The sequence below is a fragment of the Ochrobactrum sp. Marseille-Q0166 genome (genome assembly GCF_014397025.1).
Lineage (GTDB): Bacteria > Pseudomonadota > Alphaproteobacteria > Rhizobiales > Rhizobiaceae > Brucella.
Genome location: NZ_JACJUO010000002.1, coordinates 1 through 112,911 on the forward strand (window position 1 = coordinate 1; position 112,911 = coordinate 112,911).

Sequence of the window (112,911 nt, forward strand, 5' to 3'; positions counted from 1 at the left end):
CTGCAAAATAATGCTTGCGCGTCGCGCGCCGTATATCCGGTAGACGTTTGCGGAACGGGTTTCTGTCTCATCTTTGCTTCCTTTAATTGAGCTATGATGAGCCGAAAGTCCTCTCTGCTCAATTAACACTGTTTGGTCTCAAAGGCGTTGATGTCGGACAGGTGAAAGCATCGGCGTCGAGTTCAATGTCGATGTTCTGTTGCGCATGGACGGCATGACAATGGTGACCAGGCTGAAAGAAGAGGTGGGAGGTGGGAGCTGGAATCCGTAAACCAAACGAAGCGCGCAAGTTGATGAACCTGCCCGCTGTTGAGGGTGGTGATACGCCTTATCTACAGCAACAGAATTATAGCTTGTCAGCACTTAACAAGCGTGATGCGCGCGAAGATCCGTTCGCGACAGCAAAGCCTGAAAACAAGCCGGAGATATTGCCACTTCCAGAAAGCGATGCAAGCGCCAAAGCGATTGCAGCATTTGCAACGAAAGCCGCGGAGATATTCAAAGATGCAGCTTGATTTCGAAAAACTGGCAACATCCATGATGCTGCCAGTCAAAGGTTACATCGATAAGATCCACGCGGCTTTCAGCGACAGTGTTGCAAAGCTCTCCGAACGTATCACCAAGCTCGAAGCGGTCGACGTGCAGCCTGTCCGTGATGGTTTGCCGGGGCGCGACGGACAACCGGGCAAAGATGGTGCCCCCGGTGCAGATGGTCAGGATGGTTTGGGCTTCGATGATCTTGATGTGTCATTTTATGGCGAGCGCACATTTAAAATGCGTTTTGCCAACTGCGACAACGTAAAGGAATTCGAGTTCAAAGCGCCTTTCATGCTCTATCGCGGCGTTTATAAATCCGGAGAGAACTATGAACAAGGCGACACTGTCACTTGGGACGGTTCTTGCTGGGTAGCTCTCAAGGCGAACGCAGACAAGCCCGGTGACGGCGAAAACTGGCAGCTGGCTGTCAAACGTGGGCGCAACGGCCGCACGTCATCAAACGATGATGCAAAATCGGTCGAGCCGGTGAGAATAGCGTTCAAGGGGGCAAAATCAGATGGTTAAGCTCGTAACTCTTGATGCTGTCAAACGACGTCAGCGCATTTTTCACGATGATGATGATACCGATCTTGATGCTATGATTGAACAGGCATCAGACATCATTCTGAATTATATCAATAAGTCCGACCCAGCATGGAATGATCAAACAGCGCCGCCACATATTCAGGCGGCGGTTTTGCTTCAGGTCGGTTTTATGTGGGCCAATCGTGGCGATGCTGATCCGCTCTATGCACCAGCAGACGGTTATCTCGATCGACGGATTACCTCGATCCTCTATCGATACCGTAAACCCGTTCTAGCGTGAGGTAACAATGCCCTGGATCAAATTCAGCGGTGACTTCAATCACCGCGTAACTCCGGCTGTCACCGTAGCTTACAAGGCTGGCTGGTCTGGCCTTGTCACCACGCCGTGCGCTGAGGCCGCGATTGCGAGTGGCAAAGCATCTCGTTTAAAAACACCACGAAAAGGTGATCTGCCGAATGTCGAAAACACCACGGACGCCTAACGCGGCTATGAATGAACGCGTTGTTTTCCAACAGCGCGAAAATGTCAGAGATGAAGGTGGTGGCGTTCGAGGCGAATGGGTCGACAAGTTTGAAGAGCGTGCCCGGCTGCGTCCGCGTCTTGGATCTGAGACTGTCATTGCGGCAGGGCTTGAAGGTGTTCAGCCTTACACTCTGACAGTGCACTCAAACAGCCGAACGCGCCTTGTTACCCCAGCGTGGCGCATTAGCAACGCGCGGAACGATCGCACCTACAATATCAAATCGATCATGAACCCCGATGAAAGCAACGCCTACATCGAGGCCATGGTGACTGATGAAGGTGGTGGTTGATGGTGCTTCGGGCGAAACTTTTAGGACGCGTGGAGCTGATGAATAAAATCCGCAAGATCGCTCCCAAGGCGATCGAGAAAATGGATGAGGTCAAGTTGCAGGTTGGTGAAGAAGCCGCAGCAGCGATCAAAGCGCGCGCGCCACGCCTTTCTGGTGATTACGCAGAAAGCATTCATGCTGGTCTACAGTCCGACAATCCCGACAAAATCGTCTTCGGCGCTAAGAAGTCGAAAGATCCGAATGCTGTTGGCGCGATCGTGGTGCACTACTTGTCAGTGATGGCAAGACTTGCGGTGTGGATAGCTTGCCTTGGCCGCTACCACATCCACCGACGTGACGGCGGTCTTTTTAGGATGCGTCGCCCATTCCAGGCGGTCTTACTAACCGTTCTGTGCCGGCGTCACCAGCCCGGGGGGGGGGGGGCGCAATTCTGCGCATACCTACCAAACACGAGGACCGAAAGCGCCACCGGCTGATGATGGCCGGTGGCTGCAAAAATCAGCGCCTTCTAAGAATGAAGAAATAAATCAGGACAACAACGACAAGCGGCACACCGAAAAGCCACATAACGCCAGCTGTGAGCATAATGATCTCCTTGTTTATCAATAAGAAAACGAGATCGAAGCGTTTTTGTTCCAGCTGCATGAATCAATAAAGTACGGCGTTATGCCCGGCACCACCCGTAAGCCGCCGTCCTCCGTAATCCGGAGAGCCACGAGGAGACTTTCGCCACCAACTCTCCGTTTCCTTTCGGGTACCACCCCGACAACCGGCATATGGCCTTCACCAAGCCTTGTGTCAATTACCACCTAACCATGAGGGATATCATGTCGAAAGAACAAGCGACCCTACTGGGTGAACTTATGATGCTCAAAGCGCAACATCCAACCTTTAAGTCAAAAATTGGCTTTGTGGATGGCAAGGTCTTCTTTGAAGCGGAGCTGGTCGAGCAGCCATTCGCCGTCAAGGATGATGAAGTGCATATGGAACCGGCAAAGGTTGATTATGAAGCGATCGGCCGGGATGTAGTAAAGCTTATTGGCTTTAACGTGTTCGACCCCCGTAAGCATCTCGGCGACACGTTAGATGAAGCCGTCAAAAGCTGGCGCGATGATATTGCCAGCGTGACCGAGCCATCTTCTGACATTGCCATCAGTATCGGCACGCTGAACGTCAACGTGGCCTAACAAGAATCGGCGACCTCCAACCGCTGACTACAACACGAAGAAAATCGCCCTGCTAACTCGAGCGTAAAAGGATTTTTCACGATTATGGCAACCGATGCAAAACGCCAAAAAAGTCAATGAAATCACGGATAATGGCGGAGGGGGTGTCCGACAATCAATTTACGTATGCACTTGTTATAACTCATATAAATTTCATATTTGTTATTTTTATACCCGACTTCATATCCGGCAATATTAAACACTGCAGTTTTTTAGATTGGTTTTAAACATCAGTAATAACCCAGAGTTTTTTAAACAGAAACTCATAACGCCGGCTCAGAACACGATACCCACAGCAGAGCACGCACCAATATCTCAGTCACCTCTAATTAGTTCATCAAGTTCTTCTTTGGACAAAGAAGCTGTCGCGATCGTGAGTATGATGGCTTGATATATGTTCCAAATAAACGATTTCAGCAGCATTAGCAGGAAAGCGAACCAGCCAACACCAACAGCTACAAGCGCTGCACCTCCGTAAGTAATGATTAATGCATGGCAATCAGCCAAAATTTTGAGAAAGTCGGAAAACGGTCCTTTCGACCCCAACCCAACGAGAACAAATATGCAGGCGATTAAAAAACAAATGTAGTGAACAAATACGAATAAAAAGTTGAAGAATATAAAATGCAGCCTTGAAATACCAGTTTCCTCATATGGTAGTTTGGCTAGCAAAATAAATATTTGCGGCCTAGTTATACTAGCGAATATCGCAAAACCTGTTATTAAAAACCCAAGAATACTAGTCGTATATGTGAAACCTAGCATAGCCACGTTGCGTGTGGTCAATATAGCGCTAACATATGATAGCGGCTCGCCCAATAACCATATTCTTAAAGCCATGAAAAAGGTCAAAACTACAAAGACGCATGCAGCGACACGATAATTAAAGCGCGTCGACGCCACTTTTTGCGCTTTACGATACGCTTGATAAAGCGTCTTTTCAGCAAAGAGAGCGTCTCTCCATTCCATTAATTAAGCCGATCCACGAGGTTTCGCATTTTTTCCGCTTGCTCAGGCTGCTGCCTCGGAAGTCGAAGAGTACCCGATGCAGCTAAACCCAAAAGAGAATTGTAAAGTACCTTTGCAAGTCCCAACTTACCAACTGGAACATCTTCAATCGGCGCGGATACTTGGAAATTGTGGTTGTTCCCCGATAATTTGTTGCCCTCATGGTCCACGCCGTTAAGGATCACATCCTGATTTCCGGTGGCCGTTGCTTCGGTAATTGTCTCAATTGCAATTCCAACATCAAGCCCCTCTTCAGCATTCGCAGCCGTAACCTTCGTGCGATTAGCGTTCAGACTCTCGGATAACTTTCGAATCTCTCCGAAAAGCTCTCCTGCGTCAATATCATCATTCGGGCGCACAATGCGGAAATCGATTTGCTTCAACGTGTCGTAACGCCGAACAAACTGCTCAATACTGTCAGCTCCCGTAAGTGGAACTACTTCGAGCGTAGGACGCGGAAGCGCCTCGCGTAACGCCTTCTTTGTAATTTTGCGTTCTAACTGTATAAGCTTCGTTCTGTTCTGTGCGAGCTCGTAAGCCTCGTTGATGAATTCTTCATAGCGCTTAATCAAAAAAGAACGAACGGTAACTTCAAATGCCCTAAGATCTGGAGCGTTAGGTGTTTCTGGAAAATATGCCATCCGATGATTATTCAGAATTAGCACAAAAAATGCAGATGGTGCGGACCTCATACTTTGTTCGTCACGAACCAAACCGTGCTTCTCATCAAATATTTGGTAGCGGCGAAGCTCTGTATCTTTGATGAAACGACCGGCGAGCGCCATGATAGGAGGCTGCTTTGTCTCGTCTAGAGTTACCAATTCAACATCATAAAGGTGATAGTGAGTTGCCCCATACCTTCGAATGAAGGTGTCACGGGTGAATGCAGGAATCACTATTTCATAAGCGTAATCAAGAAGTACTTTGTCGTCGCCGAACCTGCAGATGAAGTTAGCGAAAGTCGCATTGTGTTGCTGCATATTGCCCCCAATAAAATTGGTACATTAGCTTTGGTTTGCTTGACATCGCAAGAGGCAATAACCGCTTACTTCAAAAGTAAAAATTTAAATAAGGATACTGCAACCCGCCGCATCAACGGCACCTCACCAAAAAAATGTTTCAGCAAAGAATGGAATTACTTCGAAATGGATTATCAAGCGCTAGTTGATATAAGTTGTCAGGGCTATTAGCGGGTTGAGTCTTGGGAGGCGTATTATGAACATAGATATTTCCGCAATTTCACTTGATGTAGAAAACTTTCGACATCAGAAAGTATCTACAGAGCGTGAAGCGATTACCGTTCTTCTTGCCGATGAAAAAAAACATAAGATTGCTGAACTTGCAGAAGACATAATTGAATTAAAAGGACTTGATCCTTCCATCCGCCTCATTGTTACAGAGGACCCGCACAATCCACAGCACTACATCGTGCTAGAGGGCAATCGTCGCATAACGGCTTTGAAAACACTCATCAATCCGTCGCTTGCAACAAATCTCTCCACACACAGCACTTTTCGCGATTTAAGCCCATCATTTCTAGCGTTAAACATTCGGGAAGTAGACTGCGTAATTCTCGACAGGCAGGAAGCCTACAAGTGGATAAAGCGCAAACATTACAAATCCATGGGTGGGAAAGGCACCATGGAATGGGACGCTATCGCCACAGCCAGAGCAGACGCTGCAGAAGGGCGGCCTTCAAAGTGGATGATTGCACTTGCGGAAATCGCTGCACAAGGACATGATGAGAATCTACTTTTAGAAGGCATTGCGTCCAAAACGACAACCGTTGAGCGCGTACTAGGAACCGGGGAGTTTACTTCAGTACTAGGTATTTCTTTCGATCAAAAGAATAACTCCGTACATGTTGAAAATGGGAATAGGGCCGCTGCAGTTCTACTCCTGAAAACAATGCTTTTAGATATGGCCGACAAAAATTTTACTGTGAGTGTAGTGGACGACGCCAAAGCGCAAACTGCATTTATTAAGAAGTATGCGCATCTCAACGTAAAAAAAGCGGCATCTATGGCTGCAGGCTCGACAACAAATAATACGACATATGCATCAGCTGCCGCAAACAACGGCACGAGCAGCAATTCTTCGAGTTCAGCAAATAGTACTGGCCATACTAGCGCAACAGGAAATACAAACGCTAACGGAACAACCGGAAATTCGAGTCCCCGTTCAAATCCAGTGCGCGATAGAAAATTTCTTGCTGAAAAAGGCCTTCGTATAAAAAACAACGCACTTAACAAACTCTATAACGAGCTTCGTAAACTGAACGTTGAAACCAATTCACACATCGGCTCAGCCATGATTCGAATCTTTGTAGAAAAAGCTACAATGGTGTTTTTAGATGATATGGCGATCAACTGTCCTCATCCGGGAGGATGGCAAGAATACAGTATCAAACTGAAAGATAAGGTAGGAGCTGCGCTTCACCGTATAGACCCTAATAAAAAAGACACAGATCTCGCTTATGCACGCGATATTGCAAATGGTACAAAAATCCATGCACACTCTCTGGAGCAATTGAATCGCGCTATTCACGATCATAAAGCGCTACCTGCACCAAGTGAATTAATAATAGTGTGGAACCGACTCCATCCATACTTTCAGCAGATGTTCAAAGTCCTTGAAGCCAATGGAAAATAACGCTGGCCGAGCAAAGACCCGCATGCTACTTCTCGCTTCAGAGAGGTAAACATGGCTAATTATTCTCCATTGCGATATCCGGGCGGCAAAGGAAAACTAGCGCCGTATATTGAGGCCATTCTACAAATGAATGACCTCGAGGGCGCACACTATGCTGAACCGTTCGCTGGCGGTAGTGCTGTTGCATTATCGCTGCTTTTCTCGGAGCGAGTAAAGCAAATCCATATCAACGATTTAGATTGGTCTGTCTATGCCTTTTGGAAAGCTATAATAGATCACACAGATGAGTTTATAGCCAAGATCAATGACACAGAGGTTTCAGTCGAAAATTGGCGACTACAACGTGAAATCAAAAAAGATCAATGTAACCGCAATGTAATTGAAGTTGGGTTCGCAACATTCTTTTTAAACCGTACAAATCGATCTGGGATTCTAAATGGCGGACTTATCGGCGGAGTTTTGCAAGAAGGCGAGTGGAAGCTTGATTGTCGTTTCAATAAAGACGAGCTTGTTGAGCGCATAAAAAGAATTGGCCTTTACCGATCACGTATTAATGTAACCAATTTAGATGCCTCCATATTCCTAACTGAGCATATCGGACAGGTTCGCCAACAATGCCTAGTTTATATTGATCCTCCATATTATGTGAAGGGTGCGTATCTTTATCAAAATCATTTCACACACGACGACCATGTGTCGCTAGCAAAGCACGTACGATCCATAAAGCATCACAAATGGTTTGTATCTTATGACAACGTAGAGCAAATAAAGGTCATTTACAAAGATTGCGAACAAGAGGATTTCAGTATTGGTTACAGTGCTCGCAATTATAGTAAAGGCGCTGAAGTTATGATATTCGGTCCCGGAATTAAACGTCCCGATAAAATCTTTTCTAGTAAAGCCGAATATCGTGCATTAAAAAGAGCATCCTGAATTCAATTATAATAAAAAACAAAAACCCCGCCGAAGCGGGGTTTAAAATGGTCACGACTTACGCAGCCGCGCACTCCCACCACAAATGCAGCCGCATTTTAGCCGATAGCAGTGTCACGAACATACGGAATCTCAACTCACGACGTTGGAGTCACTTGGCAAGGCGTTGAAAGCCGCAATGTTGTTAAAGCCACTTAATTTTCAGAATATTGGCAAGAGCCAGATCCGAATACAAAGCGTACGCTTTTTCACTATTTAGCTCTAAATTTGAAAGATCACTATTTGCCTCCGCCGGTATTTGGAAGACTTGGAAGGGTACTTGGAAAAAAGGAAGACCCGATTAAGGTCGATATAATTGACTTCCTGACAAGCGAACCTAACTTCGTTTTGAATCCAGTTATCGCGAAAGCAACGCCGTCAATCCTTCGCACATCGCATGAAATCGACACGGCACTCAGCGGTCAGTGGTAATAAGTCAATAAAATGCCGAATCATTTGCAAGACTTAGACTTGACCACCCTAATTTAAATAACTTACAAAAATGTTTTTCATATCAGAACCTTATGAGATAAAATTAAAGTATCCCCGCCAGAAAAATATCTACCATCTAGATGGATACAATTAAGGTGCAAAAAAATCTTCCGTTATATCACTTATATCATTTACATTGATACTAATGGATGAGTATAAGTTGGACATAGTACTATAATCATCTTCGAAAGATTCAACAAAAAACTTGGACTCCTTTCCATTCTTATCTACAGTGAATGAAAAATACACCTGATCTGTATCAATATTTGAAATATGTGAAATATATAATTTATAATTCTTATGATTGCATAAATAGGTCTCTGGAGCGCCTTCAATCCATTTGATTTTACTCTCATCCGTGGCTTTAATTAATTCATCTATAAAGTTTCTTAATGAAGTCGGTATCATGCTCGATTTCCCAGTTTGCCCTTTGAAGCCATTTCCATTGCGACTTCAGTTGTGATTAGTGCAAGAGTATTCTTAAGATTGGTATAATAGTTGCTAGGTTGGCGTAAACCGTTACTAGCGACATAAGTTCGAATTATCGCCACGTTTGCTGCTTGAGGTTTAGATGCGTCGTTAATGGATGCATGAAAATGCTGTGAATAAATCTTGTTAACTTGTGTCAACAAAAAAGTAGGAACAGCTTTCTTCATATCAATATACTGCATTATCTGCTCTATAGTAGACTGGCAATCACTCAATAATTTTAAGTCTGCTAAATTTTCAACACGTAGCAATACGTTGTTTGTTTCGGCTTTCACCTCCTCGGCCACGCCACGAGTGCGAATTAGCTCAACAATAGCAAACGATAAACCGTAAAGACTAGCAAAACCAGTAACTGTCGAGAAAACGGCCTGTGAATTCAACATTAGCTGTGGAATAAAATACCATAATGCAAGGAAAGAAATAAAAAAAATTAACGCAATAATTGAGTGTACGCGCTTTTCCTTCAATTTCATTCCACCTTACCACCCTTTGATCAGATATGCCGATTCGAAGCCCCATACTAAAATCAAAACTAGTATCTTCTTTGTGAAATAAGACAATATTGTTTATTGAATAAACACGTCATAAGAAATAGAATTTTAACCGTCATGCATAGCTACTGATAGAACTCCAACATTGAGATCGTTGTCAGCAGAAAAATATATTTATTATTTATCCTTAGCCAAAACCGCCAGAACCTGATCGAGACGCTTGTTGGTCTCCTTGAGACTGCATCAACAATTGAAATCATTGCATAAAATTCAGGTTAGCCAATTCGCGATTTTCGCTTTGTTCCGCAACCCAACGGCTAACCAACCCGGCGGCAGGCACAAAAAAGGCCCTGAGAAATACATCTCAGGGCCTCATGTCATTTGCCGTTCTTAATCTTATAGAAGATCTGGACAATCAGCCAGATAATGCCAAGACTGGAAAGGCCAATTGATAGAACCTTTTCCAAATGCGGAAGCCATGCAGGATTTATAGCTGCAACAGTGGCAAAAGCAGTAGTAACACGATCAGCAAACTGATCTTTCATTTCCAGCATCCCCGCCGCTTGCCGTTCTCGTCGTTACCCTCGACACGCTCAGCCCCTGCCCGATCCACTTTGGTAAGAGCCACCAATCCAACGGGTGACAGGCTATTCGCCCGAAACCCCGCGCAGCTCGTCGCATTCATCGGCTGGCAAGCTGCGACGATGAAGGGCAACAACGCAAAAATCATAATCCGAAAGACCCCGCAGCTTCGCATCGTCCTTTGTCCTTTCCCGTTCAGCTTTCATGTCTGCTTTGAGTTGTGCGGTTTTCGCCCTCTGAAACCCGCTATGATCGCCCCGGTAATATCCGAAGCCAAAAGAAAAGGCGGCTATCGCGCCACCTGTCAAAACCGTTATGAGGGCCGTTTTCAGCCACGGCGGGATAAGTGCAATCAGCGCCATCATCCAAGCTCCTGATGGAGATCCTTGACGGCTTTGTATAAATCCACGCGACGCTTGATGGCATAGACTGCGAACCCACCAACCATGGCGCAGATGAACAATTGAACACGCCAATCCAGCCCGCCAAGGAGTGAGCCGATAGCCGTCACAACCATGCCAAAGCCAGTCAGAATATTCGTGATGACAGTTTTTGACTTTCCCGGAGGCGTTCCAAGCTCGCCGGGATCGGTAACTACTGGCACTTTCTCAATAACCTTTTCGACGGCAGGCTGTGCATTGCCAACCGTTTTGACCTTATTAAGAATAGCTTCGATCTTTGCAGGGGTGACCAAAGCTTTATTGAGCTTATCACCGGCATAGAAGGTCTCGCCTCGCTGTAGCTTGCGATGCGCGCCCTGCACGGCTGCAAGAACCGGGAACGATGCCCATTCCTGCGCGAGACGCTTGCCAAATTCCGTGCGGCTGATTTTGCCAGCAATGAACTCATTGTATCCGCGACGAATAAGCAGGTGATAGCCAAGACGATCCTGCAAATCCGGGTCAAATATCTGCGTGCCGCGCAAACCAAGCTCCCGCGACAAATCTTGCAATGTTGCTCGCATAAATTGGTATCTACCTGATGCAGACGACTTGAAGCGCTTGGTAAATGATGCCTGCGCATCTATCAGATCGCCAAGGTTCATCGCTGTGATTGGTTTCGGCAACTCTCCCTGATTGTGACCATAGATCACGTCATAAGATGCGCGGCCTGTGCTACCCACTTCCGTCTGTGCAATGAAGTCAAGCAAAAGCGCCGCGCCAGCTGGTACGGTTCTATCCATCGTGATTTCCTATTGATGTGAGAATATCTTCGTGCGCAGGGGCGGCATGTCCATCAACGCCCGTAACCCAATGCTATTTCAGTGCATCGGGATTTTTCTTTCGCAGTCGCCCGCTAGGCTCAGCAGAATGTGCGAAGGTATAACTATTCTTCCAGTATCTCAGCTTCGTCGAAGCGTTCGGCTTCAAGTTCCGCAATACGAGCATTTGCGACATTGACCTGTGAGGCCAGCGTATCGACGGCTTTGGCGTAATCCTCAAGCTGACCTTCCTGCCAAGCGATACGGTCTTTGAGCATTTTAATGACGGTGGCCGACATTGTTATTCCTCCGGCTGTTGTGTTTCTTCAGGGTTGACCACCACGGCATCAGCAGGAACGCAGGAGATAATCTGACCGTCAGCCCATGCCGCCACCAGATCGCCGTTGTCGTCAAAGAGACGAACGCCCGAACCGTCTGATTGGAACTTTGCGGCCGAGAGTGTGAGCGTCGGGCCAGAGCGTAAAGACACGTTGAAGTTTTTCATGATGTTTCTCCGTTGATGTTGAAAGCTAAGCCAAGCCGATGGCGCGAAGCTATGGCTTGGTAATTCCGAGAAGGTGGTAACGAATGCCCGTTGGACCGGGCAGATTGGTGTCGCCCGGCGCGTCTGGATACAGAATTGCGCGATAGAAAGTTTCGTGGTTTTGGATAACAAACGTCTGTCTTGACGTTTCATAGATGGCAATGTTTCCCCATCCGCTTTGGTAGTAAAGCCGCACATTGACGTAGTAATTGGCATGGCGGCGAACATCGCCAAAATCAGCCATCACTTTGGGATAAAAGAACATATTTTTGTTCGGCAGAGGGATGTCGAAATAAACGCCGCCGTTACCCGAAGTGAACCGGCTGATTGCAACCCATTCATCCTGCACCACATAGGCAGTCGGCAATCTCGTATCCAAGAGAATGTCGTTGTAATTTGGTGCAGTGTCGCTCGATCCGGGTCGTTTGAACTGTATGCCATTAGGCAAACGCCGGATTATCTTGCTTCCACCCGTGGTGAATGCTGCGGGGCCGTTCGCAAATAGCACAAACTTAGCAGCATGGCCGTAGGCACCTGTCGCACGAAACCGAACCCCATCAGCATCAACGCGGTAAAAGAAATCCACACGTCTGCTATCGTTGCCGGGTGTTGTGTATGACACCGGAGGAAGCTGGAAAATGTTAGAGCCTTCCGGCTTCAAAAACAGTTCCATATGCATCGTCGGGTCGAGGTCAAACGATGTTTCTTTTGGAAAGAAATATGTCTGCCCCGGCGAGATCATTGGTGTTTCGCCAAAGAGAACGCATTTGACCGGCGACTTATCGCTATCCATGATCATATTGCGACGGATAGCCGTCCGCACGTCATAGCCCGGCTTTGCAACAGCGATCCGTGCCTTGCTCATGGATATCGCTTTTTGCCCTGACACGCGTGCGGGTGGCGCAGGCTCCGTTTCAGGTCCAGACGGTAAATCCCAAACCGCAAATGTTATGTTGTCGCCGGGCGTCGAGACGATTGCTGAGTATGTTCCGCCTGTAGTGTCTGCACGCCCCGCCCAGCCATTATACTGAAACTCAGCCGCGATATTTCGGTATTCTGGCAATCCAGTTCTCCCGGCTTCGACATTCGCGAGGATGCAGGAGTTCATGACGCCCCAAGCTCTTGGACCGCCATTAGAATTAGGGAAGTAACCGGCATATGCACGAACCCAGCCATCGCTACCGATGACACGAGCATCTGTAATGGGCGGGAACGGCAGGTCTGTCATTCTACCCAAAAAAGCAATCGGATAGAAATAATCATAGCTTTGGGTGGGGCCATAATTGGAACGAAGCCCCCATAAAGTCTGGCTTAGAGGCTTGCCATCGAGAGAATAACTCCCGGTTGGAAACCGGGATTTATTCAACTCGCCATAAGACTTATGAGCATAATCATACGAAAGTCTCTGAGACTCAGAGTCGAAGTAGAATTTGTCATAATCCCCTATGGCGGTTGTAAATGGATTGTCGTTATCATTCTTCATCACCTTAAGAATTGGACCGACGCCCGGCTTTATTCCCATTCGCACACGCATACGGACCTCACACAAACAAATCCCAATAACCTTCGTTCAAGTTGATAACGAACTTGTTGTCAGAGCTACTGAGTGTTCCGGCTTTAATGTTTCCGGCGTCAACCGAGAGAGCCGCGAGATTGTTGACGTTCATCTTGTCGGCTGTGATTGCACCGGCAACAATGCCGGAACCATCAATCAACACGAAGCCGCCATCGCTCCAAGGTGCAGCTTCCGTGACATAGGGCGGAACCTGCGCGAGAAACGGCTTATAGAGGAACATGTAGCTGTCAGTGCTTCCGGCCCGCGTTCCCAATTTGCGGATATGAATGCCTGCCGCCACTGCATTGGCCGGAGCAACCGAGCGCACCACAAGCCGCTGCCACGTTTCAGGGTTTGTGGAACTTCCACCAAATGCGGCATTCACAGACGCCGACGAATAGGCAGTCGCTCCATCGGCCATTCGCCACTCAATGCGTAATTGAATGTCGCAGCGGTGAGCAGAGGTGTAGACCGAAGCCTCCCACGTATCGCCTGCATTCACTGGATAGCAATATGCTTTCCATCCAGTCTGATCGGGCCTGTTCTGGCGCACATCGATGTATCCTTCCGCCACAGCATTGCTTTGCCAGACGCGCAACGTCGGATTGAGTGGGCCTGCCCATGACGATCCCGCAGCCACAAGACTGAATTGCGACACCCACCCGGCAGGATTGCCGCTTGCGGCCCATGTGCTTAATCCTGCCGTGAACTGCGAGTTTTGAAGAACGTTGCGCGATATCCCGACTGCAAGCTTGTCGGTGGCAATTGAACCCGCAGCAATCTTATCAGCCGTCACAGCACCCGCCGCCAGCTGCGCTGCGCTGATCGCACCGGCTGCGATTTTCCCGGCTGTGATGGCGTTGGCTGCAAGTTTGTCGGTTGTCACAGAACCAGCTGACAGATGATTTGCGGTTATCCCGCCATCAACGATCAGTTCTGCACCCGCCTTAACACGCACCTGAAATGACGTAACATCCAAACGGGCATTACTGCCTGACCTGTTTGAATAGACACGTATTTCTGCAGTCGATGCGACCGTAGGCGGTGCGAAATCTCCTGAAAACCGCGTGAACGTAGGCGAAGTTGGCGTGTTTAAAACAGTGCTGTAGGTGGCTAGTGCCGCTCCGTCCTTATCGTAGTAGTGAATTCGGGCGAGCATATCCGCCGTGCCTGATGGGAACGCTCTCGCCTGACAGGATAGCACGTATTTACGATCCAAAGAGACCGCAAACCGTGACGAATTCATATAGTTGCCGTATCCGGTAGCTCCGGTAGTATACATATGCACGAAGATGTTTTTTACATCTACGTTCACATCGCCGGTCGTTGTGGTTATCCAGTCGCCCCTCAACGTCCAACTACCAGCAATGTCTTTTACCTGACTATCGGGTACTAAGTTGGTCCAGTCAGTGAGTATAAGCTCTCTTGCAGTGATGGAATTAGCAACCAGCTTATCGCCAGTTATTGCATTCGCCGCTATCTTACTAGCGATAACCGCGTTGGCGGCAAGCTGGTCAGTAGAAACCGCAGCTGCTGCTATTTTTCCAGCTGTGACAGAGTTAGCCGCTAACTTATCCGAGGTTACAGCAAGCGCGTCTAGTTTACCCGTAGTAACTGCACCGGCAGCTAGTTTATCAGTTTCGACAGCCCCGGCAGCGATCTTCCCTGCAACAACCGCACTAGCCGCCAACTTAGGCGTGGAAATAGCATTGTCGGCTATCTGTGTTCCGACAATCGTTCCAGTTATTTTCGTGGCTTCAAGTGCGGCTATCTGCGCAGCCTCGATCTGCCCTGTAATATCGCTTGAGGCAACAGTAGAGACCCACCCCGTTGGTGTGTACCTATAAAGTTTGCTGTCGGTGGTCAGATAAACTACGCGACCTACTACGTTGTCGGTGGTTGGAAGGGCGCTAACTATCTCTACAGGTTTTATGGACGAAGCAAACTTCGACGCACTAATAGCGCCTTGCACTATCTTGTTAGCAGTTACAGCGTTATCGGCGATCTTGACCGAAGTAACCGAGCCGTCTGCGATACCCGTCTCAGGCTTAACCCATTCGGCCCCATTCCACGTATACATTTTGCCGTCTGCAGTGTTGTAGAACTGCCTGCCGTCAAAATTGCCTTGCGTGGGCATCTGCTCGCCAATCTCAATCGGCGTGATGTTGTTTGCAAAATGATTGAGCCGGATCGCTTCATCGGCAATCTTGTCGAACTCAACCGATGCGGCCGCAAGTTTCGCAGCCGTTATTGCTCCCTCTCCAATGTCTTTATCAATCAGAAGAATACGCGGCGTTTTAACCGGCATCCATGCGGATGGAATGACCTGCCGACCAGAATAAGGAACGTAGACGCCTTGAACCGCATAATCTTCATCAGGCAGGAAAATGCCATTGAGGATGACCGAACGGCTTGGATTGTCGTAATCGGGATCGCCATAAGGAATTTCGCCATCGAAGACGATTTCCAGCGTGCTTGCCAGCTGTACTTTCACACGTACAGCACGCACGTCAGTCATGTTTGCAGCAAAAAACACCTCAATGCTTGGTCGACGTGAAATCCCTTCAGCGTCCTTTAATTCCGCAGGCTGGACACCCCAACCGACCATGATCTGCGCAGCTGGCCAATTCGGAGTAAGAGGACCAACTGACCACGGCAGTGTGTCGCGATCTGCATTCCAAATGTAATCCGATGGATCAACCTCAGTGATTGATGCAACCTGCGTAACATTCGGCTGATCATCCAGCCCCATGATCTCGAAATGCTTATTCTGATAGCCTTCCTTCGGGCTTGTCAGTGCAATCACGTCGAAAGGATCAAGAACGGCAGCCCACGGATGCAATGTCACAATATGCTTACGGAAACGACGATTTGCCTTGGCGAGTGCCATCATCAGGCGTTGCACCTGATTTGCGAATGGCACTGCATTAAACTCAACGTCAGCAAGCAGAATGCGGCCTTCGTCCTCAGCTTCATATTCAGGAAAACGACGCTGTGGCGCGTCTTTCATTTCCCATGCAGCATCAGGGCTGGGCCATGTGCCTGTCACGCCGTTAAAGGTATTTTCCAGACCCGGAAACGCGTCAAACTCACGCTCTTTGCTGATGACAAATTCACCATCACTGAGAAACGCAACCGGCAGACCGGGCGGGCCGACGCGGACACTGTAAATACCGCCGCTTTCTGATATGCGTCCATTACAGGATTTGAGAAGCTCCTCGATCACGTCCATCGGATCTTGATCGAGCGTGCGGATTTCATAGCCGCAGCGGAACTGCTTTTCGAATTGGCCATTCTCGTTCTGCACGAGAATATCGCATTCGTTCATCGCAGCCATCCAGCCGGATAGCGGAAAGCCCCAAGGCTTTACCGTTCCACCCCAGATGAATTCGCCCTTATAATGGATGCCACGCAAAATGTTGTAGATGATAACGATAGGGTTATCGGTCCACTCATATGTGCTTTCAACGCCCCAGCGATGCGGACCATTGCCGCCAACACTGCTATCCTTGCGCGGATCATAGAGCTTGATGCCCTGCACCTCGAAACGAAAAGCAGGGATAGCCGTCATCAGGTGACGTTCATACTCAGCCGTCGCAATAACATAGGCAACGCCACGACCAACCATATCGGACAGCCATGGGCGCTCGTCGCCTGCAAACTTGGCGACAAGTTCCGCATCAGCGGCAGTCTGATCTCCCAAATAATATTTGAGAAACGTAAACCACCAACGCGAGTATTTGTATTCTGCAATTGGATAGCTGGTTGCGCCAAGCTTGGCGGCTTCCGAACTTGTCACAATGCTGGGATCGCGATTGCACGTTTCGCCATTCACAAAGACGCGGTTGCCGATGCTTTGAACCGGCAAATCAGAAACCGTGATAACCTGCGTCAGAATAGCATTTTCAACGTCATCGACTTTGCCGAATGAATTGACAAATTCCAGATGACCGGCTGTGGCATAGGTGCCGACGATAAAAGACAGCGACTTGTCGCCGCCCAACTGCACCTGACCGACGATGCCTGGCTGCGTCTGCTTTTTAGCAGACATTTTCGCGAGCAGGCTTGAACCCAGCTGAAACGCAATGCCAAATGCCAGCTTAATCAGGGTCGCAGCAATGCCGCCAGCCTTGAGCAGACCAACAACCGCGCCGATGGCAGCACCAACCGGCCCCGCATGCGCAGGCAGCATCATGCAGAGCGTGAGTGAAATCACCCACGCCGCAACGCGCAAGATTTTCATGATGTTTACCCGTTAGTGAAAGGGAACGTGAAACGTCCGCTTGGCGTCTAAAAGCGCCACCGTGCCGATACCGGCCTGATCAGGGCGAAGCACATAAATGCGCTGCCCTTGCACCACGCCAAGCGCGATGCCTTCATCTGTTTCTATTGCAGCCAAATCACCGACATGTGCCGATGACGGATGGCATTCCTCAAAGATTGAAGCGGCCATTTCCGCGTGATCGGCAAAGCCTGATTTTCTCAGCTTGCGCAGACCGCCAATGAGCGTTTTGTATTTGCCGCGATATTCAGCGGCAAAATCTGCGCCCGTCATGGCTTCAACTGCACCGGCAGCAAACAAGGCACAATCATGCTCGCCCCATTTGAAAGGCTTGTGCGCGACTTCATAGAGATAGGCTGAAAGGCGCGGGCGCCAATCTGGATAACGTTTGATCGTCATTTCTTTGCCTCCCCCCAGAATATGTTTTGAAGCCATTCGCCAGCCACATCTGTATGCCTGCGATACCGATCACCTTGACGGCGTTTTTGCTGTTCATCCGACCGGCGCAATGGATTGGTCTTTGTGAGCTGGCGCGTATGCGAAACACAGGTCAGTTCAATATTTCCCGATCCGCCAGCGGCAGGCGTGTTAATCTTCATATTATTGACCCAGCCAATAAACCGCGAACGCGCAGGCGCTACCGGCAGCATGGTATCAACGTCGAAATAACCGCGATGGATTTGGATTGGTGCATGACGCACTTCATAGCCGCGAACTGCCAACTGTGTTGCGGCATCCACCTGACTAAGCAAAATGCGGATCGAACGAATGGTCAGATCGCTTTCCTGCGGGATGGCAGGAATGTCAAGCAATGAGCCTGCGCCGTGATATGTCCGCATAATCGGCAAGTTGGTTTCTGGGTTAATGACAGCAACGTCTTGAACGTCTAAACCATTCCAGAAGCCAATTGCCTCAACCCCGCCATTGTCGCGGTTCTTGGCCTCAATCCATAGCAGATTAAATGGCGCAATAGCCTCGCGGTTCTGCAAGGCCGCAAGTGTCGCCTGATCATATGATTTCATGGGCGTTGCACGATTTCAAATGTGATGGCTGGGAAGTTACCAGTCGAAGGCACCTGCAAAGTTCCCGGCACAATGAACACCTTAGCTGCGGGCTTAATAAAACTCACAATCAGCCCGGAAGTGATACCTGCAGGAAAGTGAGGATAAATGCCAATTAGAGCAGTGGTGCCGTTTGCCGATGCTATGCCATCAGTGGTCAAACGTCCGAGGTAACGGCGGACAGGCTGCGAACCATAATCAATTGCCACCATATCACCCGCCGTGAGCTGATAGCGCGCAGGGAGAGATTTGAACGACAATGATTTGTTGTTCGTGCCAACCAGATCAATCGTAGGTGTAGCGGAACCCAGAATTACACCACCGGAATCTTTCGCAGGGTAGAGATTGGTCGGGCTGGCAAAATAGAAATTACCAATCGGCCGCCCAAAGCTTCGAGACGCGCTTGCAGGCTGCGTGCAACCAGACGGTTGACCGGCTGCAAGCTGACTTGAGCCGCCCATCTGCTTGGAGCAAGTTTTGCCGCCAAGACTTCGCCTGTGCCTAAGCCAGAATATTCCATCTGTTCTTGAATGACCCAAGGCGCGCTTTGCACTGGCAGATGATCGGCAAGCTCAGAAAGCTGAAGTGTATCTGCCATTTTAACCTACCGCGTATGGATCTTGTGCGATTTGTTTGAAGCGCAGCGGCAGAATTTCTCGATCAAATTGCGTGAGACCTTCTTCGACACCAGAAGCAATCATTTCGTGTATCTCCGTGTTCCCTTTTGCGCCCCTCACATCAACAATGATTGTGACGGGGCCGGATGATTGAGAGCTGGACGAAGAATTATCGCGAACGGTCGGCAATTGAGACAGTCGCAAATCGACCGGAATCCGCCTACCATCGGGCAAAGGAACCGCCGCTTCAGGGCCAGCCTCTCCGAAAACCGCAGGCTTGTCGCTGATGCCACCCTTCGCATAAAGGCCAATTCCACCGTTCATAGCGATTGATTTTTGACTGCCAAAGCCAAACAAACCGGCGACCATGCCGCCAAGCCCCAAACCGCCGCCACCACCACCGCCAAACAAACTGTTAAAGAAATCGGCATAAGCGCCTTTACCGGTCAGTGCAGATTTTACAATTTCGATGGCGAGTTTTTTGAATGCGTCTGCGGCATCTTCCGTACCGGCAATCACGTTACCGAGCGCGTCAACCGCGTCAGAGCCAAGTTGGTCCAGACCGTCGATAAAATCTTGCTGCGCTTTGTTAGAGCGTTCCTGCGCGGCCTTCTGCGCATCGATGACTGTGATCAATTCGGTGATGCGGTCTTTTTGCTCTTGCGTCGCTCCCGCGCCAAGCTTGCGAAGCTCATTCGAGAGTTTCTGCTGCTCATCCGTCAATCCGATGATGGAGAGTTCGTGTTCTAGCGACTGGATCAGTTCGTCCGCAGCTTTTTTCTGTCGCTCCGTTTCGGAAATAGCGGCTTTTCGACTGCCTTTATTTGATCCAGAATCGAGAATGACGGGCGGCAAGGTGAAGCTGTCATCCGGCTTGTCACGGATCTTTGTCCGGTCCTGGAATTCCTTGATCTGCTTTTCGATTTCAGCAAGTTCACTTTCAATCTGCTCTTTGGGCGGAAGAAGCGCACCTCGATAATCACCGGAGTTTTTAATTTGAAGAGCGCGTACTTTTTCACCGCGCTGCTTTTCGAGTGTTGAGACACTACGCTTGTCAACATCGTTAAAGAGGTCAAGAACGTATCGAACTTCACTGGCAACACTGACTACGGCCTGTTTTAAATTCACACCGACAGTGGTCACTACAGTGTTAAATGCTGCGTCAAGCTCGGCAGCCTGAGCTACAAGTTCATCCTCAATTACAATGCCGAGATCGTGCGCCTCATTAATTGCATGTCTAATGCCAGCTTCGCCCTGCGCAATCAGTTCAACAAAACGTTCGCCTGCACTGCCGCCAAATAGCTCGTCCATCACACGAATCTGGGCAGCTTTATTAAGATGCTGCACCCGCTTGATGATTTCAGCAAAGAGTTCGCATGGCTCTTTCAGACGTTCTGCAACATCTTTTGCATCAAACCCCAAACGCTGGAATGCCTCGGACGCGGATCCTTTGCCGGTTACGGCAAATTCATCAGCGCGCAAGCTTAATTCCTTCATGCCGTCAATCATCGCATCAACATCAATGCGATTTTTTTCCGCGACGTATTTCATCTCCTGAAAAGCTTTGATGGAGATGCCCGCCCGCCTTGCTTCACGATCAATAGAAGCGATATCGCTGATGACCTGTTGCGCACCTGCAAGACTGATGCCGATGCCAAGACCGGCAAGCGAGGTTTTGAGCAAGTTCATGCTGCGATCCATGCCCGCCGACAGGTTGGCAAATTCGCGTTTGGTATCTTGCGCTGTGTCTTTGGCGTCACCTCGAACACGGCGCATAGCATCGTGGAAACCACGAGCGTTCGCGCCGATAAAGGCCATGATATCGGCGCGTGTACTCATTGCGGCTTACTCCGAATGGATTTTGTAGGAGGATGGGAACGGGCAATCTCACGTGCCCGCTCTGGCGTAATGACATCGTCGAGTTTTCGACCTGTCCGCCCTTCAATGGCTGCCTGAACTTCGGGCCAAGTTGAACGCCAGAATGAACGTGGCTCCCAGCCAAGCTGACCCGTCGCAATGCGCTGCATATGACGTATGCGATCTGTTACACTGAAGGGCTTGGGGCGTTTCCCGCGTCGAGCTTTTCAAAGGCACGATCAAGGTCGGCAATAGGTTTTCTTCACCACGGCTTTTGCGGCCTTCCGCGATGTGACCAGTCAAAGCTTTGGTGATGGCATCACGGAAAGCTGGCTCATCGGCAGCGCTCAATTGCTGCATGGCCAGATGTGCTTGTTTGCGGGCTTCATCATCGCCATCGGGATGCGTGGTCAGCACCCTGATTGCAGCCATGACGGTTTTGGGGTGAAAACCAATGAGACGCTTGTAAAGCGTCTGCATATCATCGCAGTCTGCCAGCTGACACAATTGCGCCAAACGAGCAAACTCAACAACCATAACGATTTTGGTGTTACCGATCTGGCAGGAAGCCTCGCCACGTGCAGGATTAAAAATCGGGTCCATTATGTTGCCGCCACAAAGCCGATTTCGCCGGTTGCGGACATTCGTCCCTGCGCCTGCAACTCGCCGGTCTTGTCTCCAGAGAATGTCATCGAAACAAGAAAGTCAGCTTCAAAGGTTCCGACACCGGGGACGACAATCTGATATTGTGTCACGACTTGATTAACGGCATCGCCGGTCATGGCCTTCTGTGCTGCATTGCCGACAAAGGCACCATCAAGCTGCACAGCAATGCTCTGCATGCCATACATTAGAGAGCGTACCAATTTGCTGCCCGGAGCCGCACAGTCGGGCTTGGTGATGTCGATTTCTTCGTTGTTGATTTCCAAAGAGCGCGCTTCGGAAACACAGACCGAAACAAACTCCTGATCGGCGTTCATGAACCTCTTGATGACGAGTTCACGCCCCATGTACTGAGCCATGGCAAATACTCCTGAAATTTTGAATAGGATTCAGGCAACCCGGTCAGGGATGCCCGCGAAGGTGCGATAAGTCACCTCAAAGATGACGCGCCCCGAACCGAGGCTCTGCGCTGTCTGCGGATCGATGAACATCTCGGATGCAGTCGGCAGAATATCGATAACCAGCCCATCAAGGTGCGATGGCGGCAATGCCGTTTCAACGAGTGCAGCCAGATCATCAAATTCGCGCTGCGGATTGGAGCGGCCCTTGAACTGGATAATCACATTGACCATCAAGCGACGGTTGATGCGGGCCAGTTCCCGCCCGGTGACATCGTCATAAATGACGCCATCGGGTGTCGAGGTTTCGCCCGTATGAATGACCGCGAAAAATGGCATATCCTCTTCCTCAATGGCATTGGAGCGCATGAGGGAAACTTTACCAGCTTTATCCGCAACAACAGGGGTGAGATCGGCCTTGATCTTTTCAAGGATCTGATAGCGCAGATGCATGATCAGTAATCCCGTAAAAGAAAGCGCTTCATAGCGCGACCATCATCAACATGACTGACGATTTCGAACACATCACCGATGTTCTTGCCGTCATCGCTTTTGAGAATTTTTACGGAATCGCCCTGCCGCACAGCATCGATGCCGTCACCTTCAAGAGCAAGGGAATAGCGAATGCCTTCCGCAGCGACACCTTCAAGATCAATCAGATCAGTATCGCGAACCCGGCGAAAAATCCCCCGGAGCGGTTCACGCACCACGCCACCATTCGTCAGCTCAATATCGACGTTACCAAGGGAGGCGACAAACGCACCTCCCATACCGGCAAAAACGGCGGGCCGCGACATCAGCCCTGCGCGTCCTGATACGCGTTTTCAGCTACATTGAGCGCGGCTTCCGCTGCCTCGAAAGCTTTCAGCTCTTCATCGCCCGCAGTTTCGCTTTCCAATGCAGCTTTCGCAGCATCAAAGGTCTGCTGCGCCTGTTCGACTGCCTTTGCAAGTAGATCAAGCTGTGAAGCTGCCTGACTTGCCGCTGGCTGTGAGCGCGATGGTTTCACCGCTTCATTGATGGCCGCAACAACGCCAAACAATGCACCGATCCGGTTTGCTTCATCTTCGGGAAGTGGCACCGGTGTGCCGGGAGCAATATCCTTGCCCCCGACGATAAGCGTTGCGCCATAGGCCTGCGTAATGGTTTTCTTAGCCATGGGATTAAATCTCCGTTGAAGCTGTCCGATTAACGGACCATGGCGAAGAGCGAAGCATTCGCATCACCGGGAACCGGCAGCGGCGCACTCTGCGTCATAAGCATGGTTGCGGATGGATCATCGACTTCCCACATTTTTGGGAAGCGTGAGAGCGGCGCAAGGCGAGCCTTGGTGTCTTGAATAGCGCCGTGTGCCATAAAGCCTTGCAACTGCGAAGGCGAAATCACGCCAACGCCAAAGCTTGGCCAGACTTCGATATCGTTCCCGGCATCATCCTGAAACAGCTGCGTGTACTGCCAGTAATTGAACTGACCGACCGAGCCAAGATAGACCGCAACCATATCTTCGCTGCCAGCTGCTATGGGGCCCAGCTGCATGATGCCATCTGCCTGACGGCGGTTATCAAGCAGCTGGCGCATTTCCTCGTCTGTCTGATGCAACTCAGCGGCTTCCGCACCGAGAATGATTTCTGTTGCAGCGCCACCGGATGCCTTTGCAACACGCGTGCCCCAATCTCGAATGGAGGTGCGGACCTTGACACCATTTTCGCCCCAGCGGTTGGCACCAGTCAGTGCGACCGAGAGTTCAGGCTTACGAGCATAGTCAACGATCTGCGTTTCGTAATCTTCGCCACTGACGGTAATCTTGCCAAGCTTCAATGCTTCCGCTGCCATAATCTCTTCGCGACGGGTGATTTCATCATCCTGATCAAAGAGCGTGTCAGTGACAGTCTGAAGGTAACGCTCCTCTGCGCTCATCTCGCCACCGATGCGTTCACCCGGACGGCGGCGGAAACCTTCGCCTGGACGAATGGTATTTTTCGGCTTCACATAAGCTGGCTTGAAAGTCGTGGTCTGACGGCCACGAATGGCGCGCTCACGACCCGGAACCAGAGGCGAGACAAAAGGCGCGACGTTGCGGCGGCGCTTGAGCTTGTCGAAGGCGATTTCTTCCAAATCCGACTGAAAGCCATTTGGAAAGAATGTATCGCGAATCCATGCAGTTGGGCGGTCGCGGGATTCAATAACCGCAGCCAGCGCAACTGTGCTGAAAAGATGATTTTCCATTCAGGAGTTTCCTTGAAGTTTGCGTCCTAAAACGCATGTGATGGATGGCTGCGGTTAAGCGAGCTTGTGGACGAAGAGCGAAGCCGATGCTTCGCGGAATGCTTTTTCAACGCTATCGACGGTGTGCCCCTCACCCAGAATGAGTTTGGAGCCGTCAAAGCCGCCAGATGCATAAATGCGTGACTGCACAGGACCGGCAGTGGTATCGACATCAATTGCGAGAACAGCAGATGGAACTTCAGAGCCATCGGTGGCAGCGGAGAGTGACAAAATGAATGTCCCATCGGCATCACCCAGCACGGCACCACGTTTCAAAACCTGCCCCGCACCGATTGTAACTGTTCGTACAGCAACGGGATAATCACCTACGAGCAGATCGCCCGGCGTATATTCTTGGGTCTGCATTTGCAGCACTCCCTATGAGAAATTGAGAAGGATCAGACTTGCAGGCTTACGCCTTGCGTGCAGCTGCGCGGTTCTTGGCAAAGGCCACGAGCTTCGCATCCGCTGTCTTTGGCTGGGCTGCGCCGCCGCCATTGCCAAGAGCAGGAACACGGCCATTCATGCGCGATGATAACGACGGTGTTGAGGATGCAGCCGGGCCGGAAGCCTTCAGCGCTGCAATGGCATTTTTAGCGCTCATATTGGTGTTGAATGCCAGATGTGCAGCAAGCGACGGATTGCCATCAGCCTGTGCACTACCAAGAATCGAAGACATACGCTGTCGCTCTGCGCGGCGACCGCGTGCATATTCGCCTTCGTCTTTATCTTCGTCCGCGACCGGCTCGTCTTCGTCAGCTTCTGGCTTTGTATCTTCATCGCCTTCCGCTGACGGGTCTGCGTTTTCGTCATCCTCAGCTTCTTCTGGACGATCTTCTTCTTCGAGTTCCTCGGGTTTATCTTCCTCAAGGCGAGATTTCATGGAGCGGCCACCAACGGCAGCCCGGATAGCGCGTGTAAGCGACATCGGCACATTTCCTTATTTGATTGTGAGGGTATGGGTCAGGCGTTGCGCTTACGCGCCTATCGCTGCCAGAAATGCGTTGAAGGCATCTTTTGGCCGAGCAACCGCATCGACAATGCCTAGATCAACGGCTTTCTGGCCTCGAAATGTATCCGCCTCGGTTGCGAGAGCGGCATCAAGAGAAATGCGACCGCCGCGATAACGCGCGACGGTTTCAGCGAACAACACACGCATGGATTCTAAATCCTCAATTGCGGTGCTGTATTCTTCATCGGACATGGCTTCAAACATGCCGGGACGCGCTTTGCGCTCACCCGCTCGCAGGATCGTAACGCCCAGCCCCTGTTTTTTCGCCCATTCGGATGCATCAACATGCATCGAGATTACGCCAATCGAACCGGCATAGCCTGTGGCGGGGATAACAATCTGACGACAGGCCGAGGCGATCAGATAGGCGGCTGAACAGGCATGATCAGTCAGAATGGCAATGGTCGGCTTTTTCTGTGACAGGAGATACAAATCCTCTGCGCAGTTAAAACAGCCATCCACCTCACCGCCGAAACTATCAATCTCTAAGACCGCAGCCTTGATATCGTCGCGCTCATAACAATCCGCAATCTGGATATTCAGACCTTCGTAAGAGGTGACACCAGAGGATTTACCAACCCATGCGCCTTTGTTTACGAGAGAGCCTTCCGCCTCAATGACAGCAACCGGCCCCACCATTTTGGGACCGTTATATGTTTTCTCGCCGGTCCAGCCGTCGCGCAGTTCCCGCATATCCTGTGTGAGTACGCCCATCTCTGGCGAAGCACGGACATTCACCTCATTTCCGAGAACACGCGGACCAAAGGCCCTCGCGATGATGTTTGCTTTTCCCTCGTGCAGCATCAAAGGCGTATTGAAGAGGCGTGCCGCAACTTCCGGCATTGCATATGGCATCATTTCTGTTCTTCCTCATCGCCTTCGCCCGGCTTGTTTGAATCATTGACGAAACGCGACACGACGCCCGCACTTGCAGCTTCGCCCGGCGTGACACCATGCTTGCGTGCAAAGCGAAGTTCACGCGCACGCTGGATCGTATCTTCCTTCCAGTCGCGCCCCTGTTCCGCAGATTCCGATTCCTGTGTGGTCAGGCCTGTTGCAAGACGGATGGCGGCGGCTTTCGCTTCCTTTTCAGGATCAACCCAGCCACGACCACTACCAATCCATGCAGCGCGTACCCACCCAGAAGGAATGAGCGAAACTGGATTTCTCTGACGACAACCCGCGCCAGATTTCCAGCAACGCTGCACGTGCACTGGAATAGTTCACCTTCGACCAGTCCATCGTCAGCTGCTCATATGTCAGTCCAACACAGGATGCGATATTGCGAAGCCCGGCATTCACAAAGACTTCGAAAGCAGCATTCGGATGCTCAGACTTTGTAAAAACAACATCCTCACCGGGGTTCAAGAAATTGATCTGCGCACCCTTGAGCCTGATCGGGTCAACCGCATAGGCCGCTGCCTGCGCTGCGCCCAAGGCATTCACTGACTTTCCGATATCGGAAGCACCCAACGAATCCGCCAACTGGTCCATATCAAAAGGTGTTTTGATGAACGCAGCCATAACCGCATTGAGCGATGCTGCCTGCAATTCGTAATCGTTGTAATCCGACACCTGCTTCAGCTGCTGTAAGATCGGTGCCCAACGTGACGCACCGCGTGTCATTCCTGCGCGTGTTGCTTCAAAGGAATGAACCGCAAGCGGCCTGCCAAACTCATCTTCGCGTTCGACATAATCCCAGATGAACGTGTCTCGCACACGACCAAACACATCACCCGCATGCGCCTTTCGAACATGGTAGCCAATCGGTGCGCCATATGCGTCGAGTTCAACACCATCGCGCAGCGTCTCGGAGTCCATCTTTCCCATCGGGTTCGACAAGCGAGCCGGATCAATCACATGCACGCACGTGCCGTAACCGTTACCGCCCATGCGATAAGGCAGTACCGCGAATGCCTCGCCATCGGTGAAGCGATGACGCGCTGCCAGTCCAAGAATGCCAGACACCGACTTTGTGCGTTCTGCATCAAACCAGTTACGCGGATCAGTTGCCACATCTGACCAGAGCGCCTCGATTTGGTCGCCGATCTCATCAGCCTCATCTTCACTGAGATTGAGCGTCCGGGCATTTGGCTTTGATGACAGTCGCCAGCCAGAGCCGACCACGTTGTCAACGAGCCGCGTCACACCTGCCGAAGCCCAGCCACTATTACGAACCGCATCATTGATGCGGTCAACAACCACATCGCGATTAAGGCCAAGGGCCGATTGACCAGAATAAGTTCCGGGCCGCCAACCGGCCATTGATGAATGATCGTTACCAGCTGCACTATAAGCGGCACTCATTGCATAACGCCTGCGTGCCGCTGTGCGAACTTCCGCGGGCAACGGATTGCCGAAGCCATCCAGAATGACAGTTTCACTCATCCGAACACCACCCTTCGCGCCCGCGTCCGAGCTGGGGCGATACCAAGCTGCGCTTCAAGCTGCTTGATATAGCTGCGCAGCCTTCCCTCATCAGCCGTAGTGTAGGTGACGCTTTCGCCCTGATAACTCAGTTGCACTGTTGCAGCGCCTGTCAGCAATTTATGCAGTGCAGTCTGTGCCTCGGTGAGACGCTGCTGAATAATCTCACGACTGGACATGACTTCTCCTGTCAGCCTCGGCGGGACGCTCGCGCCCGCGCTTTGGCAATTGCTGCCGCTATAAGCGGATTATGTTCCTGAGGTTCGGGCTTTGGTGCAGACGGCGATTGTGATGCCGACTGAAACATCATTTCTTCAAGATCGAGCTGCGCAGGCGGCGGCTCGCTTGCAAGGCGCTCTGCAAGTGCATCCCATTCTTCCTCGGTCCAATAATTGATGCCGAGGCGAAGAGCGGCTGCTTGTGCCTGATTGATCATATCAAGCGCTTCGTTGCGCACACCGGAGGGCAGTTCCCATTCATAATAGGGGTGACCTGCACGGCTTTTGCGCTGCACGCGCCGCTCTGATGTTGCCTGCTGAAAGAAGTCATCTCCGAGACCCTTGGCAAACTCGATGTAGCCGGTCTGTTCGGGATCTTCCTTTTTATAGGAACGATATAGAGCGGCCTTCATCACAGAGGCATTGAAGTTAAAGAAACGGCGCTGATACCTAAGCGGCTTACCGCGCTTGTCCTTTTCTTTCTTCACCTGCGCAAGCATCGGAGCGGCTTCACGGTTATCACCGCGAACCATGATGACGTCTGTGATCGGGTGCTTGCGCGCCCATTCCCATACATCCTCAGTATAGGCGTTACCGTCGATGGCAGTCAGATCAGCGCGGCGTTTGTTGCCCCATGTATCGGGCCATTCACGCTGAACGAGCTTTGAAAGTGCATGTTGCACCTGCGGCTCTGAGATATGACCCGAGTGAGAAACATAGCCCGGCAGTGACCTGCCAGCCGTATCATCAAAAATCCCACGATCAATGACGACGCGATATCGATTTTTGCCATGGCCCAGAAGCTGCCATTCCACGCGGTCGCCCTGAACATCGATGCCGATGGTCAGGATTAATGCGCGTGGCGGGATGACGCCACGGATAACGCCTCCAAGTTCTGCCCGATCCCGCAGCAACTCCCAGCCAATCGCCTCGCCATCGGTTTCAAATGGCTGGCCAAGCCAGTCATTGAAAAACACCTGCTCGGCACCGGACTTCTTGCCTTTGTCATCAGGTCCGCCGCGCTGGACATTGAGATATGCACGAGCAAGTGCCTCCCAACTTTCAAGAGGCGAGTAAGCCACCCAAATATGAAACGAACGATGATAGCGTGCGCGTTCGGGATATTTCGCAACCCACTTGGCACCATTGGCCGAATCAACCATCCAAGCGCGATGATGCTCGCGGATTTCGCCACCGCATTTGGGGCAGAAGAAACCTGCTTTTTCTGGATGATCCACATCGATGTGATCGCGCATATTCTCCCATTCGAGAGCATGCAGATGACGACAATGCGGACAAGGAACATGATAGCGTTCTTGTGTCCCCTGTTCAAAATTGGTCGATATCCGACAGCCTGGAGCAATCAGCGGCGTTGAGATTTTGAGAATCTTCGCTGCAATAAAAGCCTTTGAGCGGCTTTCTGCCTGACTTTCCGGGTCCCCCGCCTCATTGTTTTGCCACTTCGACAGATCGTCCTGCACTTGTTTGCGTGGCGAAATCATTGAAAGGCCGGAAGGTGAATTTGCGCCCGCTGCCTGAATAGCCCCGCGACCGTCTGCGCGTTCCTTGTAGTGGATCGAATTGCTGCCATCCCTGCTTTTTTCAGGGAAGAGCGCAGCAAGTGAAGTCGTTTCGCGCAAGAGCGGCATCAGCTTTTGCTTAGACCAACGAGACGCGTTTTCCTCGGTCGGATGCACATACAGAAAATCGCAAGGGTCCATGTCCATGGTGCCGAGCGTGAAGATATTTGCCAGTACAGTACCACCGACCTGAGCCGACTTTGAAATCGTCACCATGCGGCATGCATCTTCCGGCGAGAGCGCCCGAAGGATTTCCGAGAAGAACGGAAACAGCGCCTCGTTATATGGCCCCGGAAATTGGGTTATACGGTCTGAAAAGACGATATTGCCTTTCGCCCATTTCAGATAATCAACAGGCGGCGGCGGTTCCGTTTGCTGCATCAACACCTGATAGGTCAACCGGCGCGGATTGCAGAGAAGCGTCATTCATCATCCTCATCCGTTTCAATATCATCATCAGACATATGGGCCGGTTCATTCTCAGCAGCTTCGCGAAAGCCTTGGGCTGCGCGAGCGCGCACATCACGAAAAGACCTCTGCAAGTGATGCAGGATATCGCGTTGCGGCACTTCAAATTGACCCGCCAGATATGTCGCCATATCAGCTAGTCCGCCCTCCATCACCCGATAAGCCATCGCAACAGCACGGGTGATCTCTGCTTTCGCATCGTCTGCGAAAATGTACCGGCCCTCTGCAAGTGCTTCCTCGCGGCGTGCTCGCGCGGTCTGCATTTTGGCCTGTTCAAGTTTTTCAAGTGCAATCTGGTCCGCAACCGCATCGGTGCGGGGAATTGTAACTGGCGGCGCTCCTGAAAGATCAAACTCCTGTTTCGATTCCTCTGACGGCGCAGCGCGTGTTGCGATCCCATTCAGTCCAAGCCGCTGAGCAACGTCCAGCCGACCATTGAGATGACGGCGCGCCTTATCGACAATGATACGGGCGCTGCGCCCTGTGCCATCCAAGGCATCCGGCCCGATCTGGCCTGAAGCAATATACTGAGACACACGGCCCGGCGTGACATTGATCAATCGGGCAAACTCGCCCTTCGTCATCGTGGGCAACGATTGCGTTGCTGTCATTTCTCAACCTCGGGATAAAGCAGCGGCGGCGCTTGATCCCGCGCTCGATGTTCCAACTTTAGTGTTTGAGTTTAGGAGTTTAGCCTTGAGTTTAGGCTTTGTTTTCCGGCTCAGACTGACCCGATGCAGCCGTGCGAAATACCCGCAGTCAGACCGGGCGAGGAAGGACCCGAAACATTTTGAGGCTCAGACCGGTTTCGGGTCGATCATCGCTTCATCCGCTTGCCGATCTCTTCCGCCATGAACTGCCCGAACCGTTTTTCGGCAACGCCCTTCACAACACCAAAGAAGTCGATCCGCTTTGCGTAAGGTCGCATGCGGACGAACAAGTAAACCGCCTTGATGCTGTTATCGCGTGGATCCCGCTGCCAAATTCCGGGGTGGAGGTGCGAATTGCGATCCGCAACAAAGAACCGGGCGAAACGATAATTCTTGTTCCGTTTTGTCGATGCCTCACTACGCTTGCGGTTATACCCCTCGGTTCTCGGCGTAACTCTCAGGTCAGCAAGGATGCGGACGATCAGGGCCACGCGCACATTGCCGTATTGATCAAGCGGCGTTTCTCTTGCAGGCACTGCATATTCACCAGCCTTGAGATAGCCAGCCGATTGTAGCTGACGTTCGAAAGATTTCAGATTGCGCTGTCCGCCAAAGAATTGAGGTGTCAGAAAGTTGGCAGGCGGCGTTGCGTTCTTCAATCCCCATGATCGCCCGGAAATCATAACCGTTGCTGATAGCCTGTCCTTGTTCGCTCGCTCATAGATAACGCCACGCTTTGCAAACGGTGTGACCCGATCAAGCTTCAGCTCCATCTCTTCCTGCACTTGAAGCCGACCAACAGCAGCAACGCGATTAAGTGCAGCAGCAGCAGCAGCTGGCATCACATCGCGTTCAAGCGAAGTCAGCATCTGATCAAAGCTGCTTGTGTCTAAGTTCAGGAAGGCGGCAGACGAACTACCGGGTGCGCTCGAAACATCAAGCTTCATTGTACCCCACCCTAAACATATGAAAAGAGCGCCTCGAAGAGGCTACCGTGCCTCCCCAAATATGCTGCCTACGCGTGCTGAAATGTGCAAAGATGTGCTGAGTGTAAAGGCATAGGCTTTGATGACAAAGTTCCATGTCCTCAGGTTTTTCCTCAGGATCTTACAACCAATACTGGGTTGAATTTATCTCAAAGCCACAACCATCGACGCATCCTACTGAATAGGATACTTACGGCTTTGTCGGCTCTACACGACAAAGACCATCAATGAGGTTGAGGAATGAGTGAAAAGAAGCTGTTTTTACATCTTAAGATTAAACAAGATGTACCCACCTACAGAGCCATCAGTGCCGTAATGACTGATGCTCTGCGTGTCACACTAGAAAACATGGCGAAGAACCATAAAGATCTCGAATGGCTGGACGAGCTTGAGAAAACCCTAATCTACAATGCCAAGAGTTTCATCACTGAAGGTGTTGCTATCGATGAGGAGGCTGAGAGCTTCGGGGTTGCTATTCAGGTGCTTCAGGGAGTTATAGGCGCTACGCGCGCCAGCCTCACTGACAAACAATAAGAATGCAGAATGGGCTCCATTGCTGGCGATTACTGTGGAGCCCGTTTTCACAACTGAGTTCTTCATACAGGTCAAACCTTGTCTAGAGCACTACCCATACTAAAAGAGCGCCTCAAAGGGCGCTCAATGTGATCGATAAATTTCAGACATAGCTCACGCTCTGGCCCTGAATCGGTGTCTCGTGATTGAGACTGTCAGGGCGGGGTCCGAGCGCGTCGCCTCAGGACTATGTCCCCACGTGCTACCGTGTATCGAGTTTCGCTGTACTAACCGGATCATCCGTGCATCATTTATCTTCATAAAGGCAGAAGAAATGCAAGTGGCATAATCATTGGAACATATTGGTTGAATAGCTCTATCTCGATGACAGCCGTTCCTTTTCCGCCACCTATACCAGAGACAACTTCACCACTCATACCGGCAAACGGACCTTCGACAATCCTAACCTTTTTAACGCCCGCAAACAGCGTAATCGGACGTTCATGATCAAATTCACCTTTTGCAGCTTTCTCATTGAATAAATTTACTTTTTCTGCACTCATTAAGAATGGCTTTTCGTAGCCACCAAGAATTGAAGTGACGCCTGTGAAGGTCAGTAATCCGGCCAGCGCGTCAGTCGTAATCGTGCATCTCACCAAGATGTAGCCGACCAGAACAGGCTCAAGACGAGCGGGAATTTTCTCATTTCTCCTGCGCTTTTTTTTACCCATTTTCATGGGGACATTTACTTCAACCCCTTCCGCTATCATCTCATCACGGATGGAAATCTCGCTTCCAGATACCCTGATGATAAGCCAAGGCGCATCAGCATCAATGCGAATCGCTGCCGCTGACCTCATACGAGCAATGCGCCGACGCTTTGCCAGCACCTTATCAATCGCCCGGCAATGCTCTTCGCTTGGTACAGATGCTATAGCGCGGTCGATCTGGTTTTGATCAATTGCCATCATTTTCACCCAATCCCCTCAAAGCCGCTTCGAAATCTTTCAGTCCATCAGGTCCACCGGCTGGAAAGTGCACGTATTGCAGCTTTCCTGTAGGTGGAAACCGCTGCCAGCCCTGCTCTTGGTGAAATGCCTTCCAAGCATCCCACATCTCACCCCCAACCAAGACTGGAACCAGAAACGGGAAAACAGCCGTAAGAGATGCTGACACAACGCTTGAGCGCCAACCTCTGGCGCGTTCAAACATGTCGTTTACCGCAGGCCAGCCGTTTTCACGGCGCTTGTCCCACTGTATTTCAGCCTCAGTTCTGCGCCCTTGTTCAACGAGAAGTGCTTCAATTTTCGTGATCGGTGATGGCGCGACAGGCTCGACAAGAAGTAAATTGCGGTAAACCTCAACCATAAACGGATTACTGAATGGGCGAGCCTCAATGCGCGTCGGTTTTCTGCCTGCTTCAGCGCTCTGGTCGGGCACCTGTTTCCAAAGCTTTCCTTCGAAGTACGTACCGGGACGATGCACCTTGTGATGACCATTGGATTTCAGCAGATCGATCCAAGCATCACGCTTGGCTGCGGCCTCAATGCGCTCCTCTGGTGTCAGCGCAAACCACGCTTTCAGCCACTTTTCTTGAGGTTGCCCAGCGAGGCCCGGCCAACCGTAGACCAGTTTCCAATAAGCTTCCTCAATCGCCTTTCTGGTTTCTTTTTCGCACTCGCGCGCTCTCTCCGATGGAGGGGTATTTGGAATGTTTACTGGACTGGTCTTATCTTGGTGGACCTGCTCCACCGCCTCTTTCATCGTCGGCAGGAGGGCATGCGGCGACAAGGTCGCGCTCTGGCCAGCGAGCCGCATATTCCTGACGTTTCCATTTCTGACCACGGTATCCATGTAAGGAGACTGCAATCCAGCCAGCATCGCGCGCGGAGGCTAGATGTTTCATGACTGTCTTTTTGTCGAAACCGCTATACCGGCAAATATCAGCGATTGTTGGATAACAACCTTCGCCAAATTCATTCATGAACATGCCAAGCGTATGCAAAACGGCCTTTGTGGTGGCAGGAAGTGAGGAGGATGCAAATGCATGCCTCCAAGTCCAAGCTTTTGAAGATCCACTCATCACCCCACCCTCTTCCATGCTTCGAAAGCAGCGCGAAAATCCTGCCAGCGATTAGCGGCATCGCTGCTTTCGTTCAGTTCTTTTCTGGATTTGATATTGAGGATCGAACGCAGCCGTTGCGCCGCGCGATCCGATGTCAAAGGCCGCTCAAGGCCGTGCCGTTCTTCGAGAAACGCTCTGAAAACAGCGTCGTCGCACTTCATTGCGGCCTCAGCAGCAAAGTCGCGGCGTCTGCGCGGCGCGGCTTGGCGTGGCGCGCCCTCTCGCATGGCAGCTATCGCACGATCCACCAGTCTGAGCATGAATGCAGTCATGCGAGGCGCGCCGACTACAAATTCTATCTCCGCAGGCGTTGCGCCGGGATGGAATGTCGCGACCCTGTTGAGTTCCCCGTCACACGTTTTCGCCTCGACAAACGACACGCCGCCCTCGCAGCATAGCTGCCAGTCGTCGCCATTCAGCGCCGCCAGTTTGTCGCGGATGCGTCGGAGTTCCACCCCCTCTGCGCTCATGGCGACACCGCCTCGCACAGCAGCAGCAAATGGCCCTGTGCATGTTTTAGCGCAGCCCCCTTGATCGCACCACGATGGCGCGTTTCGTGCATCGCCGCATAGAAGTAGATCAGATAGTCACTACCGGCCACAAAACCGTGTCGCTCGCAGGAACTTTCCAGCACATGCCGATATTTCAGCATGATGGAAATCGGACATGTCAGCAGAATTTCCGCACGTTCGGCGTCAGTGCCTGCGTTATGCATGGCGCGGAGGATTGGCAGCATGGTGTCGCTCATGATTTGCCATCCCCATCGACTATCTTTTGCAGTTGCGCGAGGTAAGCGATGTGGGCACGTGCAAACCATCGCCCCGCGCTTTCTGGGGCAAATCAAAGGAATACGAGAAGCGCAACAATGATCGGGATAGCGCTCATGATGCCCCCCGTTTACTGTCGGAATTGGCCGCACTACCGCCAGCTTCAAAGCCCCAGGCATCCCACCCCGGACGCGGATCACGGCAAAACAGTTCAAGTTTTGGCAAATCCGGCCAAATGCGCTCAATTGTTTCCGCGAAATAGGCAGGCTTGGCAGAATGACGGCCCTTGGCTTCCTGATAAACTGTGCGCGGCTGGGTGCCTTTTTCGGGCGCTACGACATCACCACGCCGACCGATCAGGAGGCATTCGTGGCAATCAAAGCCCCAATGACCATTGCCTTGATGAACCTTGTCCCAAACCCAATGATGTACATAGTCAAAACCGCACTCTTCAAGCACGCGAATGCCCTGTTTGCGCAAACCGGCATTCGTGCACCACAAAAACATGATCGCGGGAAATTCAGGGTCTGCGATGCCGAGCTGATGGAACAACGCAATAATCTCATCAACATCCATCGTTGGATAATGATTTTCCGCGCTGCGATCCATGCCAGTTTCTTCCGACCAGACCTCATATTTCCAAGGCGGATCAGCATAATAAATCGCGTATCGCTGCCCCAGTTCTGACGGAGCCGTCGCCGTGCCTTTTTCAACAATATGCGCCAAACGCGCGATGCGAACCGCACGCTTCACCTTTTGCGAATGCGCCCGGACCTGCTTATTCTCAGCCGCAACACGGCGATCCTCGGCAAGCAAACCCTCAATATAAGCGATTTGACTGATATCACTCGGAAGCCTTTTGAGCTTGTCGAGTGTTGAACCGTTATTAAAACGCGTACCCCGCAAAAGGCGGATTGCCGCCTCACAAATTTTCTCACCGCGTTCAACGTCCAACTGAATTGTGCGATGGCTTTTGCCGGTTAGTTCAGCGGTCGCAGCCACAAAACTCTTGCGTTCCTGTCGGTCAATCAAGTCGCAATTTTTGCGACTTGATTTCCTGTCGCCACCGTGAGCCGTTTCAGGATGTTTCAGGAGAAACAGTTCCTTACGGCGAAAGGTAAACATAGCCCTGTCAGCGGGTGATAATTCTGCGCGGGTGAGGTTTTCGTCAATTTCCCATAGAGCAGCATCAACTTCACTCTCATTTACAATGAAAGCTGCAATCTTTGGCCACCCTTGTTTTGTGGCAGCTGCCAAGCGATGCCCACCAGCAGTGAGAACATATTTCCTGCCGCTCTTATCTGGATTAAGTCGAACCGTTATCGGTGTGCGCAGGCCAACTTCAGCGAATGATTCAGCCAACGCCTCCACTTGCGCAGGGTCGATGTCGCGAAGCCGACTACCCCAATCTATTTCAACAAGAGGAATATCGAACGTATCGGAGGAGCCGATCATGTCCGCACCTCACTTTTTCGGCTCTTGCGCGCAGATGTGGCAGCTTTGGCGCGATTGCTTTCCAGCAAAAGAACGGCCCGCTCCAATGTTTCAGGCCCGATACCGTCTGAAATTGCAGTCGCAAAACGAACATGCAGATCCAGTTCGCGATCCGATATCGGCGTGCCGCGCTCTTGCCCGACGCGCGCAGCGAATGCAGCATCAAAAAGCATCTGCGCAAACGCGCTTGGCTTATAGCCCTTGCGTTCAGCCATTGCGGTAAGGCTGGCATAGGCTTTGGAATTCAAACGGACAGGTAGTTTGATGTTAGAAATTTCCATATCACGGCACCTCTGCGAACCAGACGACAATGAAAAAAGGAGAAGCCGCAGCCAAAACACTGAATACGGCCAGCAGGACGGCGAAAAAGAAGTCGTGCTTCAGGATGAACTTTTTCATCGGCGGCGCACTCACGACATGCCAAGAGCGTCCATGTAGAGATGAAGCATTGCTTCCTCTTCATGGCGCTCGTGGTCTTCTTTTTTGCGAAGGCGGATGATTGTGCGGACGGTCTTGCTGTCGAAGCCGGAGCCTTTCAGTTCAGCATAGACTTCCTTGATATCGTCACCGACTGTTTTCTTTTCTTCTTCGAGCCGCTCGATGCGCTCGATAAAGGCGCGCAACTGGCCGACAGCAATCACATCGGAAGAAACCTCTTCGGCTTTATCAACCTTCGATTTCTTCGGGCCACGTACGTGACCGGCAATGTTTTCCGCAGCGGTTGTAAAATCACTCAAGGGAATTTCCGGCGTACTTGGTCCGCCCGGAATGCTGATACTTACAGTAGGCTCATTGGCTTTTCCCTTCGCCTTTGATTTGGCCTTCGACTTTTCAACAGGTGTGGGATTCCATGGATTATAATCAGTCATGCTCCACGTTCCTTCCTGCGTACAAAGACGAGCCGGACTCGATGACAAGACGGGCAATGCGATCAACTTGTGCTGGTTTGTGGGAGAAGCGCTCTACGAGACGGCGTGAACGATCCTTCCCAAATCGGCTGTTAGGATGGCGCCACCGCATAACCCAACGACCATTTGACCAGGTGATGTATTTGAAAACCTGCGAGGTGGTCATTTGGTCGCCTCGCGTGCCTCAGCCGCAGCAAGTCGCCCATCAATGTCGGCGTGGATTTTTGCAATCTTGCGCGAAATCTTGCGCAATTGCTGCGCTTCCGAAGGCGATAGAAAGCCGTCAGCTTTTGCACGGACGGTTTCGACCATCATATTTCCGGTCAGCTCGACCAGATCGGCATTGAGAGCCGAGAGGCATGATGAAATAGAATTGCCGACTACCGAGCCGCCAACCTCAAGCCCTAAAAATTCTACCATAATACCCGAAACAATCGGGCGACCGACATAACCTTCAAGCGCCATGACAACCGGCGTCGGCATGGTGTCGCGGTCAACCCCACCATACCAACGCCCGACCTGACTCTTTGAAATTGCAAACTTTTCGACCACGCGGCGGCTACCACCGTATGCGTCGATAAGGTCTGTCTGAGCGGCTAAAACCCGCATACGCCAGCGTTCGGTAAATTCACGAGGTTCGTTGTCAGCAATATCGTGCAGTCCTCAAGACAAAAGCTTTCCCGCGCCGGGAAAATCCAGCGTCGTTTCCCGTGGCGGGAAGGTCATAAATTTGAGAGGTTCAGACCGTTCTGATTATGGAGGCATCAATGCAGAAGAAGATGGCGCAAAGCCGCAAGCGCGCCGAAGCGGGAAAGAACGACGCGCTTGCCAACCGCCATGGCGCATGGCCCCATGCAAGTGTGAAAAAACAGGAGAATCAGCGCCATGGTGGAAGAGGTTGTTTCGTGGGTTCAGTCCGGATGGGCTTCGTTTGTGGTCGCTACGCAAACAGCAGCCGTTTGGCTGAAATCCCCGATTACCTTCCTGCTTCCCATACCTGGCATCATCGCGTTTGCGTGGGCATGGAAGGACCGGAAGAATCGTGAGCGATCTGAATCGCCTTATGCGGAATGGAAAATATGCGAGAAGCCAGATGAGAACGGCTGGCTTGCCACGCAAATCAGCATAACCAACCGTTGGGACGAGCGTCTTTATGCGCATAATATCCGAATATCTGGCGTTAAAGGAGCAAGATTGTCTCATATTGCTCCCTCTTCGGACACTGAAGGGGATGAAACCTTAACGGTTAAATGGATTTTTCTTGCAGCACAGCAAACACCGCCAAGCGGCTGCTCAGGCGCGACATTACTGTTTATAAAATGGCCCGGCCTTGCACAATCGGGCCGCGCGCCATCCGGCACCGGGCCCGATAATCTGGAATCAATAAGCTCCACAATCGCCAAATTGTGGCTAACCATAGACCTGACAACATCCAGCAACCGAAGCATACGGTGCATCGCCAAACACAAAATAACCAGCATTAAAGAACAGGCGACAATTGCCACAGATGCAAAGACGAAGAAGTAAGAAAATGCGCCACCACTCATTAGGCACCCTCCGCGGAGATCGGTGTTGGGGCGCAGCCAATGCCCTTAGACTGCGCCCCGGCTTCGCCCGATGGGAGGTGATCGGGCGAATTAGAATTGAATTGTGGACGAGGAATATCAGAAGGCCAGACAGCGCCGTCAGGCCAGTGAGCGGATAGCCAGAAAATTGAGGCATTGAAGCGCGAGACGGTTATGTCCGCGCCAGCGCGCATGGCGCCAACCTTCTTAGAATCCGAAAACATCCGGCTGCTCAGCGTCTTATCGCTACAACCGGTGATTAATTCATACTGATCGACAAGGATCATGAGATGTCGAATATCAATCATGTGCCTATAAGCGGTAAATTACCCGCTTTTGTCAACGGGTTTATTACCGCTTCTACGGCTTTTAATGTGCGGGCATATTACCGCACTATGTTAAGTGAAGTTTTAGATCGAATTCATCGTAGGCTGCGCGCGCTAGGGCTAAAATCGGCCACAGCATCGCAAAGGGCTGGCCTGCACAAAGACACGATAAGAAATATAGAGCGTGCTGTTGCCTCCAACACCGGAAGACGCGGAGTATCAACAGCAACCATTGCAGCATTAGCCCCAGCTCTTAACACAACTGTTGGCTGGCTCCTCGAAGGCTCCGGCCCTGAAGAGTTGGTAGAGCAATCTATCGACAAAACCTCAAACGAGGCAATTGTTGCGCGCACCCATGAAGCCAGATCCCGTGCCAACATCGCACTGGCGGACATGGCTAAAGCACTTGGTGTCACGGAAGTGCAATACAAAAAGTTTGAAACATCGACACCAATCGCACCCAACCTTGTCGCCCAGTTTTGCAAAATCACCCGGATCAGCGCCGACTGGCTGTTTTCTGGTGAGCGCGACGACGAATACGAGGCATCGAACACGTCACACCGCGAGGTTTCATGATTGCACTGCGCAACCCATGCGGCGGCGCATGTATAAAAATCAATCGGTTAGGATGTCCAAAAAACTGCATGTTGCTGAGAATGGTTATGGCACGGGCAAATGAGCATGAACACTGACATTAATCGAAAGCTATAAATTACAGGTTGACGATTATGCGCCACATTACCGATTATCCGTCATAAGAGCGAGGCACTGTGTTCGCTGGAATTCATTGGCAGCCACATGCAATTGAGCGTATTCATGAAGTTAAAGGCACCACCACAAAACCGCTGAAGGCGGTGACAGACGCTGGCGTGGCATTAATAAAATATATTGGCAATCCTGCCGGAGAGGATGCGCTTATTTCTGAACTGATTGGCAGCGAGCTCGCCAATCTTGTTGGCCTGGAAACTCCTGCTTTTGCTGTTGTAAATATCCCTCGCACCGAGATAGATGCAGTCGGAAGCATCGCCGAAGCTGGACCGGCGTTTTTCTCAAAATGGGAACAAGCCTTTTCACTGGCTCCGAACTCTCAGATTTTGCGAAACGTCCGCGATACCAAAAAAATTGTCCTGCTTGTTATTTTTGACACATGGATAAGAAACAAAGACCGTTTTTGCTCAGATTATAATGGGCAATACGAAAACAATAATTTTGATAATATTCTCTTTGTTCCTGATAAACGTAAAACAAAACTTATGGTTATCGACCAGACGCATGCTTTTGCTGAAACAGGACTTGAATATGAGCTTGATGATGGATGGGCCAACGAAGAAATAATATTTGGCCTTTTTGACGAATTTAAACCCTTTTTAAATCGTAATGACATTGAATTCGCCCTTAATGCGATAAGTCGCATTGACGCCAACACAATAGAATCCATATGTCAGTCAACGCCCAAAGAGTGGGGCATGACCAATGCTCTTGCAAAGCGACTGACGGAATGCTTGATAGCGCGCGGGCGAAACATGCAAAATTGGGCTATGAACAGCCTGCTGGATCAGCTTGAATTAAACCTTGACGGAAAGGAGGGGTAAAATGAATTTGAACAGGCTCAGATATTCAATCATTCAGTTTAGCCCCTATCCGGAGCGAGCAGAATATATAAATGTTGGCGTTGTCGTATTTTCGCGCATGGAAAATGATTTTGCCAGCAAGATTGTCGAAGACTTCTCGCGTGTGAAGCGCGTTTTTGGCGATATAAACCAGACATTTCTTTCGTTTGCTCTGCATGATTTTTCAGAGCGGATTGCTTACGAACTCAAAAAAGGTGATTTTTCCGAAGAGTTTATTGGAGCATTCAATTCAAGACGCGCCGATATGTTTCGCCTCACCACAGCCTTTCCGATTGCCGATGGCGATGTGAATCGCGTAGCGGAAAAGCTGTTTCAGGAACTGGTAATATTGGTACCGCAGGCAAAGCGCATTGAGCGCGTGAACGCCCTTCTCACCGACGCCTTCCTTTCTGCTGGCGTTTTGCCGCTATTGGACAAGCGACCGGAGCCGGTTCCTATTCCGCAATACGGTGTCACCATCCAGGCTGATTATGGCTATCAGAATGGTGTTTACAATCTGATTGATGCCGCCCGATTTGATAATCCGCAGCGCAGCCTTGCCGAAGCAGGCAAAAGAATTCTTGAAGGCCGGGCCCTGTCGGAAATATCGGGACGTCGACTGATTGTGGTTGCCAAGTTCGGCAATCAACCTGAAAGCTTTGTCGATAAGCTTCGCGACGACTTTAGTAAAGCTCATGCAAAGCTATTTCGAATGGAAGAGGTTGACCAGCTTGCGTATGAAATACGCAAATCTGCTCATTAAGGGCCAGCCTATTGCAACCTGACAAAACCCCGCTCTGCGGGGTTTCTTTTTGCCTGCTCGCAGCGTTGATTCTGCAAGCAGGCAATCCCCCGTCAATTAAATTACGGTAATTTACCCGCTTTTTATTAACAAGCGGTATTTCTACCCATATTACTAACCACGCCCCCCGCATAAACCGGCTGCGCTGGATCGGGTTTTGAGTAGAAAGCGCAGTGGGTCCTCCGGGGTTAAGCGGAGAGACCAATGTCAAACATCATTTTCATGGCAAGACTGACGGATCAGGGCGATTTTGCTGCCGTCCGCCGCGCAGAACAATTGCTCGAACAGCATGGCTTTTCAGTCGGAATTACACAACGTGGATCACCACGCGGCATCTTGTTCGGCGCTTACAATATCCAGAAATGGCGCAACCTTGATGAAAAGGACCGCGCAGCTTTACACGGTGTTTTAGAAGGCGACCGGGCAAGCGATGCCCAGATTGAAATATGGGATCCAGCTCCTGTCGAAGCGGTCGCCGCATTAGCCGACGCTCTTGAAGGTCAACCATCAACCGTGCTGATCAAGCGCCCCAACCTCGTGTCAGAGGTGCGCCGCTATGCATAATCGATCCGACACCACAGGTTTCAACCTGCCTTCAGCCTTCAAATCGCACTGTCGCAAACATGATCACCTGATCGCAATCGCCTCGCTCATAGCCAGCGTTTGCGTAGCAGCCATTTTGGGCGCGCAGATTGTGGGGCTTGTATGAGCAATCTTCGGAAAATAGTTTCTGCCATTGGTGACAATGTCACCCCCGACGCTGGACCGGCACCGATGCTGCAATGGGTTGAGATTGATCAGCTCCTCGTTGATGACGGCTATCAACGACCATTATCATCACACAATTGGAAAAGTATTCGTCAGATAGCAGACGGATTTAAATGGTCGCGTTTCTCGCCGGTGCTATGTGCACCGGTCGAAGGGGGACTCTTTGCCATCATCGACGGGCAGCACAGAACTCACGCCGCCGCAATGTGCGGATATAAAAGCGTTCCTTGCCAGATTGTGCAGATGTCACCCTCGGAGCAAGCTGCAAGCTTTGCGGCAGTGAACGGCAATATCACTAAAGTTACCGCGCTAAATCTATTGAAAGCAGCGCTTGCAGCTGGCGAACCATGGGCTGTTGAGTGTGACGCTATAGCCAAAGAAGGCGGTTGCCGACTGATGCTTTCAAATCCTTCCAGCAAGGATAGAAAGCCAGGCCCAATCTACGCCGCCCGCATGTTCCGCAAGCTGGTTGAAAGCCGTCCACGCGAAGCACTTATCAAGGCGCTCAAGATCCTCATGCATGCAGAGGGATATTGCGACAACTCCGACCTTTGGGACGGCAGTCTACTTGAGCCTATGCTTTTAGCGATGACGGAAGTCCCCGAGTACCTTGAAGCCGAAGGCTTCGTCAGCTTCCTCGAAATTTATGACATATGGGAAGCCATTGACGGCATCGAGGACGAAAACAAGCGTCGCATCGGAAATGGCCAGCCGAAGATTTCACGGAAGGAAGGCATTCGCATCGACCTCATGAAGGCCATCACCGAAGCCATGGGAGAAGAAGCGCCATGACCAATTCCAGCTACGAAATCACATGGTTACCCGCAGAATGGCAGGATGAATGCATTCCACAAACCATGTGTCATCCGACCGACTTTATTCACAAATGCGATGACGGCTCATTTATTGTCATACCAAAGAAAGGCAAGGATGATAACGCGCCCGACGGCGATATAGAGGATCAAGAACACATGCTGTTCAAGATCAGTCTCGGCGATATCGTGCTCTTCCAGCCCACCGAGCAGTACGGCACATTCACACTAATTATTGCCGAAGACGGGACCAGCAAAGTAGATGGCCAGTTTCCCGCAAAAGCGAATACGTTCTATCTGCCTCAAACCGAAACAATCGGTGACAGTATTGAGGGTGCGATACGCCAGAGCGTAGAGCTTAGCGGCCCAATATCCCCCGGAGAATACGAAATCGACATTTATTGGTGGGGCGATGACGTCGCCTATCGATTTGATGTCGCACCTGATGGAACGCCTCATTTCGTTGAAGTGGGGGCAGTTCAATGACAGACCGCCCTATTCTTTTTAGCGCGCCAATGGTGCGCGCCTTGCTTGAAGGACGTAAAACCCAGACTCGCCGGATTTTGAAGCCACAGCCACCGGAATGGGCCACTATTTGCCAGCAGCCCACTATGCTGAACGTCCTTCACCAGTGGGTGCCGTCTGGACTATGGGCATGGAGCGAAACCGAACAACATCCACCGCGCGTCCTGCGCCGCTGGCCTGTAAACGAAAAACGAGAGCATTACTGGCTAAAACCAAAGTTTTCGACGGGTGATCGCCTTTGGGTTCGCGAAGCATGGGCACCTTTAACGGCGCTCACTTATAATGATCCCGGCACACAAGCGTTGGCTGATGGGGTTTTCTACAAAGCTGACGATTCCACCATCGAAGGTGAAATAGTTCGCTGGCGCCCTTCCATTCATATGCCACGTTGGGCATCGCGTATCACGCTTGAAGTCATAGATGTACGCGTTGAGCGTTTGCATGACATTAGCGAGACCGATGCAATTGCCGAAGGTGTCGTAAAAGTACGGGATGCATGCCACGTTATCCGAGGCTTTGATTATGACTTATCCGGCCTGTGTCACACTTCGGCCGTCACACCATTCCTGAAGCTTTGGAACCACATCAACGGACCCGACGCATGGGAACTAAACCCATGGGTTGCCGCTTACACGTTCCACGTCATCAATCGGAACATCGATCAGATCGAGGTGGCGGCATGATTGTCAATGATAATCCGACGGTTAACCGCTATCTAAAAGATAAAGCCTTGGATCTGATCGACCACGCTTTAGGCCGCACAACATTCCCACTCAAGGAAACATACCGGAACTATTATGCCATTGGCGCAGACAGCAAATTAGCCAAAGAATTTTCCAAGTCGCCGCATTGGAGAAAAAGCGGACAGAACGGCGATATGGCGTACTTCGCCGTCACCGACCTTGGACGTCAGGCATTAGCGGATCACCTGAAACTTTTGCCGGACAATAAGATTTTCGTCGTCTCGTACTGGGAATGGTCGAAGATTGTGACTGCAAAATCTCGATCTGCAGCCCGATATGATGTGTATCGCGACGTGAGTGACGCTGGCGAAGTTCCGTTTGTGGACTTCCTCAAGGCATCCAGCGTGAGGGCATACGCATGACCGAGTATGACCCGCGCGACGATTCCCGTAAAAGCTATGACGTTGCTGTCGAGGCCAAACGCAAGCGTGGTGACACCCACTGGCCGGAACGTCTCACGCCACCTGAAGCAAAACCTTTCTGGCTACGCTGCGGCGGCTGCGATCACGAGTGGATCGGACTTCACACCCCCATGGCAATGTCAGAGTTTTCGAGGCGCTTGGCTTCAATCACCTGCCCATCATGCGGTGCTGAGAAGAACATTTTTCATATTCCAGCCCCGGAGGCTCAATCCAATGGCTGGCCAACCTGCAATTACACCCAATGAGCAATCAACCCGCAAAGGCGCAAACTGAGATGCACACAAATACCGCGACTGTAGAAATTAGAAATCTTGATCACATACCAGTCCCCCGTCTGCTAGATGTCAAAGACGTAAAGCAGCTCACAACTTTAGGACGAACTACAATCTATCAGTATGTTAAAGACAACAAATTTCCAAAACCTCTGCGCTTGGGAGCAAACAAGATCAGGTGGAGAGAAGATGAAGTTGTCGAATGGCTCCAAACTCTCCCTCGAGCCTGAAACTACCGCTTCGGCCCCAGTAAGAGTTCTTCTGCTGGGGCTAACTTATTAAGCAACATATCAGCCCACAACTGCGCAAGTTCGCGCCGCCTACCTAGATGGGTAGCTCTATTATATGCGGCTTCAACTTTGTCTTTTGGAACATGCGCCAGCATCAAATCAATAACTGCACGGTCGCTCGGATAATGCTCATTCATGACAGTTGAGAAAGTCGACCGCCAACCGTGAGGCACATGCTTTCCAGACAGGTGAGCGCGCTTAAGTAGATAACTCAACGCATTCTCCGACATTGGCTTAAATCGGTGCCGCACGTTCGGGAACACATATGTAGCGCCCCACGACTCTTTCTTTACAGCCTCAATCACTTCAACAGCTTGCTTTGAAAGCGGAACAAGGTGATCTCTCCTTGCATCATCCTTGTGTTCTAACTTCAACTTCATACGACTGGCCGGGATATGCCAAACCGGATTTTCTTTATCCAAATCGGCAAGCTCAGTCCAAGGTGTTGTGATTAATGTGCCCGGACGAACGGCAGTCAACGCAAGCAAACGCATAGCCAATTTAGTTACCGGATGCGCGGTTTCCGCTTCGGCTTTGATAAGAACATCGTGAGCGTCATTAAGCGTGATTACAGCAGGCTGCTTGCCCTTACGAAGCGGAGCCAACACACCTTTAACAATATGTGCCGGATCATTTGAGGCTTGGCTAGACGATATGCCATACACAAAGATTGCTGAAATACGCTGCCGCACACGCTTGGCTGTTTCGATTGCAGTTTTTTCAATCTCGCGGAGCAATGACAATACGTCAGGAGCCGTTACGTCATCTGGGTGCTTTTCCCCAATATGAGGAAACACTCTCGCCTCCAAGCTATCTATCACGTCATCAGCATGCCGTTTGACCCACATTGGTTTCTGGAGTTCAAACCACTCTCGCGCTAGCGTTTCAAAAGTCAGTCCGCTGGCGTTCGCCGACGATTTACGAGAGACGGTTTTGGGATCGCCGCCGTTCTTGACGATTCGACGTTTCTCATCGCGCAGATCTCGTGCACCCGCCAACGATAAATCAGGATAACAGCCAAGCGACAACAAATGCTCTTTGCCGTCTCGCTGATAACGATAGCGCCAAAGCTTAGAACCAGAGTTGGAAATGAGCAGGAAAAGTCCATTTGAGTCGCTTAATTTGTAAGGCTTCTCTGCCGGTTTCGCCTTTTTAATCTGCATTTCTGTGAGCATAGATCCGAATCCCGCACCGCTTGTAGAACAGGCTAAGATCAACCGTATCCGGTTTTCACTTTGAGGATATCCGGTTTATATCCGGTTTAATACCGGCTTCCCGTAATCATACCTGAACGCGTCTAAAATGGAATATATGCAAAAACTCAATGTTTACAATGAGTTTAGGGCAACAATGAACAGCTTGGAATCTTGATGAAAGAGTAAATGGCGGAGGGGGTGGGATTCGAACCCACGGTACGATCTCTCGCACGCCGGTTTTCAAGACCGGTGCCTTAAACCGCTCGGCCACCCCTCCACATCTACAAGAAGCAGATTTGTGTGTCTCTTTATCGTCATCAAACACCAGCGTCAATCTGCCACTTACAGATAAACAGCATTAAATCGTTGATAGACTTGCTCATAATCAGGATGACGCATAAACTTGAACCTGACAGTCATAAAGAAATGGGAATTTATGAGCCTGGAATCGGTAAGAGCATTCTTCGCGGACAATGCTCCAGAAATCGAAGTGATTGAATTGCCAACAAGCACGGCGACAGTAGCGCTTGCTGCAGAAGCGCACGGTGTTGAACCGGGACAGATCGCAAAAACACTGTCATTTGCCGCGAAAGAACAAACCATTCTTATCGTGACGCGGGGAGATGCGCGTATCGATAATCGGAAATTTAAAAACCAGTTCGGCGCTAAGCCTCGCATGCTGGATGCGGAAAGCGTACTTAGGGAGACCAGTCATCCTGTTGGCGGCGTTTGTCCATTTGGATTGCCGGGTAGCCTGCCGGTATATTGCGATCTGTCACTCAGAAGCTTTGAAGAAGTTGTGCCCGCAGCAGGCGCGACAAATAGCGCGGTGAGAATCTCACCACAAAAAATGGCCGAGCTGGTTTCTGCTGAATGGATTGATGTTTGCCAGTAAGCATATGTTGCCGGAAATACCTGATCGCGATGACGTGATGGATTGAGGTGCTTTTTTGCCCTTTAAAGGTGATAAAACGCTTCATATATTTTAAGAATAGTTCTAAAGTGGATTCGAAGTGAATGCACCCGCTTGGCACATATCCCTGAAATCTCCGGGTTCCGGAGAAGCCTGATGGGGTTGTGACGTAACCAAAAGCAGAGTTTTCCGTGGGTAGGTCCATGAGGAAGGCTTGAGGATGTGCTGAAAGGAATAATCAATGCGTCTTACGCGTCAGACGAATTATGCCATTCGTATGCTTATGTATTGTGCCGCCAATGACGGCAAACTGAGCCGCGTTCCGGAAATTGCCCGCGCTTATGGCGTTTCGGAGCTTTTCCTTTTCAAGATTTTGCAGCCACTCGTTGAAAATGGACTGGTTGAGACTGTTCGTGGCCGTAACGGCGGTGTTCGTCTTGGACGCGCTGCAAAAGATATTTCTCTTTTCGACGTCGTGCGCGTGACTGAAGAAAATTTTGCTATGGCAGAATGCTTCGAGAACGACGCAACAGAATGCCCGCTTGTCGATAGCTGTGGTCTGAACTCCGCACTGCGTGAAGCGCTCAATGCCTTCTTCGGCGTATTGATGAAGTACAGTATCGCTGATCTGGTTAAGGCTCGTCCGAATGTTCGCGTACTGCTCGGTCTTGATGAAGATCTGGAAGTAGAACGCGTCGCCAGCTGATTTGCAGCATGATTGAATAGAAAAAGGCTGAGAAGCGGATAGTATCTCAGCCTAGTATTTTGCTTCAGACTTTTCAAAGCGTCGCGGAATATGCCGATTGTGGCAGCACGAATGGTACCCCCCGTGCAGGCGGCACGCCGACCTTTAGCGAGCATTCGTAAACCCGTTCCAATCTGTCATCAGTCAGCGCATGCTGCGGCGTACCGATCGTATCGAGTCTTCCCTTGTGAATGACAGCGATGCAGTCAGCAAACATGGCAGTCAGATTGAGGTCGTGAAGGATCGCGATAACGCCCCCTCCAGCGGCCGCGAAGTCGCGTGCAATTTCCATAACCGTGATCTGGTGTTTTATGTCGAGGCTTGAAATCGGCTCATCCAGAAAAAGGTAACGCGGTTTTCCATCCACAACTGGCTTCCAAACCTGACAAAGAACGCGTGCAAGCTGCACCCGTTGCTGCTCGCCCCCCGAAAGCTCCTGATAGAGCCTGCCGCTGAAGCCTGCCAAGTCAACTTTCTGCAAGGCAAGATCAGGTAACTTCTCCTGCTCTGCACCCGTTAAGCCGCTGAAACCACCCGTCAAACCGATATGGACGATTTCGCGGACAGTGAAGGGAAACGACAAAGCGCTCGCCTGCGGCAGCACAGCCCGGCGTGCAGCCATGCGCCACGGCTTGATCCCCGCAAAATCTTCACCATCCAGATAAGCAGAACCTGTATAGGAAATATCACCACAAAGCGCGCGCAGCAGTGTCGTCTTGCCCGAACCGTTAGGCCCAACAATTGCTGTCACTTCACCGGGTCGCGCAACAAAATTGATATTATCGATAATCGACTTTTTGCCGATGGAAACGCTTAGGTTTTTAGTTTCGATCATTGCGAGCCTCACAGATCAAGAACGCTGCGCTGTCGCAGCAATATCCAGAGGAAGAATGGAGCGCCACAGACGGCTGTTATGATACCAATCGGCAATTCAGCAGGCGCAACAATGGTGCGGCTTACTGCATCTGCAAGCAGAAGCATAATTGCACCAAGCAATGCTGCGGAAGGTAACAAGTAGCGGTGATCCGGACCAATGCTCAAGCGCAGCATGTGTGGCACCACAATCCCGATAAAGCCGATCCCGCCGGATATTGCGACCGTGGCACCAGTCGCCGCAGCAACAGTTACGATTGCGACGTTTTTGATCCGCTGAACAGGAATACCAAGATGACCGGCTGCTGCTTCGCCCAAAGCAAGCGCGTTCAGGCCGCGCGCCAGAAACGGTGTCGCAATAAGAACAACCACGATGATCGGCCCTGCCGTACCGATCTTTCCCCAAGTAGCACCCGCGAGTGAGCCGAGCCCCCAGAATGTCAAATCACGCAATTGGCGGTCATCTGCAATATACACTAAGGCGCCAGTGGCTGCCCCCGTCAATGCCCCAAGCGCAATACCGGCCAGAAGCATAGTTGCAACGGAAGTGCGCCCTCGCCGCGTCGCAACGCGGTAGAGAATAAGTGTCGTTACAAGGCCACCAAAGAATGCGGCAAGCGGCAGAGCATAAAGACCGAGTAGCAGAAAAACAGGCGCAAACGCTGTTCCGCCCAAGACAATCATCGAAACCGCACCAAGGCTCGCACCAGCAGAAACTCCAACAAGCCCAGGATCAGCAAGTGGATTGCGGAACAACCCCTGCATGACAGCACCTGAAACAGCAAGCGAAGCCCCCACCAGTATTCCCACTATGACGCGCGGCAGGCGGATTTCCATAATAATCAGATGATCGCGCCGAAATGCATCAGCGCTTTCCTGTGTTCCGAATACCAGTTCACGTAGAACGCTCATGACAGAGGCGTCGGAAGCTCCCGCCGTCAGGCTAAACAGTGCCGTTACGCAAAGCGCAACAGCGAGAATTGCGATAGCCAATCGAGCGCGCGCCGAGCGATCTCCGATATGATTATTGGTGGCTTGATCACGCACGGCAAAGCCCCCGGGTTTTGCCACGCGATCTTGGCTGGTCATTTCGATATGTCCTTATTGCGGGTTTCCGCGATATGCCCGCAAGCAATTACACTTATCAGGCATATGTTTTAATTCACAGCCTACTTGCCATAGAGCTTTTCAGACAATTCACGGCTGGCAGCTCCAGTCCGTGGACCAAAGCCAAGCAAATAGAGTGAATCCATCTGAACGATATTGCCGCTGCGCCCCGCAGGAGAATTTGCCAAAGCCCGGTTTTTCAGCAAGTCCTCTTTCTGAACGCTGTCTTTACCAATATCCATGGTAAGGATCAGATCCGGAGCGGCCTTCTCAACGGCCTCATCGGTGAGCTGTTTATAACCTTCAAAAGCGTCGATAGCGTTCACCCCGCCAGCGAGCGTAATGATCCCGTTAGCGCCGGTACCAGTGCCAGATGCCATAATGCGTCCATCGCGCGCAGACATAATGAACAGCACGCGCTTGCGCGGATTTTGGTTTGCTGAAATTTTCTGCGCAGCTTCCAGGTCCCGCGATACATCAGCTGTGAGCGCTTTGGATTTATCTTCCAGACCAAGCGCCTTGCCGACGGCTTCAATCTTGGCAATCACGCCCTCCCCTGTAAACTCTTCAGAGATCATGACAATCGGCACTGAAGCCTTCTTGAGCACATCCAGAGCTTCAGGCGGTCCGCTCCCTTCCGACATCAAGATACCGGTGGGATTTACTGAAAGAACACCCTCAGGCGACAATCGGCGCATATAGCCAATATCGACCAATTCTTGCACCTGCTCTGGATAGGTGCTGGTCTGATCACGGGCGACGAGCTTATCGCCCGCACCAAGTGCAAAAATGATTTCAGTAATAGCACCGCCAACCGACACGAGCCGCGACGTATCGGCGATTTTCTCAACCGTATCGGCTTTTGCTATACCGCCAAAGGCAACGGAAACAGCGACGATTACAAAAGCCGCACTGCGTCCGATGGATGATGAAATGATCGACATGAGTTCTGCCCTTAACATGCCCGCTCCGGAAATGGCGACCACTTCCAGAACGAGCATAACAACATTGACTTGAATTTAGCGCGGTTACGCAGCTTCAGACTGAGGCAAACGGGGCAAACTCTCTGCAATCATACGCCAGTCAGCAAGTTCAGCTTCACCCTCATGACGCTCACCGAAGAACTGGATAATCATCTCACCATTGGAATCATAGGCTTCAAGCGAAGTGACATGACCATCCTTGGTTGGCTTGCGGACAACCCATGCATCCGCAATATGATCCGCGCGCAGGTGCAGGTGGAATGTCGGATCAAGCACGTTGAGCCATGGCCCCATCGTCTTGATTTCAGCAATCTTGCCTGTGTGAATCTGGATGCAGCCACGGCTGCCGACGAAGCACATGATCGGAATTTGCTCCTGAACAACATGGTTCATCATTGCTTCAACAGCCGAGAGATCGACACGCCACGCGAAATCCTTGCCGGCGAGATGCACAGCCTGGTGGCGATCAACACCGAAATCTTTCAGGAGACCGACAAACTGGTGAACATCCGTGAGTGCGCCCCAGCGCTCTCGGAACGCATCGCCATCAATAGTCGAAACATCAGCTTTTTCTGCTTTGGCGGCTACAGGCTTGGTGTCAACCGAAGGAGCCTGATCATCAAGCAACAGTTCAGAAACGAGTTGCTCATAGGCTTCCAGATTAGAATTTGGACGCAGATGGATCTTATGAATAGCCTCACCTGATGCATCAAAGAACTGAAGGCTACGGCGCACATGTTCGCCATCAAGCTTTGCGACGGCAAAACCATGCACCCAGTGCTTCGGAAAAATGCGGAGATCAATTTCCTTGCCGAGGGTCAGCGACGCGTGTGGTCCCCAAATGGTTTTTTCAAAAGGGCCGATCTTTTCGTGCACAGCGCTTTCATTGCGCGTCAGCGCCATCACTTCGCCAAGCGATGGAGCGTGTTTAAGCAACGTTTCAACATCTGCACGAATGCGACGAGCAGAGATGGAGTTGTCAGCTTCTGCACCGGTGTAAGCCGCAATGAAATCGGCCTCTGATATCCCGAGGCTCTGCGCAAAGTCACGTTCACGCATTTTCGGGTTATCTGCCCGTGCCTTGAGTATCTGCTCTGGGGAGGGCTTGGTCTGGGTCGTCATCTGTTGTTTGCCTATTTGTTCAGAATGAGCTTGCCTTGACGGGTGATCTTTAAACGATAGAGAGAGCCGCCGTGCTCTATCGCCACCTCGCGCGAGCCATTAAAGAGCTCACGACTACCGTAGGTAGTGAGTTGACTTTCATAGGATTGGCCAGAAGTGCGTGATTGAACCTGTCCGCCTACCTCAAGGCGGGGCTGGATTTCAGGCGAGCGAGTTGGGACGCGCTCACGCGGTAACCGCACCTGCATGTCGATATGGATTCGCCTGTTCATTTTATTGCCTCTGCACCAGTTATGGAGCCATTTTTGTTAACTACGCGACGCTATCAATTCATTAGTTGACATCGCAAGTCATGTTTAATAATCACTGCCTTACTGGATTAAATGAGTCAAGTTTATTTCTCTTTTTTTCCAACGCAAGCCCGAAGGTTCTCCCTTCCAGCCAGCGCAAAAGCCTCTTTCGGGATGAAGGGGCGCTAACGGATTTTAACGATTGATCTTTTTGCGCTGCGCAGCGCGGGAAATTTCAATTTGGCCTCAGGAGAAACCAAGAGTATGCGGGCGATAAACGGGGAACAGAAGCGGTCATTTCTTGCAAGCACAGGCTTGGCTGTGATCCTTACGACAATAGCATCGAGTGTATACGCTCAACAGCAAAGCGCGGCGACAGACGCGGATGGCGTGCAGTTGAAGCCTATCGTTATTAAAAACAACCGTGCAACAAGCGGCTCTGTATCTGACAGCCCACTCGCCAATGTAATTACGGCTCAGGAAATTCGGCAGAGCAATGTTGATTCCATTAAGGATCTTACAAATACGCTGGAGCCGGGCCTCGCGGTGAGTACGACAACCGGCGGTGTAAACATTCGAGGTTTACAGAATGATCGCGTTCTCACCACCATCGACGGCATTCCTATCCCGTATCTCGATGCAGCAATTCGCGGTGAAGTTAATGGTGGCAGTGCAGACGCCTATGACCTATCTGCCTTATCTACCTTCGATGTATTGTATGGCGCTGACGCCAGCCGCCTTGGGTCAGGTGCGATGGGCGGAGCGATTGCTCTGCAGACACTTGAACCTGAAGATCTGCTCGCTCCGGGAAAAGCCTTCGGCGGCTTGGTAAAGCTCACATATGACGGTTCTGACCGCTCATTTATCAGCTCTGGTGCCGTTGCTCAAAAGGTCCAGAATACTTCTGTTCTTTTTCAAGGATCATATAAGCGCGGTCATGAAATCCGGGGAACCGGTGATATAGGAGGTTACGGACCGGCACGTACTGAAGCAGACCCTCGTGATTATGACCGAAGCAATCTGATGTTCAAGCTGCGTCAGGAGCTTGAGGGTGGTCATACGATCGGCATCACAGCCGAACGAAACCGCTATGACTCAGACACCAACCTGAATTCGGATGCAGGCACAACTTATGACAATCGCGATTACAATCAAAATCGCAAGAATGATCGTGATCGTGTTTCGCTCGATTATCGTTATGAAAGCCAGAATGATGGCCTCGTGAATAATGCGAGAGCCACACTTTATTGGCAGAAAATGACACGGTCCTATGGAACAGATACAATCCGCTTCGGCGCACTGGCGGGTCCCTTCAGCAGACATTATAAGCTTGAAGATGAGCGTTATGGTGCCACTGGATACGCAAATCTCGGATTTGATACGGGAACACTTTCGCACTCCCTGACCGTCGGCGGCGATTTCAGCGTTGGTAAAAATACCCAGTCGTTCACAGGTGACGATGCCTGTATCCGTGGCTCGCAAAACCCGACCTGCAGTTTCCTTCACATCAATCAGGCTGATACACCCGATGTGGATTCATATCGCTTTGGGATGTTCGCAGAAGATCGTATCTCTATCGGCGACACACCTTTTGCTGTGACCCCAGGATTACGCTTTGACTGGTTCAAATATGAGCCGGATTCGATCAGCGGATATGACAACAATACAGATAGCCGCATTTCACCTAAAATCCGCTTCTCATGGCAAGCCACGCCTGCGCTCGAGCTTTTTGCGCAAATTTCAACGACTTACAAAGCACCACAAGTCGACCAACTCTATGTTACCTATTTGTCTGCCGGTTACGCCACCATTGGAAACCCAAACCTTAGCGCTGAAAAAGGCTATGGTATCGACATAGGGGCGAATTTCGGAACCCAGGATTCTGGTGGTAAAATTACAGCTTTCGTTAATCGATATAACGACTTCATCGATACCGTTACGACCCGTACAACTGAATTCCCATTGGGCCTGACAGAATACCGAAATCTCGATAAGGCTCGAATTGCAGGCATCGAATTCAAAGCACACCATAACTTTGTCAACGGCTTTAACGTTCATGGCTCTTTTGCCTACGCGAAGGCTATGAATCTTGATGAAGATATTCCTTTGGCATCAGCATTGCCGTTTAAAGGAGTGTTTGGCGTCGGCTATAACGCAGAAACGTGGGGCGTAGATTCAAGTGTCGTAGCTGCAGCTTACGTCAATCAAACAATTTCGACCCGCGCTGGTACAACAACACGCCGGCTTCCCGGGTATGGAATAGTCAATTTGACAGGCTGGTGGGAACCAACACAACTAAACGGCACTCGATTGCAGGCTGGTGTTTATAATATCTTCGATAAGACCTATTACGACGCCATGAATGTAAACAGCGTAGAAAATGTGACTGAGCGATGGTCCGAAGCAGGACGCTACTTCAAAATTTCGCTCACGCAAAAATTCTAAAATATGTTCGGGAGGTTCGTGCTTCCCGAAAATTAATCGTCGTGTCTGCGAAGTCCGCTCATCTCTGACCGCTGTGGTGGCCTTCATATCCCGAGACGCGACGCGGCGAGTGCGGCCCCTACCACTGCACTCGCCGGAACTTTATAAGGACGGAGCACAATAACTGTGCAATTGTCCTGCGACCATTTTGTAGCCAATCCCTCTTAGCAAGAAAGGATCAGCAATGTTCATCGCAATGAACCGCTTCAAGGTTATCGTTGGCAATGAAGCCGAGTTTGAAACCGTATGGCGCAGTCGTGACTCACAACTCTCCGAACTGCCGGGATTCGAAAGCTTTCATCTTTTGCGCGGCGCAACGAACGAAGACGAAGGCTATACGCTTTTCGCCTCGCACACCGTTTGGAAAACGCGTGAAGATTTCGTCTTCTGGACAAAATCCGAACAGTTCCGAAATGCGCATCGCAATGCGGGTGATCGCAAGCCGCTCTATGCCGGCCCACCCCAGTTTGAAGGATTCGAGGCCGTCGAAGGCATCTGATCGACTTCAAAATTGTGTTTTCCACATGATGCGGCGAAATAGCGCATAAATCAAAAGCGGGGTAAAAACAGCCCCGCTTTTGATCATCTAAAAGTAGAATTTCTTTTTAAAGATGGGCCTTTAACTCATATTTAGAATAATTCTAAGTTATTGATTTTTAGAACGTTTCAAAAACATAAAATTTGACAGAACCACCCCGAAAACGTCATAACATGACTTAAATCGGTGGGTTTTATCAAGACTTATCGAAGTTTACCTTTGATGTTCGGGCCTTTAACCCCTGCAATTGGAGGAACCATTGTTCGGTTCAGAGTTGCGCTATCCGCACGCGCCAATAAATTTAGCAGCTAATAGCTGTATTTCTGAAGCCTTCACAGGCAACGAACGGGTTTATTCCAACCGTATTGTGAATATTATACTTTCACATCGCATTGCAGATGCCGGAGTTTACTGCTCATGCTAGTCTGCAGCTGCAATGTTATTACTGACAAAGATATAGAGGCTGTCGTAACGCAACTTCTCGATGAAGATTGCTGGCGGCTGATTGTACCCGGTACCGTCTTCAATGCCATATCCAAGAGCGGCCGCTGCTGTGGCTGCTTCCCAAACGTCGTAGAAACCATCATAAGGGTTACCGAAGAATATCATCTTCGTCATAATCAAATGGACGAAAACGTGATCCAATTCATGGATCGTGTACGTTCTCTACGAGAAAAATTCGGGAGTTCTTGGAATGAAAGGCGAACCAAAGGTCATCGAGCGGCTTAACGAGGCACTGTTTCTCGAGCTCGGCGCCGTCAACCAATATTGGCTGCACTATCGTCTGCTGAACGATTGGGGCTTTACGCGTCTTGCAAAGAAGGAACGCGAAGAATCCATTGAGGAAATGCAGCACGCCGACAAGCTGATCGACCGCATTATTTTCCTTGAAGGCCATCCAAACCTCCAGACGGTCGCTCCGCTGCGTATCGGACAAAATGTCAAGGAAGTTCTGGAAGCTGATCTTGCTGGGGAATATGATGCACGCGCATCTTACAAGAAGTCGCGCGAGATTTGCGACGAACTCGGCGATTACGTTTCCAAGCAGCTTTTCGACGAGCTGCTTGCGGACGAAGAAGGTCACATCGACTTCCTCGAAACTCAGCTTGAATTGCTCAGCAAGATCGGTGAAGAGCGCTACGGTATGCTCAATGCCGCACCTGCTGACGCCGCTGAGTAAAAGCGAATACAGATATGAAAAAAGGGCGCTTAAAGCGCCCTTTTTTATTGCCTTATTGCGGTAGCTTGTCGTCAACACCTGCGACGTAGAAATTCAAACCCAGCAAGGTCTTGTCGTCAGCCTGCTCGCCTTCCTTGAGCCAGACAGAGCCGTCTTGCTTTTTGATAGGACCGGTAAAAGGCTTGAACTCGCCCGACTTGATCTTGGCTTCCGTTTCTTCAGCCATTTTCTTCACGTCATCTGGCATGTTTGTGTAAGGCGCCATCTTGACGAGGCCTTCCTTCATGCCCCACCAGATATTCTGGCTCTCCCACTTGCCATCGAGAGCGGCCTTGGCGCGGTCGATGTAGTATGGACCCCAATCATCAACAATAGCGGTCAGCTGGGTTTCAGGGCCGAACTTGATCATGTCCGAAGCCTGACCAAAAGCCTTGATGCCACGCTCTTGCGCAACCTGGATCGGGGCAGTGGAGTCGGTGTGCTGTGTCAGAATATCAACACCCTGATCAACCAGAGCCTTTGCAGCATCAGCTTCCTTGCCTGGATCGAACCATGAGTTAACCCAGATCACCTTGACCTTGAAGTCAGGATTGACCGATTGTGCGCCGAGGATGAAAGAGTTGATACCCTGGACAACTTCCGGCACTGGTACAGATGCTATATAACCTGCAACGCCCTTTTCCGATAGCTTAGCTGCGATCTGGCCCTGAATATAACGACCTTCATAGAAGCGTGCGTTATAAGCCGAAACATTGTCCGCAGTTTTATAACCGGTGGCGTGTTCAAACTTCACATCCGGATATTTGGCTGCAACCTTGATGGTTGGATCCATGTAGCCGAACGAGGTTGTAAAAATCAGCTTGTTGCCTGCGCGCGCAAGACGCTCGATCGAACGCTCGGCATCGGCACCTTCCGGCACGCTTTCCAGGAAGGTCGTTTCAACCTTATCGCCAAGAGCTTCAACCATTTCCTTGCGGGCGACATCGTGCTGATAGGTCCAGCCGAAGTCTCCCGGAGGTCCGATATAGATAAAGCCGACTTTCAGCTTATCTTCTGCATGTGCTGCTCCACCAACCAAAAAGCTGGCTGCAGTGGCAATCGCCAACAGCGTTTTTTTCATTTTCCCTGCACTCCTTATTAGCACCCTCAAAACAAAACGGCAGGCCGTGGGAGCTGGTCTGCCGTTCAAAACCCTTATTTACCTGTCCGGCACAAATGGTTTGCCAAGCGACGCCGGCGTATTCATCATCGTCAAACGCCTGTTGCGCGAGATGATGACCAGAACCACAATAGTCGCGATATAAGGCAAGGCCGAAAGAAACTGCGATGGAAGACCGAAACCAAGTGCCTGTGCATGAAGCTGGCCAATGGTTACGGCACCGAAAAGATAAGCGCCGATCAAAACACGCCACGGACGCCATGAGGCGAATACGACAAGCGCAAGCGCAATCCAGCCACGACCTGCCGACATATTCTCAACCCACTGCGGTACATAAACCAGCGACAACTGCGCACCTGCTAGGCCTGCGCAAGCGCCGCCAAACAGCACCGCGAGATAACGCGTGCGAACCACATGCACGCCAAGCGCATGGGCCGAGCCGTGATTGTCACCGATAGCGCGCAATTGCAGGCCTGCTCTCGTGCGAAAAAGGAACCATGTCACACCAATCACCAACAATATGGATATATAGAAAATAGGATCCTGTCCAAACAGAAAGCGCCCGACATAAGGGATATCGCTAAGATATGGAATGTCGATTGCACCAAGACGCACGCCCGGCATACCGACGAAGCTCTCGCCCAACATGGCTGACGCACCGATACCCAAAATGGTCAGCGCCAGACCCGTTGCCACCTGATTGGTCACAAGCGACAGGGTCAGGAAAGCAAAAATACCCGAAAACAACGTGCCTACCAGAATGGCGGCAATCATGCCGAGCCACGCCGAACCGGTGAACTGCGCGGCAGCAAACCCCGAAACAGCCCCCATCAGCATCATGCCTTCGACGCCAAGGTTCAAAACGCCGGAGCGTTCGACAACGAGTTCACCAATGGCTGCAATCAGCAAAGGCGTTGCAGCAGTTGCGATGGTGAGGAGGATTGCCTGTGTCAAATCCATTGATCAGGCCTTTCCTGCTGAGCGACCCGCCACAAAGCGGATGCGATAGTGAATGAGTGTGTCGCAAGCGAGTACGAAAAACAGGATCATGCCCTGAAACACGCGCGCTGACTTTTCGGAGATACCGATAGCAACCTGTGCTGCCTCGCCGCCAAGGTATGAAAGTGCCAGCACGAAACCAGCTGCAATCGCACCAATCGGATTGAGCCTTCCGAGGAAGGCAACGATAATCGCTGTAAAGCCATATCCGGGCGAGATGACAGGCCGTAACTGGCCAATGGCACCAGAGGTTTCGGCGATGCCTGCAAGACCAGCCAGCGCGCCTGAAATTGCAAAGACGAAGAAGACCAGCTTACCGCGGCTGAAACCTGCAAAGCGCCCTGCCCGTGGGCTTTGGCCGATAACCTTGACCTCAAAGCCTTTCAGCGTCTTGGCGAGCAGGAACCAGATCAGAACGGCGGCAACGATGGCAAAGATGAAGCCCCAATGGGCACGGCCCGATGCACTCCAGATTTCTGGCAGCACCGCACTTGGATTAAACTGGCGCGTTTCCGGGAAATTATAGCCTTCCGGATTGCGCCACGGGCCACGTACCAGCCAATCTAGGAACAACTGCGCCACATAGACCAGCATCAGGCTGGTGAGAATTTCATTGGTGTTGAAGCGGACTTTTAGAAGCGCCGGAATCGACGCATAGGCAGCACCGCCTGCCATGCCCATCAGCATCATCAAAGGCAATACGATCCACATCTGCAGATCGGGGAACATCACCGGCAGAATAGAACCGGTAATTGCGCCAATAATGAACTGGCCTTCAGCGCCGATATTCCAGTTGTTGGACTGGAAACAGACGCAAAGGCCAATAGCGATCAAAATAAGCGGTGTCGCCTTTACCAGAAGTTCATGCCACGACCAGACGTCAAACAGTGGTTCGACAAAGAAGACATAAAGCGCGTGAAGCGGGTCTTTACCCATCAACGCAAAAGCAATGCCACCAAAAACAAGCGTAAGGGCCAAAGCCAGCAAAGGCGAAACGGCGCTGAAGATTTTTGAAGGTTGCGGACGTTTTACGAGTTCAATACGCATCACGCTGCCCCCGCCTGATCCGAGCCGGAAACGCCGCCCATCAGCAGGCCAATCTTTTCCAGCGTTACGTCTGCGATAGGCATTGGATCGGAAAGCGCCCCATGGTTCATCACGGCAATACGATCACTGATTTCAAGCAGTTCATCCAAATCCTGACTAATCACAAGCACGGCTGAACCCGAGCGGGCGAGATCAACCAGAGCCTGCCGGATATGCGCCGCAGCGCCTGCATCCACGCCCCATGTCGGCTGATTGACGACCATTACAGAGGGAGAACGGTCCAGTTCGCGTCCGATGATGAACTTCTGCAGATTACCGCCCGACAAGGCCGAAGCTGGCGGATTTTCCGCACTCTTGCGTACATCCATTGTTTCGATAATACGCTTTGCAGCCGAGCGTAGTGCACTTTCAGCAATAAGCTTCAGCCTGCCACCGCGCATGAAGGCCTTCGCATCGGTTTTATAGCGCGAAAGGAAAAGATTGTCGGTCAGCGTCAAAGCTGGCACCGCGCCATGTCCTAGACGCTCTTCCGGCACAAAAGCCGCACCCATCATGCGGCGCTCACTAATGTCGAGCTTCCCAGCATCCGTGCCGCGAATGCGTACCGCTGACGGCGTCGATTGCACAACCTCGCCGGAAATGGCTTCAAAGAATTCGCCCTGCCCGTTTCCGGCGACACCGGCGATACCAACCACTTCACCAGCTTTAATGCTAAGCGAAATGTCTTTCAGTGCAGTCGAAAACGGACCGCGCGGAGCTTGGGACAGGTTTTTGATTTCAAAAATCGGCGCTGCCTGTGCTTCCAAAACTGCCATCGGACTGCGTGCCACGACCTTGATGTCATTGCCAACCATCATGCGGGCCAGCGATGCAGCCGTTTCCTGTCTCGGATCACAATGTGCGACGACTTTGCCATGACGCAGCACAGTGGCGCGGTCGCAAAGCCGTTTTACCTCTTCGAGGCGATGACTGATATAAAGGATCGACTTGCCTTCCGCCTTCAAACGCTCCAGCGTTTCAAACAGGCGATCAGCTTCCTGCGGTGTCAGAACCGATGTCGGCTCGTCAAGAATGATAAGGTCCGGCTCCTGCAACAGACAGCGCACAATTTCGATGCGCTGACGTTCGCCGACCGACAGATCGCCGACATGGGCCTGGGGATCAATCGGAAGACCATAAACCTGCCCAACATCGCGGGCACGCTTGGCGACTTCGGAAAGAGACAGCGAGCCGTTGAGAGAAAGTGCAATATTTTCGGCAGCAGTGAGCGAGTCAAACAGCGAAAAATGCTGGAAAACCATGCCGATGCCGAGTTTCCTTGCCATTGCCGGATCATTGATCGTTACCGGCTGACCTTTCCAGACGATCTCACCCTCAAGAGGCTGGAGCGCACCAAACAGCATTTTTACGAATGTGGATTTGCCAGCACCGTTTTCACCCAAAAGGGCGTGAATTTCCCCAGCTTCGATGACGAGATCTACCGCATCGCAGGCTCTGAGTTGACCAAATACTTTAGTGAGCCGGCGGACATCCAAAAGAGGCCGGTCGGATAAAGGCGCTGACATTGTCTTCTTGGCGTTCCCCGAGATTATTTTTAAATGACCTTATCCAGCAAGTTCGTTCTTGAAAAGCCAAAAAGAAAACGGCGGAGGACATATGCACACCGCCGAATTATTTAACGCAATATATGATCCCAAAAGCCTCGCAACCTTTAGGGATCGTGCTTACAGCTTCGACATTACGGAAGGAGCACACTCGCACCTGTTGTCTTGCGTGATTCAAGATCTTCATGCGCTTTGCGTACGTCTTTTAGCGCATAGGTCTGGTTGATTTCGATCTTAACCGCACCGCTTGCAACCACATCGAACAACGCGTTCGCCGTCTTTTCGAGGTCGGAACGCTTTGCAACGTAATGAAACAGCGTCGGGCGTGTCGCAAAAAGCGAACCCTTCTGGGCAAGAAGATTGAGATCAAACGGAGGAATAACGCCGGATGACTGACCGAAGCAGGCAAACATGCCCAAAGGCTTGAGCACATCGAGCGAACCCATATAGGTGTCACGTCCGACAGAATCATAAACGACATTCACACCCTCGCCGCCGGTGAGTTCCTTCACGCGTTCGACGAAATTTTCGGTCCGGTAATTAATGACGTGGTCATAGCCGTGCGCTTTGGCCAAAGCGATCTTCTCATCCGATCCCGCAGTTCCGATAACGGTTGCACCAAGATGCTTCGCCCATTGACCGGCAATAAGCCCGACGCCACCCGCTGCCGCATGAAACAGGATTGTGTCTCCAGGCTTCACAACGAAAGTCTGGCGTAAGAGATATTGCGCCGTCATGCCCTTGAGCATCATGGCAGCAGCTGTTTTCAACTCGATCCCATCGGGTACTTTTACCAGCCTGTCCGCAGGTAAAATGCGTTCCTCAGCATAAGAACCGGGGGTCGCGGCATAGGCGACACGATCACCGACCTGAAGATTTTCGACGCCGGAGCCAACAGCCACCACAATGCCCGCGCCTTCATTGCCGGGCGTAAACGGCATCTGAACCGCCTTATAAAGCCCAGTGCGGAAATAAACGTCGATGAAGTTCAGCCCGATTGCCTCGTGGCGCACCTTGGCTTCACCCGCTCCCGGCTCACCGATCTCGATCTGTTCATATTGCAGGACTTCCGGACCGCCGGTCTGGTGAACTCGAATAGCGTTGATCATAGTTTGCTCAGCCTCTCTTATTCGCTTTTGCGGCCTGTTCAGCTGCGATAACAGCAGCAGTTCTCCCGAGATTGGGGAAGAACTGCATGATTGCGCCGATGAAGTAGATATAAAGACCGGTCACTGTGATACCGACGCGCACCCAGAGCGGCGCATCGAGCGTATAGTAAAGACCGGCAGCGCCAAAGGCACACCACAGTAAAAAGATCGTCAGATTAAGCGGGCGCAGACGCACCACCCGCACCGGATGCAGGAAACTGATTGGCAGGAAGGAAAGGATCGCTGACAGAACCACGATTGCGAAAGCTTCCCATTCTCCGGGCCGGACAATAAAGAGCGTAAATACCACCATATTCCATACAACGGGGAAACCTTTGAAGAAGTTTTCCTTCGTCTTCATGCCAGTGTCGGCGTAGTAAATAGCGCTCGAAACCACAATAATCGCACCGGATAAGAAGGACAGGTTTGTCCCCATGAAACCACTTTGATAAAGCGCAAAGGCCGGTATCAGAACATAGGTCACGTAGTCGATAATATTGTCGAGCAACTCCCCCGACCAATTGGGAAGCACATATTTGACTTCCAGCTTGCGCGCGATGGGCCCATCGATGCCATCGACGAACAATGCAAGGCCAAGCCACCACCACATGGCGGTATAGCGGCCATCACTTGCAGCCACGATCGACAGAAACGCCAGAAACGAACCGGACGCGGTGAGCAGATGAACAGAAAATGCCTTCGCCTGCGGCGCGGTCACTTTCTTGGCTTTGAGTTTTCCGGTCAGTTTGCTTTTCACGCCGTTTGCCATTTCTGTTGATCGCCGCCTTCAATCTTCCAACAATGCGTGAAGCGGCAGATAAGACTTCCAAGGAGAAAGACCCGTGGAGGCCATGTTGTTGCATAAAGCTTTCCCCGAATAAGGCGAAAAGAGCAAGTAAGTCATGAGACAAAACCGCCCTCATTCCACCAAAGATTGGGTTTTAGCTTATGCAACAATGGCCTTTGACCGCCATTTGCGGTTAAGTGGCAACAAATACGACGCGATGAGAATCGCTTTGGACCGGATGTTTCTGGGCAGGGATAGAGCACTATGAATGACGTGGTTGTAGAAAAGCCCCTCACCGAAATCACAATCAGTGGCGGCGGTCCTGCCGGGATGATGGCCGCATTGGCCTTAAGCGCCAAAGGTTATCGCACGGCATTGCTCGGTCCAGAAACTGACAAAAACGACCGCCGTACCACAGCGCTTATGATGCCTGCCATCCGATTTCTTGAAGAAATCGGCGTCTGGAGTGATATCGCGCCTGAGGCTGCTCCTCTTGCTTCAATGCGTATTGTCGACGCCACGCAACGTCTCATCCGCAGCCCTGCCGTGACGTTCCGCGCGGGCGAAATCGATGAAATAGCCTTTGGTTACAACATCCCCAATGCAACGCTGAACCAGAAGCTTGCCGAAGCGGTTGAAAACAACCCTGCAATCAAACGCGTTACGCAGCCTGCAATCGAATATCGCAACAATGGCGATCATGTTACCATTACGCTTGCGGACGGCGATACGTTGCATACGCGTCTGGTCGTTGCAGCTGATGGACGCAATTCCGCTGCGCGCGAAGCTGCCGGAATTCGCACACGCCGCTGGAGCTATCCGCAGACAGCCGTTGTGCTTTCTTTCGCGCACGAAGTCGAGCACGAGAATATCTCGACCGAGTTCCATACTGAAGAAGGCCCATTCACACAGGTTCCTCTTAAGGGAAAGCGTTCGAGTCTCGTCTGGGTCGTTAACCCCAGTCGCGCCGAAATGCTGCTCGCGCTCGATGACGCGACCCTTGCTCAGCGCATTGAAGACATGATGCAATCCATGCTTGGCAAGGTCACGATTGATATTCGTCCGCAAGCTTGGCCGCTGTCGGGAATGGTGCCTGTGTCTTTTGCATCCAAGCGCACCATCCTTATCGGCGAAGCAGCGCATGTGTTTCCACCAATCGGCGCGCAGGGACTCAATCTCGGCACACGCGACGTCGAAACACTGATCAAAGCCATAGCAAGCGATCCGTCAGATCCCGGTTCGGATCGTGTGATTCGTACTTATGATCGCGGTCGCCGCCCAGATATTCTGGCGCGTACCGGTTCTGTAGATGCACTCAACCGTTCACTGCTGTCGCCAATGTTGCCCGCACAGATTGCACGCGGCGTCGGTCTGGAAATGCTGCGTTCGTTTGCACCGCTCCGCGCATTCTTCATGCGCGAAGGCTTGCGCCCTGGAAGCGGATTTTCGCAGCTTTTGCCGAAGTTGCCAAAGCTGCCTGATCGCATGAACAGCGCGACAAGGTAAAAATTCACATCAATAACCGAACCTGAAACCTCCCGCAGCTTTAATTCAGCGCGCGGTGAACTACATATGTCTCATGGGTATGACACAGATAAAACACGCGAAGTTTCAGATCGGACAGGTGGTCAAACATCGAATGTTTCCTTTCCGAGGGATCATTTTTGATGTTGATCCGGAATTTGCGAACACCGAGGAGTGGTATGAATCCATCCCTGAAGAGACCCGACCGCGCCGCGATCAACCCTTCTATCATTTGCTCGCTGAAAACTCGGAGTCTGAATATGTGGCTTATGTTTCCGAGCAGAATCTCGTGCCAGACTTGAGCGATGAACCGTTACGTCATTCGCAGATCGGCGAAATTTTCGACAAGCTTGAAAACGGATCGTATCGTGTGAAGTTGCACGCCAACTAAATAAACCGGGGTTTACTCGGATCACTTAATCAGATGCACAAACAAAAAGGGCGCAAAAAGCGCCCTTTTCGATTCATTACAATAGAACAGCTTAGTTAGCTGCACCCTTTGCCTTGGCCTGTTCAGCCTTCATCTTTTCTTCGAATTCCTTCTGGCGCTTTGCAACGGCATCCTGAAGTTCCTTCTGGCGTTCTTCGAGTTCAGACTGCTTGAGGCCCGGGCCGGTAAGGGCCGCCGAGAAGCCTGTCAGAGCCACTGGAATCGGGTTCTGCTTGTTTTGGTAATTAACCGATGTCAGCGTAACCTTGCTGCCCTTCTTGAGCGCGTTGATCAGCTCGTCAGAAAGCGGGGCTTCCGCAATGCAACGATCCGGGAAGCAGATGCCGTATTCAAGCTTGGTTGGCTTGTTGTTGTCAATCTGCAGACCAACGCCGGCAGGAATCAGGCGGCCGATTGGTACGGTAACCTGAAAAATCTTGCGATTGATCTTACCTTTGATCTCAATAAGGTTAACAGCGGTCAGCAACTGGCCGGAGTCTGCAGTGATAATGTTCTGCGTGTTGCAGATGTCATTATCTTCCTGCTTTGAGCAAACCTTGAACCAGCCCTGTGGTGGCTGCTGCTGTGCGGCTGCAGGCATGGTCGCAGAGGCAAGCAGGGCGAACGCGCCAGCAAATGCAGATGCGGCAGCGATTGTCTTCGTGCTGGTCATGATCAACAGGTTCCTTTCAACGCTTTGATCTTCCGTCTCTGGTTTGAGTCAGCGATAGACCGTCACTGATTAGAAAATGCGGCAACAGCGTGACCTTTGGGAATTAACATCCCATTCCGGGCGTGGTGTTACAACGACTTCTCATACGAATCCAGATGGTGAAGGCCCTCGAAGCAGCAAATTGCATCAAATTTTTTGTTTTAATCTGCACTGTCGCGCCGCAGACACGCTGTTAATCCGCACAAACGCAAGGATCATGCTAATTTCGCCACACGAATCGTTACTGATATCTCACACTTATTTACAACGAACCTATCAAATTGAACGGGACGCGAGAAAGTTGACTGGATTGTTTGCTCTTTTCCGCAACACAGCTTTGGCCAGTATGATCGGCCTTTTTCCCATTATCGCCCCGGCGAATGCTCAAAAGAATGCCGCGCCCGACTATGCTCTTTCTATGCATGGTGATGTGGCATTGCCTGCAGATTTCGCAAATTTTCCATACGTCAATCCCGAAGCCCCAAAAGGCGGCGCGCTACGTATGGGCGTCGTCGGGACATTTGACAGCCTTAATCCGTTCGTTCTCAAAAGTATGCGCACGACCGCCCGCGCGCTTTTCAGCGACGCCGATTTTGGGAATCTGGTCTATGAAACGCTGATGCAGCGTTCCCGTGATGAGCCCTTCACACTTTACGGATTGCTTGCCGAGAAGGTAGAGATCGACCCAGAACGCAAATGGGTAGAATTTACGCTTAATCCGAAAGCGGAATGGTCGGACGGGAAGCCGGTAACAGTTGAGGATGTCATATTCACCTACGACATCCTGACGGAAAAAGGCCGCCCACCTTACAACAATCGCATGAGCCGGATCGACAGAATCGAAAAAACCGGCGAACGCTCCGTTCGCTTTGTTTTCAATGACAAATCGGATCGCGAGTTTCCGATGCTGATTGCCGGAACGATGCCAGTTTTGCCCAAGCACGCTATCGATCCTGAAACATTTGGCAACTCGACACTCAAACCTCCAGTGGGCAGCGGCCCTTATATTGTTTCTGACGTTCAGCCCGGTCAGCGCATCATCTATAAGCGCAATCCGGATTACTGGGGCAAGGATTTGCCTTCCCAGCGCGGCTTGAACAATTTTGATACGATCAGCATCGAATATTATCGTAACGAGACATCGCTGTTTGAGTCCTTTAAGAAAGGTATTGTTGACGTATTCCTCGATGCCAATCCGACGCGTTGGGAAAAATCCTACGACTTCCCGGCAGTCAAGGAAGGCAAGGTCGTTAAAGAAAACTTCGAAAAGGGAACGCCAGCAAATATGCTTGGCTTCGTCTTCAACACACGCCGTCCGGTGTTTGAGGATCGCCGCGTCAGACAGGCACTCGGACTTCTGTTCGATTTCGAATGGGCCAATCGCAATCTGTTTGCTGGTCAGTATGAACGTCTGCAAAGTTTCTGGGAAGGCTCAGATCTGTCATCGGTAGGTAAAGCTGCTGATGCGCGCGAGAGGGAGCTTCTGGCCGCTTTCCCTGATGCTGTTCGCAAGGAGGTGCTGGAAGGAACATGGCATCCATCGACCACCGATGGAACCGGCCATGATCGCGGCCCGGCCAAGGAAGCTTATGAATTGCTGATAGATGCCGGCTTCTCGTTTGAGCATGGAAAGGCTATTGATCCATCTGGCAAGCAATTCCAGTTTGAAATCATGACGCGTTCACCCGATGAGGAAAAAGTGGCGCTCGCCTATAAGCGCAACCTCGCCCGCCTCGGAATCGATGCCGAAATTCGCACTGCCGATGATGCACAGTATCAGCAACGCTTGCAGACCTTCGACTACGATATGATCCTTGGTGCCCTCAGTGGCTCATTATCGCCCGGCAATGAACAATGGATGCGTTGGGGTTCAGCATCGCGGGACGCTCAGGGCAGTTTCAACTATCCCGGCGTTGCCGATCCCGCAGTCGATGCCATGATTGACGCCATGCTCGCAGCGAGGGAACGCGATGATTTCGTGAGTGCAGTGCGCGCACTCGACCGCATTCTCATCTCCGGTGACTATTACATCCCGCTTTATTACCTGCCTTATCAGTGGGTGGCACGTTGGGATCGGATCGGACATCCGGAGAAAACATCGCTTTACGGCTATCAGTTGCCTACCTGGTGGCAGGCGGGCAAATAGACTGAGTTGATCACGTCGTAATTCACACTACATTTTCCATTTATATAGATAAGCAGACGGGCGGAACATTCTCCTGCTTGCCGAACGGAGCACCTTATGACCACAAGAAAAATCACCATCGACGTTGTGTCTGATGTCGTTTGTCCATGGTGTTTCCTCGGCTACAAAAGGCTGGAACAGGCACTCGAATTGACGCCGGAAGTTGACGTGGAAGTGCGCTGGCGTCCTTATCAGCTCGATCCCTCTCTGCCTGCTGAAGGTAAGGATCGTCAGGCCTATATGCGCGAAAAATTCGGTACAGGCTCAAAAATTGATGACATTCACAAGCAACTGACAGAGCTTGGTGAAGAGAACGATATTGTCTTCGATTTTGAAGCCATTACGCGCGCGCCCAATACGCTTGATGCTCACCGTCTGATCCATTGGGCTGCGCAGGCCGGGCCCGGTCTTCAGGACAAGCTGGTTTGCCGACTTTTCTCACTCTATTTCGAGCAGGGACAGGACATTGGCGATCATGAAGTGCTGATTGATGCTGCAGCAAGCGTAGGTATGGAAGCCCCGATCGTAGCTCGGCTCCTGCAAAGCGAGGCCGACAAGGCTACGATTCGCGAAGAAATCGACACTGCAAACCGCATCGGCGTGCGTGGCGTCCCTTGCTTCATTATTGACCAGAAATATGCCGTCATGGGTGCACAATCAGCCTCAGCTCTCGCTGATGCTATTCAGCAGACAGCGGAAGGTTTTGAACCCGGAATTTCTGAAGACCGATGATAACCGAATAAGCATCTAAAAAAAGGCCCGCGCAATCATTCGGATGCGCGGGCTTTTCTTTAAATATCAAGTAAATGCTTACATGCTTTCGTCGGATACGCGAACCAGAGTCCAGCATGGCTGCTTGGCAAATTCAAATTCCATATATTCGCCATTGTCGGTGCCTTTGATCACGACAATCTTATTGCCGTTTTCACCGTCTTTGTACTCAGCCTGTTTTTTTCTTCCGGCCAGCGTTTGCAAATCTGGCATAACGGGCCATTCAACATCAGCAAGAGGAACTTCTGTGCTGACCTTTTTTGGCTCCGGGTCGGCTTCCATATCTAAACCCTCAAAGATCACGGTCTTTGCGGTATTGGCTTCCTGAATCGAAATATCATGGCTGAAAGCCTTGACGAAATGCTCAATCGTCTCAACCTTGCAATCCGGCGTAGTCAAAGCAAAAGCTGATTGAGAAACAAATAAGAGTGCTGCCGCAGTGCATGAAACGCGCAAAGCATTCTTTAGCATCAAAGTTCCCTCCGTTTTAAACCTCAGAGCACGGGAAGCTCCAAACCCTCAGAATTTAATGACTTAGTGTTTAACCGCCTGTAGCGATCTTGGCCAACTGGGTCATGATAACCGCCGAGCCATTAAGACGCTTTTCGGGAGTAGCCCAATCGCGAATGAAAACAATACTCTGATCTGGTCTGATCTTGGCCATTGAGCCTTGTTCGCCAATCATCTTCACCAGACCGACCGGATTGTTGAAAGTCGCATTGCGGAACTGGATAACCACACCCTTCGGACCAGCATCCAGCTTCTCAACATTGGCACGGCGGCAGAGCGCCTTGATATAGACAATCTTGAGCAGATGCTGCACTTCTTCCGGCATTGGTCCGAAACGGTCTATGAGTTCTGCGCCAAATGCATCGATTTCCTGCGGCTCTTCAAGGTCTGCCAAACGACGATAAAGGCCAAGGCGCAATTGCAGATCCGGCACGTAGGTTTCCGGAATCATGACAGCCGTACCAATTGCAATCTGTGGCGACCACTGGCTGTCTTCGACCTCAATCGTGCCCTTGAGCGTTGCAACCGCTTCTTCCAGCATCTGCTGGTACAACTCGAAGCCCACTTCCTTGATATGACCGGATTGTTCTTCACCAAGCAGATTGCCTGCACCACGAATATCCATGTCATGACTTGCGAGCTGGAAGCCCGCGCCAAGTGTGTCGAGCGATTGCAGAACTTTGAGTCGGCGCTCGGCAGTCTGCGTCAGTGTGCGACCGGCAGGCAGTGTGAACAGCGCAAACGCGCGCTGCTTTGAGCGGCCAACACGTCCCCGCAACTGATAAAGCTGCGCCAAGCCGAACATATCGGCGCGGTGCACGATCATCGTATTGGCGGTAGGAATATCAAGGCCTGACTCCACAATGGTTGTCGAAAGCAGCACATCATATTGGCCGTCATAGAAGGCATTCATGATGTCATCAAGCACACCCGGTGCCATCTGGCCATGTGCAACGGCCACTTTCAGTTCAGGCACATGGTCCTTCAGGAACTCCTCGATCTCTGTGAGATCGGCAATGCGCGGGCAGACATAGAAGCTCTGACCACCACGATAGCGTTCACGCAGCAATGTTTCGCGGATCACCAGCGGATCAAACGGCGACACAAAGGTACGCACAGCCATACGATCAACAGGCGGCGTCGTAATCAGCGAAAGCTCACGAACGCCTGTCAAAGCCAGCTGCAATGTGCGCGGGATCGGCGTTGCCGAAAGGGTCAGGACGTGAATGTCCGATTTCAGTTCCTTGAGCCGTTCCTTGTGCTTCACGCCAAAATGCTGCTCTTCGTCAATGATGAGCAGGCCGAGATTTCTCATCTTGATAGAGCTGCCCAAAAGCGCATGGGTGCCAACCACAATATCGACGGTGCCGTTTTCAAGTCCCTTCTTGGTAGCCGCCAGCTCTTTTGCGCCAACAAGACGCGATGCATGCGCGACATTGACCGGCAGACCATGGAAGCGCGTGGAGAAAGTCTTGAAATGTTGGCGGGAGAGAAGCGTGGTCGGTACGACGACAGCCACCTGAAAGCCGCTCAACGCTGCAACAAAAGCCGCACGAAGCGCCACTTCCGTCTTGCCGAAACCAACGTCACCGCAGATAAGGCGGTCCATCGGCTTGCCTGCACCCAGATCGTCCGTAATGGCATCGATGGCGCGTAGCTGATCTTCGGTTTCCTCATAAGGAAAACGCGCTGCGAATTCTGCGTAAAGGCCTTCTGGCGGCTGCATGACTGGCGCGCCGCGCATCTGTCGTTCGGCTGCGATCTGGATCAGATGACCGGCAATCTCAAGCAGGCGCTTCTTGAGCTTGGCCTTGCGCATCTGCCATGCGCCGCCGCCAAGCTTATCAAGTATCGCTTCCGAACCTTCCGACCCAAATCGAGAGAGCAGCTCGATATTCTCAACTGGAAGAAACAGCCGATCATCGCCGGCGTAATGGATTTCAAGACAATCATGCGGCGCACCCGCAGCCGTGATTGTCTTAAGGCCGACGAAACGACCAATACCATGATCGACGTGCACAACGATATCGCCAGCCGAAAGCGAAGCCGCTTCCGAAATGAAATCCTGATCCCGCTTGCGGCGTTTGGAGCGGCGTACAAGGCGATCTCCAAGAATATCCTGTTCAGCAACTACAACCAGATCACCCGCGTCGAAGCCGCTTTCAACAGCGAGAACCGCAGCCGTGATCTTGTCACGCGACAGCGCCTTGACGGTGGAAAGTCGGTCTACCGTCTCGATCTTTTCAAGACCGTGCTCGTCCAACACCTGCAAGAGGCGGTCGAGCGAACCTTCCGACCATGCCGCCACCAGCACCTTTTTGCCAGCCACGCGCAGATCGGCGATATATTTCACCGCTGCTTCAAACAGGTTCACATCCGTCGCGGCGCGCTCTTCGGCAAAACTGCGACCTTTATGAACGTCAGCATGAACAACCGTGCGGCCTGAGACTTCTGGTGTGCCGAACGGTGTCAGATCAATGCGCAGGCCACTCGTTTCTGCAATTGCCTCAACTTCGCGCGGCGTCAGATAAAGCGTTTCCGGCTTAACCGGCTTATACGGCACGGCATCGCTGCCCGGCTCTTTGCCTTCGGACTGTCGCAGACGCGACTCAAAATGATCGACGACCATCGTATGACGCTCGGTCAGCGCCTCATGCACCAGATGATCGAACACCACCGGCATGTCGCCCGTATGGTCAAATACGGTTTCCAGATTGTCATAGAACAGTGGCAACCAGTGTTCCATACCGGCAAAGCGACGCCCTTCGCTGATCGCCTGATAAAGCGCATCATCACGCTGTGGTGCGCCGAACATCGCCACGTAATTCTTGCGGAAACGGCTGATCATATCCGGCGAGAGCGAAATTTCGCTCATAGGCTGAAGCACGAATTCCTTACGTGAACCTGTGGTGCGCTGCGAGGCTGGATCAAAAGCACGGATCGTTTCGAGCGTGTCGCCAAAGAAATCAAGCCGCAGCGGTTCTTCTGAGCCCGGCGCATAAAGATCAAGGATGCCGCCGCGCACAGCATATTCGCCAATGTCACGCACCGTCGAAACACGCTCAAAGCCGTTACGCTCAAGCCGTGCACTCAGATCATTCATATTTAGCTGATTGCCGGGGCGTGCGGAAATCACCTGTTCGGCGATTGCCGCCTGTGGTGGCAGCTTTTGCAGAATGGCGTTGGCAGTGGTGATAATGACAGCTGGATGAGGAGTTTTCTTGAGCGCTGCCAAGGCAGCCAGTGCCGCAAGCCTGCGCGCCGATGCATCAGCTCCCGGCGACACACGATCATATGGCAGACAGTCCCATGCTGGCAGATATAGCACAGGAAGATCGGGCGAAATAAAGTTCAGCACCTGTTCCAGATCAGCAATGCGCTGTCCATCGCGCACGATATACAGGATAGGCCCGCGTTCTCCGATCTCTTCGACCAGACGCGCAAGACAAAAAGCCTCGAAACCATCGGCGACGCCGTCGATAACGATATGCTTGCCATTTTTAACGCTTGGACCAGCTTTAAGACCAAATTTGCTGAATACGGGCATGGGGATTAATTCTCAGAATTCTATGCGGTCGCGGAAAGCAATGATGTCGCGGAATAAAGGCGTATCATATTCCTGAGGAGTCTCGCTTTCGCCTGTCACCCACTTCAGAAGATCACGGTCAAGCACTTCAAGAATCTGCTCAAACTCATCCAGCTGTGCGTCGGTGAAAGCTGGAAGATACTGATCGGCGTACTGACCGAGGATCAGATCCATCTCGCGCATACCGCGATGCCAGGCGCGGAATAGAAGCTTGCGACGCCTTACATCAAGATTTCCTGCCGCAAGTGTGCTGCCAGTCATTGTTTAAGCGCTCCGTTTTTTAAAATCAGAAGCCGGTATATAGCATCTGTTGGCAATGTGGGAACCGGTTTCCGCAATAAGAACAAAAATAGTACAAAACCATTTCAAAGGCTTGCACAGAAAAGCAAAGCAGTTAATGCTCCCCGGCATGCGTCCGTCTGTGCTTGATCCGTTTTTCGCTTCCGTCCGCTCGCTTTCCGGCATTGGCCCGAAAGTGGCAGCTTTGCTTGGCAAACTTTTAGGCACAGACGTGCCCGGCGCCGAGCCAAAAGTCGGCCAGCTTCTCTTCCTGCCGCCGCATAGTGTGATCGACCGGCGCAATCGCCCTGGGGTCGCTTTTGCGCAGGAAGGTGCAATTGTAACGCTTGAGGTGATGGTTGATCAGCATCAGCCAGCACCGCGTGGACGCGGCAATGTCCCGCATCGTGTGATTGCACATGATGATACTGGCGAAATCATCCTCACCTTTTTTCATGCGCAATTGCCATGGCTTGAAAAGATGCTGCCCGAAGGCGAAATCGTCATCGTTTCCGGCAAGGTCGAATGGTTCAATGGCCGTGCCTCGATGGTGCATCCGGATTATATCGCAAGTCTCGAAGATTCTGCCAATCTTCCGATGGTCGAACCCGTCTATCCGCTAACTGCTGGCCTTTCATCCAAAACCCTTGGCCGCGCAATGAAAGAAGCACTGACTCGAGTGCCAGAGCTGCCCGAGTGGATTGACGGGCCGCTGATTGCACGCGAGCGTTTTACTGCTTTCAAAGATGCACTCAACACAATGCACTTGCCAGAAGACCCGAGTGATATTGCGCTTGAAAGCATCACCCGACGCAGGCTGGCTTATGACGAGTTTCTGGCAGGACAGCTGGCTTTGGCTCTCGTGCGTGCCAAAACACGCCGCCTTTCAGGGCGCCCGCTGGAAGGCAATGGCCGCATCGTGGCGGAAATCATGCGCCACCTCCCCTATAAACTGACCAAGAGTCAGGATCAGGCGGTTCGCGAAATCATCACCGATCTTAAATCGCCTGAGCGTATGCTTCGCCTGCTACAAGGCGATGTCGGCTCAGGTAAGACGGTGGTGGGCCTTTTATCTATGGCACACGCGGCGGAATCTGGCGGGCAATCGGCTTTGATGGCCCCCACAGAAGTTCTTGCAAGACAGCATTTTGCAACCATTGCACCTCTGGCCGAAAAAGTTGGCCTGAAAGCCGCCCTTCTTACAGGTCGCGAAAAGGGCAAGGAACGCAGTGCTGTGCTTGAGGGGCTAAAAAGCGGCGAAGTCGATATTGTCATCGGCACCCATGCGCTTTTTCAAGAGAAGGTCGAATATCACGATCTCGTCTTCGTCATCATCGACGAGCAGCATCGTTTCGGCGTGCATCAGCGCCTGATGCTGACGGCAAAGGGCACGGCCCCCGATATGCTGGTCATGACGGCAACGCCTATTCCACGCACGCTGGTTCTGACCGCTTTTGGCGATATGGATGTGTCAAAGCTCACGGAAAAGCCCGCCGGGCGTCAGCCGATTACCACGGCCATTCTGCCAATGGAACGCATGGGCGAACTCGTTGAGCGCATTCGGAAGGCCGTTCACGAAGGGCAGAAAATCTATTGGATTTGCCCGCTTGTCGAAGAGTCTGAAGTCGTTGAGTTGACTTCCGCCGAAGAACGCTTTGAATCGCTCAAGTCCGTTTTTGGCAACAAGATCGGCCTCATCCATGGCCGCATGAATGGTGCTGAAAAAGACGAAGCCATGCGCGCTTTCAAGCAGGGCGAAACACGGCTGCTTGTTGCCACCACGGTCATTGAGGTTGGCGTCGACGTGCCGGATGCAACGATCATCGTCATCGAACATGCCGAGCGTTTCGGCCTATCCCAATTGCATCAGCTGCGCGGACGCGTCGGACGCGGCGACAAGCCATCCACCTGTCTTCTGCTTTATAAAGGCCCGCTTGGTGAAATCGGGCAGGCACGTCTCAAGGTGATGCGCGAAACGGAAGACGGTTTCCGCATCGCCGAAGAAGACCTGAAGCTGCGCGGTGAAGGCGAGCTGCTTGGCACAAGGCAATCTGGCACACCAGGCTTCCGTCTTGCTTCGATTGAGGCACACGGAGACCTGCTGGAAATCGCCCGCAAAGATGCCCGTTATGTGCTGACCAGCGACCCAGATCTTGAAAGCGAGCGCGGAAAGGCACTTCGCGTTCTGCTCTATCTTTTCGGTCGCGATGAGGCGATCCGTCTGCTTCGCGCGGGGTAGAGAAGAAAATGGCCGCATCGGTGCGGCCATTTCTATTTATCTGTCAAAATCTCTCGATAAGCGATTGTTTTAACTTACTCTACAGTCACAGACTTCGCGAGATTACGTGGCTGATCAACGTCCGTACCCATCAGAATAGCGGTGTGATAAGCGAGCATCTGTATCGGCAGGGCATAGACCAACGGCGTGATAAACTCGGGCACATCCGGTAGAACAATGGTCGCCATCGTATCAAGGCTCGCTGCCGCAGCACCCTTCTTATCGGTAATGAGAATGATGCGGCCGCCGCGTGCTGCCACTTCCTGCATGTTGGAAACGGTCTTCTCATAAAGACGATCCGACGGCGCAATGACGATAACCGGCATGGTCTCATCGATGAGCGCGATCGGGCCGTGCTTCAATTCGCCAGCCGCATAGCCTTCGGCGTGAATATAGGAAATTTCCTTGAGCTTCAGCGCGCCTTCCATAGCCAGTGGGAAGGATGTTCCGCGACCGAGATAAAGCACATGATTGACCTTGGCCAGCTCGTGGCAGACGGCAGCAATCTGGTCTTCAAGCTTGAGAACCTGATTGATGAAACGTGGAGCTTCTGAAAGCTGGCGCACCAGTTCCTGTTCACGCTTGTCATCAATCGCACCGCGTGCTTTGGCAGCTGCAATCGCAAGTGATGCCATGGTCGAAAGCTGGCAGGTAAACGCCTTGGTCGAGGCCACGCCGATTTCAGGACCGGCAAGTGTCGGGAATACCGCATCCGATTCACGCGCAATGGTCGATCCGGTGACATTGACCACGGAAGCAATTTTCAGGCCCTGCGATTTGCAATAACGCAGAGAAGCAAGTGTATCAGCCGTTTCACCCGACTGCGAAACGAACATAGCGAGCGAGTCTTTTGAAAGCGGCATTTCGCGATAGCGGAATTCCGAAGCAATATCGCTATCGACTGGCAGACGTGCGATCTGCTCAAACCAGTATTTACCCACCGAAGCTGCATAGAAAGCCGTACCGCAAGCAGAGATCGTCAGACGATCAATCTTGCTGAAATTTATGCTGACTGCTTCCGGACGCACCTTTCCTGTCGTGAAATCGAGATAATTGGCGAGCGTGTGCGAAATCACTTCCGGCTGCTCGAACATCTCTTTCTGCATGAAGTGGCGATGATTACCCTTCGAGACCAGCATATTGGCGGTTTGCGATTTCTGGATTGCACGCTCAACCTCCACATTATTCTCGTCATAGATGGTCACGCCCTTCCGGGTCAGCACAGCCCAGTCGCCATCTTCGAGATAGGCAATCGTGTCCGTGAACGGCAAAAGTGCAATAGCGTCAGAGCCCAGGAACATTTCCCCCTCGCCATAGCCAACCGCCAATGGCGGGCCCTGACGGGCACCGATGAGCGTTTCTTCATCGCCTTCAAACAGAAACGCCAGAGCAAAAGCACCCTGCAGCTGTGGTAGGCAATCGCGCACAGCCTCAACCGGCGACTTGCCCTTTTCCAGCTCGCGCGTCACCAAATGTGCGACAGCTTCGGTATCGGTTTCTGTTTCGAACTTGTAGCCCTCTGCTTCAAGCATGGTGCGCAGTTCGGCAAAATTTTCGATAATGCCGTTATGAACAACAGCGAGACGCGAGGTGATATGCGGATGTGCATTACGCTCGACAGGCTTTCCGTGTGTGGCCCAACGCGTGTGGCCGATGCCGATCACGCCTGGAAGCGGCTTGCCTGCCAGACGTTTTTCCAGATTGACGAGTTTGCCTTCCGCGCGGCGGCGATCAAGCTTGCCATCCAGAAGCGTGGCAATACCAGCAGAATCGTAACCGCGATATTCAAGTCGCTTCAGCGCATCGACCAGACGCGGTGCGACTTCGTCATTGCCGATAATGCCGATAATTCCACACATAGGGGTGCTCCAGATCCGAGTTTCTCGCATTGAATTGCGATTTAAAGATTCTAACGCAAAACGACAACCCAAAGGACTGCCGATCTATTCATCTGTTGCTGGTTTATTTCGAAGAGGTTTTAGCCGCTTTAATGGCAGCATACTTCTCTCGCAGGATCTTTCCCCGACCTTCTTTGGTTTCCTGTCGCGCACGACCGAAAGCCAGAGCATCCGCAGGCACATCATCCGTGATCGTGCTGCCGGATGCGATATAGGCATTATCACCGATCGATACGGGCGCAACAAGCGAGCTGTTGGAGCCGACAAATGCGTTTTCGCCGATCACGGTCTTGTATTTGTTATAGCCGTCGTAATTACAGGTGATCGTGCCTGCGCCGATATTGCTCGACGCTCCAACAGTTGCATCGCCAATATAGGTAAGGTGATTGATCTTGGCACCCTTGCCAACCTGCGCATTCTTCACTTCACAGAAATTGCCCACTTTGGATTTTTCGCCAAGATTTGCCCCCGGACGCAAACGTGCAAACGGTCCGATCTCGGCATTCACGCCAATCTTCGCACCTTCAATGTGTGAGAAAGCATGGATAAGCGCACCCGATGCCACATGCACGCCCTGCCCAAAGAAGACATTTGGCTCAATCACAACGTCGGCTTCGACCAGCGTATCATGCGAGAAGAACACGGTTTCAGGTGCAATCAGTGTCACACCGGCCAGCATCATTGCCTGACGCTTACGGTTCTGCCAGATGTTTTCAGCTTCAGCGAGTTCAGCGCGATTGTTGATGCCAATCACATTATCGACCGGCACTTCAATCGCTACGACATTAAGGCCCTTGCCATGAGCAAGGCCGACAATATCAGTGAGATAATATTCACCCTTGGCGTTCTTGTTATCGACCGCATCAAGAAGTTTCAGCGCGTGGCTGCCGCGGACGGCCATAAGTCCGCCATTGCAGAAACCGATTTTCTTTTGCGCTTCGCTCGCTTCTTTTTCCTCAACGATCGCGGTGAGCTTGCCACCTTCTTCGATCAGGCGACCATAGCCATGCGGGTTTGCAGGACGGAAACCGATAACGACAACGTCAGCGCCCTCTGAAAGCTTGCTGCGCGCAGCTTGCAATGAATGCGCCTCAATAAGCGGGGTATCGCCAAAAACGATCAGCAGATCATCATAACTGCGTTCAATCGCTTCGCGTGCGGCCAGAACCGCATGCGCCGTACCAAGCCGTTCTTTCTGCTCGAAGGCAGAAACCGCATCGGCAACTTTTTCGACAGCGTCGCGCACTTCATCTGCACCGCGCCCGACGACCAGCGCCACATCGCTCTTTCCAGTGGCCTGCACGGCTTTGACCACATGCGAGACCAACGGCAACCCGGCTACCTGATGCAGAACTTTTGGCACATTCGACTTCATGCGTGTGCCTTCGCCAGCGGCAAGCACGATGGAAAGGCAGGTACGTTCGGTCATGTTATCGTCCAGAATGATTGAAGGCTTCTCTGCTCAATAGCATCAAAGCGTATATGGAAGCTTACGGTTCGTTATCCAAGTCTGCCAAGCGCAGGGAAGGTTTCAAGCAGCCAGAATGAGAATGACTGCATTCCGCCTGTCAGAAACAGAATACCGGCAACGATCAAAAGCGCACCCATCGCCTTCTCAACCTTGCCAAGATGCACACGGAAACGCGATAAGAACCGCATGAATACTCCCGAAAAAAGAGCCGCGATCAAAAACGGGATGCCAAGTCCAAGCGAATAGACAGCAAGCAATGCAGCTCCCTCGCCCACCGTACTGCTACCACCTGCCAGCGTAAGGATGGGACCTAGAACCGGGCCGATACACGGTGTCCAGCCAAAGGCAAAAGCCAAGCCCATAACATAGGCACCCAATGGCGATGCCGGTGCATTACGCGCCTGAAAACGTGCTTCGCGTGACAGAAATGAAAATCGCAGAACACCAAGAAAGTTCAGGCCCATCAGAATGATGACGACGCCCGCCACCATTGCGATTTCCTGCTGCCACATGCGAAGGAATGCGCCGATAGACGACGCGCCAGCGCCGAGGGCAACGAAAACAGTGGTGAAGCCAAGAACAAAACAGATAGCCGCGAACGCCAGCGAACGACGATGGGATGGAGCCGCGGAAATTCGTGACTGTTTTTCGGCACGAAAATCTTCCACGCTCACGCCAGCCATATAGCACAGATAAGGTGGCACAAGCGGTAAAACGCAGGGCGAAAGAAACGACAGCGCACCCGCACCAACTGCCGTCAAATAAGAAACACTAAGCACTAAAACCTCGTAATATCAGACCGGATCTTTGTTATCTCAAACACACAACAAGCTCTAGTCATTTGTTTTTGAACAAAGTCCCTTTGTTTTTGTATAATTCTCTCAATTTATCTCAAAACATCTGCCGTACGCGCCACGACATAACGCGCTACCTCGCAAATTCGCCTTTACTTTGAATATTTTCAATATGCGGCTCGTTCGAACACAAGTTCGCCCTAAATCTGGATCATTTGCCAGATTTTAGATTGTTCCAGACTGGACGACGCTCCAATGAGCTTAATTGATGATGAAGAACCTTCATTAACCCCGCCCCAGACTAAAACCTCTTTCGGTTGGTTAAAGCGATATCAGCATTTTCTGTTTCCGATAGCGGGCATCGCAATAGCTCTGCTGGCAATCTATGTTTTGGGAAACCTGCTGCAAAATACGTCACGCAAAGAAACGCTTGATGCATTCCATGAGATGCCGTGGACCATCATTGGTCTGGCAGTCCTCTTTACAATGCTGAGCTATGCAGCCGTCGCACTTTATGACGTGGTGGCAGTAGATACTATCGCCCCAAACCAGATTCCGCGCCGTATTGCTGCTGTCGCAGGCGCTGCGGGTTATGCGATCTCCAATGCCATTGGCTTTTCGCTGCTCACCGGAGGCGCACTCCGCTATCGCATCTATGCAGCAGAAGGTATAAGCCTTGCCGACATAGGCAAGATCGTTGGAACATCGTGGTTTGCGATCTGGTTTGCACTCATCATTATGGTGGGTGCAGCCCTTCTTATTGACCCGCAAGACGTGCCTTGGATTTCGACGATTGACGCACGTATTGATATCGTTGCGGGTATTGTCATTTTGGGCACCATTGCATGGCTGATTTATTGGCTTTCTCACGGCCAACGTACCATACGTATCGGAACGCTGAGCTTACGCTTGCCCAACTCCAAAGGTGCAACCACACAAATTCTCGCCGGGCTTGTTGATGTGGGCGCTGCGGCTGCGACACTTTACGTGTTGATGCCAGCGGATGCGGTTCCAAGCTTTGCGGTTTTTTCCCTTGTTTATGTCATTGCCATTGTGCTGGGCATTGCCAGCCATGCGCCCGGCGGATTAGGAGCCTTTGAGGCGACAATCATTGCGGGTCTTGGCATTGGCGACAATCCTCAAGCAGTCGCTGGCCTTCTCGCCTACCGCGTCATCTACACGGTTATGCCGCTTGTGGTCTCGACAATAGGCCTCCTTATTTGGGAAGCACTGCGGCGCAGGAAAATGCTTGGCAGACAAGCGAAATCTGCAAAGCGTCTGGTTGAACCACTGATACCCAGCCTGTCGGCAAGCATTATTTTGCTTGCTGGTATTATTTTGCTTGTATCTGGCGCCACGCCCGACCTGCATTATCGAACCAAAATTCTCTCAGGCATTGTGCCCGAGTTCTTCGTCGAAACATCGCATCTTGCTGCAAGCCTGGTTGGCGTAGCACTGCTCATCGTTGCGCGCGGCTTGTTTAAACGGCTTGAACGCGCATGGATTGCAGCAATCGTGCTTCTCTTGTTTGGCGCTGTCTTCTCGATTGCCAAGGGCCTTGACTGGGAAGAAGCAAGCATTCTTTGCATCTTTGCACTTGCCCTTTGGGGATTCAGGGATTCCTTTTATAGACGCCCGATTTCAGGTCCATTTGAACTCAGCTGGAGCTGGATTACGTTAGTGGGAACGACTGTTATCGTCTCAACCTGGTTGGGCTTTTTCGTCTATCGCCATGTCGAATATTCCAACAATTTATGGTGGGATTTCGCATGGAATGACAATGCACCACGCTTTTTACGTGCCACTGTTCTGGTTTTTGCGGTTGTAGCAGCCTTTGGCCTGCATTCTATTATTAACCGGCATAGCCAGCGCAAACGCAAACGCGACTATTCAATTCCTGATGTCGTTCCAACGCTTGTTGCCCAATGCCCCTATACAGACGCGGCACTCGCCATGCTCGGCGACAAGCAGTTTTTATTGGCACCCGACAACAGCGCATTCATCATGTATGCGCAATCGGGCGGAAGCCTGATCGCTTTGGGTGAACCCATCGGTACAACGCAAAGCGGAAAAGATCTTGCATGGGCTTTTCATGGCCTAGCCGACAAAATGGCCCTCCGTACAGTCTTTTATGGTGTTGGACCTCAAAGCCTGCCGTTATTTCTCGATATGGGGCTCGTGGCGCTCAAGCTTGGGGAAGTCGCCCGTGTAGAGTTGACTAACTTTTCTCTTGAAGGACCTCGTCGGCAGCCATTTCGTTACGCCGATCGTAAGGTCGATAAGGACGGTCTCACCTTTCAAGTCATCGACGTGAAGGATGTACCCCCACTTATACCGCGTCTGCGCGAAATCTCGGATGCATGGCTGGACCATAAATCAGGTAGTGAGAAAGGCTTCTCACTCGGCTATTTCGACGATGATTATATGCAGCGTTTTGATGTGGCTGTTTTGAAAAAGGATGGCGAGATCGTCGCCTTCGCTAATCTCTGGCGCGGGGCTGATAAATATGAAATTACTGTAGATCTGATGCGTTATATGCCCAATGTCCATAAGCTTTTGATGGATGCACTTTTTGCCAAGCTTCTTATGTACAGTAAGGATGAGGGCTATAAATGGTTTAATCTGGGAGCTGCCCCGCTTTCAGGACTAAACCGGAGCCGGCTTGCCTCGCGCTGGAACCGCTTCGGCTCTTTTATTTATCGGCGCGGCGCTGACCTCTATCACTTTGACGGCCTTAAAGCTTTCAAGGAAAAATTCGATCCTGTCTGGACGCCGCATTACATGGTCTGTCCCGGAGGACTTGAAACACCGCGAGCGCTTATAGACGCAACAACCTTGATCAACGGCAATCCCCTGGAGTTCATCCGTAAATGACGAAGCGCCGCATTCTTTTGGCTATCCTTGCGCTGGTTTTGATCGGCGGTGCTGGCACATATGCCGCTCTCCATCCGGGCAAGATCGCGCGTCAGTGGGCGCAGTTCTTTAATGCAGATGAACCGGTGATCCATGCGAGTGCCGAGCGGCTATCGAACATTCCGGTCTATATGCCTAAGGGAAATCCGGTTGGGCTTGCTATTTTATTGAGCGACGAGAATGGCATCGGTGACAAAGAACGAAGCTATATGGATGCGATGCTGGCGCGCAACATTATCGTGCTACCGGTAGAGCTTGGTCCATGGCGTGCTGCCCTCGATAAAGAGGACGGCGAGTGTAACTATCTCGATTCCGATTTTGAAGCGATTGCCAAGGAAGCCCTGCGTGGACTTGATCTTGATGTCTATTTTCATCCTGTCGTAACAGGCATCGGTCAGGGTGGAACGATCGCTTATGCTGCAGCCTCAGATTCGCCAGATGCCACTATAGCCGGGGCTATTTCTATCGATCCCGCGCCAGCAAAAACGCGTTTACCTTCATGCACGGAAGCAGCAGAAGCCAACAAGTCACCTGACGGCGGCTTCACTTACCAATATGACGCGAAAATGCCTGCCCCAACGCTCGTGATTGGCCCAACCGGTGCGGCAGTGAATAATCCGGTGGAAGCCAGACAAAAGAAAGTCGCCATATTGCAAACCGGGTCCGATTTTGACTCTCGCATCAAAATGGCAGTCGATAATGTGGTCGCCATGGCTGATCAGGACGCCAAGAACGAAGCCTTGCCTATCGTTGATCTTCCAGCCAAAGGCGGAAAGGCAGACATGGTCGCGGTATTTTACTCTGGCGATGGTGGATGGCGCGACCTTGACAAATCAATCGGCGAGTGGCTGCAGGCCAATGGCGTCCATGTCATCGGTGTCGACTCGCTGCGCTATTTCTGGTCGGAACGCACACCGGAAGAAATTGCTCGGGACACAACAACCATGATCCAGAAGGCCGATCCGACCGGAAAGTTGCCAGTCGCAGTTCTGGGCTATTCCTTTGGTGCTGATACATTTCCCTTCGCATGGAAGTATCTCGATCCAGCATTGCAGGATCGCACAAAAATGATCGGACTGCTTGGCGTGGAAACAACCACCACATTCCAGGTTTCCATTGAAGGTTGGCTTGGTATGGATGGAGACAAAGACGTTGTACCGGCTATCACAACAATTCCACTTGATCGTGTTGTCTGCGTCTATGGTGAAGAGGAAGACGATACAGCCTGCACAGCACCAGAGCTCAAAGGTGCGGACCTGATGAAGCTGTCGGGCGGACATCACTTCGACGAAAATTACGAACCGATAGCAGCAGCACTGCTCGAAAAAATGCGGGCACACGCTGGCTTGCCACCACGTCCTGCGAGCTAACGCTCATAAAAGGCACGGGCCAAGGCGGGTGCCTCTATGATTCAGATTTTGGCGATTGTTGCCAGTTTCCAGCGCACCAAATCTATTGCCTGAAATACCAACAGGCTTAGACCGACCATCAGCAAAGTCCATCCGATGATAGCCGCAATCAGCACGACCACAAGCCTCTGCGGCATACTAAGATAAAGTCAGCTCTGGATCAGCGTTCGCGGCGTGCTACCGGCAGGCGGACGTCGCTGCCACCAGATGTGATAACCATAGATGATTGTGCCGATCAGCGTCAAACCCAGCAAAGCCATGATAACCTGATTGGCGACGCCAAACAGGACGCCCATATGTAGATCAATACCCCCAGCGGATCGGCTTGGCGATGATCGGAAAGGTTGCAAAGTCGGCCCGACTAATGGCCTGCATATCGCGCGGATCGATTGCAATCGTGTCGACCTGCGTTGGCCATGAACGATCATATTCACGAGCCAGCCAAGCCTTATCGACATTGCGCCGCACTCAAATTTCCAGCATCGGCGATTCAAGGCCGAATTGTCGCGACAAAAGATTTACGGCGTCCAGCTGACCAATATAGTCAATCGTTGCAGGTGCATCATCATGACCCTGATGATTTGCATGAAGATCAGCCGCGACAGCAGGCTTATCAAGTGCCACCGAAACAGATGGCGTGATCCAACCTACAGTAGCACGGTAGTCGTCAATCCGACCACCAGCCAGTTGCGACCAGGTCATACCCGTTGCCGAAAAAAAGACCAGTCCGACGGCGATCCAGATTCCTATCTGTCCGTGCAGGCGACGGGTGCGGAGGTGCTTGTTCTCGTTTGCCTTTGCATTGCGCCGGACATCACGTTTCCACCACCATATCAAAAGCCCGCCAAGTGCTGCGATCCACAACCAAGACGCGGCAAGCTAGCTATAATAGCGCCCGAAATTGCAGAGCATGAGATTGCGATGCAGCTAGTCAATCGACGCGCGCAACGGCAAAATACCGCTCGTTCCATAGACGACGAGATCGCCTTTGATCGCTAGCGTGATCGGGTCAACGAAAATCGCTCGACTTTCTAATTCACCCTAACCCGGCTCGCTGAACATAATACGCGAATTCCAGCTCGGGCCTGTTGATGGCCGTATAGCTAAAGAGCCTTGGTTCGTCACCGATAAAATCGCGCGCAGCCTTAACCTGATCCGCCAACGGCTGCACAGTCCCCAGAGAGGATGTGCGCAACTTGTCGCGATAGATCATATCTTCGAGTTGTGGCGTCAGCACGTAAAGCGTGCCTGTAATCACTGTAATCAAAATAAAGGGACCGACGAACAACCCGACATAAAAATGCAGCCGTGTAATGAAAGCCTTTAAGCTTGAAATGGCAACGCACGTCGCCTCAGCAGAATGGGACTTGGGCTTCGACAAATACAGTACCTGTCATAGCTGCACCAGATCGTGCAGCATCTGCGAATAAACGAATAGAAAACATTGGCATCTCCAGCCCATCTGAAACAGCCCGACGTCACGCGATTGCGCCTCACTTAGAATGTGCGAAAACTACGTAACGTCGGATTTGATTCATGCTTGAGCTGAAAATGCGGGCGGGCCTCTGGGAAGATGTGTTTCTGCAACATGATCCGGTGGACCAAGAACCGCAAGTCGCACGACATGGTGCGAGGGAATGAAAACGGCGTGATAGGCAAACGAAACCGTCTGAGCCGCAATGCCTGTGCTTATGGCACACGCAGCCTGACAAAGCGTCGAGCAACAGGACCGTGCTAAATCCTTCAACGGTGCTTCTTCATGAGTTCCCTGTTCACTATCATGGATCGAGCAGATGATTGCGGTTGGACCATTGGACCATGCAACCATCGAGGCCTGAGCGTAGGTTGTTATGATGTCTTGAAACAGAATAACGAGCGTAATTGACGCCACCCAAAGGGCAGCTACAAATTTATCGCCGATAATTCGTGCTTTAAGGCTCATAATTGCTCATCTCACCCCTCAATAAGATTGTCACTGCGACAAAACGAGAAGCCCAGCCAACATGGTCGATATCAGCTCAGATCTTTAACAAAGTAGAGAAATTTACTCATAAAAAATAACTAACTTAATTAATGACGACTTGAAAAGAGAGGCTGACTGCTTTAACAAAACGTTACAATTTTGGGGTGCAGACAATTATGTTCTGGCTAAATGTGTTCTTAGTTGGATTAGGAGTGATTATCGCAGCTACAGGCATGTTTCCTGTTATTTTATCGCGCTTTAAAAGTGAGCATGATATCAACGAGTAAAAGTCAATATTCGCTGCGTAATTTGACGGCCTTAGATAAGCCCAATTGTGGCATCACGAAGCCTTTTAAATCACTCCAATATTAACATGATTTAATATTGAGCTATGCACTCTTGACCAAATCAGCATGTTTAAACATGGGTTAAAGTACCAACATTTCCGCCCTGATCCAGCGAGGAAAAATTGAACAGGCCAACAATTATAACATTGTCATCAATTCCATCCAGATTTGATTTGCTTCAGCCAACCCTAAATTCGCTTTTACGGCAGAACTTAAAAGCTACAGAAATCAGACTTTACATTCCGCGCCAGTATCGTCGGTTTCCTGAATGGAATGGAAAACTACCCGCGGTCCCTACAGGAGTTTCAATCCATCGCTGTGATAAAGATTACGGGCCGGCAACAAAAGTTTTGCCAGCCGCTCGGGATTTAAAAGAACAGAATGTTGATATCCTTTTTTGTGATGATGACAAAATTTATGATCGTGGCTGGCATAAACGCTTCAAGATGGAATCCGAGCGGAAGCCGAATACGTGCATTATTGAAGTAGGAGAAACTTTTCCTGACATCGCAGATGATTCTCGACCTAAAGACCGACTTCCGCGCAGCCGATGGAAGAAAAAAGGGGTAATTTACCGGACAAAACGAATAGCAAGTCTGTTTACCATTAAGCCGAACTTGTCGACTAGCGGATATGTTGACCAGATTTCTGGCTTCGCAGGAGTGTTAGTACGGCCAGAATGGTTCGATGACCTCTTCTATGATATCCCTGACGTCATGTGGACAGTTGATGACCCATGGATTTCGGGCCACCTCGAACGTGTGGGTATCCCAATTTGGAACACAGGGCGCCGGAGAAAGCTTGCTGAGGGCGGAGGAAGCAAAGTCGATGCTCTTCTCAACCTTGTTCAGGAAGGACATGATCGTGTTCACGCTGATCTAATGGTGATTGATTATTTTCGAGAAAAATATGGAATCTGGCAAAAGAGCAGCACCCTGGACGAACGAGCCAGTCTTCGGACCACGTCTATGCGCGAAATGTTGCGGCGGCGTGAGCTAGAACTACAAAAATCATAACGTAATTTTAATAATTAATACGGTCTGAATATATTACACTTCAATTATTAGAAATAATTTAAATGAAGTATAGTATACACACTTTAAACAAAAAGTATTATACTATAAAAATTATATAATATTTATTTAATTATCATATATTTATTACTTTTATGAAAATATTTACGAACTCAATTATTATATAATTGAGGCAAATAAAATTATGACTCGCAGAATGCCTGATTTGAAAGAATATATTTCAAATCAGGCAAAAACACCTTCAATATCCAACTTGAACATCGCAAGCCTGCCCTTTGACACCTTGTTCAATATCAAGCCGTAGCCCCCCCCTTGTCGAAAGAACCAGCCGATACATATCTGTCTGTATAACTTCAATTGAGGAGAGCTTTTCAATGAGTGGCGCAGGTGTAGGTTGGATCGCAGCAATCATTATAGGTGGTTTTGCAGGCTGGTTTGCTTCTAGCTTTATGAATAGCAACACCGGCATATTCCTGAATATCATTTTGGGTATTATAGGCGCCGCGATTGCCAGCTTTATATTTGGATTTCTGGGGGTTTCTTTCGGGGGGTGGCTCGGATACCTCGTATCGGGGTTCATCGGAGCGTGTATTCTCATATGGATTGGCAGAGCAATTTCATAGCTTTGCAGGTGAATTCCAAAAGCCCCGAAATCCGGGGCTTTTTTATTGCTATCGAGTTATACATGGATTTCTATCCGCCGACAAAGTAAAACAATAAACTATATCGCTTGTTTAAACTCCTTTTGCATTGAAACCTACCATGTAATCCGTTTAATAAAGCCTTATAGGCTGCTTCTCGGAGGCTGGGGTGATACGCATATTGTTTCTTCTGCTTGGTCGGGAGATAATTCAACGGCACTGGAGAACTCTGCTCGCGATCTCAATTTTATGGATTATCGGCGGGTCTTTAATCATCATTGATGCACTCGATGGAAAAACTCTGATACCAACACGCATCTTTGGTTATTTTTTGCTTCCCGAAGCTGCACTCTGCCTCTTCGCGGCTATTGCCAGTCAGGGAACTGCCCGCCGAATGCGTATCGTTCAGGGCGTTGCTCTGTTTGGCGTCAGCATTTTGATCATTAGCTCTACCCCCGCAAGTAATTTTGCCCTCGCCGTTTTGTTCGGCCTTTGTTTTCTTATTGATGGCGTTGTGCGTATCGCGAGCGCCTGGGTTGTCCGCTATCCGCGCTGGCGCGTCGGTTTGATTGGTGGCATCGTTGAAGTCATGATTGCAATTGCAACCTTACAGCCATGGCCAACATGGTATGAAGGCACTGTAGGCGTCAATGTCGGTGCCGTATTTGTCCTAACTGGCGTGGGATTGCTGAGTATAGCATTTCGTATCAAGCGTATGGAGGCGGACGCCTCTTTGACAAGTATTTTAAGCCGAAACCCATTTAATTATCGTGCTGCACAACTATACCGCAAACGGGTTGCACGAAACAGTAAAACGCTCACCGTGCACGTTTGGACACCGACCGGTACGGCAATGACATCGCTCCGACGCAGAGCGATCAATCGCTATATAGCCGCTGTTGATAGCAATGGCGTAATCTCGACAGGCCACGCAGCGCTTGAAATGAGTCCCGACCTCTATATCAGCCATTATCCAGCAGCTGAAATCGACCGCAATCCAGATGAATTCAGCCGTACGCTACGCGCAACAGCAGACAATAATGTTCCCGGTCGCTTTTTACCAAGTTACGAATATGAATCCAATGATTGGTGCCTTTCCACAGTACAAGTGCAAATCAAGAACATCGATGCAACGCGCCTGCGCCGGTTTTGGAAACATTATCGTTCAAACGACACTTACAATCTGACAAACAGAAATTGCTCAAGTGCAGTCGCTGACGCTCTCGATGCCGCCCTCGAAGGAGTCTACCGCGAACATAGATGGCCAGTTTTTAAAGCTTTACAGGCAATTGTTTTCCCTGAGTTATGGGCAGCAGGGCTTATGCGCAAACGCGCAGAATCAATGGCTTGGACGCCTGGTTTGGTACTTGATTACGCCCGTGCCCTGTCAGTCCTGGTGGATCATTCAGAGCGCCCTGATAACAAGCAGCGCTTCCGTCTGGTTAAAAAATATTCGCCGCACAAGTCAAAACTCACAATTCGTTAAGCCATGAAGTGCGACAGCGCTATTTAACTTGAATATTTTACTCATATTAAATAGGATTACCTGATTAAAAATGACATCACATGGGTCAGGCGATCGTGCGTTCTTCCTATCAAATTGCAGCCATCTTCCTAAAATTACTGTTCGCGTCGCTGGTCATTATCGCTTTTCAGCAGAAATCCGTTCACGCCGAAACCAAAGAGGCTAACCGCATTGTCTCGCTTGGTCCTGATGTCACGGAAATCATCTTCGCACTGGGCGTGGGCGATAAGATCGTTGCCGTTGATCGCAGCAGCAAATACCCTGCAGAGACTGCCACGAAAACCAATGTCGGCTATCGCCGGAGCCTGTCGCCCGAAGGCATTTTGACACTCGACACAGATCTCATCATTGCGTCCGAAGACATTGGCCCACCGGAAACGACCGATGTACTCAACCAGTCAGCAGTAGAGATCCTTTATATTCCCGTCGATAACAGTCGCGCAGGCTTGGTCAAAAAGATCAAACTCATTGCAAAACGCCTCGACCTCGAAAAAGAAGGGGATGCGCTGACGCAGAAAGTCATCGACGATTTTGATGCAGCCACGGCCTATGCCAGCAAGATATCGGCAGACAAGCAAAAGAAAGTGGTTTTCTTTCATGGCCTGGCACGTCTGAGCGGTGCGGGCAGTGATACGGCGGCCGATGCTTTCATCCGTTATGCAGGCGGGATCAATCCGCTGTCGATCTATTCCGGCTATAAGCCTGTATCGGAAGAATGGCTGGTCAAGGCTGAGCCAGATGTTGTTCTGATGCTGTCAGACGGAAATGGCGGACCAACCCGCGAAGATGTATTCTCGCACAAGGCCTTGCAGCAAACTCCAGCGGCAAAGAGCCAGTCGCTCGTCGTACTTGAGGGGCCATATATGCTGGGATTTGGTCCGCGTACCGCCGAGGCTATTCGAAAACTAGCCACTGCACTTTACGAGTAACCAATAAAAAGCCCCTCCAATGGAGGGGCTTTCGTTTTTGTATTTAAACGACTATGCGAAGTCTTCCGGCAGAAGTTCCTTCGGGAAATTCTGATAGGAAACAGGGCGCAGGAAGCGACGGATGGACATGGTGCCAACGCTGGTTGCACCGAAGTTGGTGGATGCCGGATATGGTCCGCCATGAACCATTGAGTCCACCACTTCAACACCGGTTGGGAAGCCATTGACAAGAACTCGGCCAGCCTTGCGTTCCAGCACGGGAAGTAGCTTCTGTGCAGAGGCGATATCCCCATCATCCATATGAATGGTCGCAGTCAGCTGACCTTCAAAGCCGTGCGCGAGCTTTTCCATCTCGTCGACCGAACCCACACGGACAACAAGTCCGAGAGGACCGAACACTTCTTCACCAAGCGCATGATCGGACAGGAAGCGCTCTCCGGTTGTTTCAAACAGGTTTGGCGAAGCCTGACGTCCTGACGACTCTGTTTCATAAAGCGGTTTCACCGCATTTCGCGTATCGAAGCGCTCTTTGCCTTCATGATAGGCTTGAGCAATACCGTCGGTCAGCATGGTCTGCGGAGCAACCTTCTTGAGACCTTCAACAGTCGCTTCAGTGAAGCGGTCAGCGTCAGCACCATCGAGAACGACGGCGATACCGGGATTAGTGCAAAACTGACCTGCGCCCATGGTTAGCGAACCGGCCCAGCCCTGTCCGAGCGTTTCGGCACGCGCTTTCATGGCTTCTGGCAACAGGAACATCGGGTTGACCGAACCAAGCTCGCCGAAGAATGGAATTGGCTCGGGACGTGCGGCGCAAAGGTCGAACAATGCACGACCACCAGCTAGTGAACCGGTGAAACCAACAGCCTTGATGTTCGGATTCTGAACAAGCGCATGACCAACATCGCGGCGACCGCCCTGAATGAGCGAGAACACGCCGGGATGAACGCCCGTCTTGGCAATAGCAGCTTCAACAGCTTGTGCCACGATTTCGCCTGTTCCCGGATGTGCAGAATGACCCTTTACGACCACAGGGCAACCGGCAGCAAGCGCTGCCGCGGTATCACCACCGGCAGTGGAAAAGGCCATCGGGAAATTGGATGCACCGAAAACCGCCACAGGTCCGATTGGGCGCTGAACCAGACGAATTTCAGGACGCGGTGCTGGCTGACGATCAGGAAGTGCTGCATCAAAACGGCGATCAAGATAGTCGCCCTTTTCGATATGGTCAGCAAACAGGCGCAGCTGGCCGGTGGTGCGACCGGTTTCCCCCTGAAGACGCGCTTCCGGCAAGCCGGTTTCCTGCGAGCCAATCACGACGATATCAGCAATGCGTGCTTCAATTTCATCAGCGATTGCACGCAGAAAAGTAGCACGTTCAGTGCGCGTCGAGTAACCGTAAGACCAGAAAGCGTCTTCTGCCGCTTCGCAGGCGCGATTTACCAGATCAACTGTACCGACTGCAAACGAATGTGCAGGCCCACTTGCTGGTGAAGATTCAAAAGTGCCGGCTCCGTCGAGCCACTCGCCAGCAACAAGGTGTTTTCCTTTGGGCGTGAACGCCATTCGCCTATCCTCCTGTAGAAATCGACGTACAATTAAGCCAGTATCCTGCCAGATCCAAATTGCACTTGTCTAATGATTGTATACCCCAAATCTTTGTATACACTGTGTGCGCAGATATCAATTGCCTGCGGGCTCCTCCCGTCAGGCTCAGCCATGAAAGATGCATGATGAGCGAGACTACCATCCTGAGCATTGCTAACCTTCACGACCGCGTAGAGGCGATTTTTCGTAAGGCAGGGTTGAACGCTATACAGGCTGCGGCTGTCGCTCGTGTGATTGTTGCGGGTGAACGCGATCACTGCAAATCTCACGGCATATACCGTATCGAGGGTGCGCTTCGCACAGTCAAGGCCGGTAAGGTCAAAGCAGACGCAATTCCTGAAATCGTGAAAGACGAAGCCTCCGGTATCGTGCGCGTCAATGCGAATTTCGGCTTTGCAAACCCGGCTTTCGAGCTGGGCGTGCCAATACTTGCCGAACGCGCGCGCAGACTCGGTATCGCAGCGCTTGTCATCAATGACTGCACCCATTTTTCGGCACTCTGGCCTGAAGTTGAAGCGCTGACGAGTGAAGGCCTCGCTGCACTCGTCATGTGCCCGAGCTATGCAACCGTAGCCCCGACCGGCGGCAACAAGCCGTTGCTCGGTACCAATCCTTTTGCCTTTGGCTGGCCACGCAAGGAAACATCGCCTTACGTCTTTGACTTCGCGACCTCTGTTGCGGCACGAGGCGAGATCGAACTGCATCGTCGCGCTGGCAAACAATTGCCGGAGGGCTGGGCGCTGGATGCACAAGGCAACCCAACGACTGACCCGGAAACAGCGCTTGCGGGTGCAATGCTTCCTTTTGGCGGACATAAGGGGTCCGCGATCAGCACGATGGTTGAACTGCTCGCCGCCATCATGATCGGCGACCTGACCAGCCCCGAAGTGCTTGATTTCCTTGGCACGACGACATTATCGCCAGTGCACGGTGAGCTCATAATCGCATTCTCACCGGAAGCCTTTGCCAAAGGCCGCCCCGGCGATCCATTTGCTCGTGCAGAGACGTTCTTTGAAGCCATCGTCGGACAGGGCGCGCGGCTGCCATCACAACGCCGCTTCAAGGCACGTGCGGAATCTGAAAGCGAAGGCGTCAAGCTTACCAAAGCGGAAATCGACCAGCTCGATTTGCTGCTGGAAAAAGGTTTGGATGCGATCTCCTAATACAAAAAAGCCCTCCGAAAGGAGGGCTTTTTACTTTCAGGATATATTCAAGCAGCGTATTTCTGGACAGCACCCGGAAGCTTGCTCCACTCGGCGTACCAACTGTTGAACAGTTTGAACTGCGCTTCGACATAGCCGCGCTGACTTTCGGAAAGAGTATCTGTTTCGTTAAAGTGCAGCGTGTATTCTTTGTCGCCCTTCAGAACCATCATGTGCTTGAAATAGAGCACCAGGTCTGGACCTTCATCGAACGAGGAAAGCACAGCAAGCGCCTGTTCGAGTTCAAGCGCACGCTGGCGTGCATCGGCATCGCCGCTCGCGGCAGCTTGCGACAGCTTGCAAAGCTGAATGACTTCCTTCGGCAGAACATTGCCGATGCCGGTGATAGCACCGGTTGCACCACAGTTCACAAATCCGTGGAACACAGCCGTATCAACACCAATCATCAGCGTGACATCATCATCGCGGCTGGTGATGTTTTCGGCTGCATAACGCATGTCAGCAGGGCCGCCAAATTCCTTGAAGCCAACGAGATTTGGATGCTCTGCGCGCAATGCGAAGAACAGATCCGCACGGGTGGCAAAGCCATAATAAGGGCTATTGTAGATGACGGCTGGCAGATCAGGTGCAGCCGACAGGATGGCCTTGAAATGTGCCTTCTGCGCTGTAATCACCGAACCGCGCGACAAAACGCGCGGGATAACCATAAGGCCCTTGGCGCCAACCTTCTGTGCGTGTGCTGCATGCGCCGCGGCGACGGCTGTGTTCACAGCGCCGGTTCCAACAATGACAGGAATGCCCGCGGCAGCCAGGCGAGCAACGCCTTCCATACGCTGTTCGTCGGTGAGGAGCGGCCAGTCACCCATCGAACCACAATAAACGACAGCCGACATACCGGCGGCGATCAGTTCCTTACCCTTGCGTACCAGCGCATCATAATCGGGTGTGCGATCATCCTTGCATGGGGTCATCAGAGCCGGAATCACGCCGGAAAAAATATTGGCAGCCATCTAAAACTCCTCTCAGAGCATTTCCGTCTTTCGCTAAGTAACGTGGATCAGAAAATGCAGCAAAACAAAAACCAGAGCGATTGAAGCACTGGCGACGCGAAGCCGCCTTTCAGCCTCTACAACTGATATATCAGTCTGTATTTTATTTGTCGACAGGAAATATGTAGAGTTACAAACTTATTTCCAGACGATCAGCCCGCATCACCAGTTTCTGAACCTGACGTACGATCTGCTCTGCATGTTCATGGGCAAGCTGCTCGGCCAATTTCATGTCCCGTGCTGCGATTGCAGCGATCATTTCTTCATGCTCCTCCACGAAACGGCGGGGCAACTGATCATTGTAGGACTGATAATAGAGCCGCAAAATACGCCGACCCTCATCCAACAGGCGCTTGAAGAGGTTTGTGAAATAGGGATTACGCCCCGCTTCTGCGATTGCAAGATGAAGTGATGCGTTGGTTGCAATCATTAAAAGCGCGTCCTGCGCTTCCACAGCCTTGGTGAACTCTGCCTGATGCAATGCGATGATATCCAGGTCTTCCTGTCGATAGTTTTTAGCCGCAAGCTGGGTTGTGACGCGATACATCAAGGTCAGCGCGTCGAAATAGGTATGCATGTTCAGGAAATCAATATTCGACACCATGGTCGAGCGATTTGGCAAAGTGTCGATCAACCCCTCGCCTGCCAGCCGCACCAAAGCCTCTCGGATTGGCGTACGGGACATTTTGAACCGCTCTGCAAGCTGCACTTCGTCGATCGGGCTACCAGGGGGCAACACCAGATCGAGAATTTCATCCCGCAGCAGATCATAGACCATTTTGCCACCAGAACCACGCCGGCGCTCGGGGATGGCGTTATTATCGCTTTCCGTCATTGGTCTATCCTTTTGCAATGATCAGGCAAATGGCTCTGTTGGCCCCTTGGCAGGCGGCGTAAACCAATGCGCGCCTTCAGCACTCATATAGATATGGTCTTCCAGACGTACGCCAAACTGTCCCGGCACGACAATCATCGGCTCATTCGAGAAACACATACCCGCTTGGAGCGGCAACGGATTGCCGCGAACAATATATGGTGCTTCGTGGATTTCCAGCCCCAGACCGTGGCCCGCACGATGCGGAAGACCGGGAAGCTGATAATCTGGCCCTAACCCATGCTTGATAAGCACTGCGCGGGCGGCATCATCAAGGCTGGAACAGGCAGCACCAATCTTTGCAGCATCGAACACAGCTTGCTGCGCCTGCCGTTCAATCGTCCAGATGCGCTCAAAATCGGCTGTCGGCTCATCCAGCATATAGGTGCGGGTCAGATCGGAATGATAACCATCGATCCGGCAACCCGTGTCCACCAAAATAACATCGCCATTTTTATAGACCTGTTCGCCATCCGCGCCATGTGGCAGCGAGGTTGCTTCGCCAAAGGACACGATACAGAACGTCGAGCCGCCAGCAGCGCCCAGCTCACGATGCTGCTCATCGATAAAGCGCACGACATCGGAGGCTGCTATGCCCGGACGAATGAACTGATGCGCGCGGCGATGCACTTCCAGCGTCAGCCCCATGGCATATTTAATGATATCGATTTCGTTCTGCGATTTGACGATACGCTGTTCACGAATGATTGGACCGGCATCAACAAGTCGATCAGCACCAATCTCGCGGCGCAGGGAATTGTAGACGAAGAGTGGCACAGCATCGTCAACGGCAAGCGTTTCACCGGCTTTCAGCAATGAGGCAACGAGAGCCGCACTGTTTTGCTCTTCCTGCCAAATGCGGATTTCGCCAGCCAAATGCGGGAGGCTCTCCACACGGCTCTGCTCAAAACCCGGAACAACATAGACTATCTCGCTTTGCGTAATGACCGCACCAAGCAGACGCTCGCTCAAATGCCAGACAAGTCCAGTGTAATAAAGCAGGCTCTCGGTCGATCCAAGCAGCAAGGCACCAATGTTTTTTTCGCTCAAACGACTGCGCACTACGTTAATGCGCTCCAACCGCTCCTCATTGGAAATGCTTGGATGTTGGGTTTTGAGAGACATTGCTTATTCCTTTCAGCCGCCACACACTCTGTGAAACGCTTAAAGGATAAATCTCTGTACGCAATTTGTCGACAGGATTACACTTTCACTAACCCAGTTCGCTTGAGCAGGCCCATCAACAACAGCGGGGGCAGCGTTGTCAGCAAAATTGCAATGAACGCCATGGCCATGCCAAGCCCAATTGATCCCTGTTCAAACTGACGCCAGATAAAGATGGAAATAGTCTGCATACCGACAGGCGCCACCAGTGTAGAAGCGACCAGCTCACGCGTAGCCACTGCAAAGACCAGCAGCATTTGAGTAATCAGGCTTGGCGCAATAAGTGGTAGTATGATGCGGCGGAAGGTCCTAAAACTGCTTGCTACACAGACACGCGCAGCGGCTTCGAGATTATCACCAATCTGATGAAACGCCGCTGTCGCATAACGGATCGACTGCGGCAGCAGGATACAGCAATAGGCAAGCAACAGAATGAGCGGCGTATTGTAAGGTGAAATGAGCAGTGATGGCTGGTTCCACGCAAGGATAAGACCGACGGCCACCACAACACCGGGAAGCGAATTTGGCAACACTGTTAGAACATCGAACCAGAAACGCCCACGGCAACGCATTTTCACAACTGCATAGGCAGCGATAGCCACCAGCAAACCTGTCAGAAGCGCACTTGCTACACCCAATGAAAGAGTGTTGGTAAACGCTCGCATAGCGCCCGCGCTGTTATCAGCGATATCTGCAAAATTATCAAAACCGAGATTGGACAGCGTCAACCCGCCGGAAACGGTCTTCGACATGGCGGTAGCGAGAATGGCAAGGAGCGGCACTCCGGTTGCGGCAAATGCCCCCCCAAACAGGATGACGACAGGAACCTTGAACGCGCCGAGATCGCGCTTGTCCTTGTTCTGCGGTTTACCGCCAGTCGTCACATAAGAACGGCGCGTCAAAATCCAGCGCTGAAGCATGAAAGCCGCAAGCGACAACAAAACAAGTGCCAGTGAGAAGACAGCAGCACCGGAAAGGTCAATAGGCCAGTCAGATATGCGCAGGTCGATTTCCGTTACCAGCACGTCGAAGCCCGAACGACTTCCAAGCGCTGCTGGTGTGTCATATTCCTCGATTGCCGAAGCGAATACGAGTAGCAGGCTTGCTGCAAGTCCCGGCGTCGCCAACGGCACTTTATAAAGCGCCCGGAACACGGCGAGCGGCACTGCGATGATAGCCGACAGCACGACGACGCTGACACCGAGCAAAATGGTGTTTCCGGTCATGCGCAGGAGCTTTGGATCTTCAAACAATGCAGGCAAATGCACAAAAGGCGCGCTGAACACGCCCTGCCCGATCTGCGGAAAAATGGCCTGCAAAACAATGAAAATAAACGGAACCGCGACGACAATGGCAAGGCCGATGACGGCCACAAGCCCAAGCGGATTTGCAGCGGTAGCGGTCTTAGCACTCATGATTGCCTCAGCGGTATTCCCACCGCCTTGGAAAAGGCAGCGTTTTAAAAACAAAACAAAATGAAACGGCTCTCCTCAACAAGTGAGGAGAGCCGCCCGTTCATCACTTCTTCGCGCCAAAGATCGCGTTGAATTCCTTCAGCGTTTCGTTACGCTTGCCGTAAACAGCTTCTGCATCAATCTTCAGAATTTTAAGATCGCTGATCAGAGGACGGTTTGCAGCAACGTCGGAACGTGCAGGCATCAGATAGGCCTTTGCAACCATTTCCTGGCCTTCATCGGAAAGCATGTAATTGATGAACTGCTTGGCTTCGTCCTGATTTTTCGACCAGTTGAGGATCATAGCCGGACGCGGCGCAATGACGGTGCCCGATGTTGGGAAGATCACGTCAATGGCTTCACCCTTTGCCTTGCCTGCAAGCGAGATGTAATCGACAGCGCCGAAAACAGCGGCTTTCGCGCCCTGAAGCAAAGGGGTCAGCGCTTCTGCATTGGCACCGGCAGCAACCTCGCCGTTTTCATGCAGATGCTTGAACAAGTCCCAGCCCTGCTCCGCCTGCAAAGCTGCAACGAGTTCGAAAGTTGCGCCCGACTGCGATGGATCCGGCAGGTTCACCAGATCCTTGTATTCCGGCTTGGCAAGATCAGCCCATTCGGTCGGCTTTGGCGTCTTGCTATTCGGGTTCCATGCGATACCGAGAGCAGAAACGCCCTGTGCAACAGCGGTTTCATTCTTCAGAAAATCAGGAACCTTTTCAGCATTCGGGCTTGTGTAAGCCACGAGCCAGTCGCGCTTGGCGAAATCGGTTGCTGTGTCCCAAGAAGCCGAAATCAGAGCGTAGACAACAGGGTTGGCAGCTTCAGCTTCGATACGAGTCATGACCTTGCCGGTGGTTGCCTGAAAGACATTAACCTTCGTGCCGGTCTTGGCCGTGAAGCCAGCGGCCAGACCTTCAATCAGCTTGCCAGGACCAGCCGTATAAACGGTGATGTCGGCAAAAGCGGCCGTGCTTGCGAGAAAAGCGGCTGCGAATGCCATGCCTGCACCGAAGAGGGACTTCTTCATTAATCACTCCTGAGATGTGCCTGAGATGAAAGAGTTATTAGGCGAACCAGCGAAGCTGTTCCGCATCGGTTGCAATACCCACCGGAACACCCGGAGAATGACGAGCGCTATCGAGATAGGTCAGTTCGTGACCTTCATGCTGCGAACCGATGCGGACTGTTGTGAGATGTCCATCACCGCGGAACTGCGTGCGCAGAACAGCGGCGGGAATAGATGCGTCGCTCATTTCGACGCTGCGAACCGAACGTGACGGCAACAGCAGATGTGTCGCCTTTGCAGGCGCAGCATGGTGCGACAGGTGGATTTCCGTTTGCGCTATTCGATAGCCGGAATTTGCGCGTTCAACAGGCATCACACAGCCAAGCCGCAGAAAATCCGCAACTGCTGGCGCAGAAGGCTGCGCAACAAGCATTTCGGGTGCTGCAAGCTGTTCGATAACGCCCGCCCACATGATCGCGACCTGATGCGCCAGCGAGAAAGCCTCGCTTTGGTCATGCGTCACATAGATGGCGGTGAGACCGAGATTGGCGACGAGCTGGCCGATTTCGCTGACCATGTTTTCGCGCAATTCACGATCAAGATTGGAAAGGGGCTCATCAAACAATACGAGGCCCGGCTCAGCAACGATTGCACGCGCAACCGCCACACGCTGTTGCCGGCCGCCAGACATATCGCTAATTGAGCGATCGCCGAAGCCAATAAGACCAACGCGGTCGAGTGCAGATTTCACACGCGCTTGGCGCTCGACACGCCCGACACCACGCATTTCGAGTGGAAACGAGACATTTCCATAGACGGACACGTGCGGCCAGAGTGCGTAGTCTTGAAACACCATGCCAAGGTGGCGCTTTTCATGCGGCGCAAAACGACCACTCGCCGCATCAGCAACCTATACACCATTGATCGTGACGGACCCCCTGGTCGGCGCAAGCAAACCGGCTACGAGACGCAGAAGAGTTGTCTTCCCACATCCTGACGGGCCAAGTAGAGCAAGCGTGTGACCTTTTGGCAGTGCCAGATTAATGTTCTTGAAGATCGTATTGCTACCATAGGCAAGGCCTAAACCTTCTGCCTGTACAGCAATATCCGCGTGTATTTTGGTTTCATGTAACATAAGCGTGCAATCTGAACGGTTTGCGCGCTTTTATTCCGCCTGCGTGACAGTCAGATGACATCAGCACTCACAATCCACCGCCGGATACGGGAATCAGTCACCCAATCACCACATGACAAAACCACTTTTCTTTAAATGAAGACGGCTATACAAACCCAAATAGAATTTAAAGTGAATCTCTTCAAATAGTACAATATCGATTTTTATTGTTTAATTTCGACATTACAAGTTGAATATAATATTAAAAATTCTCTTATTTTAACGAAAACTGCACCAATATTCACTAGCATGCTTACTATATAAAATTTTCTAACAATTCCACAAAATGAACATTGATATGGACTTGGAATACCCATAGAATTCCAAATCAGTGATTTGAAATAAATACATATACTTGTGATGCGAACAACATCGGAGGACGGCTGATATCAGTCTGTTTTCGGCATACAGGAGGGAATATGTGTATTAAGTTTAGTATGTTTGTATCTTCTTTGGCGGTGGCAGTTCTATCTCCGTCAATCGTCTTTGCTCAGACAACAACTGCGCAGTTTACAGTGCAGATAACGATTGCTGGCGCCTGCCAGATCAATTCAGCAACCAACATGGATTTTGGCTCTCATGGGGTGCTCACGACGAACACCGATGCGACCAGCCTTGTTACAGTGCAATGCACAAACACCACGCCCTTTAATCTGGCACTCAGTGCTGGCAGCGGCGGCTCAGGCGCAACAGTTACCAATCGCCTTATGACAGGCACTGGCGGCGCAACAGTTACCTATTCTCTTTATCGGACAGCTGCGAGAGACACTGTCTGGGGCACGACTGTCGGCACCAACACACTCGCGGGAACTGGCACTGGCGCACCGCAACAGTTCACTGTCTATGGCCGCGTGCCACCTCAGAACACCCCCGCGCCGGGCGTCTATACAGATACGGTAACGGCGACGATCACGTACTGAGAGCATAAAGGAAAAATATCATGCGTAGTCTAGTGTTAGCGGCGGCATTACTTGCCGGTCTGCACGTAACTCCTGCGCTTTCGCAAAGCGTATCGTTGCGTGTTTCACCTGTGCTTGTCGATCTTAGCGCGCCGACGGCAGCATCGAGCGTACGTATATCCAATGATGCGAAACGCCCAATCAGCGTGCAGGTAAGAATCTTCAAATGGAGCCAGAGCAACGGCGTTGACACCTATACCCCGGCCACCGATGTCGCAGTAAGCCCGCCAATTTCACAGCTCAAGCCGGGCGGTGAAAATATGGTTCGCGTGGTGCGTATATCCAAGCGCCCGGTCAAGGCCGAAGAAAGTTATCGTCTGATTGTCGATGAACTGCCAAGTGCTTCCAGAAAGAAATCCGGAACCGTTACCTTCGTCGTTCGGCATTCCATTCCGGTATTTTTCTCGCCGCCAGAAAATTCGGGCGCCGCAGTTGCCTGGAGCGCACAGCTCAAGGCAGGCGGCTATCAGATAACAGCACGCAATACCGGCGACAAACGGCTGCGCGTTTCCGATCTGGCTGTAAAAAGCAAAGGCGGCGCATCAGTCGCACAGCAAAAGGGACTTGTCGGATACGTACTGGGTAATTCCAGCGCTTCCTGGTTCATACCGGGAACCGGTGGCAATCGAGGTGGTGGCTCGCTGATAATCTCGGCACAAAGCGAAGCTGGCCCGTTTAATGCTCAAGCGAACGCCGGGGGCGGTTGACCTTGCTGTTCTGACGATTGCCTGTCTGACGATCTTCTCAGCCTTTCCGAAGGCTGCGGCTCAGGATTTGCCACCCCCGTTGGCGGAATTGAATCATTCTGACAGCGAATTTCTGGAGCTGCAACTTGAAGTCTTCGTGAATGGTTCGCCTAGTGAGTTGATTGCTGCCTTTCGTCAAACACCCGACGGGCTCCTTTTGATCGAGCCAGAGCAACTGAAGAATGTGGGCATCAAGCCTGCGAAAGAAGCAACAAGAGAGGATGGCTGGGTTGATATAGGTCGGCTACCCGGTGTGGTGGCGACTTACGATGAAGAAAACCAGACTGTGAGTTTTGACGCAATGGAGGGAAGCCGTGCAGCGCGCGTGATCGACGCGCAGGCTGATGACGTTCCACCCACAGAAGAGGAGGAAAAGCCTGCCATAACTAGCAATATGGGAGGGTTGGTCAACTATACCATCTATGGCTCGACCGGCGGCCCGAAATGGGATGACCTCACGTCATTCCAGGGTGTTTCCAGCTTGCTTGAAGGCCGATTGTTCGGACCTTATGGCATTCTCACCTCATCTCAAATTCTAAGCTCGTCAGATTCGGAAAACTTCAGTACGACGCGCCTTGATACGCGCTGGTCTTACTCCGATCCAGATCGCCTCATGACGTATAATGTTGGTGACATCATCTCCGGCAGTCTTTCCTGGACCCGTCCTACCCGTCTGGGTGGCATACAGATACGCCGCAATTTCAATCTTCGCCCTGATCTTGTGACGATGCCGTTGCCCGAGTTTTCAGGTTCGGCAGCAGTCCCATCAACTGTCGATGTCTATGTCGACAATGCCCAGCGCGCGTCACGCTCGGTGCCGTCCGGCCCATTCTCCATCACCAATCTGCCGATTGTGACCGGCTCAGGCACCGCACGGCTGGTTGTTCGCGATGCACTTGGCCGCGAAACGGTTTCGGAAACCCCGTTCTATGCATCCTCTGACCTTCTGGCGAAGGGGCTGGCAGATTTCTCCGCTGAAATAGGCTTTGCGCGTCGCTATTACGGCGTTGAGTCAAACGATTACGATGAAAGGCCCGTTGGTTCAGCGACACTGCGCTATGGTCTCACCAATCAACTGACCCTAGAAGCCCATGTCGAAGGTGCCAAAGATTTTTACAATGGAGGCGCAGGTGGCGTCTTCAATATCGGCACTTTCGGCATTGGCTCCGTAGCTGCATCTGCCAGCCGTTTTGGTGACGAGACAGGATATCAGGTTGCAGCCAGTCTTGAAGCCGAGCTCTGGGACATCAAGTTTTTTGCCAGAACGCAGCGGACTTTCGGTGATTTCAACGATATCGCTTCCGTCACCGCCGAGATCGCAAAGTTCGGACTCCCTTCAACAATCTATAGTGCCAAACCTCCGCGATCGCTTGATCAGGCATCAGTTTCGCTGCCGCCCATATTTGAAAATATGAACCTCAATTTTTCTTATGCGCAGCTTGAAACTGCAGATTTCGACAAATCGCGCATCCTCAGCATGACTGCGACCAAGGGGATAGGGCAGAAAGGCAACGTCTTTTTGTCAACCTTCACGGATCTGGAACGCAAAGGGACATTTGGTGTCTTTGCGGGCCTGTCATGGACGCTGGACAGCAACATCACAGCCTCAAGCGGCATATCCTCAGACGATAAAGGCGCCAGTGTCACTGCAGAGCTGATGAAATCAGAACAACCAGTCGTTGGAAGCACGGGTTGGCGCGTGCGAGGCTCCTATGGTCAGAACGACATCGTGGCGGCGAGCGGAAGCTACCGCAGCGCTATCGGTCGCGCGGAAGCAGGTGTCGAAAAATATAACGACAGCATAAGGGCCAATGCACAGTTTGAAGGCGCGATCATTGCTGCCGGTGGCGGCGTCTTCCTGTCCAACCGTGTTGATGACGCATTCAGCGTGGTCGATGTCGGCGCAGCTGACGTTGAAGTATTCTATGAAAACCGCTCGATTGGCAAAACAAACAAGAGCGGAAAGTTTCTTGTGACCGATCTTCGTTCCTACGAAGCCAATTCAATCTCAATCGACCCATCAAACCTGCCGCTTGACGCGAGCGTCGAGACAACCCGTCAGACTGTTCGCCCAAGCGACCGCAGTGGTGCTGTCGTTGATTTCAATGTTTCAGCGCAGAACAACCCCGTTCTTGTGACTGTCCGGGATGAGGCTGGGGAATACATTGAAACGGGATCATCCGCGCAGCTCAACGGAAGCGAAAATATAATCGTTGGCTATGACGGCCAGATTTATATCGAGAATGCATCTGCCGCCAATACGCTGACTATAGAACGATCGAATGGTGAAAACTGCACCGTCGCTTTCAATGCTCCCGCAAACGCTAGCGGACGAACGACAATACCTGATGCCGTGTGCCGGAAAGACCAATGGAAAAACAATTTCTGACTATCATTGCAACAATATTCTTGAGCCTTATGGGTATGACTGTAGCGCTTGCTCAAACTTGTACAGCCAGCATCACCAACATGAATTTTGGCTCAGTCAATCTTCAGGCAGGAGGTGCCGTGGATACCACAGCAACACTAAGCGTCAGCTGCTCAAGCTCACTTAATCTTCAGCTACTTATGCGCCTATGTCCTAATCTTGAAGCAGGAAGCGGAGGTAGTTCTGGCAGCAACCGCCTTATGATTAATGGTACAAACACACTGACTTATCAGTTTTACCAAGACGCCAACCGCACAATTCCATGGGGTTCATCAACAAACGCAACACTGGGAACAGTCCCTGCAATTGATGTTATTGCTCCTATTCTCGGTCCAGGAACAGCAACCCGTACGATTTATGGCCGTATTCTTGGATCACAGGCTTCAAAGCTTGCAGGCACATACCTATCAAATTTTTCCGGTGGTCAAGCGCGCATAAACTATGTTCGCTATCTGTTAGGAGCACCTGATTGTTCAACGGTTGTCGAAAACCCAATCCAGCCGACGTTTACAGTCCAGGCTATCGTCAACCGCTCTTGCACAGTGTCGGCAACGAACATCAATTTTGGCTCACAAAGCAATCTCCTCGTCAACGTCGATGCAACGGGTACGTTGTCAGTCAATTGCACGTTGGGTCTGCCGTACAGCATTGCTTTAAATGGTGGCCTGAGCAACGCTCAGCCTACTCAACGCAGAATGACACTTGGGTCAAATGATGCCATCGTATATGGGCTTTACTCCAATAGTGCTAGAACGGTTCCCTGGGGTAGTGCCGCAAACCAGATTGTGCCCGGCACAGGAACAGGAACAATACAAAATGTAACTGTTTATGGCCGTGTAGCGCCTCAAACCACGCCAATATCAGGTACTTATACAGATACAGTCGTCGTAACCATTAATTATTGATCCCGTACCGCGCCGCTTTAAAATCAAACACCAAGCCGCGAGTACGAAGAGTGAAGCTATTCGATCAGCTCGCGAAAACTCGTCATGAAGCTTGGGCCCAAATAGCCCAAGCCTATTTGCCTACCATCTTGGACTAAATTTCCTTGATCAAGGTATCGGCAATACGCACGCTGAGCGCCGCACCTGTCAGTGTTGGATTAACGCAAGATGATGAAGACATAACGATGGTGCCTGCAATGAACATATTGCGGTGATCATGGGTGCGGCAGTCGCGATCAACGACCGAATTCTTTGGATCATCGCCCATAATCGTTGTGCCCATGATGTGCTGGCGGTTCTACCGTTTGACGTCAGTGCTCAAGATCTCACCATCGAGAAGCTTTGCAATCTGATCAAAATCCTGCAATGCACGGTCGCGCCCTGCATTCCAGTAGTCTGTGACGCTGTAATAGATCAACGGCACCGGAATACCCAGCGCATCGACCTTGTCCGTGCTTGGGAAGACACGGTTTTCAACCAATGGCAAAGTTTCAAAATCGACGGCCCAGTTGAGTGATCGCGCCGACTGACGACGAATTTCAGCATCAAGCTTCGAGCCAAGCACACCCTTCTTCCAGGAGGCTCGCCGTTGTCTGACCCATTGGAACAGTGTTACGAACCTTGATCTTGTAGCTTGGATAGTTTTTGCGGAATTCGCCATCACATTCATGCTGATGCCAGTATGATCCATCAGGTTACGGCCTACCTGATCCGACGAATTGGCGATACCCTTCGGGAAGCGATCGGGCTTTGAAAGAAGCATGATTTTTGGCGATTCAATGCCATAGGCAGCCATCACGAAATAACGTGCAGTCAGCTTATGGTCCGAACCATCCAGGCGCTTGTACCAGATCGCGGTAATCTTGCCGGTATCATCTGCATTGATCTTGTAGACAGCAGAATTGTCCTGAATGATCGCGCCGTGACGCTCTGCTTCGTCGATATGCATCGAGCCATCATACTTCGCTGCAATCGAGCAGACCGGGTTGCAATTGTTGTTGCCGCCACAGGCCGGACGCTTACCATAGGGGCGCGTTGCACGGCCATTTGGCCAAGAATCGGGTTGAAACCGCCTTTTGAAAGCTTTTCTGAAAACTAATTGAACATGTAGCTCGGCTTCAGGCCGCGCATTGGATACGGAATCGAGCGCGATGGATAGGCTGCACCGCCGTGGCCGCTTTCATCCTGACCATCGACACCGCTGACGCCAAGTTCTTCTTCAGCGCGCGAATAAAATGGCTCAAGTTCATCATAACTTATCGGCCAGTCGCGACCATGGCCATAAAGCGACTTCAGGCGGAAATCGTTCGAAATCATACGCCAGAGCGACGAACCGAAGTGCCATGTCGTGCCACCGACAACATGCAAATATAAAGTGTTGTATTTAACCGGGCCAACCAGTTCGAGATAATCACCATAGGTGTATGGTGCGTGCGGCAGGCTCGGAAAAGGCGACCCAGCGCCCCTGCAACTTTGCATTGGCGAGTGAGAGCTTCACAGGAGCATTGCGGAATGTCTCGACAATATCGCGGCGATCCAAGCGCGGGCCTGCTTCCAGCACGATCACTTTCTTGCCAGCTTTTGCAAGGCTACTGGCAATGATCCCGCCCATTACGCCCGAACCGATAACGATCAGGTCCGCATCATATGCGTCGTTTGCCATTGTTCTCTTCCTGTCAAATCTTGGTGTCAGGTTTCGGACCCCAGGCATCCGGGCCGGGTCCATAAGTCGGGATCCCCAAAATATTGCGCGTCGGGCGGTATATCAGCGCTTCTCCGCAAGCGATCAGTTCAGCATCTTCCGGTTCTCCGACAATGCCGAGATACCAAGCCGATACAATCTTGGTCGCGGTTTCCATCAGCTTCGGATCAACGGAAGGCTGCTCCAGAAATGCGTCCATATTGGCGACATTGTTCTCCTTGATGGCCGCGCTGAGCACATTCATTTGTGCTACGAGATCGCGATTACGCTTCTGAAGTGCTGCGAAATAGCGGCTGCCCAATACCGGATCGAGATCATGACCGGTCAGAAAGGTCGAAAGCTGCATGAAGTCCTGCTGCGTCTCGTCGGTAGCCGATGCAGACAAAGGGCCGTCAAGGGCTCCGATTGCAGCAAGAGCTGCTATTGCAACAGAGCCGCGTAACACGGATCGGAGAGATGTTTGACGACCGAAAACGGTGTCTTGAAAATTATCGACTGGCATTATTGGTCTCCTGCGGGAGTGCTCAATGCAATTGTAAAAGAAATGATCAGGCGGCTTTGCGCTTGCAGCGACGAGCCAGCCAGACGATCAGCTTGACATTGGCATGCGTCACCTTGACATCCGGGTTGCCATATTGTGCCAGTACATAGTTGCTGACACCGGCAATATCCTGATCGGACAGGCCATCCGTATAGAATGCTTCTGGTCCAAAGCCGGGCATATAGGCGGTCTCGCCATTGACCGTTCGATCAGCACCAAATACGATTGCCGAAACCAGATTGTCCGAACGGTCAGCGCCAGTCACCGTGTTGTGGGACAGCGACGAATAACGCTTGTTGCCTTGACCATTCATCTGATGGCAATTTGCGCAAACACCACTGAAAATACGAAAGCCGTTCTCATTTGGCGCCTCACCCGGAAGCCCCCGCAGCGCATATTCGGTCACAGATGGCTTGCCAAACTTGTCACGTAGAGTCTTATCGCGGGACGAAATCGGAGCCATGTCTTTGACGTAAACCGCGATCGCGTTGAGATCTTCATTGGTCAGATGCTGAAGGCTGTGTTCAATGGCTTCTGCCATAGGGCCTGCAGCCTGCGCCTTATTTGCTACGTAACCGGTGCGCAGATATTGCCCCCGTTCGTCCTGCGACCAGTCACCAATACCGCTGGCAGGATCAGAGGTAATATTCGGCGCATACCACGAGCCGAGCGAACCACGGATAGTGCCTTGCTTCTCTGTTCCGCCATCAGATCATTGCGTGGTGTATGACAGGTGCTGCAATGCACCAACGCTTCCGAGAGATAGGCTCCGTGGTGCCACTCATCTGACTCGTTAGCGTCAAGCTTAAAAGGGTCTTATCGACGAGAAGAAGGGGCCATACAGCCATCGATGTGCGGATGCTGAATGGGAACGGCAGTTCAGTCTTCTACGGCTGATGATCGACCGGCTTCACCTCATGAATGAAATATGCATAAAGCGCTTTCACGTCTTCGTCGGTCATATTCGGGTTGGGTGTATAAGGTATAGCCGGATAAAGATGAGAACCATCTTTCGCCATGCCATCGCGAATGGCACGCGCAAATTCTTCTTCGGTGTAATCGCCTATACCATCAGCTTTTGATGGCGTGATGTTTGTCGAAAAGATTGTGCCAAGCGGTGACGCACTGCCATAACCGCCTGCAGATGGCTGACCGCCGTGTTGTGCCGTGTGACAGGCTGCACAATCTGATGCGGGGGCGATATAACGACCCTTGGCAATCAGTTCCGCAGAAGGCTCATCGGCCATCGCAACTGATCCGAGTGCCATAATGGAAACGGCTGTTGCACCAATAAGTGCGTTCCATGATGGGCGGGGTGCAATTAGGTACCCGAATATTCTCGTATGCTTCTCATGCACCTTCGTAGCTATGCCGAGAGTTTCTTGAATATCTCTTCTTAAAAAATGCCGGGCTAATACCCGGCACTTTTCAACTTCAATCTTCCTTAATCATACTATCTTTACTGGTATCTCGCATCCGCAGATAAACGATCAACGAAACGCCAATCATAAGTGTGATATACCAATAAAAGCCACGCTCCCAACCTCCATTTTTAAAGCTCAGCGCTACATATTCCGCGGTCCCACCAAACAATGTGTTGGCAAGGGCGTAAGGCAAAGCGACACCAAGCGCACGAATATTAGCAGGAAACAGTTCCGCTTTAACGACAGCATTGATTGACGTGTAACCCGTTACAATAATTAGCGCCCCCATCACCAGCAGTCCTGCAATCCACGGATCACGCGTTTGCTCAAGCGTTGAGAATATTGGGTAGGTGAACAAAACACCCGCAGCTCCGAACGCAATCATCAGCGGCTTACGTCCAATCTTGTCAGATAGTGCGCCAGCAACCGGTTGAAGACACATAAAAATAAAAAGCGTAATCGCATTAATCTGGCTTGCAACTTCACGGCTGAAGCCAGATGTGTTGACAAGAAATTTCTGCATATAAATAGAGTACGCATAGAAAGCGAGCGTACCACCAGCCGTCAAAAGCATTACCAGAGCGGTTTCCCTTGGATGATACTTAATAAGTGTCCAGAAACCTGATTTCGGCGCGTCTTTTTTATTAGCGTTCTTAAAGCTTTCAGTTTCTGCGAGGCCACGACGCAGCCAGAAGACAACCACAGCAAGCAACGCACCGATAAAGAACGGAATACGCCAACCCCACGCTTCAAGATCAGACGTTTCCATTGTACTCTGAAGTACAATGAGTAGAAGAATAGCTAACAGCTGGCCAGAAATAAGCGTGACATATTGGAAGGATGAAAAGAAGCCACGGCGGCTTTTGCCCGCCATTTCCGAGAGGTAAGTTGCGCTTGCACCATATTCCCCACCGACAGAAAGACCCTGCATCAAACGCGCGAGTACTAGAAGAGCAGGAGCAAAAAGCCCAATTGTTTGGTAACCAGGAGTCAGTGCGATGATAAGTGAACCTGCGCACATGAGCGTTACAGATAGAGCAAGGCCTGCTTTTCTGCCTTTACGATCAGCGTAAATGCCCATTATCCAAGCACCAATCGGACGCATAATAAAACCAACAGCAAAAACTGCAGCAGCACTCAACAGTTGTGCGGTTTGGCTTTCAGATGGAAAAAAATGCGGAGCGAAATAAAGTGTGAAGGCTGCATAGACATACCAGTCGAACCATTCGACAAGATTGCCAGTCGACCCACCTATAATTGATTTTAAACGGTTATTGGTACTAGGCCCATCTCTCCGTTCTGATGTTATAGAAACCATAAAATGCTCCAGAGTTTCTCTTTGAGGTTTCACCCATTATTTCAGCATAAACGCCATAGACTTTGTGGGTGTTTTATCTGTCTTGCGGAACGAAAATGTTCCAGACGCTGAATAAAGCGCATCCAAGAAGTGATCAGAACGCAGTGGGTTTTAGACTGCTGTGACTTAAAACAATCAGCTTGTTATGATGGATCAACAGCTCAAACGGCATTCCGATATTTTGGAAGCCGAGTGAACTAGAAATACGGATGCTCAGCTGTATGAATTTCTCCTCCTTGCGAAGTTCCCACTCTCGAAGAGCGCTGAAAATGAGGCACAACGGACTGAACTACCAGAGCAAAAGAACAAATTAGCTAATCTATTGAATTATATCTCAAAACCATATTTCGAATGCACTTCGATAAACATTTTCATGCAATTTTTAGCGTGACATTTTGAAAGTTTGTGCATACTTCTGCACAAATGAAATTTTCAAATATTTTCACTAAAGTCATTTTAGTTATACTCGTTATAATGCTATCGCTGACAATCTGGACAGCCGCACGATTTTGGTCAGAAGAGCATGTGCTTAAAATGCTGCATGCTGACGCAACGCTTATTGCCCGACAGCAAACCAGATTAGTCGATAGTGAGTTAGCTAAATTTCGCCTACTTCCCACTGTTCTTAAAGAATATAGCGACCTTCATGACGTATTAGTCGGTGAAGACCACATGGCAACGAATAGGCTCAACAAAAAATTAAAATTTATTGCAGATGAAATCGGCTCACCAATTATTTACGTTATTAAAACAGACGGCAGAGTCATAGCTGCATCCAATGCATATACGTCTGAAAGCTTTATTGGAAGAAAATATGATTTTCGACCTTACTTTAAAGAAGCAATGAGCGTCGGAGCAGCAGAATATTATGCCATCGGCGATCTTAGTAGGCGTTTTGGTCTTTTCCTTGCAAAACGTATCGGTAATGAAGCAGATCCATTAGGGGTAATGGTTGTTAAATTTGAATTTCACCGTCTTGTAAAAACCTGGTCCAATGATCGCGGCCAAACCTTTATTGTGGACCCCCGCGGAATCATATTGGCTTGTACGGACAAAGCCGAAGATCTTCGATATTTCAATATCATTCCAGACGACGAGCTAAAAAAAATAAGTCAGTCCGAACAATTCAAAGTCGCCGATCTACGCTTAAGCCAATACACGAGGGAAACCAACAAATTAATACTCGGCCCAAACGGCACACAATTCACCACTGTAGAAGAACCGATTACAGGTACAGAACTTAAATTGCTGCACATAGAGGCCATTGAGCCGTCTATTAAAGCCGCACGAGACCTCGCACGCCTCATCAGTGTTGCTGGAATTTTAATTTTTCTTACTCTAAGTGCAGCAATATACTGGCGTGTGACGCGAGCAGTGCGCATCGCTTCGGAAAAAGCAACTCTTGAATTGGCAGTTGCAGATCGTACTGCTGCATTAAGCGCCGAAATAACCGAACGAGAGAGCGCAGACAAGCGTTTTCGGCAAGCGCGTGAGGAGCTTGCACAGGCCAATCGACTTGCTTCACTAGGTTCAATCACCGCTGGTCTTGTGCATGAAATCAATCAGCCTGTCGCAACCATACAAACTCTAGCCGAAAATGCTCAACATCATCTAGGAAAAGGCCGAATTAATAAAGTTGCAACTAATCTGGCAACAACTGTGGAACTGACTTCTCGCATCGGTTCGATAACACAGCAAATGCGGCAATTTGCGCGCCGAGGCCATCATGAAATATCTCCGACACGCATTGATCAACTCATTGAAGGTACATTGTTAATCATGGGAGATCGTTTTCGAAGTGCGGGGGTTAAGCTAGACGTGACCGCCGATAAGTGTGATGTTGAAGTTTTGGCAAACCGCGTCCGCCTCGAGCAAGTTCTCGTAAATCTGCTGCAAAATGCTTTGGACGCTGTAGGTGATCAATCCTCGCCGCACATCGCTTTTTCAGTTACTGAAGACGATCAGTTCGTCACGTTAACAGTAGCGGATAATGGGCCAGGAATAGATGCAAAGCTTGGTGAAAGTATTTTCAGCCCTTTTGTATCAACTAAATCCGATGGTTTGGGCTTAGGCCTCCGTATAGCTCGCGACATCATGATTGATCTGGAAGGAACGTTAAACATCGTTCCTTCTCTTTTAGGAGGCGCTGCCTTCTCCGCAGCCATTAAGAAGCCGCAAAAGACATGACAACAAAAAACTCTGCCGCCGTTCCGCTTCGTGTTATGCTTGTTGATGATGATGCAGCTTTTCGCACAGCGCTTGCCGACTCTTTTCAAATCGCAGGCTTCGAAATCGAAACGTACCACGATGGCCAATCGGCTTTGGCTAATCTAGCCGCAGATTATCCAGGGATTGTTGTAACAGATATCCGTATGCCAAAGGTTGACGGCCACGAAGTTCTTGAAAAGCT

Annotated in this window: 123 protein-coding genes, 1 tRNA gene and 1 pseudogene (1 of these 125 only partly in view); 44 read left to right on the forward strand and 81 right to left on the reverse strand. The window is 51.2% G+C overall.

What is annotated here, in order from left to right:
* The first annotated feature begins 251 nt into the window (after positions 1–251).
* The 7 genes from H5024_RS21140 to H5024_RS11165 all read left to right on the forward strand — a co-directional run bounded on the left by H5024_RS21140 (position 252) and on the right by H5024_RS11165 (position 3,083).
* Positions 252–515 (forward strand): hypothetical protein, encoded by a 264-nt coding sequence (locus H5024_RS21140; RefSeq protein ID WP_210309686.1) that lies wholly within the window; start codon positions 252–254, stop codon positions 513–515.
* Positions 505–1,062 (forward strand): collagen-like protein, encoded by a 558-nt coding sequence (locus tag H5024_RS11140; RefSeq protein WP_187546807.1) that lies wholly within the window; start codon positions 505–507, stop codon positions 1,060–1,062. Before H5024_RS21140 ends, H5024_RS11140 begins: the two co-directional genes overlap by 11 nt.
* A complete protein-coding gene (locus H5024_RS11145) occupies positions 1,055–1,363 on the forward strand; it encodes a head-tail connector protein (RefSeq protein WP_187546809.1) in 309 nt (102 codons plus the stop codon). The genes H5024_RS11140 and H5024_RS11145 overlap by 8 nt, the downstream gene beginning before the upstream one ends.
* Positions 1,364–1,370: 7 nt before the next feature.
* Positions 1,371–1,565 (forward strand): hypothetical protein, encoded by a 195-nt coding sequence (locus H5024_RS11150; protein WP_187546811.1) that lies wholly within the window; start codon positions 1,371–1,373, stop codon positions 1,563–1,565.
* Positions 1,540–1,896 carry a phage head closure protein gene (locus tag H5024_RS11155; RefSeq protein ID WP_187546814.1) on the forward strand — a complete coding sequence of 119 codons (357 nt, stop codon included), beginning with the start codon at positions 1,540–1,542 and terminating at the stop codon, positions 1,894–1,896. The genes H5024_RS11150 and H5024_RS11155 overlap by 26 nt, the downstream gene beginning before the upstream one ends.
* On the forward strand, positions 1,896–2,372 hold the full coding sequence (locus H5024_RS11160) for an HK97 gp10 family phage protein (protein WP_187546816.1): 477 nt from the start codon (positions 1,896–1,898) through the stop codon (positions 2,370–2,372). Before H5024_RS11155 ends, H5024_RS11160 begins: the two co-directional genes overlap by 1 nt.
* A 351-nt stretch (positions 2,373–2,723) precedes the next feature.
* A complete protein-coding gene (locus tag H5024_RS11165; RefSeq protein WP_187546818.1) occupies positions 2,724–3,083 on the forward strand; it encodes a hypothetical protein in 360 nt (119 codons plus the stop codon).
* Positions 3,084–3,437: 354 nt separating this feature from the next.
* On the opposite strand, the gene H5024_RS11170 is transcribed toward H5024_RS11165, so the two are convergent.
* Both H5024_RS11170 and H5024_RS11175 read right to left on the reverse strand, forming a co-directional pair.
* Complete coding sequence (locus tag H5024_RS11170) at positions 3,438–4,091, reverse strand: hypothetical protein (RefSeq protein ID WP_187546821.1); 654 nt, start codon at positions 4,089–4,091, stop codon at positions 3,438–3,440.
* A complete protein-coding gene (locus H5024_RS11175; RefSeq protein WP_187546822.1) occupies positions 4,091–5,110 on the reverse strand; it encodes a hypothetical protein in 1,020 nt (339 codons plus the stop codon). The genes H5024_RS11170 and H5024_RS11175 overlap by 1 nt, the downstream gene beginning before the upstream one ends.
* 235 nt (positions 5,111–5,345) lie before the next feature.
* Between H5024_RS11175 and H5024_RS11180 the strand changes: the two genes are divergently transcribed.
* On the forward strand, positions 5,346–6,782 hold the full coding sequence (locus tag H5024_RS11180) for a hypothetical protein (protein WP_187546823.1): 1,437 nt from the start codon (positions 5,346–5,348) through the stop codon (positions 6,780–6,782).
* A 51-nt stretch (positions 6,783–6,833) separates the two neighbouring features.
* Positions 6,834–7,715, forward strand: coding sequence for a DNA adenine methylase (locus H5024_RS11185; RefSeq protein WP_187546824.1), 882 nt, complete (start codon positions 6,834–6,836; stop codon positions 7,713–7,715).
* Between the two features lie 621 nt (positions 7,716–8,336).
* Here the strand turns inward: H5024_RS11185 and H5024_RS11190 are convergent.
* The 28 genes from H5024_RS11190 to H5024_RS11325 all read right to left on the reverse strand — a co-directional run bounded on the left by H5024_RS11190 (position 8,337) and on the right by H5024_RS11325 (position 31,553).
* Complete coding sequence (locus H5024_RS11190) at positions 8,337–8,654, reverse strand: hypothetical protein (protein WP_187546826.1); 318 nt, start codon at positions 8,652–8,654, stop codon at positions 8,337–8,339.
* Complete coding sequence (locus tag H5024_RS11195) at positions 8,651–9,208, reverse strand: hypothetical protein (protein WP_187546828.1); 558 nt, start codon at positions 9,206–9,208, stop codon at positions 8,651–8,653. The genes H5024_RS11190 and H5024_RS11195 overlap by 4 nt, the downstream gene beginning before the upstream one ends.
* A 395-nt stretch (positions 9,209–9,603) precedes the next feature.
* Positions 9,604–9,771 carry a hypothetical protein gene (locus tag H5024_RS11200; RefSeq protein ID WP_187546830.1) on the reverse strand — a complete coding sequence of 56 codons (168 nt, stop codon included), beginning with the start codon at positions 9,769–9,771 and terminating at the stop codon, positions 9,604–9,606.
* Positions 9,772–9,873: 102 nt separating this feature from the next.
* On the reverse strand, positions 9,874–10,173 hold the full coding sequence (locus tag H5024_RS11205; protein WP_187546832.1) for a hypothetical protein: 300 nt from the start codon (positions 10,171–10,173) through the stop codon (positions 9,874–9,876).
* A complete protein-coding gene (locus H5024_RS11210; protein WP_187546834.1) occupies positions 10,170–10,991 on the reverse strand; it encodes a hypothetical protein in 822 nt (273 codons plus the stop codon). Before H5024_RS11210 ends, H5024_RS11205 begins: the two co-directional genes overlap by 4 nt.
* A gap of 143 nt (positions 10,992–11,134) precedes the next feature.
* Complete coding sequence (locus H5024_RS11215) at positions 11,135–11,308, reverse strand: hypothetical protein (RefSeq protein ID WP_187546836.1); 174 nt, start codon at positions 11,306–11,308, stop codon at positions 11,135–11,137.
* Positions 11,309–11,310: 2 nt separating this feature from the next.
* Positions 11,311–11,514, reverse strand: a complete 204-nt coding sequence (locus H5024_RS11220; protein ID WP_187546839.1) for a hypothetical protein — start codon at positions 11,512–11,514, stop codon at positions 11,311–11,313.
* 49 nt (positions 11,515–11,563) lie between these two features.
* Complete coding sequence (locus H5024_RS11225) at positions 11,564–13,087, reverse strand: hypothetical protein (protein ID WP_187546844.1); 1,524 nt, start codon at positions 13,085–13,087, stop codon at positions 11,564–11,566.
* Between the two features lie 7 nt (positions 13,088–13,094).
* Positions 13,095–17,351, reverse strand: a complete 4,257-nt coding sequence (locus H5024_RS11230; protein WP_187546846.1) for a phage tail protein — start codon at positions 17,349–17,351, stop codon at positions 13,095–13,097.
* A gap of 12 nt (positions 17,352–17,363) precedes the next feature.
* Complete coding sequence (locus tag H5024_RS11235; protein ID WP_210309687.1) at positions 17,364–17,789, reverse strand: hypothetical protein; 426 nt, start codon at positions 17,787–17,789, stop codon at positions 17,364–17,366.
* Positions 17,786–18,412 carry a hypothetical protein gene (locus H5024_RS11240; protein ID WP_187546849.1) on the reverse strand — a complete coding sequence of 209 codons (627 nt, stop codon included), beginning with the start codon at positions 18,410–18,412 and terminating at the stop codon, positions 17,786–17,788. The genes H5024_RS11235 and H5024_RS11240 overlap by 4 nt, the downstream gene beginning before the upstream one ends.
* On the reverse strand, positions 18,409–18,912 hold the full coding sequence (locus H5024_RS11245) for a hypothetical protein (RefSeq protein WP_187546850.1): 504 nt from the start codon (positions 18,910–18,912) through the stop codon (positions 18,409–18,411). Before H5024_RS11245 ends, H5024_RS11240 begins: the two co-directional genes overlap by 4 nt.
* A 138-nt stretch (positions 18,913–19,050) precedes the next feature.
* Positions 19,051–20,907 (reverse strand): tail tape measure protein, encoded by a 1,857-nt coding sequence (locus H5024_RS11250; protein WP_187546851.1) that lies wholly within the window; start codon positions 20,905–20,907, stop codon positions 19,051–19,053.
* A gap of 102 nt (positions 20,908–21,009) precedes the next feature.
* Entirely contained in the window at positions 21,010–21,528 is a 519-nt protein-coding gene (locus tag H5024_RS11260) for a hypothetical protein (protein WP_187546853.1), read from the reverse strand.
* The gene (locus H5024_RS11265; RefSeq protein WP_247875268.1) at positions 21,528–21,947 is read right to left on the reverse strand and encodes a phage tail tube protein; all 420 of its coding nucleotides are present in this window, start codon (positions 21,945–21,947) and stop codon (positions 21,528–21,530) included. The genes H5024_RS11260 and H5024_RS11265 overlap by 1 nt, the downstream gene beginning before the upstream one ends.
* Before the next feature lie 30 nt (positions 21,948–21,977).
* Positions 21,978–22,439, reverse strand: a complete 462-nt coding sequence (locus H5024_RS11270; protein WP_187546854.1) for a hypothetical protein — start codon at positions 22,437–22,439, stop codon at positions 21,978–21,980.
* Positions 22,440–22,441: 2 nt separating this feature from the next.
* On the reverse strand, positions 22,442–22,783 hold the full coding sequence (locus H5024_RS11275; RefSeq protein ID WP_187546856.1) for a hypothetical protein: 342 nt from the start codon (positions 22,781–22,783) through the stop codon (positions 22,442–22,444).
* Positions 22,783–23,145, reverse strand: a complete 363-nt coding sequence (locus tag H5024_RS11280) for a hypothetical protein (protein WP_187546858.1) — start codon at positions 23,143–23,145, stop codon at positions 22,783–22,785. The genes H5024_RS11275 and H5024_RS11280 overlap by 1 nt, the downstream gene beginning before the upstream one ends.
* 29 nt (positions 23,146–23,174) lie before the next feature.
* Positions 23,175–24,212 carry a major capsid protein gene (locus H5024_RS11285; protein ID WP_187546861.1) on the reverse strand — a complete coding sequence of 346 codons (1,038 nt, stop codon included), beginning with the start codon at positions 24,210–24,212 and terminating at the stop codon, positions 23,175–23,177.
* A 54-nt stretch (positions 24,213–24,266) separates the two neighbouring features.
* Complete coding sequence (locus H5024_RS11290) at positions 24,267–24,617, reverse strand: head decoration protein (protein WP_187546863.1); 351 nt, start codon at positions 24,615–24,617, stop codon at positions 24,267–24,269.
* Between the two features lie 46 nt (positions 24,618–24,663).
* Positions 24,664–25,179 (reverse strand): hypothetical protein, encoded by a 516-nt coding sequence (locus tag H5024_RS11295; protein ID WP_187546865.1) that lies wholly within the window; start codon positions 25,177–25,179, stop codon positions 24,664–24,666.
* A 48-nt stretch (positions 25,180–25,227) separates the two neighbouring features.
* On the reverse strand, positions 25,228–26,121 hold the full coding sequence (locus tag H5024_RS11300) for a S49 family peptidase (protein ID WP_187546867.1): 894 nt from the start codon (positions 26,119–26,121) through the stop codon (positions 25,228–25,230).
* Positions 26,118–26,477, reverse strand: coding sequence for a hypothetical protein (locus H5024_RS21250; RefSeq protein WP_247875269.1), 360 nt, complete (start codon positions 26,475–26,477; stop codon positions 26,118–26,120). The genes H5024_RS11300 and H5024_RS21250 overlap by 4 nt, the downstream gene beginning before the upstream one ends.
* Positions 26,377–27,651, reverse strand: a complete 1,275-nt coding sequence (locus tag H5024_RS11305; RefSeq protein WP_247875270.1) for a phage portal protein — start codon at positions 27,649–27,651, stop codon at positions 26,377–26,379. The genes H5024_RS21250 and H5024_RS11305 overlap by 101 nt, the downstream gene beginning before the upstream one ends.
* Positions 27,648–27,869 (reverse strand): gpW family head-tail joining protein, encoded by a 222-nt coding sequence (gpW, locus tag H5024_RS11310; RefSeq protein WP_187546869.1) that lies wholly within the window; start codon positions 27,867–27,869, stop codon positions 27,648–27,650. Before gpW ends, H5024_RS11305 begins: the two co-directional genes overlap by 4 nt.
* A gap of 11 nt (positions 27,870–27,880) precedes the next feature.
* Positions 27,881–29,914, reverse strand: coding sequence for a terminase gpA endonuclease subunit (locus H5024_RS11315; RefSeq protein WP_187546871.1), 2,034 nt, complete (start codon positions 29,912–29,914; stop codon positions 27,881–27,883).
* A complete protein-coding gene (locus H5024_RS11320) occupies positions 29,911–30,567 on the reverse strand; it encodes a hypothetical protein (protein ID WP_187546873.1) in 657 nt (218 codons plus the stop codon). Before H5024_RS11320 ends, H5024_RS11315 begins: the two co-directional genes overlap by 4 nt.
* 206 nt (positions 30,568–30,773) lie before the next feature.
* A complete protein-coding gene (locus tag H5024_RS11325; RefSeq protein WP_187546875.1) occupies positions 30,774–31,553 on the reverse strand; it encodes a hypothetical protein in 780 nt (259 codons plus the stop codon).
* A 279-nt stretch (positions 31,554–31,832) separates the two neighbouring features.
* Here H5024_RS11325 and H5024_RS11330 point away from each other — a divergent pair, with 279 nt between their 5' ends.
* Complete coding sequence (locus H5024_RS11330) at positions 31,833–32,126, forward strand: hypothetical protein (protein ID WP_187546878.1); 294 nt, start codon at positions 31,833–31,835, stop codon at positions 32,124–32,126.
* Between the two features lie 296 nt (positions 32,127–32,422).
* Here the strand turns inward: H5024_RS11330 and H5024_RS11335 are convergent, their stop codons facing one another.
* The 8 genes from H5024_RS11335 to H5024_RS11375 all read right to left on the reverse strand — a co-directional run bounded on the left by H5024_RS11335 (position 32,423) and on the right by H5024_RS11375 (position 38,008).
* Positions 32,423–33,076 carry a transcription termination/antitermination NusG family protein gene (locus tag H5024_RS11335; protein ID WP_187546880.1) on the reverse strand — a complete coding sequence of 218 codons (654 nt, stop codon included), beginning with the start codon at positions 33,074–33,076 and terminating at the stop codon, positions 32,423–32,425.
* Positions 33,063–33,923: a hypothetical protein gene (locus H5024_RS11340; RefSeq protein ID WP_187548700.1), complete on the reverse strand. Its 861-nt coding sequence runs from the start codon at positions 33,921–33,923 to the stop codon at positions 33,063–33,065. The genes H5024_RS11335 and H5024_RS11340 overlap by 14 nt, the downstream gene beginning before the upstream one ends.
* 264 nt (positions 33,924–34,187) lie before the next feature.
* Positions 34,188–34,700 carry a hypothetical protein gene (locus tag H5024_RS11350; RefSeq protein ID WP_187546884.1) on the reverse strand — a complete coding sequence of 171 codons (513 nt, stop codon included), beginning with the start codon at positions 34,698–34,700 and terminating at the stop codon, positions 34,188–34,190.
* Positions 34,697–34,978 (reverse strand): hypothetical protein, encoded by a 282-nt coding sequence (locus H5024_RS11355; RefSeq protein WP_187546885.1) that lies wholly within the window; start codon positions 34,976–34,978, stop codon positions 34,697–34,699. The genes H5024_RS11350 and H5024_RS11355 overlap by 4 nt, the downstream gene beginning before the upstream one ends.
* Before the next feature lie 133 nt (positions 34,979–35,111).
* A complete protein-coding gene (locus H5024_RS11360; protein ID WP_187546887.1) occupies positions 35,112–36,452 on the reverse strand; it encodes an MT-A70 family methyltransferase in 1,341 nt (446 codons plus the stop codon).
* Entirely contained in the window at positions 36,449–36,772 is a 324-nt protein-coding gene (locus H5024_RS11365) for a hypothetical protein (RefSeq protein WP_187546889.1), read from the reverse strand. The genes H5024_RS11360 and H5024_RS11365 overlap by 4 nt, the downstream gene beginning before the upstream one ends.
* Before the next feature lie 129 nt (positions 36,773–36,901).
* The gene (locus H5024_RS11370; protein WP_187548577.1) at positions 36,902–37,132 is read right to left on the reverse strand and encodes a DUF2312 domain-containing protein; all 231 of its coding nucleotides are present in this window, start codon (positions 37,130–37,132) and stop codon (positions 36,902–36,904) included.
* Between the two features lie 429 nt (positions 37,133–37,561).
* Positions 37,562–38,008 (reverse strand): hypothetical protein, encoded by a 447-nt coding sequence (locus H5024_RS11375; protein ID WP_187546891.1) that lies wholly within the window; start codon positions 38,006–38,008, stop codon positions 37,562–37,564.
* 158 nt (positions 38,009–38,166) lie between these two features.
* Between H5024_RS11375 and H5024_RS11380 the strand changes: the two genes are divergently transcribed.
* Entirely contained in the window at positions 38,167–38,445 is a 279-nt protein-coding gene (locus tag H5024_RS11380; RefSeq protein WP_187546893.1) for a hypothetical protein, read from the forward strand.
* A gap of 153 nt (positions 38,446–38,598) precedes the next feature.
* Here H5024_RS11380 and H5024_RS11385 read toward each other — a convergent pair whose 3' ends face one another.
* Both H5024_RS11385 and H5024_RS11390 read right to left on the reverse strand, forming a co-directional pair.
* Complete coding sequence (locus H5024_RS11385) at positions 38,599–38,946, reverse strand: hypothetical protein (RefSeq protein WP_187546896.1); 348 nt, start codon at positions 38,944–38,946, stop codon at positions 38,599–38,601.
* A complete protein-coding gene (locus H5024_RS11390; RefSeq protein WP_187546898.1) occupies positions 38,946–39,188 on the reverse strand; it encodes a hypothetical protein in 243 nt (80 codons plus the stop codon). The genes H5024_RS11385 and H5024_RS11390 overlap by 1 nt, the downstream gene beginning before the upstream one ends.
* A 66-nt stretch (positions 39,189–39,254) precedes the next feature.
* Here H5024_RS11390 and H5024_RS11395 point away from each other — a divergent pair, with 66 nt between their 5' ends.
* From H5024_RS11395 to H5024_RS11435, 9 genes are all read left to right on the forward strand, one after another.
* Positions 39,255–39,866 (forward strand): helix-turn-helix transcriptional regulator, encoded by a 612-nt coding sequence (locus tag H5024_RS11395; RefSeq protein WP_187546900.1) that lies wholly within the window; start codon positions 39,255–39,257, stop codon positions 39,864–39,866.
* A gap of 194 nt (positions 39,867–40,060) precedes the next feature.
* Positions 40,061–40,882: a HipA family kinase gene (locus H5024_RS11400; RefSeq protein WP_187546901.1), complete on the forward strand. Its 822-nt coding sequence runs from the start codon at positions 40,061–40,063 to the stop codon at positions 40,880–40,882.
* Between the two features lies 1 nt (position 40,883).
* Positions 40,884–41,663 (forward strand): DUF3037 domain-containing protein, encoded by a 780-nt coding sequence (locus H5024_RS11405; RefSeq protein ID WP_187546903.1) that lies wholly within the window; start codon positions 40,884–40,886, stop codon positions 41,661–41,663.
* Positions 41,664–41,906: 243 nt separating this feature from the next.
* Positions 41,907–42,266: a hypothetical protein gene (locus tag H5024_RS11410; RefSeq protein WP_187546905.1), complete on the forward strand. Its 360-nt coding sequence runs from the start codon at positions 41,907–41,909 to the stop codon at positions 42,264–42,266.
* 141 nt (positions 42,267–42,407) lie between these two features.
* Positions 42,408–43,262: a ParB N-terminal domain-containing protein gene (locus H5024_RS11415; protein ID WP_187546907.1), complete on the forward strand. Its 855-nt coding sequence runs from the start codon at positions 42,408–42,410 to the stop codon at positions 43,260–43,262.
* Positions 43,259–43,768, forward strand: coding sequence for a hypothetical protein (locus H5024_RS11420; RefSeq protein ID WP_187546909.1), 510 nt, complete (start codon positions 43,259–43,261; stop codon positions 43,766–43,768). Before H5024_RS11415 ends, H5024_RS11420 begins: the two co-directional genes overlap by 4 nt.
* Entirely contained in the window at positions 43,765–44,490 is a 726-nt protein-coding gene (locus tag H5024_RS11425; protein WP_187546912.1) for a hypothetical protein, read from the forward strand. Before H5024_RS11420 ends, H5024_RS11425 begins: the two co-directional genes overlap by 4 nt.
* Positions 44,487–44,912 (forward strand): hypothetical protein, encoded by a 426-nt coding sequence (locus tag H5024_RS11430; protein WP_187546914.1) that lies wholly within the window; start codon positions 44,487–44,489, stop codon positions 44,910–44,912. The genes H5024_RS11425 and H5024_RS11430 overlap by 4 nt, the downstream gene beginning before the upstream one ends.
* Positions 44,909–45,217, forward strand: coding sequence for a hypothetical protein (locus H5024_RS11435; protein WP_187546915.1), 309 nt, complete (start codon positions 44,909–44,911; stop codon positions 45,215–45,217). The genes H5024_RS11430 and H5024_RS11435 overlap by 4 nt, the downstream gene beginning before the upstream one ends.
* Before the next feature lie 259 nt (positions 45,218–45,476).
* Here the strand turns inward: H5024_RS11435 and H5024_RS11445 are convergent, their stop codons facing one another.
* A complete protein-coding gene (locus tag H5024_RS11445; RefSeq protein ID WP_187546917.1) occupies positions 45,477–46,709 on the reverse strand; it encodes an integrase arm-type DNA-binding domain-containing protein in 1,233 nt (410 codons plus the stop codon).
* 208 nt (positions 46,710–46,917) lie between these two features.
* Positions 46,918–47,007, reverse strand: a tRNA-Ser gene (locus H5024_RS11450).
* 159 nt (positions 47,008–47,166) lie between these two features.
* Here H5024_RS11450 and H5024_RS11455 point away from each other — a divergent pair.
* Positions 47,167–47,625: a YbaK/EbsC family protein gene (locus tag H5024_RS11455; RefSeq protein WP_187548578.1), complete on the forward strand. Its 459-nt coding sequence runs from the start codon at positions 47,167–47,169 to the stop codon at positions 47,623–47,625.
* 259 nt (positions 47,626–47,884) lie between these two features.
* A complete protein-coding gene (rirA, locus tag H5024_RS11460; RefSeq protein WP_187546918.1) occupies positions 47,885–48,349 on the forward strand; it encodes an iron-responsive transcriptional regulator RirA in 465 nt (154 codons plus the stop codon).
* A 73-nt stretch (positions 48,350–48,422) separates the two neighbouring features.
* Here rirA and H5024_RS11465 read toward each other — a convergent pair whose 3' ends face one another.
* From H5024_RS11465 to H5024_RS11485, 5 genes are all read right to left on the reverse strand, one after another.
* Positions 48,423–49,223, reverse strand: a complete 801-nt coding sequence (locus tag H5024_RS11465) for a heme ABC transporter ATP-binding protein (RefSeq protein ID WP_187546920.1) — start codon at positions 49,221–49,223, stop codon at positions 48,423–48,425.
* 8 nt (positions 49,224–49,231) lie between these two features.
* Positions 49,232–50,350 (reverse strand): iron ABC transporter permease, encoded by a 1,119-nt coding sequence (locus tag H5024_RS11470; RefSeq protein ID WP_187546923.1) that lies wholly within the window; start codon positions 50,348–50,350, stop codon positions 49,232–49,234.
* 80 nt (positions 50,351–50,430) lie between these two features.
* Entirely contained in the window at positions 50,431–51,330 is a 900-nt protein-coding gene (locus tag H5024_RS11475) for an ABC transporter substrate-binding protein (RefSeq protein WP_348770687.1), read from the reverse strand.
* A gap of 66 nt (positions 51,331–51,396) precedes the next feature.
* Positions 51,397–52,473, reverse strand: a complete 1,077-nt coding sequence (locus H5024_RS11480) for a ChuX/HutX family heme-like substrate-binding protein (RefSeq protein ID WP_187546926.1) — start codon at positions 52,471–52,473, stop codon at positions 51,397–51,399.
* An 11-nt stretch (positions 52,474–52,484) separates the two neighbouring features.
* Positions 52,485–52,745: a hemin uptake protein HemP gene (locus tag H5024_RS11485; RefSeq protein WP_187546928.1), complete on the reverse strand. Its 261-nt coding sequence runs from the start codon at positions 52,743–52,745 to the stop codon at positions 52,485–52,487.
* Positions 52,746–53,027: 282 nt separating this feature from the next.
* Between H5024_RS11485 and H5024_RS11490 the strand changes: the two genes are divergently transcribed.
* The 4 genes from H5024_RS11490 to bfr all read left to right on the forward strand — a co-directional run bounded on the left by H5024_RS11490 (position 53,028) and on the right by bfr (position 56,965).
* The gene (locus tag H5024_RS11490; RefSeq protein WP_187546930.1) at positions 53,028–55,208 is read left to right on the forward strand and encodes a TonB-dependent hemoglobin/transferrin/lactoferrin family receptor; all 2,181 of its coding nucleotides are present in this window, start codon (positions 53,028–53,030) and stop codon (positions 55,206–55,208) included.
* A 223-nt stretch (positions 55,209–55,431) separates the two neighbouring features.
* Positions 55,432–55,746 (forward strand): antibiotic biosynthesis monooxygenase, encoded by a 315-nt coding sequence (locus tag H5024_RS11495; protein WP_187546931.1) that lies wholly within the window; start codon positions 55,432–55,434, stop codon positions 55,744–55,746.
* Positions 55,747–56,202: 456 nt separating this feature from the next.
* Positions 56,203–56,514, forward strand: a complete 312-nt coding sequence (locus tag H5024_RS11500) for a (2Fe-2S)-binding protein (RefSeq protein ID WP_187546932.1) — start codon at positions 56,203–56,205, stop codon at positions 56,512–56,514.
* A complete protein-coding gene (bfr, locus tag H5024_RS11505) occupies positions 56,480–56,965 on the forward strand; it encodes a bacterioferritin (protein ID WP_187546933.1) in 486 nt (161 codons plus the stop codon). The genes H5024_RS11500 and bfr overlap by 35 nt, the downstream gene beginning before the upstream one ends.
* Before the next feature lie 52 nt (positions 56,966–57,017).
* On the opposite strand, the gene H5024_RS11510 is transcribed toward bfr, so the two are convergent.
* From H5024_RS11510 to pcsA, 6 genes are all read right to left on the reverse strand, one after another.
* Positions 57,018–58,085: a BMP family ABC transporter substrate-binding protein gene (locus H5024_RS11510; protein WP_187546934.1), complete on the reverse strand. Its 1,068-nt coding sequence runs from the start codon at positions 58,083–58,085 to the stop codon at positions 57,018–57,020.
* A 78-nt stretch (positions 58,086–58,163) separates the two neighbouring features.
* Complete coding sequence (locus H5024_RS11515) at positions 58,164–59,084, reverse strand: ABC transporter permease (RefSeq protein WP_187546936.1); 921 nt, start codon at positions 59,082–59,084, stop codon at positions 58,164–58,166.
* Between the two features lie 3 nt (positions 59,085–59,087).
* Entirely contained in the window at positions 59,088–60,170 is a 1,083-nt protein-coding gene (locus tag H5024_RS11520; RefSeq protein WP_187546938.1) for an ABC transporter permease, read from the reverse strand.
* Positions 60,170–61,735, reverse strand: a complete 1,566-nt coding sequence (locus H5024_RS11525; protein WP_187546940.1) for an ABC transporter ATP-binding protein — start codon at positions 61,733–61,735, stop codon at positions 60,170–60,172. The genes H5024_RS11520 and H5024_RS11525 overlap by 1 nt, the downstream gene beginning before the upstream one ends.
* Before the next feature lie 173 nt (positions 61,736–61,908).
* Positions 61,909–62,883: a quinone oxidoreductase gene (locus H5024_RS11530; protein WP_187546943.1), complete on the reverse strand. Its 975-nt coding sequence runs from the start codon at positions 62,881–62,883 to the stop codon at positions 61,909–61,911.
* Between the two features lie 7 nt (positions 62,884–62,890).
* On the reverse strand, positions 62,891–63,691 hold the full coding sequence (gene pcsA / locus H5024_RS11535) for a phosphatidylcholine synthase (protein WP_187546946.1): 801 nt from the start codon (positions 63,689–63,691) through the stop codon (positions 62,891–62,893).
* 282 nt (positions 63,692–63,973) lie between these two features.
* Between pcsA and H5024_RS11540 the strand changes: the two genes are divergently transcribed.
* Both H5024_RS11540 and hspQ read left to right on the forward strand, forming a co-directional pair.
* Complete coding sequence (locus tag H5024_RS11540; protein WP_187546948.1) at positions 63,974–65,215, forward strand: UbiH/UbiF family hydroxylase; 1,242 nt, start codon at positions 63,974–63,976, stop codon at positions 65,213–65,215.
* A 73-nt stretch (positions 65,216–65,288) separates the two neighbouring features.
* The gene (gene hspQ, locus H5024_RS11545) at positions 65,289–65,624 is read left to right on the forward strand and encodes a heat shock protein HspQ (protein ID WP_187546950.1); all 336 of its coding nucleotides are present in this window, start codon (positions 65,289–65,291) and stop codon (positions 65,622–65,624) included.
* A 91-nt stretch (positions 65,625–65,715) separates the two neighbouring features.
* Here hspQ and H5024_RS11550 read toward each other — a convergent pair whose 3' ends face one another.
* Positions 65,716–66,336 carry an invasion associated locus B family protein gene (locus tag H5024_RS11550; RefSeq protein ID WP_187546953.1) on the reverse strand — a complete coding sequence of 207 codons (621 nt, stop codon included), beginning with the start codon at positions 66,334–66,336 and terminating at the stop codon, positions 65,716–65,718.
* A gap of 385 nt (positions 66,337–66,721) precedes the next feature.
* On the opposite strand from H5024_RS11550, the gene H5024_RS11555 reads away from it, so the two are divergent.
* Positions 66,722–68,521: an extracellular solute-binding protein gene (locus H5024_RS11555; protein ID WP_247875341.1), complete on the forward strand. Its 1,800-nt coding sequence runs from the start codon at positions 66,722–66,724 to the stop codon at positions 68,519–68,521.
* Positions 68,522–68,617: 96 nt separating this feature from the next.
* On the forward strand, positions 68,618–69,292 hold the full coding sequence (locus H5024_RS11560) for a DsbA family protein (RefSeq protein WP_187546955.1): 675 nt from the start codon (positions 68,618–68,620) through the stop codon (positions 69,290–69,292).
* A gap of 78 nt (positions 69,293–69,370) precedes the next feature.
* Here H5024_RS11560 and H5024_RS11565 read toward each other — a convergent pair whose 3' ends face one another.
* The 3 genes from H5024_RS11565 to H5024_RS11575 form a co-directional block, all read right to left on the reverse strand.
* Complete coding sequence (locus tag H5024_RS11565; RefSeq protein ID WP_187546957.1) at positions 69,371–69,802, reverse strand: hypothetical protein; 432 nt, start codon at positions 69,800–69,802, stop codon at positions 69,371–69,373.
* A gap of 70 nt (positions 69,803–69,872) precedes the next feature.
* Positions 69,873–73,388 carry a transcription-repair coupling factor gene (gene mfd / locus H5024_RS11570; RefSeq protein WP_187546960.1) on the reverse strand — a complete coding sequence of 1,172 codons (3,516 nt, stop codon included), beginning with the start codon at positions 73,386–73,388 and terminating at the stop codon, positions 69,873–69,875.
* A 12-nt stretch (positions 73,389–73,400) separates the two neighbouring features.
* On the reverse strand, positions 73,401–73,688 hold the full coding sequence (locus tag H5024_RS11575; RefSeq protein ID WP_100557135.1) for a succinate dehydrogenase assembly factor 2: 288 nt from the start codon (positions 73,686–73,688) through the stop codon (positions 73,401–73,403).
* Positions 73,689–73,824: 136 nt separating this feature from the next.
* Here H5024_RS11575 and recG point away from each other — a divergent pair, with 136 nt between their 5' ends.
* Entirely contained in the window at positions 73,825–75,945 is a 2,121-nt protein-coding gene (gene recG, locus H5024_RS11580) for an ATP-dependent DNA helicase RecG (protein WP_187546962.1), read from the forward strand.
* Between the two features lie 74 nt (positions 75,946–76,019).
* On the opposite strand, the gene glmS is transcribed toward recG, so the two are convergent.
* The 3 genes from glmS to H5024_RS11595 all read right to left on the reverse strand — a co-directional run bounded on the left by glmS (position 76,020) and on the right by H5024_RS11595 (position 80,132).
* Positions 76,020–77,843 carry a glutamine--fructose-6-phosphate transaminase (isomerizing) gene (glmS, locus tag H5024_RS11585; RefSeq protein ID WP_187546965.1) on the reverse strand — a complete coding sequence of 608 codons (1,824 nt, stop codon included), beginning with the start codon at positions 77,841–77,843 and terminating at the stop codon, positions 76,020–76,022.
* A gap of 103 nt (positions 77,844–77,946) precedes the next feature.
* Positions 77,947–79,311 (reverse strand): bifunctional UDP-N-acetylglucosamine diphosphorylase/glucosamine-1-phosphate N-acetyltransferase GlmU, encoded by a 1,365-nt coding sequence (gene glmU, locus H5024_RS11590; RefSeq protein WP_187546967.1) that lies wholly within the window; start codon positions 79,309–79,311, stop codon positions 77,947–77,949.
* A 71-nt stretch (positions 79,312–79,382) separates the two neighbouring features.
* On the reverse strand, positions 79,383–80,132 hold the full coding sequence (locus tag H5024_RS11595) for a cytochrome c biogenesis CcdA family protein (RefSeq protein WP_187546969.1): 750 nt from the start codon (positions 80,130–80,132) through the stop codon (positions 79,383–79,385).
* Between the two features lie 270 nt (positions 80,133–80,402).
* Here H5024_RS11595 and mprF point away from each other — a divergent pair, with 270 nt between their 5' ends.
* Both mprF and H5024_RS11605 read left to right on the forward strand, forming a co-directional pair.
* Entirely contained in the window at positions 80,403–83,021 is a 2,619-nt protein-coding gene (mprF, locus tag H5024_RS11600; protein WP_187546974.1) for a bifunctional lysylphosphatidylglycerol flippase/synthetase MprF, read from the forward strand.
* Positions 83,018–84,430 (forward strand): virulence factor family protein, encoded by a 1,413-nt coding sequence (locus tag H5024_RS11605; RefSeq protein ID WP_187546976.1) that lies wholly within the window; start codon positions 83,018–83,020, stop codon positions 84,428–84,430. Before mprF ends, H5024_RS11605 begins: the two co-directional genes overlap by 4 nt.
* A gap of 41 nt (positions 84,431–84,471) precedes the next feature.
* Here H5024_RS11605 and H5024_RS21510 read toward each other — a convergent pair whose 3' ends face one another.
* The 6 genes from H5024_RS21510 to H5024_RS11615 form a co-directional block, all read right to left on the reverse strand.
* Positions 84,472–84,606: a hypothetical protein gene (locus tag H5024_RS21510; protein ID WP_282186047.1), complete on the reverse strand. Its 135-nt coding sequence runs from the start codon at positions 84,604–84,606 to the stop codon at positions 84,472–84,474.
* Positions 84,607–84,618: 12 nt separating this feature from the next.
* The gene (locus H5024_RS21255) at positions 84,619–84,765 is read right to left on the reverse strand and encodes a hypothetical protein (protein WP_247875271.1); all 147 of its coding nucleotides are present in this window, start codon (positions 84,763–84,765) and stop codon (positions 84,619–84,621) included.
* Between the two features lie 7 nt (positions 84,766–84,772).
* Positions 84,773–84,937 carry a hypothetical protein gene (locus H5024_RS21260; protein ID WP_247875272.1) on the reverse strand — a complete coding sequence of 55 codons (165 nt, stop codon included), beginning with the start codon at positions 84,935–84,937 and terminating at the stop codon, positions 84,773–84,775.
* The gene (locus H5024_RS21265; protein ID WP_247875273.1) at positions 84,938–85,333 is read right to left on the reverse strand and encodes a PepSY-associated TM helix domain-containing protein; all 396 of its coding nucleotides are present in this window, start codon (positions 85,331–85,333) and stop codon (positions 84,938–84,940) included.
* Between the two features lie 172 nt (positions 85,334–85,505).
* Positions 85,506–85,850, reverse strand: coding sequence for a PepSY-associated TM helix domain-containing protein (locus H5024_RS21270; RefSeq protein WP_247875274.1), 345 nt, complete (start codon positions 85,848–85,850; stop codon positions 85,506–85,508).
* A gap of 153 nt (positions 85,851–86,003) precedes the next feature.
* On the reverse strand, positions 86,004–86,411 hold the full coding sequence (locus tag H5024_RS11615; protein WP_187546978.1) for a hypothetical protein: 408 nt from the start codon (positions 86,409–86,411) through the stop codon (positions 86,004–86,006).
* 490 nt (positions 86,412–86,901) lie between these two features.
* Here H5024_RS11615 and H5024_RS11620 point away from each other — a divergent pair, with 490 nt between their 5' ends.
* From H5024_RS11620 to H5024_RS11635, 4 genes are all read left to right on the forward strand, one after another.
* Positions 86,902–87,795 carry a glycosyltransferase family 2 protein gene (locus tag H5024_RS11620; RefSeq protein WP_187546981.1) on the forward strand — a complete coding sequence of 298 codons (894 nt, stop codon included), beginning with the start codon at positions 86,902–86,904 and terminating at the stop codon, positions 87,793–87,795.
* Between the two features lie 392 nt (positions 87,796–88,187).
* Complete coding sequence (locus H5024_RS11625; protein WP_187546984.1) at positions 88,188–88,436, forward strand: GlsB/YeaQ/YmgE family stress response membrane protein; 249 nt, start codon at positions 88,188–88,190, stop codon at positions 88,434–88,436.
* Positions 88,437–88,623: 187 nt separating this feature from the next.
* The gene (locus H5024_RS11630) at positions 88,624–89,940 is read left to right on the forward strand and encodes a protease (protein ID WP_348770688.1); all 1,317 of its coding nucleotides are present in this window, start codon (positions 88,624–88,626) and stop codon (positions 89,938–89,940) included.
* Positions 89,941–90,020: 80 nt separating this feature from the next.
* Positions 90,021–90,908 (forward strand): ABC transporter substrate-binding protein, encoded by an 888-nt coding sequence (locus H5024_RS11635; RefSeq protein ID WP_187546986.1) that lies wholly within the window; start codon positions 90,021–90,023, stop codon positions 90,906–90,908.
* Positions 90,909–90,959: 51 nt separating this feature from the next.
* Here H5024_RS11635 and H5024_RS11640 read toward each other — a convergent pair whose 3' ends face one another.
* Positions 90,960–92,474, reverse strand: a complete 1,515-nt coding sequence (locus tag H5024_RS11640; RefSeq protein WP_187546988.1) for an aldehyde dehydrogenase (NADP(+)) — start codon at positions 92,472–92,474, stop codon at positions 90,960–90,962.
* Between the two features lie 167 nt (positions 92,475–92,641).
* Between H5024_RS11640 and H5024_RS11645 the strand changes: the two genes are divergently transcribed.
* On the forward strand, positions 92,642–93,679 hold the full coding sequence (locus tag H5024_RS11645) for an Ldh family oxidoreductase (RefSeq protein WP_187548582.1): 1,038 nt from the start codon (positions 92,642–92,644) through the stop codon (positions 93,677–93,679).
* A 47-nt stretch (positions 93,680–93,726) separates the two neighbouring features.
* Here the strand turns inward: H5024_RS11645 and H5024_RS11650 are convergent, their stop codons facing one another.
* The 6 genes and pseudogenes from H5024_RS11650 to H5024_RS11675 form a co-directional block, all read right to left on the reverse strand.
* A complete protein-coding gene (locus H5024_RS11650) occupies positions 93,727–94,689 on the reverse strand; it encodes a dihydrodipicolinate synthase family protein (RefSeq protein WP_187546991.1) in 963 nt (320 codons plus the stop codon).
* 169 nt (positions 94,690–94,858) lie between these two features.
* Positions 94,859–95,563, reverse strand: coding sequence for a GntR family transcriptional regulator (locus H5024_RS11655; RefSeq protein WP_187546993.1), 705 nt, complete (start codon positions 95,561–95,563; stop codon positions 94,859–94,861).
* 21 nt (positions 95,564–95,584) lie between these two features.
* The gene (locus H5024_RS11660) at positions 95,585–96,727 is read right to left on the reverse strand and encodes a Xaa-Pro peptidase family protein (RefSeq protein WP_187546996.1); all 1,143 of its coding nucleotides are present in this window, start codon (positions 96,725–96,727) and stop codon (positions 95,585–95,587) included.
* Between the two features lie 77 nt (positions 96,728–96,804).
* Positions 96,805–98,181, reverse strand: a complete 1,377-nt coding sequence (locus H5024_RS11665; protein ID WP_187546999.1) for an ABC transporter permease subunit — start codon at positions 98,179–98,181, stop codon at positions 96,805–96,807.
* A 103-nt stretch (positions 98,182–98,284) separates the two neighbouring features.
* Positions 98,285–99,247: an ABC transporter substrate-binding protein gene (locus H5024_RS11670; RefSeq protein WP_187547001.1), complete on the reverse strand. Its 963-nt coding sequence runs from the start codon at positions 99,245–99,247 to the stop codon at positions 98,285–98,287.
* Positions 99,248–99,284: 37 nt separating this feature from the next.
* Positions 99,285–100,361: pseudogene (locus H5024_RS11675) on the reverse strand (ABC transporter ATP-binding protein).
* 458 nt (positions 100,362–100,819) lie between these two features.
* Between H5024_RS11675 and H5024_RS11680 the strand changes: the two are divergent.
* The 4 genes from H5024_RS11680 to H5024_RS11695 are packed head-to-tail and all read left to right on the forward strand — an operon-like array spanning position 100,820 to position 105,438.
* Positions 100,820–101,320, forward strand: coding sequence for a spore coat U domain-containing protein (locus tag H5024_RS11680; RefSeq protein ID WP_187547003.1), 501 nt, complete (start codon positions 100,820–100,822; stop codon positions 101,318–101,320).
* Between the two features lie 20 nt (positions 101,321–101,340).
* Positions 101,341–102,066 carry a molecular chaperone gene (locus H5024_RS11685; protein ID WP_187547006.1) on the forward strand — a complete coding sequence of 242 codons (726 nt, stop codon included), beginning with the start codon at positions 101,341–101,343 and terminating at the stop codon, positions 102,064–102,066.
* A complete protein-coding gene (locus H5024_RS11690) occupies positions 102,038–104,494 on the forward strand; it encodes a fimbria/pilus outer membrane usher protein (protein WP_187547008.1) in 2,457 nt (818 codons plus the stop codon). Before H5024_RS11685 ends, H5024_RS11690 begins: the two co-directional genes overlap by 29 nt.
* The gene (locus H5024_RS11695) at positions 104,476–105,438 is read left to right on the forward strand and encodes a spore coat protein U domain-containing protein (RefSeq protein WP_187547010.1); all 963 of its coding nucleotides are present in this window, start codon (positions 104,476–104,478) and stop codon (positions 105,436–105,438) included. Before H5024_RS11690 ends, H5024_RS11695 begins: the two co-directional genes overlap by 19 nt.
* A gap of 133 nt (positions 105,439–105,571) precedes the next feature.
* Here the strand turns inward: H5024_RS11695 and H5024_RS21145 are convergent, their stop codons facing one another.
* The 8 genes from H5024_RS21145 to H5024_RS11720 form a co-directional block, all read right to left on the reverse strand.
* Positions 105,572–105,760 (reverse strand): GMC oxidoreductase, encoded by a 189-nt coding sequence (locus H5024_RS21145; protein WP_210309688.1) that lies wholly within the window; start codon positions 105,758–105,760, stop codon positions 105,572–105,574.
* A gap of 15 nt (positions 105,761–105,775) precedes the next feature.
* Positions 105,776–106,426, reverse strand: coding sequence for a GMC family oxidoreductase (locus H5024_RS21150; protein ID WP_210309689.1), 651 nt, complete (start codon positions 106,424–106,426; stop codon positions 105,776–105,778).
* Between the two features lie 146 nt (positions 106,427–106,572).
* Positions 106,573–106,956 (reverse strand): GMC family oxidoreductase, encoded by a 384-nt coding sequence (locus H5024_RS21155; RefSeq protein ID WP_210309690.1) that lies wholly within the window; start codon positions 106,954–106,956, stop codon positions 106,573–106,575.
* Positions 106,889–107,203 (reverse strand): FAD-dependent oxidoreductase, encoded by a 315-nt coding sequence (locus H5024_RS21160; protein WP_348770689.1) that lies wholly within the window; start codon positions 107,201–107,203, stop codon positions 106,889–106,891. Before H5024_RS21160 ends, H5024_RS21155 begins: the two co-directional genes overlap by 68 nt.
* Positions 107,154–107,681 (reverse strand): sugar dehydrogenase complex small subunit, encoded by a 528-nt coding sequence (locus tag H5024_RS11705; protein ID WP_187547012.1) that lies wholly within the window; start codon positions 107,679–107,681, stop codon positions 107,154–107,156. Before H5024_RS11705 ends, H5024_RS21160 begins: the two co-directional genes overlap by 50 nt.
* 46 nt (positions 107,682–107,727) lie before the next feature.
* Positions 107,728–108,261: a cytochrome c gene (locus H5024_RS11710; RefSeq protein WP_187547015.1), complete on the reverse strand. Its 534-nt coding sequence runs from the start codon at positions 108,259–108,261 to the stop codon at positions 107,728–107,730.
* 346 nt (positions 108,262–108,607) lie between these two features.
* Positions 108,608–108,988, reverse strand: a complete 381-nt coding sequence (locus H5024_RS11715) for a c-type cytochrome (protein WP_187547017.1) — start codon at positions 108,986–108,988, stop codon at positions 108,608–108,610.
* Between the two features lie 166 nt (positions 108,989–109,154).
* Entirely contained in the window at positions 109,155–110,462 is a 1,308-nt protein-coding gene (locus H5024_RS11720) for an MFS transporter (protein WP_187547019.1), read from the reverse strand.
* Positions 110,463–110,906: 444 nt separating this feature from the next.
* On the opposite strand from H5024_RS11720, the gene H5024_RS11725 reads away from it, so the two are divergent.
* Together H5024_RS11725 and H5024_RS11730 are read left to right on the forward strand one after the other, a co-directional pair.
* Positions 110,907–112,688 carry an ATP-binding protein gene (locus H5024_RS11725; protein WP_348770690.1) on the forward strand — a complete coding sequence of 594 codons (1,782 nt, stop codon included), beginning with the start codon at positions 110,907–110,909 and terminating at the stop codon, positions 112,686–112,688.
* Positions 112,685–112,911, forward strand: the 5' portion of a protein-coding gene (locus H5024_RS11730) for a sigma-54 dependent transcriptional regulator (protein WP_187547021.1). The gene runs 1,105 nt beyond the window's last position; 227 of the gene's 1,332 nt are visible here — the first part of the coding sequence; it begins with the start codon at positions 112,685–112,687; its stop codon lies off the right edge, out of view. The genes H5024_RS11725 and H5024_RS11730 overlap by 4 nt, the downstream gene beginning before the upstream one ends.

What these genes read in the sequence shown, in the direction of transcription:
- H5024_RS11525 (WP_187546940.1), bottom strand. Translation starts at nt 61,735, where the DNA reads ATGTCAGCGCCTTTATCCGACCGGCCTCTTTTGGATGTCCGCCGGCTC.
- H5024_RS11210 (WP_187546834.1), bottom strand. Translation starts at nt 10,991, where the DNA reads ATGGATAGAACCGTACCAGCTGGCGCGGCGCTTTTGCTTGACTTCATT.
- H5024_RS11520 (WP_187546938.1), bottom strand. Translation starts at nt 60,170, where the DNA reads ATGCGTATTGAACTCGTAAAACGTCCGCAACCTTCAAAAATCTTCAGC.
- H5024_RS11360 (WP_187546887.1), bottom strand. Translation starts at nt 36,452, where the DNA reads ATGATCGGCTCCTCCGATACGTTCGATATTCCTCTTGTTGAAATAGAT.
- glmS (WP_187546965.1), bottom strand. Translation starts at nt 77,843, where the DNA reads ATGTGTGGAATTATCGGCATTATCGGCAATGACGAAGTCGCACCGCGT.
- H5024_RS11390 (WP_187546898.1), bottom strand. Translation starts at nt 39,188, where the DNA reads ATGTTTTCGGATTCTAAGAAGGTTGGCGCCATGCGCGCTGGCGCGGAC.
- H5024_RS11165 (WP_187546818.1), top strand. Translation starts at nt 2,724, where the DNA reads ATGTCGAAAGAACAAGCGACCCTACTGGGTGAACTTATGATGCTCAAA.
- H5024_RS11425 (WP_187546912.1), top strand. Translation starts at nt 43,765, where the DNA reads ATGACAGACCGCCCTATTCTTTTTAGCGCGCCAATGGTGCGCGCCTTG.
- H5024_RS21255 (WP_247875271.1), bottom strand. Translation starts at nt 84,765, where the DNA reads ATGGGCGTCCTGTTTGGCGTCGCCAATCAGGTTATCATGGCTTTGCTG.
- H5024_RS11230 (WP_187546846.1), bottom strand. Translation starts at nt 17,351, where the DNA reads ATGAAAATCTTGCGCGTTGCGGCGTGGGTGATTTCACTCACGCTCTGC.
- H5024_RS11430 (WP_187546914.1), top strand. Translation starts at nt 44,487, where the DNA reads ATGATTGTCAATGATAATCCGACGGTTAACCGCTATCTAAAAGATAAA.
- H5024_RS11155 (WP_187546814.1), top strand. Translation starts at nt 1,540, where the DNA reads ATGTCGAAAACACCACGGACGCCTAACGCGGCTATGAATGAACGCGTT.
- H5024_RS11445 (WP_187546917.1), bottom strand. Translation starts at nt 46,709, where the DNA reads ATGCTCACAGAAATGCAGATTAAAAAGGCGAAACCGGCAGAGAAGCCT.
- H5024_RS11470 (WP_187546923.1), bottom strand. Translation starts at nt 50,350, where the DNA reads ATGACCAGCCAAGATCGCGTGGCAAAACCCGGGGGCTTTGCCGTGCGT.
- H5024_RS11340 (WP_187548700.1), bottom strand. Translation starts at nt 33,923, where the DNA reads ATGCGGCTCGCTGGCCAGAGCGCGACCTTGTCGCCGCATGCCCTCCTG.
- H5024_RS11225 (WP_187546844.1), bottom strand. Translation starts at nt 13,087, where the DNA reads ATGCGTGTGCGAATGGGAATAAAGCCGGGCGTCGGTCCAATTCTTAAG.
- H5024_RS21155 (WP_210309690.1), bottom strand. Translation starts at nt 106,956, where the DNA reads ATGCAAAGTTGCAGGGGCGCTGGGTCGCCTTTTCCGAGCCTGCCGCAC.
- H5024_RS11140 (WP_187546807.1), top strand. Translation starts at nt 505, where the DNA reads ATGCAGCTTGATTTCGAAAAACTGGCAACATCCATGATGCTGCCAGTC.
- H5024_RS21145 (WP_210309688.1), bottom strand. Translation starts at nt 105,760, where the DNA reads ATGGGCACAACGATTATGGGCGATGATCCAAAGAATTCGGTCGTTGAT.
- H5024_RS11560 (WP_187546955.1), top strand. Translation starts at nt 68,618, where the DNA reads ATGACCACAAGAAAAATCACCATCGACGTTGTGTCTGATGTCGTTTGT.
- H5024_RS11670 (WP_187547001.1), bottom strand. Translation starts at nt 99,247, where the DNA reads ATGAAGAAGTCCCTCTTCGGTGCAGGCATGGCATTCGCAGCCGCTTTT.
- recG (WP_187546962.1), top strand. Translation starts at nt 73,825, where the DNA reads ATGCTCCCCGGCATGCGTCCGTCTGTGCTTGATCCGTTTTTCGCTTCC.
- H5024_RS11245 (WP_187546850.1), bottom strand. Translation starts at nt 18,912, where the DNA reads ATGGGCGGCTCAAGTCAGCTTGCAGCCGGTCAACCGTCTGGTTGCACG.
- H5024_RS11270 (WP_187546854.1), bottom strand. Translation starts at nt 22,439, where the DNA reads ATGCATCTGCGCTATCAGATCCTTGAAAAGATCAAGGCCGATCTCACC.
- mfd (WP_187546960.1), bottom strand. Translation starts at nt 73,388, where the DNA reads ATGCCCGTATTCAGCAAATTTGGTCTTAAAGCTGGTCCAAGCGTTAAA.
- H5024_RS11500 (WP_187546932.1), top strand. Translation starts at nt 56,203, where the DNA reads ATGCTAGTCTGCAGCTGCAATGTTATTACTGACAAAGATATAGAGGCT.
- H5024_RS11335 (WP_187546880.1), bottom strand. Translation starts at nt 33,076, where the DNA reads ATGATGGCAATTGATCAAAACCAGATCGACCGCGCTATAGCATCTGTA.
- hspQ (WP_187546950.1), top strand. Translation starts at nt 65,289, where the DNA reads ATGGGTATGACACAGATAAAACACGCGAAGTTTCAGATCGGACAGGTG.
- H5024_RS11215 (WP_187546836.1), bottom strand. Translation starts at nt 11,308, where the DNA reads ATGTCGGCCACCGTCATTAAAATGCTCAAAGACCGTATCGCTTGGCAG.
- H5024_RS11190 (WP_187546826.1), bottom strand. Translation starts at nt 8,654, where the DNA reads ATGATACCGACTTCATTAAGAAACTTTATAGATGAATTAATTAAAGCC.
- H5024_RS11665 (WP_187546999.1), bottom strand. Translation starts at nt 98,181, where the DNA reads ATGAGTGCTAAGACCGCTACCGCTGCAAATCCGCTTGGGCTTGTGGCC.
- H5024_RS21160 (WP_348770689.1), bottom strand. Translation starts at nt 107,203, where the DNA reads ATGGACCCGGCCCGGATGCCTGGGGTCCGAAACCTGACACCAAGATTT.
- H5024_RS11175 (WP_187546822.1), bottom strand. Translation starts at nt 5,110, where the DNA reads ATGCAGCAACACAATGCGACTTTCGCTAACTTCATCTGCAGGTTCGGC.
- H5024_RS11420 (WP_187546909.1), top strand. Translation starts at nt 43,259, where the DNA reads ATGACCAATTCCAGCTACGAAATCACATGGTTACCCGCAGAATGGCAG.
- H5024_RS11375 (WP_187546891.1), bottom strand. Translation starts at nt 38,008, where the DNA reads ATGCGGGTTTTAGCCGCTCAGACAGACCTTATCGACGCATACGGTGGT.
- H5024_RS11170 (WP_187546821.1), bottom strand. Translation starts at nt 4,091, where the DNA reads ATGGAATGGAGAGACGCTCTCTTTGCTGAAAAGACGCTTTATCAAGCG.
- H5024_RS11540 (WP_187546948.1), top strand. Translation starts at nt 63,974, where the DNA reads ATGAATGACGTGGTTGTAGAAAAGCCCCTCACCGAAATCACAATCAGT.
- H5024_RS11655 (WP_187546993.1), bottom strand. Translation starts at nt 95,563, where the DNA reads ATGACGGAAAGCGATAATAACGCCATCCCCGAGCGCCGGCGTGGTTCT.
- H5024_RS11475 (WP_348770687.1), bottom strand. Translation starts at nt 51,330, where the DNA reads ATGTTAAGGGCAGAACTCATGTCGATCATTTCATCATCCATCGGACGC.
- H5024_RS11285 (WP_187546861.1), bottom strand. Translation starts at nt 24,212, where the DNA reads ATGGAAAATCATCTTTTCAGCACAGTTGCGCTGGCTGCGGTTATTGAA.
- H5024_RS11605 (WP_187546976.1), top strand. Translation starts at nt 83,018, where the DNA reads ATGACGAAGCGCCGCATTCTTTTGGCTATCCTTGCGCTGGTTTTGATC.
- H5024_RS11690 (WP_187547008.1), top strand. Translation starts at nt 102,038, where the DNA reads ATGCTCAAGCGAACGCCGGGGGCGGTTGACCTTGCTGTTCTGACGATT.
- H5024_RS11235 (WP_210309687.1), bottom strand. Translation starts at nt 17,789, where the DNA reads ATGACGATCAAACGTTATCCAGATTGGCGCCCGCGCCTTTCAGCCTAT.
- H5024_RS11290 (WP_187546863.1), bottom strand. Translation starts at nt 24,617, where the DNA reads ATGCAGACCCAAGAATATACGCCGGGCGATCTGCTCGTAGGTGATTAT.
- H5024_RS11195 (WP_187546828.1), bottom strand. Translation starts at nt 9,208, where the DNA reads ATGAAATTGAAGGAAAAGCGCGTACACTCAATTATTGCGTTAATTTTT.
- H5024_RS11380 (WP_187546893.1), top strand. Translation starts at nt 38,167, where the DNA reads ATGCAGAAGAAGATGGCGCAAAGCCGCAAGCGCGCCGAAGCGGGAAAG.
- rirA (WP_187546918.1), top strand. Translation starts at nt 47,885, where the DNA reads ATGCGTCTTACGCGTCAGACGAATTATGCCATTCGTATGCTTATGTAT.
- H5024_RS11510 (WP_187546934.1), bottom strand. Translation starts at nt 58,085, where the DNA reads ATGAAAAAAACGCTGTTGGCGATTGCCACTGCAGCCAGCTTTTTGGTT.
- H5024_RS11435 (WP_187546915.1), top strand. Translation starts at nt 44,909, where the DNA reads ATGACCGAGTATGACCCGCGCGACGATTCCCGTAAAAGCTATGACGTT.
- H5024_RS11350 (WP_187546884.1), bottom strand. Translation starts at nt 34,700, where the DNA reads ATGAGCGCAGAGGGGGTGGAACTCCGACGCATCCGCGACAAACTGGCG.
- H5024_RS21150 (WP_210309689.1), bottom strand. Translation starts at nt 106,426, where the DNA reads ATGCATATCGACGAAGCAGAGCGTCACGGCGCGATCATTCAGGACAAT.
- H5024_RS11615 (WP_187546978.1), bottom strand. Translation starts at nt 86,411, where the DNA reads ATGAGCCTTAAAGCACGAATTATCGGCGATAAATTTGTAGCTGCCCTT.
- H5024_RS11480 (WP_187546926.1), bottom strand. Translation starts at nt 52,473, where the DNA reads ATGACGACCCAGACCAAGCCCTCCCCAGAGCAGATACTCAAGGCACGG.
- H5024_RS11330 (WP_187546878.1), top strand. Translation starts at nt 31,833, where the DNA reads ATGAGTGAAAAGAAGCTGTTTTTACATCTTAAGATTAAACAAGATGTA.
- H5024_RS11405 (WP_187546903.1), top strand. Translation starts at nt 40,884, where the DNA reads ATGAATTTGAACAGGCTCAGATATTCAATCATTCAGTTTAGCCCCTAT.
- glmU (WP_187546967.1), bottom strand. Translation starts at nt 79,311, where the DNA reads ATGACCGAACGTACCTGCCTTTCCATCGTGCTTGCCGCTGGCGAAGGC.
- bfr (WP_187546933.1), top strand. Translation starts at nt 56,480, where the DNA reads ATGAAAGGCGAACCAAAGGTCATCGAGCGGCTTAACGAGGCACTGTTT.
- H5024_RS11300 (WP_187546867.1), bottom strand. Translation starts at nt 26,121, where the DNA reads ATGATGCCATATGCAATGCCGGAAGTTGCGGCACGCCTCTTCAATACG.
- H5024_RS11635 (WP_187546986.1), top strand. Translation starts at nt 90,021, where the DNA reads ATGGGTCAGGCGATCGTGCGTTCTTCCTATCAAATTGCAGCCATCTTC.
- H5024_RS11320 (WP_187546873.1), bottom strand. Translation starts at nt 30,567, where the DNA reads ATGACAGCAACGCAATCGTTGCCCACGATGACGAAGGGCGAGTTTGCC.
- H5024_RS11220 (WP_187546839.1), bottom strand. Translation starts at nt 11,514, where the DNA reads ATGAAAAACTTCAACGTGTCTTTACGCTCTGGCCCGACGCTCACACTC.
- H5024_RS11710 (WP_187547015.1), bottom strand. Translation starts at nt 108,261, where the DNA reads ATGGCAGAAGCCATTGAACACAGCCTTCAGCATCTGACCAATGAAGAT.
- H5024_RS11305 (WP_247875270.1), bottom strand. Translation starts at nt 27,651, where the DNA reads ATGAGTGAAACTGTCATTCTGGATGGCTTCGGCAATCCGTTGCCCGCG.
- H5024_RS11680 (WP_187547003.1), top strand. Translation starts at nt 100,820, where the DNA reads ATGTGTATTAAGTTTAGTATGTTTGTATCTTCTTTGGCGGTGGCAGTT.
- H5024_RS11415 (WP_187546907.1), top strand. Translation starts at nt 42,408, where the DNA reads ATGAGCAATCTTCGGAAAATAGTTTCTGCCATTGGTGACAATGTCACC.
- H5024_RS11315 (WP_187546871.1), bottom strand. Translation starts at nt 29,914, where the DNA reads ATGACGCTTCTCTGCAATCCGCGCCGGTTGACCTATCAGGTGTTGATG.
- H5024_RS11250 (WP_187546851.1), bottom strand. Translation starts at nt 20,907, where the DNA reads ATGAGTACACGCGCCGATATCATGGCCTTTATCGGCGCGAACGCTCGT.
- H5024_RS11465 (WP_187546920.1), bottom strand. Translation starts at nt 49,223, where the DNA reads ATGATCGAAACTAAAAACCTAAGCGTTTCCATCGGCAAAAAGTCGATT.
- H5024_RS11205 (WP_187546832.1), bottom strand. Translation starts at nt 10,173, where the DNA reads ATGATGGCGCTGATTGCACTTATCCCGCCGTGGCTGAAAACGGCCCTC.
- H5024_RS11715 (WP_187547017.1), bottom strand. Translation starts at nt 108,988, where the DNA reads ATGGCACTCGGATCAGTTGCGATGGCCGATGAGCCTTCTGCGGAACTG.
- H5024_RS11625 (WP_187546984.1), top strand. Translation starts at nt 88,188, where the DNA reads ATGAGTGGCGCAGGTGTAGGTTGGATCGCAGCAATCATTATAGGTGGT.
- H5024_RS11455 (WP_187548578.1), top strand. Translation starts at nt 47,167, where the DNA reads ATGAGCCTGGAATCGGTAAGAGCATTCTTCGCGGACAATGCTCCAGAA.
- pcsA (WP_187546946.1), bottom strand. Translation starts at nt 63,691, where the DNA reads ATGGCAAACGGCGTGAAAAGCAAACTGACCGGAAAACTCAAAGCCAAG.
- H5024_RS11650 (WP_187546991.1), bottom strand. Translation starts at nt 94,689, where the DNA reads ATGGCTGCCAATATTTTTTCCGGCGTGATTCCGGCTCTGATGACCCCA.
- H5024_RS11365 (WP_187546889.1), bottom strand. Translation starts at nt 36,772, where the DNA reads ATGGAAATTTCTAACATCAAACTACCTGTCCGTTTGAATTCCAAAGCC.
- gpW (WP_187546869.1), bottom strand. Translation starts at nt 27,869, where the DNA reads ATGTCCAGTCGTGAGATTATTCAGCAGCGTCTCACCGAGGCACAGACT.
- H5024_RS11325 (WP_187546875.1), bottom strand. Translation starts at nt 31,553, where the DNA reads ATGAAGCTTGATGTTTCGAGCGCACCCGGTAGTTCGTCTGCCGCCTTC.
- H5024_RS11565 (WP_187546957.1), bottom strand. Translation starts at nt 69,802, where the DNA reads ATGCTAAAGAATGCTTTGCGCGTTTCATGCACTGCGGCAGCACTCTTA.
- H5024_RS11490 (WP_187546930.1), top strand. Translation starts at nt 53,028, where the DNA reads ATGCGGGCGATAAACGGGGAACAGAAGCGGTCATTTCTTGCAAGCACA.
- H5024_RS11640 (WP_187546988.1), bottom strand. Translation starts at nt 92,474, where the DNA reads ATGGCGTTCACGCCCAAAGGAAAACACCTTGTTGCTGGCGAGTGGCTC.
- H5024_RS11485 (WP_187546928.1), bottom strand. Translation starts at nt 52,745, where the DNA reads ATGAACAGGCGAATCCATATCGACATGCAGGTGCGGTTACCGCGTGAG.
- H5024_RS11530 (WP_187546943.1), bottom strand. Translation starts at nt 62,883, where the DNA reads ATGATCAACGCTATTCGAGTTCACCAGACCGGCGGTCCGGAAGTCCTG.
- H5024_RS11645 (WP_187548582.1), top strand. Translation starts at nt 92,642, where the DNA reads ATGAGCGAGACTACCATCCTGAGCATTGCTAACCTTCACGACCGCGTA.
- H5024_RS11395 (WP_187546900.1), top strand. Translation starts at nt 39,255, where the DNA reads ATGTCGAATATCAATCATGTGCCTATAAGCGGTAAATTACCCGCTTTT.
- H5024_RS11575 (WP_100557135.1), bottom strand. Translation starts at nt 73,688, where the DNA reads ATGACTGGCAGCACACTTGCGGCAGGAAATCTTGATGTAAGGCGTCGC.
- H5024_RS11260 (WP_187546853.1), bottom strand. Translation starts at nt 21,528, where the DNA reads ATGGACCCGATTTTTAATCCTGCACGTGGCGAGGCTTCCTGCCAGATC.
- H5024_RS11275 (WP_187546856.1), bottom strand. Translation starts at nt 22,783, where the DNA reads ATGTCGCGGCCCGCCGTTTTTGCCGGTATGGGAGGTGCGTTTGTCGCC.
- H5024_RS11550 (WP_187546953.1), bottom strand. Translation starts at nt 66,336, where the DNA reads ATGACCAGCACGAAGACAATCGCTGCCGCATCTGCATTTGCTGGCGCG.
- H5024_RS11265 (WP_247875268.1), bottom strand. Translation starts at nt 21,947, where the DNA reads ATGGCTCAGTACATGGGGCGTGAACTCGTCATCAAGAGGTTCATGAAC.
- H5024_RS11495 (WP_187546931.1), top strand. Translation starts at nt 55,432, where the DNA reads ATGTTCATCGCAATGAACCGCTTCAAGGTTATCGTTGGCAATGAAGCC.
- H5024_RS11685 (WP_187547006.1), top strand. Translation starts at nt 101,341, where the DNA reads ATGCGTAGTCTAGTGTTAGCGGCGGCATTACTTGCCGGTCTGCACGTA.
- H5024_RS11295 (WP_187546865.1), bottom strand. Translation starts at nt 25,179, where the DNA reads ATGTCGCTTACACGCGCTATCCGGGCTGCCGTTGGTGGCCGCTCCATG.
- H5024_RS11280 (WP_187546858.1), bottom strand. Translation starts at nt 23,145, where the DNA reads ATGGCTAAGAAAACCATTACGCAGGCCTATGGCGCAACGCTTATCGTC.
- H5024_RS11555 (WP_247875341.1), top strand. Translation starts at nt 66,722, where the DNA reads ATGATCGGCCTTTTTCCCATTATCGCCCCGGCGAATGCTCAAAAGAAT.
- H5024_RS11695 (WP_187547010.1), top strand. Translation starts at nt 104,476, where the DNA reads ATGGAAAAACAATTTCTGACTATCATTGCAACAATATTCTTGAGCCTT.
- H5024_RS11240 (WP_187546849.1), bottom strand. Translation starts at nt 18,412, where the DNA reads ATGAAATCATATGATCAGGCGACACTTGCGGCCTTGCAGAACCGCGAG.
- H5024_RS11355 (WP_187546885.1), bottom strand. Translation starts at nt 34,978, where the DNA reads ATGAGCGACACCATGCTGCCAATCCTCCGCGCCATGCATAACGCAGGC.
- H5024_RS11410 (WP_187546905.1), top strand. Translation starts at nt 41,907, where the DNA reads ATGTCAAACATCATTTTCATGGCAAGACTGACGGATCAGGGCGATTTT.
- H5024_RS11150 (WP_187546811.1), top strand. Translation starts at nt 1,371, where the DNA reads ATGCCCTGGATCAAATTCAGCGGTGACTTCAATCACCGCGTAACTCCG.
- mprF (WP_187546974.1), top strand. Translation starts at nt 80,403, where the DNA reads ATGAGCTTAATTGATGATGAAGAACCTTCATTAACCCCGCCCCAGACT.
- H5024_RS11180 (WP_187546823.1), top strand. Translation starts at nt 5,346, where the DNA reads ATGAACATAGATATTTCCGCAATTTCACTTGATGTAGAAAACTTTCGA.
- H5024_RS11720 (WP_187547019.1), bottom strand. Translation starts at nt 110,462, where the DNA reads ATGGTTTCTATAACATCAGAACGGAGAGATGGGCCTAGTACCAATAAC.
- H5024_RS11145 (WP_187546809.1), top strand. Translation starts at nt 1,055, where the DNA reads ATGGTTAAGCTCGTAACTCTTGATGCTGTCAAACGACGTCAGCGCATT.
- H5024_RS11200 (WP_187546830.1), bottom strand. Translation starts at nt 9,771, where the DNA reads ATGAAAGATCAGTTTGCTGATCGTGTTACTACTGCTTTTGCCACTGTT.
- H5024_RS11515 (WP_187546936.1), bottom strand. Translation starts at nt 59,084, where the DNA reads ATGGATTTGACACAGGCAATCCTCCTCACCATCGCAACTGCTGCAACG.
- H5024_RS11660 (WP_187546996.1), bottom strand. Translation starts at nt 96,727, where the DNA reads ATGTCTCTCAAAACCCAACATCCAAGCATTTCCAATGAGGAGCGGTTG.
- H5024_RS11160 (WP_187546816.1), top strand. Translation starts at nt 1,896, where the DNA reads ATGGTGCTTCGGGCGAAACTTTTAGGACGCGTGGAGCTGATGAATAAA.
- H5024_RS11185 (WP_187546824.1), top strand. Translation starts at nt 6,834, where the DNA reads ATGGCTAATTATTCTCCATTGCGATATCCGGGCGGCAAAGGAAAACTA.
- H5024_RS21510 (WP_282186047.1), bottom strand. Translation starts at nt 84,606, where the DNA reads ATGCCGCAGAGGCTTGTGGTCGTGCTGATTGCGGCTATCATCGGATGG.
- H5024_RS11385 (WP_187546896.1), bottom strand. Translation starts at nt 38,946, where the DNA reads ATGAGTGGTGGCGCATTTTCTTACTTCTTCGTCTTTGCATCTGTGGCA.
- H5024_RS11705 (WP_187547012.1), bottom strand. Translation starts at nt 107,681, where the DNA reads ATGCCAGTCGATAATTTTCAAGACACCGTTTTCGGTCGTCAAACATCT.